63 protein-coding genes, 2 tRNA genes, 1 rRNA gene and 3 pseudogenes are annotated in these 94133 nt (G+C 66.2%); 51 read left to right on the top strand and 18 right to left on the bottom strand.

All coding sequences use genetic code 11. The features are described from left to right. Nucleotides 1-5262 (bottom strand): immunoglobulin-like domain-containing protein (locus EMO90_RS10140; protein ID WP_150394998.1); only part of this gene is annotated, 5262 nt, incomplete at its 3' end. 550 nt (nt 5263-5812) lie between these two features. Here EMO90_RS10140 and EMO90_RS10135 point away from each other — a divergent pair. From EMO90_RS10135 to EMO90_RS10105, 7 genes and pseudogenes are all read left to right on the top strand, one after another. Continuing rightward, nucleotides 5813-7144 (top strand): ABC transporter substrate-binding protein, encoded by a 1332-nt coding sequence (locus EMO90_RS10135; protein WP_190972040.1) that lies wholly within the window; start codon nt 5813-5815, stop codon nt 7142-7144. A 127-nt stretch (nt 7145-7271) separates the two neighbouring features. Continuing rightward, nucleotides 7272-8189: a carbohydrate ABC transporter permease gene (locus tag EMO90_RS10130; RefSeq protein ID WP_150354369.1), complete on the top strand. Its 918-nt coding sequence runs from the start codon at nt 7272-7274 to the stop codon at nt 8187-8189. Further along, entirely contained in the window at nt 8186-9112 is a 927-nt protein-coding gene (locus EMO90_RS10125) for a carbohydrate ABC transporter permease (RefSeq protein ID WP_150354368.1), read from the top strand. The genes EMO90_RS10130 and EMO90_RS10125 overlap by 4 nt, the downstream gene beginning before the upstream one ends. Nucleotides 9113-9213: 101 nt before the next feature. Beyond that, on the top strand, nt 9214-10800 hold the full coding sequence (locus tag EMO90_RS10120) for a glycosyl hydrolase family 28 protein (protein WP_150354367.1): 1587 nt from the start codon (nt 9214-9216) through the stop codon (nt 10798-10800). Nucleotides 10801-10849: 49 nt separating this feature from the next. Beyond that, nucleotides 10850-11947, top strand: a complete 1098-nt coding sequence (locus EMO90_RS10115) for a glycoside hydrolase family 43 protein (protein WP_150354366.1) — start codon at nt 10850-10852, stop codon at nt 11945-11947. 329 nt (nt 11948-12276) lie between these two features. After that, nucleotides 12277-12510: pseudogene (locus EMO90_RS12830) on the top strand (hypothetical protein); the annotation flags it as partial. 782 nt (nt 12511-13292) lie between these two features. Next, on the top strand, nt 13293-14318 hold the full coding sequence (locus EMO90_RS10105; RefSeq protein WP_190972039.1) for a LacI family DNA-binding transcriptional regulator: 1026 nt from the start codon (nt 13293-13295) through the stop codon (nt 14316-14318). Nucleotides 14319-14488: 170 nt separating this feature from the next. Here EMO90_RS10105 and EMO90_RS10100 read toward each other — a convergent pair whose 3' ends face one another. From EMO90_RS10100 to EMO90_RS10080, 5 genes are all read right to left on the bottom strand, one after another. Next, on the bottom strand, nt 14489-16069 hold the full coding sequence (locus EMO90_RS10100) for a glycoside hydrolase family 43 protein (protein ID WP_150354364.1): 1581 nt from the start codon (nt 16067-16069) through the stop codon (nt 14489-14491). 495 nt (nt 16070-16564) lie between these two features. Continuing rightward, nucleotides 16565-16804, bottom strand: a complete 240-nt coding sequence (locus tag EMO90_RS10095) for a hypothetical protein (protein WP_150354363.1) — start codon at nt 16802-16804, stop codon at nt 16565-16567. A gap of 15 nt (nt 16805-16819) precedes the next feature. Then, nucleotides 16820-17320, bottom strand: coding sequence for an alpha-L-fucosidase (locus tag EMO90_RS12620; protein WP_150354362.1), 501 nt, complete (start codon nt 17318-17320; stop codon nt 16820-16822). Next, nucleotides 17317-17871: an alpha-L-fucosidase gene (locus tag EMO90_RS12615; protein ID WP_150394997.1), complete on the bottom strand. Its 555-nt coding sequence runs from the start codon at nt 17869-17871 to the stop codon at nt 17317-17319. Before EMO90_RS12615 ends, EMO90_RS12620 begins: the two co-directional genes overlap by 4 nt. Before the next feature lie 574 nt (nt 17872-18445). Next, nucleotides 18446-19486, bottom strand: a complete 1041-nt coding sequence (locus EMO90_RS10080) for a LacI family DNA-binding transcriptional regulator (protein ID WP_150354360.1) — start codon at nt 19484-19486, stop codon at nt 18446-18448. Between the two features lie 368 nt (nt 19487-19854). Between EMO90_RS10080 and EMO90_RS10075 the strand changes: the two genes are divergently transcribed. Further along, complete coding sequence (locus EMO90_RS10075) at nt 19855-21780, top strand: DUF2264 domain-containing protein (RefSeq protein WP_150354359.1); 1926 nt, start codon at nt 19855-19857, stop codon at nt 21778-21780. Nucleotides 21781-22038: 258 nt separating this feature from the next. Here EMO90_RS10075 and EMO90_RS10070 read toward each other — a convergent pair whose 3' ends face one another. Next, the gene (locus tag EMO90_RS10070) at nt 22039-22983 is read right to left on the bottom strand and encodes an AEC family transporter (protein ID WP_150354358.1); all 945 of its coding nucleotides are present in this window, start codon (nt 22981-22983) and stop codon (nt 22039-22041) included. A gap of 143 nt (nt 22984-23126) precedes the next feature. On the opposite strand from EMO90_RS10070, the gene dapE reads away from it, so the two are divergent. The 4 genes from dapE (at nt 23127) to rpmA (ending at nt 28303) form a co-directional block, all read left to right on the top strand. Further along, on the top strand, nt 23127-24320 hold the full coding sequence (gene dapE / locus EMO90_RS10065) for a succinyl-diaminopimelate desuccinylase (protein ID WP_150354357.1): 1194 nt from the start codon (nt 23127-23129) through the stop codon (nt 24318-24320). Nucleotides 24321-24676: 356 nt separating this feature from the next. Next, nucleotides 24677-27550, top strand: coding sequence for an Rne/Rng family ribonuclease (locus tag EMO90_RS10060; protein ID WP_150354356.1), 2874 nt, complete (start codon nt 24677-24679; stop codon nt 27548-27550). Between the two features lie 152 nt (nt 27551-27702). Next, the gene (rplU, locus tag EMO90_RS10055) at nt 27703-28011 is read left to right on the top strand and encodes a 50S ribosomal protein L21 (protein ID WP_150354355.1); all 309 of its coding nucleotides are present in this window, start codon (nt 27703-27705) and stop codon (nt 28009-28011) included. Between the two features lie 40 nt (nt 28012-28051). Further along, nucleotides 28052-28303, top strand: a complete 252-nt coding sequence (rpmA, locus tag EMO90_RS10050; RefSeq protein WP_150354354.1) for a 50S ribosomal protein L27 — start codon at nt 28052-28054, stop codon at nt 28301-28303. A gap of 335 nt (nt 28304-28638) precedes the next feature. On the opposite strand, the gene EMO90_RS10045 is transcribed toward rpmA, so the two are convergent. Beyond that, a complete protein-coding gene (locus tag EMO90_RS10045; protein WP_190972038.1) occupies nt 28639-29592 on the bottom strand; it encodes a CTP synthase in 954 nt (317 codons plus the stop codon). 417 nt (nt 29593-30009) lie between these two features. Here EMO90_RS10045 and EMO90_RS10040 point away from each other — a divergent pair, with 417 nt between their 5' ends. The 10 genes from EMO90_RS10040 to nusG all read left to right on the top strand — a co-directional run bounded on the left by EMO90_RS10040 (nt 30010) and on the right by nusG (nt 39286). After that, nucleotides 30010-30990, top strand: a complete 981-nt coding sequence (locus tag EMO90_RS10040) for an ATP-binding cassette domain-containing protein (protein ID WP_223849783.1) — start codon at nt 30010-30012, stop codon at nt 30988-30990. Beyond that, entirely contained in the window at nt 30987-31853 is an 867-nt protein-coding gene (locus tag EMO90_RS10035; protein WP_150354353.1) for an ABC transporter permease subunit, read from the top strand. Before EMO90_RS10040 ends, EMO90_RS10035 begins: the two co-directional genes overlap by 4 nt. 43 nt (nt 31854-31896) lie before the next feature. Next, nucleotides 31897-32868, top strand: coding sequence for a sensor histidine kinase (locus EMO90_RS10030; RefSeq protein ID WP_150354352.1), 972 nt, complete (start codon nt 31897-31899; stop codon nt 32866-32868). Next, entirely contained in the window at nt 32865-33635 is a 771-nt protein-coding gene (locus EMO90_RS10025) for a response regulator transcription factor (protein WP_150354351.1), read from the top strand. Before EMO90_RS10030 ends, EMO90_RS10025 begins: the two co-directional genes overlap by 4 nt. A 76-nt stretch (nt 33636-33711) precedes the next feature. Continuing rightward, entirely contained in the window at nt 33712-35379 is a 1668-nt protein-coding gene (gene obgE, locus EMO90_RS10020) for a GTPase ObgE (protein ID WP_150354350.1), read from the top strand. Between the two features lie 4 nt (nt 35380-35383). Further along, nucleotides 35384-36526, top strand: a complete 1143-nt coding sequence (gene proB / locus EMO90_RS10015; protein WP_150354349.1) for a glutamate 5-kinase — start codon at nt 35384-35386, stop codon at nt 36524-36526. Between the two features lie 69 nt (nt 36527-36595). Further along, nucleotides 36596-37801 (top strand): pyridoxal phosphate-dependent aminotransferase, encoded by a 1206-nt coding sequence (locus tag EMO90_RS10010; protein ID WP_150354378.1) that lies wholly within the window; start codon nt 36596-36598, stop codon nt 37799-37801. 189 nt (nt 37802-37990) lie between these two features. Further along, nucleotides 37991-38066, top strand: a tRNA-Trp gene (locus EMO90_RS10005). 43 nt (nt 38067-38109) lie between these two features. Next, complete coding sequence (gene secE, locus EMO90_RS10000) at nt 38110-38337, top strand: preprotein translocase subunit SecE (protein ID WP_150354348.1); 228 nt, start codon at nt 38110-38112, stop codon at nt 38335-38337. Between the two features lie 28 nt (nt 38338-38365). After that, entirely contained in the window at nt 38366-39286 is a 921-nt protein-coding gene (gene nusG, locus EMO90_RS09995; protein WP_150354347.1) for a transcription termination/antitermination protein NusG, read from the top strand. 200 nt (nt 39287-39486) lie between these two features. On the opposite strand, the gene EMO90_RS09990 is transcribed toward nusG, so the two are convergent. Together EMO90_RS09990 and EMO90_RS09985 are read right to left on the bottom strand one after the other, a co-directional pair. Next, a complete protein-coding gene (locus EMO90_RS09990) occupies nt 39487-39783 on the bottom strand; it encodes a ribbon-helix-helix domain-containing protein (RefSeq protein WP_150354346.1) in 297 nt (98 codons plus the stop codon). Between the two features lie 3 nt (nt 39784-39786). Next, entirely contained in the window at nt 39787-40176 is a 390-nt protein-coding gene (locus tag EMO90_RS09985; protein ID WP_150354345.1) for a hypothetical protein, read from the bottom strand. Between the two features lie 278 nt (nt 40177-40454). On the opposite strand from EMO90_RS09985, the gene rplK reads away from it, so the two are divergent. After that, the gene (gene rplK / locus EMO90_RS09980) at nt 40455-40886 is read left to right on the top strand and encodes a 50S ribosomal protein L11 (protein ID WP_150354344.1); all 432 of its coding nucleotides are present in this window, start codon (nt 40455-40457) and stop codon (nt 40884-40886) included. Nucleotides 40887-40902: 16 nt separating this feature from the next. After that, complete coding sequence (gene rplA, locus EMO90_RS09975; RefSeq protein WP_150354343.1) at nt 40903-41595, top strand: 50S ribosomal protein L1; 693 nt, start codon at nt 40903-40905, stop codon at nt 41593-41595. Between the two features lie 251 nt (nt 41596-41846). On the opposite strand, the gene EMO90_RS09970 is transcribed toward rplA, so the two are convergent. Beyond that, nucleotides 41847-43319 carry a PucR family transcriptional regulator gene (locus EMO90_RS09970; RefSeq protein WP_150354342.1) on the bottom strand — a complete coding sequence of 491 codons (1473 nt, stop codon included), beginning with the start codon at nt 43317-43319 and terminating at the stop codon, nt 41847-41849. 473 nt (nt 43320-43792) lie between these two features. Further along, on the bottom strand, nt 43793-44404 hold the full coding sequence (locus tag EMO90_RS09965) for a biotin transporter BioY (RefSeq protein WP_150354341.1): 612 nt from the start codon (nt 44402-44404) through the stop codon (nt 43793-43795). A 166-nt stretch (nt 44405-44570) separates the two neighbouring features. On the opposite strand from EMO90_RS09965, the gene EMO90_RS09960 reads away from it, so the two are divergent. From EMO90_RS09960 to EMO90_RS09935, 7 genes and pseudogenes are all read left to right on the top strand, one after another. Next, a complete protein-coding gene (locus EMO90_RS09960; RefSeq protein WP_223849782.1) occupies nt 44571-45524 on the top strand; it encodes a biotin--[acetyl-CoA-carboxylase] ligase in 954 nt (317 codons plus the stop codon). Nucleotides 45525-45579: 55 nt separating this feature from the next. Continuing rightward, on the top strand, nt 45580-47541 hold the full coding sequence (locus EMO90_RS09955; protein ID WP_150354340.1) for an ATP-binding protein: 1962 nt from the start codon (nt 45580-45582) through the stop codon (nt 47539-47541). Further along, the gene (locus tag EMO90_RS09950; RefSeq protein WP_150354339.1) at nt 47538-49214 is read left to right on the top strand and encodes an acyl-CoA carboxylase subunit beta; all 1677 of its coding nucleotides are present in this window, start codon (nt 47538-47540) and stop codon (nt 49212-49214) included. Before EMO90_RS09955 ends, EMO90_RS09950 begins: the two co-directional genes overlap by 4 nt. Nucleotides 49215-49294: 80 nt before the next feature. After that, a pseudogene (locus tag EMO90_RS12735) lies at nt 49295-54551 on the top strand (fatty acid synthase subunit beta domain-containing protein); the annotation flags it as partial. Nucleotides 54552-54751: 200 nt separating this feature from the next. After that, nucleotides 54752-58753 (top strand): annotated as a pseudogene (locus EMO90_RS12730) (beta-ketoacyl synthase N-terminal-like domain-containing protein); the annotation flags it as partial. A 336-nt stretch (nt 58754-59089) separates the two neighbouring features. Beyond that, on the top strand, nt 59090-59575 hold the full coding sequence (locus EMO90_RS09940) for a holo-ACP synthase (RefSeq protein WP_150354337.1): 486 nt from the start codon (nt 59090-59092) through the stop codon (nt 59573-59575). A 132-nt stretch (nt 59576-59707) separates the two neighbouring features. Then, on the top strand, nt 59708-61546 hold the full coding sequence (locus tag EMO90_RS09935; protein WP_150354336.1) for an alpha-amylase family protein: 1839 nt from the start codon (nt 59708-59710) through the stop codon (nt 61544-61546). Between the two features lie 327 nt (nt 61547-61873). On the opposite strand, the gene EMO90_RS09930 is transcribed toward EMO90_RS09935, so the two are convergent. After that, complete coding sequence (locus EMO90_RS09930) at nt 61874-63103, bottom strand: MalY/PatB family protein (protein WP_150354335.1); 1230 nt, start codon at nt 63101-63103, stop codon at nt 61874-61876. Between the two features lie 207 nt (nt 63104-63310). Here EMO90_RS09930 and EMO90_RS09925 point away from each other — a divergent pair. The 6 genes from EMO90_RS09925 (at nt 63311) to EMO90_RS09895 (ending at nt 70168) form a co-directional block, all read left to right on the top strand. Next, nucleotides 63311-63381, top strand: a tRNA-Gly gene (locus EMO90_RS09925). 113 nt (nt 63382-63494) lie between these two features. Continuing rightward, the gene (locus tag EMO90_RS09920) at nt 63495-64208 is read left to right on the top strand and encodes a hypothetical protein (protein ID WP_150354376.1); all 714 of its coding nucleotides are present in this window, start codon (nt 63495-63497) and stop codon (nt 64206-64208) included. 159 nt (nt 64209-64367) lie between these two features. Further along, a complete protein-coding gene (rpsO, locus tag EMO90_RS09915; RefSeq protein WP_150354334.1) occupies nt 64368-64637 on the top strand; it encodes a 30S ribosomal protein S15 in 270 nt (89 codons plus the stop codon). Between the two features lie 243 nt (nt 64638-64880). Further along, entirely contained in the window at nt 64881-67607 is a 2727-nt protein-coding gene (locus tag EMO90_RS09905) for a polyribonucleotide nucleotidyltransferase (protein ID WP_150354333.1), read from the top strand. A gap of 303 nt (nt 67608-67910) precedes the next feature. Then, nucleotides 67911-68180 (top strand): hypothetical protein, encoded by a 270-nt coding sequence (locus tag EMO90_RS09900; RefSeq protein WP_150354332.1) that lies wholly within the window; start codon nt 67911-67913, stop codon nt 68178-68180. A gap of 386 nt (nt 68181-68566) precedes the next feature. Beyond that, nucleotides 68567-70168: a hypothetical protein gene (locus EMO90_RS09895; protein ID WP_150354331.1), complete on the top strand. Its 1602-nt coding sequence runs from the start codon at nt 68567-68569 to the stop codon at nt 70166-70168. A 246-nt stretch (nt 70169-70414) separates the two neighbouring features. Here the strand turns inward: EMO90_RS09895 and nrdF are convergent, their stop codons facing one another. The 4 genes from nrdF to EMO90_RS09875 all read right to left on the bottom strand — a co-directional run bounded on the left by nrdF (nt 70415) and on the right by EMO90_RS09875 (nt 74606). Then, a complete protein-coding gene (nrdF, locus tag EMO90_RS09890) occupies nt 70415-71407 on the bottom strand; it encodes a class 1b ribonucleoside-diphosphate reductase subunit beta (protein WP_150354330.1) in 993 nt (330 codons plus the stop codon). A 173-nt stretch (nt 71408-71580) separates the two neighbouring features. After that, a complete protein-coding gene (gene nrdE, locus EMO90_RS09885) occupies nt 71581-73776 on the bottom strand; it encodes a class 1b ribonucleoside-diphosphate reductase subunit alpha (protein ID WP_150354329.1) in 2196 nt (731 codons plus the stop codon). Between the two features lie 78 nt (nt 73777-73854). After that, nucleotides 73855-74331, bottom strand: a complete 477-nt coding sequence (nrdI, locus tag EMO90_RS09880; protein ID WP_223849780.1) for a class Ib ribonucleoside-diphosphate reductase assembly flavoprotein NrdI — start codon at nt 74329-74331, stop codon at nt 73855-73857. Beyond that, nucleotides 74328-74606: a glutaredoxin domain-containing protein gene (locus tag EMO90_RS09875; protein ID WP_150354328.1), complete on the bottom strand. Its 279-nt coding sequence runs from the start codon at nt 74604-74606 to the stop codon at nt 74328-74330. The genes nrdI and EMO90_RS09875 overlap by 4 nt, the downstream gene beginning before the upstream one ends. Before the next feature lie 262 nt (nt 74607-74868). On the opposite strand from EMO90_RS09875, the gene EMO90_RS09870 reads away from it, so the two are divergent. After that, nucleotides 74869-75738 carry an aldo/keto reductase gene (locus tag EMO90_RS09870; protein ID WP_150354327.1) on the top strand — a complete coding sequence of 290 codons (870 nt, stop codon included), beginning with the start codon at nt 74869-74871 and terminating at the stop codon, nt 75736-75738. 8 nt (nt 75739-75746) lie between these two features. Here the strand turns inward: EMO90_RS09870 and EMO90_RS09865 are convergent, their stop codons facing one another. Continuing rightward, nucleotides 75747-77261: an aminotransferase-like domain-containing protein gene (locus tag EMO90_RS09865; protein ID WP_150354326.1), complete on the bottom strand. Its 1515-nt coding sequence runs from the start codon at nt 77259-77261 to the stop codon at nt 75747-75749. Nucleotides 77262-77539: 278 nt separating this feature from the next. On the opposite strand from EMO90_RS09865, the gene EMO90_RS09860 reads away from it, so the two are divergent. The 13 genes from EMO90_RS09860 (at nt 77540) to EMO90_RS09800 (ending at nt 93511) form a co-directional block, all read left to right on the top strand. Further along, nucleotides 77540-78178 carry a LysE/ArgO family amino acid transporter gene (locus tag EMO90_RS09860; RefSeq protein WP_150354325.1) on the top strand — a complete coding sequence of 213 codons (639 nt, stop codon included), beginning with the start codon at nt 77540-77542 and terminating at the stop codon, nt 78176-78178. Nucleotides 78179-78519: 341 nt separating this feature from the next. Continuing rightward, nucleotides 78520-80202, top strand: coding sequence for a peptidase U32 family protein (locus EMO90_RS09855; protein WP_150354324.1), 1683 nt, complete (start codon nt 78520-78522; stop codon nt 80200-80202). A 41-nt stretch (nt 80203-80243) separates the two neighbouring features. Then, complete coding sequence (locus EMO90_RS09850; RefSeq protein ID WP_150354323.1) at nt 80244-81212, top strand: polyphenol oxidase family protein; 969 nt, start codon at nt 80244-80246, stop codon at nt 81210-81212. 38 nt (nt 81213-81250) lie between these two features. Beyond that, on the top strand, nt 81251-82138 hold the full coding sequence (locus EMO90_RS09845) for an IspD/TarI family cytidylyltransferase (RefSeq protein WP_150354322.1): 888 nt from the start codon (nt 81251-81253) through the stop codon (nt 82136-82138). A 264-nt stretch (nt 82139-82402) separates the two neighbouring features. Then, nucleotides 82403-83083, top strand: a complete 681-nt coding sequence (locus EMO90_RS09840) for a pyroglutamyl-peptidase I (RefSeq protein WP_150354321.1) — start codon at nt 82403-82405, stop codon at nt 83081-83083. 168 nt (nt 83084-83251) lie between these two features. Then, on the top strand, nt 83252-84787 hold the full coding sequence (locus EMO90_RS09835; protein ID WP_150354320.1) for a coiled-coil domain-containing protein: 1536 nt from the start codon (nt 83252-83254) through the stop codon (nt 84785-84787). A 104-nt stretch (nt 84788-84891) separates the two neighbouring features. Continuing rightward, nucleotides 84892-86226, top strand: a complete 1335-nt coding sequence (locus EMO90_RS09830) for a C1 family peptidase (protein ID WP_150354319.1) — start codon at nt 84892-84894, stop codon at nt 86224-86226. 1267 nt (nt 86227-87493) lie between these two features. Then, nucleotides 87494-88627: a 3-deoxy-7-phosphoheptulonate synthase gene (locus tag EMO90_RS09825; protein WP_150354318.1), complete on the top strand. Its 1134-nt coding sequence runs from the start codon at nt 87494-87496 to the stop codon at nt 88625-88627. Nucleotides 88628-88709: 82 nt separating this feature from the next. Further along, nucleotides 88710-88826 (top strand): 5S ribosomal RNA (gene rrf / locus EMO90_RS09820). 198 nt (nt 88827-89024) lie between these two features. Beyond that, entirely contained in the window at nt 89025-90275 is a 1251-nt protein-coding gene (locus EMO90_RS09815; RefSeq protein WP_395953224.1) for a 3-deoxy-7-phosphoheptulonate synthase, read from the top strand. Nucleotides 90276-90383: 108 nt separating this feature from the next. Next, nucleotides 90384-91094, top strand: coding sequence for a 5'-methylthioadenosine/S-adenosylhomocysteine nucleosidase (mtnN, locus tag EMO90_RS09810; RefSeq protein WP_150354317.1), 711 nt, complete (start codon nt 90384-90386; stop codon nt 91092-91094). Nucleotides 91095-91145: 51 nt separating this feature from the next. Further along, entirely contained in the window at nt 91146-92189 is a 1044-nt protein-coding gene (locus tag EMO90_RS09805; RefSeq protein WP_223849779.1) for a LacI family DNA-binding transcriptional regulator, read from the top strand. A 116-nt stretch (nt 92190-92305) separates the two neighbouring features. Next, nucleotides 92306-93511, top strand: coding sequence for an esterase/lipase family protein (locus EMO90_RS09800; protein WP_223849778.1), 1206 nt, complete (start codon nt 92306-92308; stop codon nt 93509-93511). Nucleotides 93512-94133 lie beyond the last annotated feature (622 nt).

Raw genomic sequence — 94133 nt, 5'->3', positions numbered from 1 at the left:
TGTGACCGTCACGTACGAAACCGACGGACCCGAGGGATACGAGGGGCCGGACGGCTCGCTGGGGCGGACCTTCAACCCGGCGATCGCCGCGGTCAGGCGCGCCTGGGCCGCATCCAACTCCGACTGGGTCGCGTCGCCCTTCGCCAGGACCGCCTCGGCGTTGTCCAAAGCCTTGGCGAACCGGGTCCACGAGTCCGTCGTGTACCCGCCCGGCTGGATCCTCCTGGCCTCGGCGACCGCGGCCTCCAATGCGCTGCGGTCGCCCACGCGCACCAGGCCGATCCACGCGGCCCTGAGCGCGTCATGGGCCCCGTCGACCTCGGACTGCGTGGCGTCAGCCTTCGCCAGCACCGTCTTCGCGGCCTCGAGCGCGGCCTCGAACGGCTTCCACGAGACGCCCGTGTAATCCGTCGCCGTCAGCTTCGAATACTCGTCCACCAGCGCCTGCAGGCGCGACTTGTCCGCCTGGGCGGTGCGCTCGACCACCGTGACCCAGCGGGTCACGCGCTCGGACTTCAGGCCCTGGTAGTCGGTGGCCGTGTACGCCAGCTCGTAGCGGCCCGGCTTCGAGGTGTCCACGCGGCCCTCGACCTCGATCTGCGAGGACGGCAGCAGGCCGTCCTCCCTGTCCGTGGCGGTCACGCCCGCGTAGTAGTCGAACGCGTCGCCCACCATCACGGTCGCGTCGCCCACGCCCGAAAGCGTCGGAGGCGTGTTCGCGGACGGCTCCTCGGCCTTCACGAGGCCCTTGTACGCCGCGTCGATCGATTCGATCGCCCGGTCGACCCGCTCCAGGGTCAAGCCGTCCGCGCCGAGCAGGTCTTCGCCCGCCGCCAGCGCGTCTTGGAGCGCCTTCCACGAATCGGCCGTGTACTCGGCCTCCACGAGGTTCAGATCGCGGATCTCCTGGATCCGGGCCGCCAGACGCGCCCGGTCCGTCGGGGAGGCGGGCGTGCCCGGCCCGGGCTGCTCGGCCTCCACCAGGGCGTCCCTGGCGGTCGTGAGCTGCTCGAGCGCCGCGGCCACGTCATCCGCGGTCGCGTTCGGATCGGCCAGCACGGTGCGGGCCATGTCCAGCGCGCGGGCGAACGGCTCCCACGACTCCGCCGTGTAGTCGGACTCGACCAGCTTGCCGGCCTCGTCGACCGCGGCCTGCAGCCCGGTCTTGTCGACCGGGGCGGGCTGCTCGGCCTTCACCAGAGCATCGCGCGCCGCGACCAGCCTCCACAGAGCCCCGTCCACGTCGGCCTGCGCGGCCTTGTCGTCGGCCAGGACCGTGTTCGCGTTGCGCAGCGCGGACGCGAACGCCTCCCAGGACTCCGCCGTGTAGTCCGACTCCGTGAGCTCGCCCGCGGCATCGACCGCGGCCTGCAGATCGGACTTGTCGACCGACGGCTTGTCGGCCTCCTTGACCGTGACCTTGCGCTTGGCGGTGGCCGTGTTGCCGGCCGCATCCGCAACCGTGTAGGTCAGCTCGTACACGCCCGGCTTCGACGTATCCACGGAACCGGACACCTTGACCGAACCGGTCACGTCGCCGTCCACGTCATCGGACGCGGTCACACCGGCCAGCGGATCGAAATCCGCGCCGAACGCGACCGACGCATCCTCCACACCGGCAAACACCGGAGCGGTCGTATCCGGGGAAGGCGTGGGAGTGGCCGTGCGGAGGATGCGGATTTCCGCATAGCTCTGGGCGCCGGCCCAGCGGTCGAACTGCACGAACTTGATCTGCTTGCCCTTGATTGCATCGGGCGCGCTCAGCGTCTGCCACTGGGTGGTGTTCTTCATGCGTCCCACGCTCTCCCACTTCTCGCCGTCCAGCGAGACGTTGATGAACGACGCGCCGGCATTGCCCGGGTTCTTCGGGTCTGCGAGGACCTCGACGCGGTCGAGCTCGATCGGATTGCTGGAGAAGTCGAAGGTGAGGAACGACGCTCCAGACTTGTCCTTGCTGAACTGCAACACCGTGGCTGCGTCCTTGTCGAACACCTTGGCGGCATCCGTTGTGGAGCCCGTGCTGATCTTGCCCACGTGCGAGGCGGCATCCACCAGCTGACGGTCATCCGACGTGAAGACGGAGGAGCCGTCGGTGGTGGTCATGAAGGGCGCGCCCTCCTTGCCATCCTTGGTGTAGGTGATGCGGAACGGCACGCCATCGGCGTACGTGGTGTCTTCGGGCAGGACGATGTCCGCGCTCCAGTTGCCATCGCCGAGGTCCTTGACCGTCGCGTCGAGGCCGTTGATGGTGGCCTTGACGTCCTGGATCGCGGATTTGGCGTGGAAGCTCACGGTGACGTGATCGCCCGCGACCGCCATGCCCGCCACGCCGGTGGTGGAGATACTGGCGGAATCGATCTCGTTGGTGGCTTCTGCGCGGCTGCCGTTGATGTGCAGTTCGGCGATGGTCACGATGCCGGGATACGCCGGATCGGTGGGGATGCCGGGTTCGTCGACCTGATACTTGAGGAAGCGGAACGGCGTGTTGCGGTACTGCTCATCAATGGGGATGGTCTCCATTTCCTCGGTCTGGGTGGTGGGCGTCGAGGTGACGCGTGTCCACGTCTGGCCGTCGTTGGAGATATAGAGATAGCCTCCCTGATAACGGTTGGCGAATCCCTGCCTTGCCTGCGTGGTGAACGAGGATGCCGTGAGCTGGTAGTCGATGCCGAAGTCAAGGATGACCGGCTGCTTGCTTTCCCAGAAGCTGCCCGCCGTGCCATCCACCAGCAATCCCGCGTCGGAGGGGTTGCGGGGGCTGGATGCGGCGATCATGGACGGGTAAGCTCCGTAGTCCAGCGTGCCATCCTCCAGCCGCGGATTGAGCAGCTCAAGAGCGTCGGTGACCTTGCTGAAGTCATCGAGCGCCTTGAGGAAATCGGCGTCGCTGAGCGAAACGTCGGCCGCCTTGGCGTCGATGTCTTTCTTGGCCGCTTGCCATGCGGTCTCGGTGGGCGTGGTGTAGGTCTCCCCGTCCTTGTGCGCGGCGGCGACCTTGGCTACGGCCTCCGCGCGGGTCGCCGAAGCCGTGAACAGCAGGTGTTCGGTGCGCTCCACCGTGCCGTTGGACAGGACGATCGTCACGTCCAACGGCTGGCTGGTGGATTCGCTGGGCGTCCACGAGATCAGGCCCGTATCGCTGACGGTCATGCCCTCCGGCGCGTTGATGAGCTCGTAGCCCACGCCGTCCGCGTTCGCGATGTCCAGCTGCAGCGTGAACGCGGAACCCTTCAGCGCCTTGTATACGGTTGCGGTATCGGTGTTGAGTGCCGGAACCGTGGTCTTAAGACCGGAGCCGTCCCTGTCGTTCACATAGCGCACGCTGCGGAAGTCGACGGTGACGGGCTGGTCGGACGTGACCGCATAGAAGTCCATGTTGTCCAGCGCAATCGCCTGCGCGTTGGTTTTCGTCGCCGCATCGACCGAGTACAGCACGTTCGCCCACTGGCCGTGGGTGTCCGGCAGCGTGATGATCTGCCACGGTTCGGAATGATCGTTCTTGCCGCCGATGGACAGTGTGGAGACGCCGTTGGTGCGCACGTTGAGCGCCAGGACCTTCTCCGTGCCCGTGTTGGCTTTGATCAGGGACGCGATGACAAGCTGGTATCCGCCGCGCACGGTGGTGGTGTCCTTCGGGAAGGCTGCGTCGTATGCGGTGTCGTGGATGTCGTTGGCGCTGGTGGCGGACTTCACACGGATATATGATCCGTCGGCGTCCGATTCCACGGATGCCAGCGTGGAATCGAGCACAAGGCCGCGTTCCGTGAAGGAGATGTCGCTGTTGGTTTTCGCCGTGACGGGAATGGCGATGGACGGGTCGTCCGCGCGCTCGACCGGCATGGACAGCCAGTATTCGGCACCCAGCTCGGTCATCTTGTTGTCCGAATACACGCCCCAGAAGCTGCGGGTGCTGGTGCCCAGATAGTCGATCGGGGCCACCTGGTGCTCCGCGTTGCGCACGATGCCCGGGGCGATCGCCTCGATTTCCTCCTTGCTCATGCCCAGCTTGTAGCGATAGGCGTCGTACAGCTCGCTGAAGTTGTAGTAGTTGGCGATGCGGCCGCGATATGCGGTGGACACGTCGCCCGAGTAATCGAAGCCTCCGCCGAGCTTGGTCCACGGGATCGTGGCGCCCTGCATGTAGCTGTACATCTGCTCGGCGCCGCGCAGCAGTCGCTTGTCCTTGAACTCGTACAGGCTCTGGGCGTTGGCTGCGGTGGACACGGTGCCGGTCTCCGGATCGACCTTGGTGCCTTGCTGGTCCAGGATGCGCGCAATGCCGGTCAGATCGAGCACATCGCCGCTGCCGTGGGCCTGGTCGCGGCCCATCTCAAGATGCTGCACGTAGTCCACGCCGGTGGGGTTGCGGGGATCGTCGGCCTTGATCAGGCTGAACAGGTGGTTGAGTGCGCCGTTGACATCCGGTTTGGTGGTGGAGGCGTTGACCGTCACCCATTCCACTGTGCGGTTGTATGCCTCGGTGTTGTTGGTGAAGATGTACGCGCCCAGCAGGCCGGTCATGTCGTACAGGTGCTGGTTGAAGTAGTGGGTGTTGTCGTCCAGGAACGCCTTGATGGTGGGAGTCACGTAGTTGTCAGTGAGCTTTTGGGTGTCCGACTCGGTCCAGCTGAGGTCATAGCCCGTCACCTTGTTGGTTTCATCGTCATAGGTGGGTTGGACCGTGGACGTGTACTGGATGAGTTCGGCGGCGGCGATCATATAGAAGAACGGCACCGGCACGTGGATGTGCGCGTCGGGGAAGTAGACGAACTGGTTTGGATCCATGTTCTGCCAGATGCGCAGGATTCTCAGCGCGTTGTAGCGGTAGGCGCTGTCGCCGGTCAGGTAGTACATGACGGCCTGCGTGTAGGCGCGGAAGCTGTCCTTGCTCATGGTCATCGTCATGCTGGACTTGGTGTAGGTGTTGTTGTTGGGCGTGTCCAGCGTGCCGGCTTTGAGATTGGATGACGTGAAGTCCCGTTTGGCGTAGTCAGTCGAGACCATGGCCTCGTAGTAGGCCTTGTACGGCTGCTTGCCTTCCGCGAGGGCCTTGCGGGTCTGGGCGAGACGTTCGGGGGTGACGGACATGGCCGGGTGGGTGAAGCCGTTGACCTTCTGGGTCAGCAGCTTCACGGTCTCCTGAATGGCCGGCGGTTCCGCGACGGTCGGTTCGGCCGCGACGGCCGCGGAACCGACTAGGCAGACGCTCAGCAGCGTCGCGACGGCCGCGATGAGCGACATCAATTGTCGTAGGATGCGCACGGATGCTCCTTTGCATGGGTAATGGGTTTGAAACTGTTTTCTTGAGGGTGTATGGCGTACGGTGTCATAACGTTATGAATTCAGGATGGGAATGCCCTAGGTCATGTTTGGTCCTTCGGTTGGGGAGGTGGTGTGAGTGCTGAAAACAGCTGGAATTATTGAGAAGTCGCCGCCTTGACGACTTGGCGCCAAGTATACGGACCGCCTGCATGGTTTGTCAATGCGGGCATGGCGGCGGGCGTGCGGGGCGGTGAAGGCGTTTGCATGGCGGAGGGGTGGGTGCGACACGCCGTGTGAGGGCTTGATATGAAACCGCTTTCAGAAAATGATTTTACTGGAATTCAGCCATTTGAACAAAATTAGAGAAATCGATTTATTGGCTCCGTTGCGCGCGTTTGCCGTGATGTGTTATTCTCATAACGTAACGAATTCAGAACGTTACGAGAAAACGAAGACGGTCACGGGGACGTGACCGGCGGAGGCCGACGGAGACGTCGGCGAAGGAAAGGCAGGGTGAGCACAGATGCTCTCTGGACATGGAATCAAGCGAATGGTGGCCGCGGCCGCCTCGGTGGCGTGCGTGATCGGCTTGGCGGCCTGCGGCGGCAGCGATGCCTCGCAGACGGCGAGCTCCTCCAGCGCCTCGGGCCCGATCGAGATCGAGGTCTGGGGCTGGGACAAGAATGCCCCCAAGGGCTGGGTCGCCAAGTACAACGAATCCCAGAATGAGGTCAAGGTCAACTACGTGCTGCAGGCCTCCAACACCGCCACGCAGCAGAACTTCCGCAACGCCTTCGAGGCCAAGACCAAGCTGCCCGATCTGGTGCAGGGCTTCGCGCCGCTGACCACCAACGTGTCCAACGGCTGGGCCGAGGACATCACCGACGCCATCCAGCCCCTGCTTCCCAAGTTCACCGAGGGCGCCAAGGAGAACGCGCAGCTCAACGGACGCTACTACAGCCTGCCGGGCGCGGCCGACGGCACCTATGCCATCGTCAACACCGACGTGCTCGCCAAGTACGGCGTCGAGGCCCCCAAGACCTGGGACGACGTGATCGCTCTGGGCGAGAAGATGAAGGCGGACGGCGGCAAGGTCTACAACCTGGCCGGCGAGGACCCCTCCGGCTTCATGCAGCTGGCCCAGAAGGCCGGCGCCAACTGGTTCACCATCGACGGAGACAGCTGGGTGGTCAACATGCAGGACGAGGCCACCGGCAAGGCCGTGGACATCATCCAGGAGCTGATCGACAAGGACCTCGTCTCCAACCAGACCTACAAGGACAAGCCGGCCCTGTACAACTTCTTCGACTCCGGCAAGTTCGCCTTCACCACGCTGGCCTACTGGTCCGCCACCGGCTACCAGACCAACATGCCCAACACCCGCGGCAAGTGGCAGGCCATCGACTACCCGTCCATCTCCTCCGCGGACGAGGGCAAGGTCCCCGGCTACCTCGGCTCCGCCTCCTTCATCCCCAAGGGCACCGACCGCGCCCATCAGGACGCCGTCATCAAGATGACCAACTGGCAGAACACCCCGGAGGGCTACGAGGCCGGCCGCGATCCCGACAACGGTACCCTGGGCGTGCCCGCCGGCCGCACCGAGGCCGCCGGCCTTGACGCCGAAAAGTACGCCGAAGAGGCCATCCCGGACAACTTCTACGCGGATAAGGACCAGGCCAAGAAGGTCATCGTCAACGCCGCTGGCAACGGCATGGGCGGCTTCGATCTGGGCCCGAACTACGACGCCTGGTTCCCGGAGCTGCAGGACCAGTGGGGCAAGGCCGTGGCCAAGCAGATCACCCTCAAGGAAGCCATGAAGAACGTGCAGGACTTCGTGGTGCAGGACCTTCAGGCCAAGGGCATCAACGTCAAGGTCGCCTGATCGGCCGACCCCCGGCTCATCTCGTAGCGTCACCCCGGGCGGGGCGGGCATCCTTCGCCCCGCCCGGACCGACCATACGGACTGGCCATACAGTACATAGGATTCATACAAAAGGAAGGTAATTGCCATGAGTGGCAAAGCAGAAGAGGATGTGCGCGAGAACCGGCATGTGCCGTGGCGCATTCTCCAGGCGCTCAAGGGATCGACGTTCACCTGGCCGTTCGTCGCGGGATTTCTGTTCTTCGTCGTCGCGCCGATTGTTCTCTCGCTGAGGGTGGTTCTGTACAACAAGCAGAAGTCGGGTCTGGGCCTGGGCGAGGCGAAGGAGGTCTTCGTCGGCGCGGACAATCTGGTCAGGGCCGTGCAGGACACCACGTTCTGGATCGGCTTCGGCCGCGTGGCCCTGTACGCCGTCATCATGGTCCCGCTCACCCAGTTCCTGTCCATGGTCATGGCCCTGCTCATCGATTCGGTCAGGGCCAAGACCGCCGGCAAGTTCCGCATCCTGCTGCTCCTGCCGTACATGACCCCGGGCGTGGTGTCCACCATCATCTGGATCTACCTGTACAGCCCCACCACCAGCCCGTTCAAGTGGACCGGCATCAACTTCTTCGATTCGAACCTGGTGTGGTTCTCCATGGGTCAGATGGCCGTGTGGGCCGGCCTCGGATTCAACATGCTGATCATGTTCGGTTCCCTGCAGTCCATTCCGCACGAGATCATCGAGGCCGCCCGCATCGACGGCGCCTCCGAACTGCGCATCGCCTTCTCCATCAAGGTGCCCTTCATGGTCAGCTCGGTGACCTTCACCACGCTGTTCGGCATCATCGGCACCCTGCAGCTGTTCAACGAGCCGTACTTCTTCCGCTCGATCAGCCCGCAGACCATCACCAAGGACTTCACGCCCGCCATGCAGATCTACAACGAGGCATTCCAGGTGGGCAACATCAACTACGCGACCGCGCTGTCGCTGCTGCTGGCGGCCGTGCTGTGCGTCGCCTCCATCCTGCTGTACGTCGCCCAGGGAAAGGTGAATAGGGCATGAGCACCGCAACTCTTACCGCCAAGCCCGTCAAGGCTAAGCGCCGCAAGGTCTCCGCCGAATCGGGCGAATCGTCCGCCAATCAGGTCAAGGGCGCATCCAAGTACTTCGTCCTGGGCCTGCTGGTCCTCCTGTCCGTGTACGCCGTGGCCCCGCTGTGGTGGCTGATCGTGGCCATCACTAAGTCCACGAGCACCATCTACACCACCAACGGCCTGTGGTTCGCCGGCGGATTCAACCTCTTCCAGAACCTGCATGACCTGTTCACCTATCAGGACGGCATCTACGCCACCTGGCTGTGGAACACAGTGTGGCTGTCCTTCGTCACATCCGCGGGAGCGATGGTCATCACCGTGGCCGCCGGCTACGCGCTGGCCAAGTACAACTTCCATGGCAAGAAGCTCATCATGGGCCTGATCATGGCCTCGTTCATCATCCCCGGCACGCTGCTCACCGTCCCCTCATTCATCCTGTTCAACAAGGTGGGCCTGTACGACAACTGGTGGGTCATGATCCTGCCGGCCTGCTTCACCCCGATGGACACGTATCTGGCCAAGGTGTACGCCGAGGGCGCGGTGCCGGACGAGCTCATGGAGGCCGCGCGCATCGACGGCGCCGGCGAGTACCGCATCTTCACCGAGATCTCGTGGAAGCTCATGGTCACCCCGGCCGCCACCATCTTCCTGCTGCACTTCGTGGGCTCCTGGAACTCCTTCATGTGGCCCATGATCTTCCTGAAGGACTACCACAAGTGGACCGTCATGCTGGGTCTGCAGTCGTGGATCGCGCGAGGCACCGACTCGCAGTACGACCTGACGATGCTGGTCATCACCGGCGCGTTCATCTCCATGATCCCCGTGGTGATCCTCATGATCGCCATGCAGCGCTACTGGAAGTCCGGCGTCACGGTCGGCAGCCTCAAGTAGCACCCGAACACCCGTGGCCGGTTTGATCCCGGCCCTCCCAATCGGTTTCGGCCCGTGGATGGTCCTTCCTTTCTTCCTCTTCCCATCCGCGGGCCGAAGCCATGCCCAATCCCGATCGTTCCGACCTGTCATTCGCTTATCTGGAGCCGTTCATCATGATCAAGACCTATCCCGCGCCCTTCGGCGCGAACCTTCGCGACGAGTTCACCGTCCGCGTCCGTCCGGCCAGCGGGGGTGAATGGCAGCAGCTGGACACCTACCGCGTCAAAGTGGACATGCACGATGTGCGTGAGGCCTCCATGGCGTACTTCGACATGGACGAGCCCGTCGAGGTGGAGGTGACGGTCAACCGGTTCTATTACATCTACACGGCAGCGATCCGCCCGCTGAGCTACAGGATCGAGCCGGTGATCGAGCCCCGTCGCCTCACCTTCCGACTGGACAAGCCCGCCAACCTGAGCATCGAGCTCAACAAGGAGCGCTTCCACAACCTGCACCTGTTCGCCGGCCCCGTGGAGAACGAGGAGGCCATCCGCGCCGCCGCCGATGTGGTGATCGAGCCCGATCGCGTGCCCGGCCGCATCGGCACGTTCGATCCGAATGCCGCGCTGGAGGCTCTGGACCCGGACAAGGTGAGTGGCCCCAAGCGCAGGATTTTCGTGGAGGCCGGATGCTACGGCGTCGCGGAGACCGTCTGGCACATCCCCTCCCATGTGGACGTGTACCTGGCCGGCGGCGTGGTGCTGCAGGGCGCGCTTAGCATCAGCCGCGCGCAGGATGTGACCATCCACGGCCGCGGCGTGCTCGACATGGCGTTTCTGGCCAAGCAGACCGGCATCGGTGGCATCCGCATCGACGGGTGCCGCGATGTGACGATCGACGGCATCACGCTCATCAATCCACCGCATTATTCGGTGTGCGGGGGCATGTCCCGCCGCATCACCATCCGCAACCTCAAGACGTTCAGCTGCGAGGGCTGGAGCGACGGCATCGACATGATGTCCTGCTCCAACGTGCTGGTGGAGGGCTGCTTCCTGCGCAACTCCGACGACTGCGTGGCCCTGTACGGCAGCCGATGGAACTGGCGCGGCGGCACGTCGAACGTGATCGTGCGCAACACCACGCTGTGGGCCGATGTGGCCCACCCGATCAACATCGGCACGCACGGTGACCACGAGCACGACGGCGACGTGCTCGAGAACATCCTGTTCGACCACATCGACGTGCTCGAACACCACGAGTTCCAGCCGGGCTACCTGGGCGTGATGGCCATCAACCCCGGAGACAAGAACACGGTCTGCCGCGTCACGTTTCGCAACTTCAACATCGAGCCGTTCGAACACGGCCGCGTGCTGGATCTCGAGGTGAAGTTCAACCCCACGTACAACCCGGCGCCCGGCCGCCTGATCTCGGACATCCTGCTGGAGAACATCAACGTGACCACGGGCGACGGCGAGGAGCCGTCGATCATCGCCGGCTACGACGACATCCACCCGGTGGAGAGCGTTCGGATCGTGAACATGGTGCGCGACGGTCGCGTGTGCGCCACGCTTGAGGACGCCAACATCGAATTGCGCGATTATGCGCGCGGCGTGCGGATCGGGGCCGGCTCGGATGCCGAAGCCGGAGCCGACGTCCCGCATGGAGCCGCTCTGGCCGCCGCGCCCGTGCCCAAGCCGAGGCCATAGCACCGACCCCGATCGCGATCGGCCAATCCGCAGAAAGGAACCCGTCACCATGTCCCTGTCCGCCAATCCGGCCGGCTGCCCGGCCATCCCCGCCGATCCCTACGGCTACCTGCTGGTCCACTTCATCGAGGACCCGCAGGGCTACGCCGAGCGCATCTATCTGGACCTCTCCGACGGCGACGACCCGGAGCGCTGGGAACCGCTCAACGGCGGCGAGCCCATCCTCACCTCCCCGCTCGGCACCACCGGCGTGCGCGACCCGTATCTGGTGCGCAACCCCGAAACCGGCACGGTGTACGTGATCGCCACGGACCTGCGCGTGTTCGCGGACGGTGAGCCGACCGGCAGCTGGTACGACTTTTCGCACCACGGCAGCCGTAACCTCATCATCTGGAAATCGGACGATCTGGTGCACTGGAGCAAGCCGTGGGCGTTGGACGTGTCCCGCCGCGCCGACGGAACGCGCGCCGAACTGGGCATGGCCTGGGCGCCCGAGGCGCTGTGGGTGCCCGACTATTACGAGGAGGGCCATGAGGGCGGCCGCGGCGCGTTCGTGCTCTATTGGTCCAGCAAGCTGTTCGCCGGCGACGACCCGGAGCATGCGGACGACGCGGTGTACGACCGCGTCCTGTGGGGCGCCACCAACGACTTCACCAATAACACCTTCGCGCTCGGCGGCGTGCTCATCGACGCCGGTTCGAACACCATCGACACCACGATGATCCAGCGCGAACTGTCCGACGGCACCCTGCGCACCTACCGCGCGACCAAGTCCAACGGCCCCAAGCCCGGCATCTGGCTGGACCGCACGGACTCGCCGCGCTGGTGGGAGCCGGACGCCGAATGGACCGTGATCCAGCGCGAAATCGGCGTGGATTGGACGGAGTCCGGCCATCCCGGCGGCGTGGAGGGACCCGCGCTGTTCGCCAGCCACAGCGAGCCCATCTGGTACCTGTACGTGGATGTGATCCCCTCGATCGGCTACCGGCCCATGGTGAGCGCCGATCCGGACCGGGGCTTCGACTACCTGCGTGACGATCGCTTCCACATGGCCCCGCACACCAAGCACGGCGGCGTGCTGTCGCTGACCCGCACGGAATACGACCGCCTGCGCGCCAACGACGGGTGCATCGGCGTGCGGGCGTGATGGGGCACAAAGCCCCCAATCGGCGGGGCATCTTCTTCGAGGACATCAGCTACAGCGCGGATGGCGGCCTCGCCAGTGAAATGGTCCAAAACGGCGCATTCGAGTATTCGCATCTCGACTGCCGGGACTGGAGCAACTACACCTGCTGGGACAAGGGGACCGCAAACGGGGGCCGTGCGGCCTTCGCCATCCGCGACCGCGGCTCCCTCGCCCCGGAGAACCCGCACTACGCGGTGATCGAGGTGAGCGAGCCGGACGCGGATCTGATCAACGGCGGCTTCGACGGCATGCGGTTCGCCGGCGGGGCATCCTATGTCCTCTCGCTGTGGGCGCGTGTGGACGTGGTGGACGAGCACTCATACCAGTCCCCGTCATGGTGGTTCCACAACCTCGACCGCTACGACGGCCTTGACCGCAAGGGGCCGCACGTCTATCTGGGCGAATACGGCTCGTGGGGCACCATGCTCATCAACGCGCTGAGCGAGGCGGCATTCATGGCCGCCGGCATGGAGCGCAACGGCGACGTGGTGGATGCGCCGGACATGAGCCTTGATGGGAAAACCTATGCCACCGTCGACGCCGGACTGGATCTGGTCGCCGACGCCTACACCATCGACATGACAGTGCTGTTCCATGGCGGCAGTCAGGGATTCCACGTCCGGTTCGGCGATGTGGATGGCATGGACAGCTCCGAGGTGATGCTGGGACGAGGTCAGGCCATCTGCGTGATTCGGGACGGGTCAGCCTACGAACTCGCCTCGACCTCATGGATCCACAGTGGCATTCCGGCAGGAACCCGTTGGCGCATTCGCATCGAGGTGGCCGATCGGGGCAGATCCGTCCGGTTGTTCCGTGACGGCGAACTGCTGCTGGAGGGCCATGAGGAGCCGCTGGAGACCCGTCGTGTGGTCTCCGCCGTGCTGGACGAGGCGGCCGGGGTCGCCTTTGTGCGCTGCGTCAACGCCATGCGCGAGGCATGCGATGTGGATCTGGGCGCTGTGCTGGACGGGCTGGGATGGACCGGGGCGGATCGTACCGAGACGGACCGTCCCGGGGCTGGCCGGGTTGCCGTCACAGTGCTGTCCGGAGACGATCCATATGCCGGAACGCCCGGAACGGAGGCTCCTGCGCCGGTGGATTCGATCGTGGATCTGACGGACGGCGTGTATCATGCGCCCGCGTGGTCCTTCTCGGTGATCGAACTGCCTGTGGATGCGGGTGCGCTGCGGGCCGCGCGTGTTCATGACGTTACGATATGAGAAACTGGGTGGTGCTCATTGTGATGGGTGCCGGTCGGATGAAACGGGTCCGATGATGTGATGGGAGGTTGTCCGTGGTGGTCACGTTGAAGGATGTCGCTGCCGAAGCGGGCGTGTCGCCGGCGACGGTGTCGTATGCGCTGCGCGGCGGCCAGTATGTGTCCGATCGTACCGCGAAGAAGGTGCGCGAGGCCGCGGACAAGCTCGGCTACACCACCAACGTGGCCGCCCGGAACCTGCGCTATGGCAAGACCGGCGTGATCGAAACCGTGGTGCGCGGACTTGACCTGTCCAGCTTCTATGCGCGCATGGTCACGCACGTCAAGAAGGCGTGCGCCGATCGGGGATACCAGTCCCTGTTCATGCAGACGGAGATGGAGTCCGATTCGGTGCGCGAGGCCGTGAGCACGCTCAACAACCAGTCGTGCGACGGCCTGCTGCTGGACGTTGGTTTGTTGACGCCGCATGCCGTGCGGAGTCTGAGCCAGAATCAGGCGATCGTGCTGCTGGACGATTACTCCGCCAAACCCCTGTTCGACGTGATCCAGGTGCCTCGGGGCGAGATGACCAAGCTTGCCACCGAGCATCTGATCGCGTTGGGATGCCGGAACATCGCGCTGCTTGGCGCGCCGGGCGAGGCCGAGCGGCATTTGAGGCACGGGCGCACTAGCGCCATGCTGCATCTCAAGGGCTTCACGGAGGCCATGGAAGAGGCTGGATTGGATGCGGGTCCTGAGCATCAGGTGCAAGTGTTTTGGCGGTACTTCACCGGTGTCGACCTGGGGCGTGACATGGCCGCGAGGGGATTCGACTTCGACGGTGTGGTGTGCTGCAACGACGCGCTCGCGCTCGGTCTGATCCGAGGGTTGGCCGATGGCGGCGTTCAGGTGCCGCGCGACCTCAAGGTGATGGGCGTCGATGGCGTGTCGATCGGCGAATTCACCGTGCCGCGCCTGAGCACCGTCGCGGTTGACATGGAGGATTTGGCCCAGAAGGGCATTGGCATGCTCGTGGACCGCATTGAGGGCAAGTACGACGGCAAGCCGCGGACAATGGTGGCGAAGTACGCGCTGGCGGCGCGGGAGTCGGCCGGGGATGCGGCGGAGGGCTGAACGCGGCGAAGGCAGGCTCCCGTCATCCTGAGCTCCCTCTCGTCATCCTGAGCGAAGCGAAGGATCCTTAACTTGGGTGCGTGAGTTAAGGATCCTTCGACTCCGCCCTGCCGGGCTGCGCTCAAGATGACGGAGGCCGTCCTTTCGCTCCGCCCGGGGATGATTTCGGCTTACCGCAGCGCGCCGGCCAGGCAGCCGAGGTAGCCGCCGGCCTCCTCGGTGCTGAGGAACGCCGCGGAACGACTGGCCAGCAGCGTGCTGGTCGGGGGAGCGGCCGGGGAGCTGGCGGCGGGAATGGGATATCCGCCGGCCGCGGTTCCGGTGATCGGCACCTCGCCGGTGCGGACGGTCAACGTGGTCGAATCGGCGGCAGGATGATCGTCCGCACCCTGTCGTTCCGGCGATTCGGCGCGGAATTCCAGAATCGAGCCATTCAATCGAATCGAGTATTCAATATCATCGGAATATTCGCCAGACCATACGGTTTCCGCAGTGCCATGGGAGACGACGATCGCCTGCGCCTCACGAGAGATCGGATCGATCGTCAGCGCCGCATAATCGCTCTCGGTCTGCTGGATGCGCAGCTCTCGGGCGCGCCCGGCGAACACGGCGAAATCGGTATGATCGACTTTGGTCCACAGCCAGCCGGGCTGACGGGGCGATCGCAGCAGTTGGTCGACCGGAATGCGGGAGATTGCCCCGTCCGTTCCGGTATCCGTGCGATCATCGGGCTCAACGACGGCCGCCCGTCCCGTATGCGCGTCGACGAATCGTGGCACCAGTCCGGTGCCGGGGGCGAAGACCGGCCAGCCGTCCTCCCATGCTACGGGGAAGATGAACGGCTCGCGGCCCATGAAGCTCAGACCCTCCACGAGCCGGGAACCGAGGCAGACGCCCCACCAGCGGCCGTGATCGTCCCGCAGCACGTCGCAGTGGCCGATGTTCTGCACCGGGTAGCGCGAGCCCAGATTGCGGTGTGTGAGGATCGGATTGGCGGGATTTCCTTCGAAATATTCGGTGAGGGTGCTTGATCGCGCGACCGACTGGGCGTGCAGACGCGAGGTGCCGGCCTCGGCGGCGAGCAGATAGTACATGCCATCGTGGCGGAACAGATGCGGCGACTCGGCCCAGACCGCGCCTTCGAGCGCCCCGTGCCACAGCACATGCTCTGGGCCGCTGAGGGTCCATGAGTCCATGTCCAATCGTCGCAGGTAGACGTCGGACTGGTATGGCCATCGCTGGTTGTACGACTGATGGGCCGCCAGCCACCAGGCCGTGCCGTCGGCGTCCACGAACAGGTCGGGGTCGTTGCCGACGGCGCCGGAGACCCAGTGCGGGCCCTCCCAGGTGCGGCCGTCGTCATGCGATACGAGCGCGAAGTTGCCGTTCGCCTCGCGCATGGCGCGCAGCTCGTCCGGGTCGCAGCCGTCCGCCAGCGCCCGGTCGACCTCGATGCTGACCACGGTGCTCACGATCACCAGCGCGCCGCCGATGCTGCGGATACTGGGCGCGAACACGCCGCGGGTGTCGTCGTGGATGTATTTGAGGAACAGCTTGGCGCCCATGTTCTCGTCGATCGCCGGTGCGGCGGGTTGCCAATGCACCAGGTCCGTGGAGGTGTGGATGGGCAGGCCGGGGACAAGGCCGAACGATGATGTGGCCAGCCATGCTCGGCCGTTGTGCCAGGTCCAGGACGGGTCCGGGTGGAAGCCGCGCAGAATGGGGTTCTCGATGATGGCCGCGTTGCTCATAAGGTCTTTGTGTCCTTTCCTGCAATGTGCGACGCCAACGCCGGCGTCGTTCGTAACGATATGATATCATAACGTTACGAACGTGGCGCATGATGAGAGGACGCGAGGCCGCGCCAAACTGGGCAGATCGGGATGTTGTATTCGCAAACTGGGCAGATCGGGACATCTGGAGGGCTAAATCGGGCTGTAGATGTACAGATCTGCCCAGTTTGCTAGAAGTGCGGCCGGATCTGCCCAGTTTGTGGGGCTTGTCATTCTGGGCGAGCGAAGGATCTTAACCTTTGTGCGTGGAGTTAAGGATCCTTCGACTGTGCTATGTTCGGCTGCGCCGGACCGTCGCCGCCTTGGCGGCGGCTCCCTTCGCCTACGGACAGCCCACTGGGCTGTCCGCTTAACGGCTCAGTGCTCAGAATGACAGTGTCCGGCCTTTCGCTGCGCTTGGGATGTGGAGAATGCTCCGCTTTGACCGGAATGCGGAAGAAAAGCGCCGTCGGGCTAGCGTTTTACATCCAATGCGACGATCGTGTCGATGCGGTGCTTCTGGACCAGCCGGTCGGGCAGCTCGATCCTCACGCCGTGATCGTCCTGCGTGAAGTCGAGGGGCGAGGACGGGTCGTCCAGCGGTGCTGCGGCGATGATCGTCTCGTTGATCGGCGGCAGCGTGAGCTTGCCGAACGCCTGCGGATCCAGGATGTGCAGGTAGATCGTCGAATCGGTGCGGGTGCTGGCGAACACATCGTCCACCGGCTGCTAGGCGCCCGCTCGGGTGCCGCGGATCGAGTGGCCGTTGCGACGCATCCAGTCGCCCGGCTCGACCAGTGCCTCCCGCTCCTCGTCTGGGATGCGTCCGTTGACGTCCGGGTCGACGTTGAGCAGCAGGTTGCCGCCGCGCGAGGCCGTGTTGATCAGGGAGACGATGAGGAAATCGCCGGTTTTGTAGGTGTTGCCGGGGATGAAGCCCCAGCTGGTGGCCAGGGAGAAGCATTTCTCCCACATGTGGTCCACGATCGGACCGGTCACCGGCTTGGGGCCCTCCTGACAGGTGAAGTCGCCCACATAGTCGGAGCGGGGCGTCATCATGACGCGCGGGTTGTAGCTGCGGGCCATGCGGGCCAGGCCGATGGCATCCCAGAAGGGCGCGGCGTCGGCGTCGGTGCCGTGGTGCGCGAGCCAGCCGCCGTCGTACCACAGGATGTCCGGCTTCCACTGGGAGCAGATCTCGTGGATCTGGCCCCAAGCCTGCTTCTTCATGAGCTGCGCGTTCTCCGGCTGGCCCGCGGGGTCGAAGTAGCCGGGGAAGCGTCAGTCCATGGGGGGGGGGGGTAGTAGTAGATGCCGCATCCGAGACCGGCTGCGCGGCAGGCCCGCATGTAGGCGTCCACATAATCGCGATGGGGGCCAACCTCCATGGAGGTGAAGTGCTTCCAGCTGCTGGGGCTGTCCCACAGCGCGTAGCCGTCGTGGTGGCGGGCGACCATCACCATGTACTTCGCGTCCACGAGCTTGGCGGTCTCCACCCATTCGGCGGCGATCTCGTCCGGCTCGCGGCTGGGCAGGAACTGCGTGCGCGCCACTTCGCGGTACGCCTCCTCGGTGAAGTGCTCGTTGAAGTACGACCACTCGCCCCTGCCGACCGCGGCGAAGACGCCCCAGTGGATGAACAGGCCCAGTCTGGCCTCCCTCCACCAGGCCGTGTCCGCTTCGGACAGGTGCAGGTCTGGGGCATCCTGGCCCAAAGCAGAAATGTCGATCTGGGATTTCTGCTGCGATGCGAGCTCCGCGCCGGTCATGATGTGGGCCATGGGTCCTTCTTTCGGTTGCGAGTGCCGGCGCGCCCGATTGAAAGAATACCATATTGATGAGCTTATAAACAAATAATTCGGATTTAAAAGTTAGGTAATATCTTATGTACGTTTCTTTATGATCAGATATTTCGAATAAATATTCGATAAGGAGAGTGAAATGTGCGGGGCGGTTTGGATGCTTGGAATGCCTAAACCGTCTGGAAATGGCTTGGCGACCGCGTAGTCGGCGTGTAGCCGGGGCGGTGCGGCGCGTAACTTGCGTAGTTGGGGCGGATTTGGCCGTTTGCGGGATGCTATACGCGCAATTGGGGGCGTCTGCGGCCGAAGACCTTGCCTGTGCCTTGCCTGTGCCGGTTGGACGTGAAAAGACAGATCGTTGGAATTCCGCGGTTTTTGCGGATGCACTGTTTGCGCGAAGGGCGCCACTGTGTGGCCACGGTGTGGTTTGGAGCGCGCGATGACGCCCCCGGTTGCGCGTATAGCACTCTGCAAGGCCAAAAATCTGCCCCCAAAGTGCAAGATATCAAGGAATTCGGTTGCGTTGTCTCTGCGGGGGCCTCTCGACGTCTGATCAGTGTTGCGCCCCGGCGGGCTTGGCGGTGGACTGTCGCGTCACCAGGCCGACCGGCAGAACGACTGAACGGTCCTCCAGATTTCCCTTGCGTGATCGTACGATCATGTCCACGGCCTTGCGGGCCATGTCGTCGAAGGGCTGGCGGATGGTGGTCAGGGCCGGGCCCAGATATTCGGCGGGGAAGATGTCGTCGAAGCCCACCACCGAAAGATCCCCGGGGATGCTCACGCCGCGCTCGGCGGCGGCCTTGTAGGCGCCCACGGCCATGAGGTCGTCCAGCGCGAAGACGGCGGTGGGCGGCTCGTCCAGATCCAGCAGCCGGCCCGCGGCCGCGTATCCGGCCACCGCGTCGAAATCGCCGCGCTCGCGGTAGGCGTCCGGGATGCCGATGCCGGCCTCGCACAGACCCTGTTCGAAGCCGGCGACGCGGGCCGCCGAGGAGATGGAGCCGCCCGGGCCGGCGATGAGCGCGATGCGGCGGTGGCCCAGACCCGTCAGGTGCCGGGCCGCCAGCAGTCCGCCGGTCCAGTTGTCGATGCTCACGCTCAGGTCCCCGGCGGAGGCATCGTTGACCGGGTCGATCACCACGTAGGGGATGCTGCGGGACCGGAGTGCCCTGCGATCGCGTTCGTCCGCCGCGGACATGAGCAGGACCACGCCGTAGGGATTGGCGTCGATGACGTGGTTGATGGCCTCGCGCGCCTCGGCGGCGGTCCGGCCCAGTTCGGTCACGCTCACGCCCAGCGACTCGCGGCGGGCCCATTTGAGCAGGCCCTGCAGCAGGGGGAACGATCCGTTCATCTCGAAGGTGCGCACCACGAGTTCGATCTGCGAGGAAACCTTGGTGGTCACCAGCGGCTTGGAGAACCCCACCTGGTCCAGCACGGCCTGCACGCGCCGGCGGGTCTCCTCGGATACGTCCGCCCGTCCGTTGATGACCTTGGAGACCGTGGGCTGCGAGGTTCCGGCGAGTCGCGCGATTTCGGTGACGGTGAGCTTCTTGCCGGCTGCCGGCTTGCCGGATGCGGTGCGTGCCATGGGGATCCTTACTGAAATATTCGAATGCTGATGTTCAGCATAAATGGTTGGCCTGAGAATGCGAATCGTTCCGTGCGCAAATTATTCATCATCTGCATGGGTCATCGCGGCGCGGAATCGCCGCGGAACAGCGCGGAACGTTTGGTTCGTTTTTGAAGCCTTTTTGGGCCAAAAAACGTACCAAACGTTCCGCGCTGTGCGGAGACGCGGACTGGAGTGGGCGTTGCGCAATATGTGGGACGAATCGCGCTGTGATCGGCATGTCTTCCTCTGAAACGGTTAAAATTGATCATCAGTGATCAAGAATGATCACTCAAGATGAAACGACTAGGGTGACAATCGCGACCAAGCGAGGGAGCAGGGAGCATATGGCGATCCAACCGTTCAACGAACAACTCAAAACCAACCGTCTCAAGACCAAGGCCGAGTGCGAGCAGGCCCTCGTGGACATGCTTGAGCCGGCGATGGAACTCATGCTCAAGGGCGGGCGCTACGGCCGCTTCCGCATGTCCGACTCCGGCGCGGTGTACTCGCAGGACCGCACCTCGATCGAGGGCTTCTGCCGCCTGCTGTGGGGCCTGGGTCCGCTGTTCAGCGAGACCAACCGCCACAACATCAACCGCTTCGGCCACTGGTGGCAGTTCACCACCGAGTCGATCATCCGCGGCACCACGCCCGGCGACCCGGACTACTGGGGCGACCCGCTCATCGACTATGACCAGCTGTTCGTGGAGATGGGCGCGATCACCGCGTTCCTCTACGAGACCGAGCATGACTTCTGGGACCACCTCACCGGCACGCAGCAGGAGAACATCCTCAACTGGCTCGATCAGGTGAACCACCATGTGGTGCCCACCTGCAACTGGCTGCTGTTCCAGGCCATGGTGAACACATGGCTCGTGGCGCACGGCCGCACCGAGTGCCAGCAGTACATCGACAAGTGCTTCGAGACCACCAACTCGCACTATCTGGGCCATGGCTGGTCGTACGACGGCTTCGTGGACCACATCGACAATTACATCCCGTTCGCCTACCAGTTCTTCACCCTGGTGCTCGTGGGCCTCACCAAGGGCACCGACGCGCAGAGCAACCTGCTGCGCGAGCGCGCCACGCCGTTCGTGGAGAGCTACGCCAACTGGTTCGCGGCGGACGGCGCCTGCCTGCCCTACGGCCGCAGCCTCGACTACCGCTTCGCGCAGGCCGCCTTCTGGGGCGCCGCCGCGTTCGCCGGGATCGAGCCGCCGGCCGGCTGGGGCTTGGGCGACTACAAGCGCCTGCTCATGGGCAACCTGCGCTGGTGGTTCCAGCAGAACATGTTCCAGTCCGACGGCCTGATCCCGATCGGCTACGCCTACCCGAACATGAACATGGCCGAGGGCTACAACGGCCCGGCCTCCGCCTACTGGGCCCTGAAGACCTTCATCTTCCTGTGCCTGCCCGACGACGATCCGTTCTGGTCCGTACGCGAGACCGAGGAGTTCAAGTTCGAGCCGGTCAAGGTGCAGCCCGAGCCGCACATGATCGTGGAGCACTCCAAGACCGGCCAGGAGGTGCGCGCCTATGTGGCCGGTCAGCACAACTGGCAGCACGCGCACGGCGAGGCCAAGTACGAGAAGTTCGTCTACTCGTCCACCTTCGCGTTCTCCGTGCCCAAGGGCGGCGTGACGCTGGCCCAGGGTGCGTACGATTCCGCGCTGGCCGTGGCGGAGGGCGACTACTTCTGGCGCACCATGTTCACCGACGAGAAGGCGTGGGCCCTGCACGACGACTACGTGTACACGCTCTGGCAGCCGTGGGACAACGTGAGCATCCAGAACTTCACGGTGCCGGCCATGCCGTGGCATGTGCGTGTGCATGTGGTGGACACGGCCCGCACGCTGCATCTGGCGGAGGGCTCCTTCGCACTGCCGGATTACGGCGAGACCGTTGAGGCGACCGGTGTGGGCGTATCCGCGGTGGCGAACGGCGGCGTGGTCCCGAAGAGCCTGTTCTACCGCACCGCCGAGGGCGTGACCGGTCTGGTGGCCTCCGAGGGCTTCGACGTGGACCTGTCCACCCCGGAGCCGAACACCAACCTGCAGTTCCCGAAGACCCGCATCCCGCAGCAGACCCGCGTGGTGGAGCCGGGCAAGTACGTGTTCGTGTCGCTGTACTTGGGCGACCGCGAGCTCGAAAGCCTGGACGCCGAGGGCCACGTGGTGGTGCCGGCCGTGTCGCTTGACGGCAATGTGCTGACCATCGCCGCCGCCGACGGCACGACCCGCACGGTGACGCTCGAGGAGTTCGGGGAGTAAGGGCGGGAGTCTCCCCTGTCATCCTGAGCGGAGCGCGAAGCGCGGAGTCGAAGGATCCTTGACCTTATGCGCAAAGTTAAGGATCCTTCGACTCCGCTACGCTTCGCTCAGGATGACGGGGGAGTGGCTCCACAGGATGACGCCGGGGCGGTCCGCCCCGGCGGACCGCCCCGCATGTCCGGCTACGCCGGACCGTCGCCGCCTTGGCGGCGGCTCCCCTCGCCTACGGACAGCCCACCGGGCTGTCCGCTTAACGGCTCAGCTCAGCAGGAAGGCGATGAGCGCGATGAACACCGGGCTGGTCATGGTACTCATCAGGATGCCGTCGCGCGCGAAGGTGAGGCCCACGTTGTAGCGGGCCGCGTAGTTGTACACGTTCTGGCCGGTGGGCAGGGCCGCGAGCACCACGCAGCCGTACAGCTCGGCGCCGCGGAAGCCCATCACGAAGTAGCTCAGCAGGAACGCGATGACGGGCATGACGATGTTCTTGAGGATCGCCACGGTGAAGATGGCGGGACGATCGCCCTTCTCCTGCAGCGGCTTGGTGCCCCTCAGCGACATGCCGAACGCCATGAGGATCATGGGCACCGCGGAGTCGCCGATCATGTCGATCGGGTCGTACAGGAAGTCCGGCACCACGAAATAGCCTACATGCGCGCTGATCGCCGAAATCGCGATGCCGCCCAGCGACCCGATCAGCAGCGGTTGGTGCAGCGGCTGCTTGAGCACCTCCTTGACGGAGACCTTGCCCTTGGTGGTCACGTCCAGCACCGTCAGGCCGATAGGCGTGAACAGTGCCTGCTGCATCACCAGGATCGGCGCGACCAGCGCGGGGTTGCCCAGGATGTACGTGGCGACCGGCAGGCCGATGTTGTTCGAGTTCAAGTACAGCGAGTTCAGCGCGCCGATCGTCGCGTCCGGTGCCTTCATGTGGAAGAACAGCGAGTTGAGGATCAGGAACACCGCGCCCACGCCGGCCGCGGACAGGAACGCCACCAGCAGGCTCGGATGGAAGATATCGCCCAGCGGCTGCTTGGACAGGATGGCGAACATCAGGCACGGGCTGGAGACGAAGAAGCTGAATCGGTTGAGCACCATCTGCGCGCTCGGCCCGCCGATGCGCATGCGCGCGGCCACGTAGCCGGTGGCGATGACGATGCCGATGACGCAGAATCCCTCCATCGCATTGATCAAGCCTGGCATATTCGCTTCTTTCCTTGATTCCGATCGTTTTCCGATCCCAAACGGCCATCCCAGTGTGCCACACATCCGCGCCGGATGATCATTCGTCTCATAACGTAAGCGTCCCGTGTTACGGGCGCCGGCGGCGACCATACGATGGGGGCATGAGCGAACTTGGATTTGACCCCTCCGCAACCCGTCCCGAGGCCCTGGCCGCCCTGCTGGAGCAGATCATGGCCGTGTACTCCGTGAGCGATGACGAGACGTCGCTGGCGGATTCGATCGAGGACTTCCTGCGCCGCGAATGCCCGCATCTGACGGTCCGCCGCCACGGCGACACCTTGGTGGCGTCCACCGCGCTGGGACGGGACCATCGCGTGATCCTGGCCGGGCACATCGACACCGTGCCGGTCATCGACAACTTCCCGCCGCGCTGGCTTGAGCCCGGCGACCCGCTGATCCGCCCGGAGATCGCGCGCGATCACCCGGACGAGCGCGTGATGTGGGGCCGCGGGGCCACGGACATGAAGGCCTCCGACGCGGTGATGCTGTATCTGGCCGCCGCGCTCGCCGAGCCCGCATACGATCTGACTTACGTCTTCTACGACCACGAGGAGGTGGCCGCGGAGCAGAACGGCCTGAGGAAGGTGGTTGAAACGCATCCCGACTGGATCCAAGGCGATTTCGCGATCATCGGCGAGCCCACCGGGTGCGGCATCGAAGGCGGGTGCAACGGCACTATCCGCTTCGATGTGATCACGCACGGCGTGGCGGCCCATTCGGCCCGCGCGTGGATGGGGGAGAACGCGATCCACAAGGCCGCGGACATCCTGAACCGCCTCAACGCCTACAAGCCGGCCGACGTGCCGGTGGACGGGCTCGTCTACCGCGAGGGCCTCAACGCCACGCTGATTTCCGGTGGCAAGGGCACCAACGTGATCCCCGACGAGTGCCGCGTGCACGTGAACTACCGGTTCGCCCCGGACAAGTCGGTCGCGCAGGCCAAGGCTCTGATGATGGGCGCGGATGCGGGTGCCGAGCTGGGCAACGGCGAGCATGTGGCCACTGGCGGCATGTTCGAGGGCTACGGCATCGAGATGAAGGACGAGTCGCCCTCCGCCAGGCCGGGCATGGACGCGCCGTTCGCCGTGTCGCTCGCGCGGCTGGTGAAGGAGCGAACTGGCCGCGATCCGCTCGCCAAACTGGGTTGGACCGATGTGGCCCGGTTCTCGCAGCTGGGCGTGCCGGCCGTGAATCTGGGCGCCGGCGATCCGCTGCTCGCGCACAAGCACGACGAGCAGGTGCCCGAATCGGACTTGGGTCTGCTGGCCGGCATCCTGGAGGACGCGCTGGGCTGACCGGGGCTGGGCGTGCCGGCCGGACTGCGACGTCCGGTCGGCACACGGATCGCAGGCCGCACATGCCACGGCGACGCGCCGTGTGGACGGCGGGTTACGCCGAGGTGTCGCGTCATGGTCACACGCGCGCGGAAAATGTGTCATACTTGACAATGGCGGATCTGCATGCCGCCAATCCGCGAAGGCGTCGATCCCCTTGCGCACTGAGGCAGCTCCAAGCAGTTGCATGCGCGAGCGACGGTGTCCGCCATCGTGCAAGCAAGCTTTTTGAGTGAATCTCGATCGGTGCGCCATGGGGCGCGGCCACGGTGACAGCGTGGCGTGAGAACCGGACGGGACCGGATTGAGGCGGCTCGATGCAGCGCGCCGCGAGGAGCATTGTGCCCAGAGTGAACCAGAACGGTTTCGATGCAAACGAAACCGATGCAACCGTAAACGCGGCCGACAACGCCGCATCCCCCGCATCCTCCTCGGATGCCCCCGCGCCCCGACGCCGCCGCACCGGCCGTCGCGTGGTCCGCGCCGCCGGAGCCGCCGGCAGCTCCCTGCCCGTGCATGTGCAGGAGCCGCAGTTCGAGGAGCCGTCGATCAGCGCCCCCACGACCACGTACACCCGTCGGCATACGGTCCAGACGCCGGCCGAGACCGAGGACCGTCACGAGCGCGCCCTTGAGGCCGTTGGTCAGCTGTCCTTCATCCGCGCGGGGCTCGCCTCCGCCGCGGAGACCGCCGCGTCCACGCCCCGCCGGGCCAGCCGTCCCATGACGTCGCTGCTGTTCCAGGAGCCCGTGCTGCCGCCGACCCGCTCCCGCCGCGCGTCCGCCGCCTCCGACTCGGAAGCTTCGGCGGATGACGCCGATTCAAGGCGCGAGGGCTCCTCCACGGCGCCCCGCATCGAATTGCCGCCGGTGCGTCGCCGCGACGATGACGAAACGACTGAAGATGAGGGCACCACCACCCGTCGCCGTCGCCGTCGCACAGCGGCCCGCCCCGAGGACTTCGGCATCGAGCTGCCTGCGCCGCGCGATGTGCGCCGTCCGCGCAATGCCCGCGATGAGGATGATGTCGATCGCGGCAGCGCCCAGGATGCCGACCGCGAAGCCGGCGAGGATCGTCCGCGCCGCCGTACCCGCACGCGCGTCACGGATCATGACGAGGCCCCCGAGGCCGTTTCCGCCGAGTCGCAGCCGCGCGATCGCCGCGCCGCCCGCGACGAGGACTACGATCCGGACAACGACACCCGCCGTTCTCGCCGCAATCGCCGTCTGAACGCGCAGGAGCGCCGTGCCGCCGCCGAGGTGGAGCAGATCGAGCAGGACCTCGAATACGACGACATCACCTATGCGCCCATCGACGTGGACGAATCCGCGCAGGCTTCGGCGGACGACGCCGACGCCTCCCGCGGCTCCTCCGTGGCCTCCGATGCGTCGGAGGCCGGTGAGACCACCACGCGCCGCCGTCGCCGTCGCCGTTCCGGCCATGACGCCGATGCGGGCGAATCCGTGTCCGCGTCCGCGTCCGATCGCCCGTCCGACGACGATGACGAGGAGTACGGCGTGACCCGTCGCCGTCGCCGTCGCCGCGGATCCCGTGCCGCCGACGAGGCCGACGAGGCCCCGCTGATCCGCCGCTCGCGCAAGCAGCAGTACATCGACGAGATCACCGACATCGAGGGCTCCACGCGCCTTGAGGCCAAGAAGCAGCGCCGCCGCGACAACCGCCGCGAGCGCTCCCGCCAGTCGCAGCTCATGGAGCAGGATTTCCTCGCCCGCCGCGAGAACGTGGACCGCCTCATGGTGGTGCGCGAGCGCGAGCATCACACGCAGATCTCCGTGATCGAGGACAACGTGCTCGTGGAGCACTACGTCTCCGACATCCAAGAGGTCGCCACCGTGGGCAACATCTATCTGGGCCGCGTGCAGAACGTGCTGCCCAGCATGGAGGCCGCCTTCGTGGACATCGGCCAGACCCGCAACGGCGTGCTTTACGCCGGTGAGGTCAACTGGGACGCCGCCCGTCTGGACGGCCAGCCGCGCCGCATCGAGCTCGCCTTCAAGTCCGGCGACCCGGTGCTCGTGCAGGTGACCAAGGATCCGATCGGCCACAAGGGCGCCCGCCTGACGTCCCAGATCACGCTGGCCGGCCGTTTCCTGGTCCTGGTGCCCTCCGGTGGCATGACCGGCGTGTCGCGCAAGCTCTCCGAGCGCGAGCGCGGCCGCCTGAAGTCGATCGTCTCCAGGATCGCCCCCAAGGACATGGGCGTGATCATCCGCACCGCGGCCGAGGGCGCCTCCGAGGAGGCCATCACCAAGGACCTCGAGAGCCTGGTCAAGCAGTGGGAGCGCATCAACGCCAAGCGCGAGGAGTACTGGCACGGCAAGCGCCCCAAGCTGCTGCAGGGCGAGCCCGACGTGGCGATCCGCGTGGTGAGGGACATCTTCAACGACGACTTCAACAAGCTGATCGTTGAGGGCGAGCACGTCTACGGCCGCATCGAGGAGTACCTCGAGACCATGGCCCCGGACCTGCGCGACAAGCTCGAGAAGTGGGATCCGGCCGAGCACGAGGGCAAGGACGTGTTCGACAAGTGGCAGATCGACGGCCAGCTCCGCAAGGGCATGGAACGTCAGGTCTACCTGCCCTCCGGCGGATCCCTCGTGATCGACCGCACCGAGGCCATGACCACCATCGACGTGAACACCGGCCGGTTCATCGGCAAGGGCAAGTCGCTGGAGGAGACCGTGACCCGGTGCAACCTCGAGGCGAGCGAGGAGATTGCCCGCCAGCTGCGCCTGCGCGACATCGGCGGCATGGTGATGATCGACTACGTGGACATGGTCATGCCCGCGAACCGCGATCTGGTGCTGCGCCGACTGGTGGAGTGCCTGGCGCGCGACCGCACCAAACACCAGGTGGCCGAGGTCACCTCGCTGGGCCTGGTGCAGATGACCCGCAAGCGCGTGGGCCAGGGACTGGTGGAGGCGTTCTCGGAGGAATGCCCGACCTGCAAGGGCCGCGGCTTCATCCTGCACGACGAGCCCACCGTGTCCGCCTCGTACGATGATCCGTACGCCCTCAAGGGCGGCGATCCGTTCATCAAGACGAACAAGCACGGGCACGGTACCACGCCGGTCCGGGAATCGGCGCCCTCGCACGGCGGTTCCTCGGCCGATGTGCGCGCCAAGCTCGCCCAGATCGCGGCGGCGGCCGTGGCCGCTAACCGCGACTGAAAACACCCTCCGACGCCGGGCGTGTTGCGCTTGACACGCCCGGACACCCGGCTTGCGAAAGTGGGCCGGGTGGTGTAAGTTTATGCGTCGGTGTCTAACCGCGGGCTCGGTGCGTTAGGCAAGAAGCTTTCCAAATTAATAAAGGATTGGTTATGTACGCGATTGTGAAGGCCGGTGGCCATCAGGAAAAGGTCGAGGTCGGTGACGTGATCTACGTCAACCGTCTCAAGGCGAAGAACGGCGAGACCGTGGAGTTCCCGGCCGCCCTCGTGGTCGATGGCGCCAAGGTGACGCTCGCCGCCGCCGATCTGGCCAAGATCTCCGTCAAGGGCGAAGTCGTCAACGACGAAGCCAAGGGCCCGAAGATCAACATCCAGAAGTTCAAGAACAAGACCGGCGTTGCCCGTCGCAAGGGTCACCGCCAGAAGCTGACCGGCGTCAAGATCACGGCCATCGCCTGATCACCTCGGCAGTCGGTTTAGGAATCGAAAGGAACCAGACATGGCACATAAGAAGGGCGCGTCCAGCTCTCGTAACGGTCGCGATTCGAATCCCCAATACCTTGGCGTGAAGAAGTTCGGTGGCGAGGCTGTCGTCGCCGGCAACATCCTCGTTCGCCAGCGCGGCACCAAGTTCCACCCGGGCCACAACGTCGGCATGGGCAAGGATCACACCCTGTTCGCGCTGACCGACGGCTCCGTCCAGTTCGGCGTGCGTCGTGACCGCAAGGTCGTCGACGTCGTCGCCGCCTGAGTGCAGCTTTCTTAGCAAGGGCCGCATCCCGCATTTCGCGCGGGGTGCGGCCCTTTTGCGTTGCTGCGCCCGTTGCTGCTCCCGATTTACGCGCTTCCCAGCTGAAATACGGGCTGTATGGGCCGAAATCTGGAATTCGCAGCACTATCGGGTCGTTTTTCGGCGGTTTTTCGGCCCGATAGTGCTGCGAATTGCGGAAATCGGCCCGTGCAGCCCGTAAGTTGGGGCTGTAAGTTGGGCGGCAGAGGGGGACAACAGGGGCTTGGGCGATGATCGAAACCGGGAATGACGGGCTGCGGACCGGCGTGCAGCAGTCCGCGGCGTCAGATATGGCGTCAGACGTGCGGGGCGTGGAGCCGCTCGAGACGCTGCCTGAGCTCCCATGGCCTGTCGAGATCGTCGTAGTACATGCGGATGGTATCCACGCCCTGTCTCTCCAGGCACCGCTGGCGTTGCCGCTCGGCGTCCACCACCTCCTGAATCGTGCGGCCGCCGGTCATCGTGGGATCGGCGTATTTGCGTTTGCCGTCGAACTCTCCGGCCAGCTTGGTGCCGTCCGCTCGGTTCCACAGCAGATCCACCCGATGCATTCGCCGGGCATCGTCCAGGCAGGGGAAGACCGTTTGCAGATCGTGCGGCGGATAACCGAGCCCGACCAGCACGGCGCGTGCCTCGGACTCCCCGCCGTTCTCGCTCCGGCCGTCCGCAAGATCAAATGCCTGCGTCACCTTGGCGCGGTGCCGTGAATACTTGACCGAAGCGGGGTATCCGCGCAGGATCTCGGGGGACGTCATCCCCAGTCTTAGCGCGGAATCCAGCGGTCCCAGCGCGTACCGCAGCGGCTGTTTGGCCGCACAGTCGAACAGCGTGCGCAACAGGCTGGTGACGCGCACGCCGTTGCAATCGACGGTCTCGGGATGCGCCATGGCGATATGGGCCAGCGTATCGGTGTCGCGGCAGTGCGTGCCGGTGCGGGCGACGATCGTGATGGGGCGCAGTCGTCGATAGGAGCAATCGAGGCCAAGCATGATCGCCGCGGTGGGTCCGGCGAAGATCCAGTCGGGATGCTGGATGGCCAGTGTGCGCACCAGATGTCTGACCTGTTCATGGGCGTCGAGGGATTCCCAGTACCGCCGTTGTGTGAAGATGCCGGGCCAGATGCGCAGGATCTCCCCTGTGCGGACACGTCGCTTCACCGCGCTGATGTCCGCGTCAGTCAGCGGAAGGGCGCATCGGCGTTCAGCCTGCGCGGTTGCGAACAGCCGCTCCAGCGCGTCATGGGCTTTCATGGTTTCGAGCGTAGGCGTCGGAGGGAACGTCACGATGTCCGGTTGGTGCCGAGTTGGCGAATGGGGATGAAACAGATGGTGTGGGCTGCTGGCGGGCTGCCGGTGGGCTTCTTGGCAGTCTTCCCAACTGAAATACGGGCTGTGCGGGCCGAAATCGCTGATTCGCAGCACTATCGGGTCGTTTTTCGGCGGTTTTTCGGCCCGATAGTGCTGTGAATCGCGGAAATCGGCCCGTGCAGCCCGTAAGTTGGGGCGGCAGACGGGGAGCGGAGCAGTTTGAGAGCAGTCTGGGACACGTAACCCGGGGAGATAAGGAATTGGTAAGAAATGGGGAATGGGTGGGTAAGTTGTGGGCCGTAGGGTGGGGGTATGCCCGGGAAGACGGGACGGAACGCAAGGAAAAGCGAAAGGAGCGGGATGATGAACGTGTTGGAGACGCGGGCGCTCGGCAAACGATACGCCGGCAAGTACGCGGTGGATCATCTCGACATGCATGTGCCGCAGGGCGCGATCTACGGATTCGTGGGGCGCAACGGCGCGGGCAAATCGACGGTGATGAAGATGGCGGCCGGTCTGGTGGCGCCCAGCGAGGGGGAGGTGCGGCTCTTCGGCGAACCGTTCGTCCTCGGCGGGCATGGCTCCGGTCACGGAGCCGCCGGCCACGCGCGTCGGCTGGGCGTGCTGATCGAGAACCCCGGCATCCTGCCGACCATGAGCGCCATGGACAATCTGGTGGCGCTGTGCCTGGCGGTGGGCGATCCCAGCCCAAGGAAGACCGCGGCCGATCTGCTGGACGTGGTGGGGCTGGCCCACACCGGGCGCAAGGCGGCCAAGGGCTTCTCGCTCGGCATGAAGCAGCGCCTGGGACTGGCCATGGCGCTGGTGAACTCGCCCGATCTGCTGCTGCTCGACGAGCCGCTCAACGGCCTCGATCCCGAGGGTGCCCGGGCCATCCGCACCATGCTGGTGAAGCTCAACGAGACCCGCGGCGTGACGATCGTGATCAGCTCGCACGTGCTCGACCAGCTCGAGCGCATGTGCACGCACTATGGGGTGATCGCGTCCGGCCGCATGGTGCGCGAGATGACCGCCAGGGAGGTGGCCGAGGAGTGCGGCAACAGCATCAGGGTGCGCACGGCGGACACCTCCGTGGCGCTGGTCCTGCTGCAGGACCGCAATCTGCCCGGCGTGCGCTACGCCGCCGAATCCGACGGGTCGATCATCATCTCCGGCGATGCGAAGCCGGAGGCGATCGCCCGGATGCTGCACGACGACGGCCAGACCGTGCTGGAGCTGGCCGTGCAATCGAACGATATGGAAGACTACTTCGTCCACCTTATGGGCAGCGACGAAACACAGCCGGAGCAGCCGGCCCAACCGCACGGAGGTGCACGATGATGATCCTGCCACTGCTGAAGTCCGATTTCTACCGTCTGGTCCGCAGCACCTACTTCTGGGTGGTCAGCGTGCTGTCCGTCCTGGTCAGTGAGGGATTCACGCTGATCGGCATATTGGCCGGCAGCGGCGAGCCGACGCCTGGCGCCGGACGCGTATGGCAGACGCACGCGCAGATGCTGTCCAGCTCTCTTCTGGCCGGCGGCCTGCTGCTCCTCTTCACCTCGATTCTCACGGTGCGCATCGCCTCGGAAGATACGGAGCGCGGGCTCGTGAAGAATTTGTTCGCCGGGCGGTCCCGGCGCGCGGGCTACTACATCGAGAAGCTCGTGCTGATCGCCGGCATCACGGCCTGGATCCTGTTCCTGAACGTCGCGGTCATGGAGGTGATGCTCGCGGTGCTGGGCTACCGGTACGCGCAGCCCGAACCGTGGGGCCGGACGATCCTGTACGTGGCGCTCATGCTGCTGGGCATGTTCGCGATGGGCGCGCTGGTGGCCGCGATGACGTGGCTGATCCGCAGCAAGGCGTTCTCCATGACGGCCGGCGTGCTGGTCGCCATCGGCATCGTGAACAGCGTCGTGTCTCTGGCCGCCGCGGTGCTCATCTCCGCCACGAAGATGAAGTGGATCGGCACGCTGGCCCAGATGACGATCACCTCGCCTCTGGAGCAGCTGGGCAGGCAGCCGGACAACCTGTTCATCACGCTCGGTGCTCAGAGCACGACCGTGCTGCCGGATCTGTCCGGCACTGCCCCCACCTGGGGTTGGCCGCTGTGGGTGTTCTCGCTGGTGCTGTTCACGGCATGGATCGCTCTGTCGGTGGCGGTCACGCTGCTGGCCAACCGCCGGCGCGACGTGTGCTGAGCCGCAGTGTGCTGAGCCTCATGCCGGACAGGAATTCGCTAGGATGGCAGTCATGTGGATGGTGATCGGATTGCTCGTGGGCGCGGCGATTGGCGCAGGCGCGACGGCGGTCTGGTACGGACGGGAGTCCAACCGCATGGCTGCCTTCCTGCATGCCCGGCCGGATGAGGGCAATGCGCGGCTCACCGTGGGCGTGCCGGGCGAATCCGCCCGTCGGCTGGTGATGGCGATCAACGAACAGCTCGACCGCATTCAGGACGAGCGGATCGCCGATCGCACCCGGCAGGACGAATTCCAGCGCGATCTGTCCGCCCTGAGCCACGATGTGCGCACCCCGCTGATGGGCGTGCGCGGGCATGTGCAGCTCGCGCTGGACGATCTGGCCGCGGATTCGGCGCAATCCAACGGCGATGTGGCCCGTCATCTGACCATCGCCGCCGCCCGCCTGGACGAGATGCGCGGGCTGCTCGACCAGCTGTTCGACTACGCGCGGGCCAAGGATCCCGACCGCGGGCCGAAGATCGAAACCGTGCCGCTGCACCCGCTGCTCGCGCAGACGCTGGTGGGGCACTACCCCGAGTTCGAGGAGCGCGGATGGGAGCCGATCATCGACTTCGCGGACGAATCCGTGGCCGTCGAGGCCGATCGCGCCTCCTTGGCCCGCATGCTGGAGAACCTCACGGTCAACGCGCTGCGGCATGGCGACGGTGCGCCGGTCATCGTCGAGCGGGCGGATCCGGATCGGCCCGGGACGGTCAGGCTCACGTTCGCCAATCCCGTGCCGGCCGGCGTCTCGATCGACCCCGACCGCCTGTTCGCGAGGTTCTACCGGGCCGACGAGGCGCGTGGCGGCGTGGGCACTGGGCTGGGGCTGGCCGTGGTGCAGTCGCTCGCCGAACGCATGGGCATGACCGTGGACGCCGAGCTGACGCATGCCGGACTTGCGGGCGCCGGCGGGGAGGAAGGCGGTACGATGCTGACCATCGGGCTGACCATGCAGGAGGCTGGGGCATGAGCGGAACGGCTGGCGGGCCACGCGTGCTGGTCATCGAGGACGATGCGGACATCAACGAGGTGGTGTGCGCACATCTGGCCCGGCGCGGCTACGATGCGACGGCCGCCCGATCCGGCACCGAGGCGCGCGCGATCCTCAAGGACATGGGCACGGGCGAGGCGCGGTTCGATGCGATCGTGACCGATCTCATGCTGCCGGGCGTGCCGGGGGAGGCGCTGGTCGCGCAGCTCAGGGCCGCCGGCGAGGGCGTGCCGATCATCGTGATCTCTGCGCGCGCCGAGGTGGACGATCGCGTGGCCCTGCTGGCCATGGGCGCCGACGACTATCTGGTCAAGCCGTTCGATCTGAACGAGCTGACCGCGCGCATCGAGGCGCAGCTCCGCGCGCGCGGGTACGGCAGACGGGGAGTGGCGGACGGCGACACGACCGGCGCGGCGGGTCATGACGCCGGGGGCGACGGGAACGGCCGCCATGTGCTGACCGCCGGGCGCTGGACGATCGACGAGGACGCGCACACCTTCGCGGTGGACGGCGAGCCGGTCGCGCTGACGAATCTGGAGTTCGCGATCGTCGCGCTGCTTGCCGAGCATCCCAACACGGTGTTCACCAAGCAGCAGCTGTACGAGCTGTGCTGGGGCGAGGCGTGGGCCGGGGACGACAACACGGTCACCGCGCACATCTCGAAGGTGCGCGCCAAGCTCAAGCCCACCGGCACCGACGGGTATGTGGCCACGGTGTGGGGGATCGGCGTCAGGCTGAAGGCATAGCGGGCGGAGGCCGGACGCAGCCCGTGCGGGATGCTCCCGGGCGGGCGGGACATCCCAATCGGTACAGTAGAGCGTTATGAGTGATTTTGTGGATAGAGTGACCGTCCATGTCAAGGGCGGCGACGGCGGCAACGGATCCGCCGGTGTGAGGCGCGAGAAGTACAAGCCGCTGGCCGGCCCGAACGGCGGCAATGGCGGCGACGGCGGCTCCGTGATCTTCGTGGCGGACCGCAACACGACCAGCCTGCTGGACTTCCGGTTCATGCCCCACCGCGTGGCGGACGGCGGCACGATGGGTCTGGGCGACAACAAGGACGGCTCCAAGGGCGCCGATCTGATCCTGAACGTGCCCTGCGGCACCGTGGTGTTCGACAAGAAGGGCCGCACCCCGCTGGCCGATCTTCGCCACCCCGGCGACCGCTTCGTGGCGGCGGCCGGCGGCGCGGGCGGACTGGGCAACGTGGCGCTGGCCAACAAGACCCGCCGCGCCCCCGGATTCGCGCTGCTGGGCGAGCCCGGCGAGGAGCGCGACGTGGTGCTGGAGCTCAAGTCGATCGCCGACGTGGCGCTCGTGGGCTTCCCGTCGGCCGGCAAGTCGAGCCTCATCGCCGCGATGAGCGCCGCCAAGCCGAAGATCGCCGACTACCCGTTCACCACGCTCGTGCCGAATCTGGGCGTGGTTCAGGCCGGATCCATGCGCTATACCATCGCCGACGTGCCGGGCCTGATCCCGGGTGCCAGCCAGGGCAAGGGCCTGGGGCTGGAGTTCCTGCGCCATATCGAGCGCACGGAGATCATCGCGCATGTGATCGACTGCGCCACGCTGGAGCCGGACCGCGATCCGATGGGCGACTACGAGGCCCTGGAGCACGAGCTCGCCCAGTACGCCGGCAGCCTTGATCTGCCGCTGGGCGCCATCCCGATCGCCGAGCGCCCGCGCGTGATCATCCTCAACAAGGTGGACGTGCCGGAGGCCAAGGAACTGGCCGAATTCGTCAAGCCCGACTTCGAGAAGCTGGGCCTGAAGACGTTCATCGTCTCCACCGCGTCGCACGAGGGCCTGAAGGAGCTGGGCTTCGCGCTCGCCAATCTGGTGACCGAAATGCGGGCGAAGGTGCAGGAGCGCGAGGACGCCGCCGAGGAGCAGCGCGTGGTCATCAAGCCGCTGGAGGACCGCCAGTCGGCCCGCCGCGCACCCGTCGGCAGGAAGGGCATGCTCGAATTCTCGATCGAGCGCAAGGAGCTGGAGGACGGCAGCCCGCTGTTCGTGGTCACCGGCACCAAGCCCGAGCGCTGGGTCATGCAGACCAACTTCGACAACGACGAGGCCGTGGGCTACCTCGCCGACCGTCTGGCCAAGCTGGGCGTGGAGGACGAGTTGCGCCGCAAGGGCGCGCGTCCGGGCGATGAGGTGCAGATCGGCCGCGGCGACCGCGCGGTGGCGTTCGACTGGGATCCGGCGATCGCGGCCGGCGCCGAGATGCTCGACGGCTCCCAACTGGGCGCGCGCGGCAAGGACCTGCGTCTGGAGACGGACAACGGCTACGCCCGCCGCCGCACCAACGCGGAGCGCCGCGAGCAGTACAAGGCGATGATGGACGCGAAGACCGCCGTCCGAGCCGCCATGGCCGCCGAACGCGCCGCCGGCCACTGGGCCGACCCGTCCATCGACGACGACCGCCACGACACGACCAGCCTGTTCGGCCGCGGCGAGGAACCGGACGACGACGGCAAGGACGAGTGAGGCCATGACCGTGGCATCCAAGGTGACCGAGGCCGATGTGCGCCAGACCGTGGCCGGCGCCCGGACCATCGTGGTCAAGGTGGGATCCAGTTCGCTGACCCGCTCGTCCGGGCATCTGGACGCGGCGAAGCTGGACGCCCTGGCCGCGGCGCTTGCGCAGACCGCGCTGATGGGCGCGCGCGTGGTGCTGGTGTCCTCCGGCGCCATCGCGGCCGGCTTCGGCCCGCTTGGATTCGACGCCAGACCCGGCGACGTGGCCACGCAGCAGGCAACCGCCGCCGTGGGCCAGGGCCTGCTCATGGCCCGCTACGAGACCGCGTTCGGCCGGTTCGGCATCCGCGTGGGCCAGATCCTCATCACCGCGGAGGACACGATCCGCCCGCAGCAGTACCGCAATGTGCAGCGCACGCTCGGCCGCCTGCTGGATCTGGGCGTGGTGCCGATCGTCAACGAGAACGATTCGCTGGCCAGCAACGAGATCCGCTTCGGTGACAACGACCGCCTGTCCGCGCTGGTGGCCAATCTGGTCCGAGCCGACGCGCTGGTGCTGCTGACCGACGTGGACGCCCTGTACACCGCGCCGCCGTCCCAGCCGGGCGCCCGTCGCGTCGGGTTCGTGCCCGACGTGGTGGCCGCGATGGACGATGTGACGGTCACCGGCCCCACCTCCGGCGTGGGCACCGGCGGCATGGTCACCAAGCTCGAGGCGGCCCGCGTGGCCGCGGTTTCCGGCATCCCGACCGTGCTGACCTGCGCGTCCAACGCCGGTCCGGCCCTGATGGGCGACCCGGTGGGCACGGTGTTCGCCCCGGTCAAGCAGCGTGGATCGTCGCGCCGGCTGTGGATCGGGTTCGCGGCGGACCCGCGCGGCACGCTCGTGGCCGACGCCGGCGCCGCCAAGGCCGTGCGCGGTGGACGGGCCAGCCTGCTCGCCGCCGGCGTGCTCGAGGTGCGCGGGGCGTTCTCCGCCGGGGATCCGGTGTGGATCGACGACGAGGCGGGCGATCATCTGGCGCGCGGACTGGCAGGCTTCGACTCCGAGGAGATCCCGCAGATGCTGGGGCGCACCACCGTGCAGCTCAGGCGATTCCTGGGCGACGAGTACGCGCATCCGCTGGTGCACAGGGACAATCTGGTGCTGGTGTAGGCGACGCGAAAACCGGGCGTCCGGGTCTTGCCCGGGTCGCGCATTGGGATTACCCTTTGAGGCATGACTATGGCTCAATGGCAGACTTTCAGTGACCGCATCAACCACGTTGCCCCAAGTGCCACGCTCGCCGTCGATTCCAAGGCCAAGGCCATGAAGGCCGCCGGACTCGACGTCATCGGCTTCGGCGCCGGGGAGCCCGATTTCCCCACCCCCGCGTATGTGGTGGACGCGGCCGAGGCGGCGTGCCGCGACCCGCGCAACTACAAGTACACCCCCACGCCCGGCCTGCCCGAGCTGCGCGAGGCGATCGCCGCCAAGGTGACGCGCGACTCCGGCTACGAGGCGACCGCCGATCAGGTGGTGGTGACCAACGGCGGCAAGCAGGCCGTCTACGAGACCTTCCAGATCCTGCTCAACGACGGCGATGAGGTCATCATCCCCACTCCGTACTGGACCAGCTACCCGGAGGCCGTGAAGCTGGCCGGCGGCACGCCCGTCGAGGTGTTCGCCGGCGCCGACCGCGGCTTCGAGCCGGACATCGAGGCGATCGAGGCGGCCCGCACCGAGCGCACCAAGGCGATCATCATCACCTCGCCGAACAATCCCACCGGCGCCGTGTGGAGCGCCGGGACCATCCGCGCGATCGGCGAATGGGCCGTGGAGCACCACGTGTGGGTCATCTCCGACGAGATCTACGAGCACCTGAACTACGACGGCGCGAAGACCGCCTACGTGGGCGTGGAGGTGCCCGAATGCCGTAGCCAGCTCATTGTGCTCAACGGCGTGGCCAAGACCTACGCCATGCCCGGCTGGCGCGTCGGCTGGCTCGTGGCGCCCGTCGAGGTGGCCAAGGCGGCCGCCAAGCTGCAGGGCCACCTGAGCTCCAACGTGTCCAACGTGCCGCAGCGCGCCGCCCTGGCCGCCGTGGCCGGTCCGCTGGACGAGGTCTACATGATGCGCTCCGCGTTCGACGCCCGCCGCAGGGCGATCGTGACGGCCCTCAACCAGATCGAGGGCGTGTACTGCCCCACGCCCACCGGCGCGTTCTACGCCTTCCCGGACGTCAAGGGCCTGCTGGGCCGTCCGCTGGGCCCCAACGGGACCGTGGTGAACTCCTCCTCCGAACTGGCCGCCGCGCTGCTCGACGAGGCCCATGTGGCCGCCGTGCCCGGCGAGGCGTTCGGCGCCCCCGGGTACCTGCGCTTCTCCTATGCGCTGGCCGACGACCAGTTGGCCGAGGGCATGCGCCGCTTCCAGCAGTGGGCAGCCTGACGGGCGCGTGATCGGCGCGTGATCGCGCCTGATTGCGACATGCCGAAGAAACGTTGAAATCCCGCGGTTTCTGCCGCGGGATTTTTGTTGCGTTGGACGAAATCGCAATAACCGGCTAATATCTCCTCTTGGCGGTTTTCGCTGGCGCAAGCGTCCGGTCAGACGGACGGTTGCCGGTGGAGTTCACCTAGGGAAGTGGCGCAATTGGTAGCGCAACGGTCTCCAAAACCGTAGGTTGTGGGTTCGAGTCCCGCCTTCCCTGCCACTTATTTTTCTTCAAAGAACAGTCAAACAAGCGAAGGACGGAAATGGCAATGGCATCCAAAGCTGAGAAGGCGTCCAAGCCGAACGTGTTCATGCGCATTGGCCTGTTCATCAAGCAGATCATCGACGAGATGCGCAAGGTCGTCACCCCCACCGGCAAGGAGCTTCTGGGCTGGGCCGTCGCCTGCTTCATCTTCGTCCTGCTGCTTATGGCTTTTGTGACGGCCATGGACTTTGGCCTCGGCAAGCTTGTGATGTGGGTGTTCGGCTGATACGCCGGACTGACGTGAAGGTGAGTGCATGACTGACGAAGTGAATCTGGACAACATCCCGCAGGACGGCGAGGATTCGGTTGCCCCCGAGGCCGACGAGACCCATGAGGTCGCGGTGGATCTGACCGCCGCCGAGCCCGAGGACGAGCAGACCGAAGCCGCCGATGCTGCGCCGGTTGATCCGGTCGCTCCGGTTGCCCCGGCCGAGACCGAGACTGCGGCTGAGCAGCCCGTCGCGACCGTCGAATCCTCCGATGAGGCCTCCAAGTCCGCCGATCTGGATGAGGACGAGGATGCCGAGGAGAATCTCTCCGAGGAGGCTGAAACCCAGGACGCCGGCCAGAAGGCCGTGGAGGAGTTCTCCAAGTCCCTGCGCACCCTCGAGGGCAAGTGGTACGTGCTGCACACCTACTCCGGCTACGAGAAGCGCGTCAAGACCAACGTCGAGTCCCGCATCGCCTCCTTCGGCCTTGAGGACACGGTCTTCCAGATCGAGGTCCCCATGGAGGAGGTCGAGAAGCACACGGACAAGGGCAAGAAGGTCATCACCCGCGTGCGCGTCCCCGGTTACGTGCTCATCCGCATGTGGCCCGATGAGAACGCCCGCCGCATCGTGCGCGAGACCGAAGGCGTGACCGGTTTCGTCGGACCCACCAAGGATCCGGCCCCGCTCAGCCGCAAGGAAGTCGTTTCCATGATGGCCCCCATGATCGCCTCCGAGGCGCTCAAGAAGGCCGGCGACAAGCCCGCCGCTGCCAAGAAGCGCACCGTTGAGGTCGCCTACGCGGTCGGCGATCAGGTCACCGTCACCGACGGCCCCTTCACCACCATGTCCGCCGTCGTCTCCGACGTCGAGCCCACCACCCAGAAGCTCACCGTCCTCGTGTCCATCTTCGGCCGCGATACGCCGGTGGAGTTGGGCTTCGACCAAGTCGAAAAGCTGCAATAAATCGAATCGCGGAGCGTCCTCGGCGTTGCTCCTCGGTCGGCGTACCGGTGTACGCCTTCCCTCGGGGCGCCTTGAGGCCGCACGCGCGATTCGATTTATTGCCGGGTCAGTTTGGGGCCGGTAGAGGTTGCCGGTTAAAATCGTTGGAATGGCTTCCGCCGGGGTGGCGGGGGCCATTTTGCGTTTCAGTGGGGGCGGGGCTAGGCCGTTCGGCGTTGCTTTTCGCGGATTCCCAGGGCGAGCAGTTCGCGGAGCATGGTTGCTCGGCTGACCTTGCTTTGTCGCGCCAGCTCTTCGGCAGCCTGCAGCATGCCGTCGTCCACGCGCAGCGTGACAGTGCTCATCGGCTCGTCATACAGACGCGGCCGGCCGTAGCAGTGGCGTGTGACCACCTTGCCCGCTTCGCCCTGATAGATGCCGCGATCGGCGTCGTTGTCCCATTGCTCAAGCATCTGGGGCGTGATGACGGTGCCGTCGGATGTGGTGATCGCTGCCATCGTCTATCTCCTTCCGATCAATGTGCGGATCCGGCGTTCACTGAATCCCATCTCGTGCAGAAATTTTTTCTGAGCGTTGTTGGCGTGATACATTGCCAGCCGTCCATTGCCCAGATCGATGGCGATCATCTCCACAAGCCGGCCGTGCGGGTCGTATCCCACGGCCATGATCTGCGGGGGATCAGTGCCGATTCTCGTCATCATTTTCCAAGCGTGCCGCCATGCGGAGCGCAGATCGTCCGCATTGAACTGCGGATGTCGTTCGATCACGCGTGGCAATATCTCCACATCGGCGTCGAACGGCTGATTCGACGCCCATGCCTTGTTTGCTGATATCAGCTTACTTATTTCGTGCACGAAACTCAAGAGACAGCGTATCGGCGTTGTTCCCATCGTGTTTGCTCCCGTCCCCATCCCTCAGCGCCATTATGGCGGACGTGGCCGCATTTCGTCCACTGCGACCGGGGCATGTGCGCGGATGTGCCCCCCGTTGTGGATGGCCGGGCGTGTCGCGGCAGGGATGTCTGGGTTCGAGGGCATAATAGGAAAGCTTGTGTCTGGAGGGGTAGCCCGCTAGCACAGCACTAGCAATATACGTTGCGGGAGGAGTCCGCCGCGGGTAGCCGTGGCGTTCGCCGTTTCACCGCTTCATAGAAAGAAGAACCAATAACATGGCTCCCAAGAAGAAAGTCTCCGCGCTGATCAAGCTGCAGATTCAGGCTGGCAAGGCCAACCCGGCCCCGCCGCTGGGTCCTGCACTGGGCTCGCATGGCGTCAACATCATGGACTTCTGCAAGGCGTACAACGCCCAGACGCAGGACAAGATGGGCCAGGTGATCCCTGTTGAGATCACGGTTTACGAAGATCGTTCCTTCACCTTCGTCCTGAAGACCCCGCCGGCAGCGGCTCTGCTGCTCAAGGCCGCCGGTATCCAGAAGGGCACCGAGAACCCGCTGACCCACAAGGTCGGCTCCGTCACCAAGGACCAGGTCCGCGAGATCGCCCAGATCAAGATGGAAGACCTGTCCGCCCGTGACATCGAGGCCGGCATGAAGATCATCGAGGGCACCGCCCGTTCCATGGGCATCACGGTTACCGACTGAGAGAGGAGAAGGACTGATGGTTAAGCGTTCCAAGAAGTACCGCGAGGCGGCCGAGAAGATCGATCGCAACAACCTGTACACCGCCTACGAGGCCATTTCGCTGCTCAAGAGCATGCCGGCCTACAACTTCGACCAGACCGTCGAGGCCGTGTACCGTCTGAACGTGGATCCGCGCAAGGCCGACCAGCTGGTGCGCGGCACGGTGAACCTGCCCCACGGCACCGGCAAGACCGTGCGCGTGGCCGTGTTCGCCCGTGGTCCGAAGGCCACCGAGGCCACCGAGGCCGGCGCCGACATCGTCGGTGATGACGACCTGATCGCCAAGGTCCAGGGCGGCTTCCTCGACTTCGACGCCGTGGTCGCCACCCCGGACATGATGGGCAAGGTCGGCCGTCTGGGCCGTGTGCTCGGTCCCCGCGGCCTCATGCCGAACCCGAAGACCGGCACCGTCACCATGGACGTGGCCAAGGCCGTCGCCGACATCAAGGGCGGCAAGATCGAGTTCCGTGTGGACAAGCACGGCAACCTGAGCTTCCTGATCGGCAAGCTGTCCTTCGATGAGAAGGCTCTGGACGAGAACTTCAAGGCCGTGGCCGACGAGGTCAAGCGTCTCAAGCCGTCCACCGTCAAGGGCCGCTACATCACCAAGGCCACCGTGACCTCCACGATGAACCCGGGCGTTCCGGTCGATCCGAACACCCTCGCCTGATTCGCGGCGCGGTGATCCCCATTCGGTGATCGCGTAAGCGTGAAGGAGTCCGATTCCCCATTCGCGGGGAGTCGGACTCCTTTTGCGTTTAGGGGCGTGGCGGGGAATTAAGGATCCTTCGGCTACGCGCTTCGGTGTCCGGCTGCGCCGGACCGTCGCCGCCTTGGCGGCGGCTCCTCTCGCCTACGGACAGCCCACAGGGCTGTCCGCTTCACGGCTCAGTGCTCAGGATGACGGAAACCGATTTCCAGTCATCCTGAGCGAAGCGAAGGATCCTTGGCCATTCGCACCAAATCACGGTTCCGGCTCAGCGCGCGGGCGTCCATGATGCGCCCGATCTTGATGGCCGTGAGCAGCACGTACGCCTCGCGCGGGGTCATTGGGTCCCATCCGGTGAGCTCCACCGAACGCTTGAGCCGGTAGCGCACGGTGTTCGGGTGCACGTTGAGCTCGCGTGCCGTGGTCTCCAGCGAGCTGCCGGACAGTAGGAACGCGGACACCGTGGCGAGCAGGGGATTCTCCTGATCGCCCTCGCCGCGCAGGGACAGGTACACGCTGCGGTACAGCTCGTCGCGGGCGTCCCCGTCGCCGAACAGCGCGCGCTCGGGCAGCACATCGTCGGCCCTCAGGGGGCGGTGGGTTTCGTTGACGGCGGGCGCCACATCCATGGTGCTCAGCGCGGCGCGCACCGATGCGGCCGCCCCTTGGATGCCATGGCGCACGGGGCCCAGGCAGAGGGGAAGATCGGCGGAGAAATCGGCCTCCACGGCCGCGCAGTAGTCTTCGGGGGCACCGTGGCCGCGCGGGTCCACCAAGGTGATGAACAGGTTGTCATGATGGCTCATCAGGCAGTCGCCGCCCAGCGACCGCACCTCGCCGCGGATCCGCCGCTGCAGGATGCCCGCGCGGATGTCCCCGTCCTGGGCGAGCGCGCCCACGATCGCGAAGCAGTCAAAATCGGCCGGCCAGCCGAGCATCGTGATCCTGCTGGCCACATGATGGTCGGCGACCCCGTCTGCCAGATCCTCAATGATGAGGGTTTCGATCCGGGCATCCCAGTCGCTGCGCGCCTCGGCGGAGGAGGCATACACATTCGCGGCGGAGAACGCCACCTCGCGCGCATAGTAGAGCATCGCGTTGCGCGTGGCCTCCTCGCGGCCGCGGCGGGTGAACTTGCCCACATTGCGCTCCAGAATGTCCACGATGAGGCGCGTGACGTCGAGCGCCTGCTTGAGGCTGATGGTTTTGGTGAGCTCCAGCGGCGCGACGAAGAAGATGCGGTCGGTGGAGGGGACGCCGGTTTTACGGCCCGCGTTGAACACGTTGGTGCTGAGCCAGGTGATGAAGTCGGCCACCGCGGTTTCGATCACAAGGTTGAGCTGATCGCGATCGGCGGGGGAGAGACCCTTGTACCAGTCGAGGTCCTTGTCGAGGCGCTGCTCGGCCTTGTCCACCACCACCCAGACATCGTCGGGCAACTGGGGACGGACATCGGGAAGCTTGGCGCGGCGGAAACGGCGGGCGATGGCTTCGGGATCTGCAGCGGACCGGGCCGTTGCGGCCCTAGTCGTGCCGGTTGTGCTGGATTCCTTGGCGGTTCCGGCGTCGGAACCGGTTGCGTACGCGGGCGTGGGGACCGCTTGGCGCTCCTCTTCGGGCGTGGCAGACCGACCGGACGGCTTTGTGCCGGCCGGCGACGACTTACCACCCCACCACGGACTCACAGCCCTCTAGTATATTGAGAGTTTGGCTGAAAATCCGGCAAGTCGGCACAGAGCGGAATCGGCGGGCGGGATGAGCTCGGGGACGCCGTCATCCTGAGCGAAGCAAACTGGGCAGATCACGTCCGCTGCACGCCGAAATCGGCCTCCAGATGACCAGATCTGCCCAGTGTGACCGGGCGCGTGACGCGGCGTGGACACACCCGGTCACGGGGCGACAGAAACGTTGAAATAAAGCCATTTTGAAACTACCGTGACCGGGAATGGGCACGCCGGGTCACACGCCGTGTCATCCTGAGCGAAGCGTAGCGGAGTCGAAGGATCCTTCGTCATTTTGCACAAAGTCATAGTGCAGATGGCCAAGGATCCTTCGACTCCGCTACGCTACGCTCAGGATGACAGCGGGAGGGCTGCGCTGCACTCAGGATGACCGGAGGGGGAAGACTGGGTACGGCGCAGGATGAGGAAAGGACCGGTCAGCGGCTCAGACGAGCCACGCCGGCCGCGACCAGGGTGGCGACGACGGCCTTGACCACATCGCCGGCCACGAAGCCCATGGACGCAAGGGTGACGGCGAGGATCGGGGCACCGGTGAAGGCGGACTGGACCAGGATGCCGAAGGCGTAGACCACCGCGACGCAGCCGATCAGCGCGGCGAAGAACAGGCGGGCCAGTCGAAGTGCGGCTGCGGCGCCGGAACGGGAGCCGTTGCCGCGGGAGTCGGCGGAGCCCTTGAGCAGGGCGGTCACGATCACGCCGGGCAGGAAGCCGATCAGGAAGCCGGCGCTGGGCCCCACGAGCGCGGCGGTGGAGGCGCCGCCCGCAAAGACCGGCAGACCGGCGGCGCCCGCCAGCAGGTACAGGGTGACGGAGGCGCCGGCCTCGCGCCAGTTGAGGGTCAGGGCCGCGAGCATGACCACGAAGGTCTGCAGCGTGATCGGCACCGGCGTGCCGGGGATCGGGATCTCACCGGCGGCTGCGGCACCCCACAGCAGCGCCGCGAACAGCAGCACGCGGCCGGCGGGGGCGAGGATGCGGGAGCCCAGAGCGGGGGCTGCGACGGCGGGGGAGGGGGTGTGATTGGACATGGCGTTCCTTTCGAATGACGGCCCGCGTACGTCGCAAGGCCGGTATAACGGCCATCGTAGGAGCGGCGCGGCTACGGAGGCGTTTGTGGAAACCCACAAATCGGGGACGATTTTTTTGTCGGCGACGCCCATGACCCTCCGCTCGGCCGCGGCCTAGGTTGGAAACATGACCGTTTCCGTCCCGTCCATGCCGCGTACCGCACAGGTCGCCAACGCGTTCGACGCGCTCGCCGAAGTGGATTCCACCAACGCCGAGCTGCGTCGCCGATGCCTCGGCGACGATCCATTCGTGCGCCGGCTGATGGCGGAAGCGTGGAAGGGGAATCCACAGGGGGAAGGCAATGATCCCATGGGCGCGAAGGGCGTGCCCATGGGGGTTCTGGCCGCGCAGACCCAGACCGGCGGTCATGGCCGTCTGGGCCGTGCGTGGGCCGATGCGCCGGGTGAATCGTTCGTGGCGTCATTTTTGGCCGTGCTGCCGCGCAATGTGGTGTTCGGGCCGGATGCCGGCTGGCTCACACTGGCGGCCGGAGTGGCGGCCGTGGATGCGCTGCGCGGGGTGCTGGGGGATGTGGATGCGCAGCCGCTTCGCGATGGCGTGCGGCTGGCCGTGAAGTGGCCGAATGACGTGTTCGTGGTCGGGCCCGCCGCGGGCCGCAAGCTCGGCGGCATCCTGATCGAATCGGCCGAATTGCCCAAAACCGGTGCGGAACGGAATGCATGCGTGGCGCTGATTGTGGGCATCGGGCTGAATCTGGGGATCGCGGCGGATCGGTTGCCCACGGAGCAAGCCACGAGCCTGCAATTGGACTTCGGCCCGCTGCCGGCGTTCGACGAGTTGCGTGATCGGATCGGCGCGGCCCTGACGCATGAGCTTCGCTCGCAATTCGCCTCGCTCGCCTCAGGAACCGCCGAGGCCGTCCGGACGCTGCACGATCGGATGACGCGCGACTGCTGGACGCTGGGCCGGCCGGTGGAGGTCCGCTTGGTGGACGGCTCCGCACTGCGGGGCGAGGCCGAATCGATCGGCCCCGACGCCTCGTTGGTGGTGCGGGACGCGGCCGGGGAGTGCCATGTGGTGCATACCGGCGACGTTGGCGTGCTGGCTGCCGGCCGATGACATATGGAGTCCCCGTACGAGAACGTACGGACGGACAAACGAACGAAAGGAACGCATGAAGAAGCTGCTGATCGCGAACCGCGGCGAAATCGCGCTGCGCGTGGTGCGCACGGCCCAGGAGATGGGCATCGCCACCGTGGCCGTGTACGCCGACCAGGATCGTGATGCCCAATACGTGCAGATGGCCGACGAAGCCTATCTGCTGCCGGGCGACACCTACCGGGATACGTATCTCAACGAGGACCTGCTGATCGACATCCTCCACCGCTCCGGCGCCGATGCCGTGCACCCGGGCTACGGATTTCTCTCGGAGGTGGCCGGGTTCGCGCAGAAGGTGGACGACGCCGGCGCGATCTGGGTGGGTCCGGCGCCGCACGCCCTGACCGCGCTGGGCGACAAGATCAGCGCCAAGCACGTCGCCAAATCGGCCCGCGTGCCCTCCATCCCGGGCATCGCCGAGCCCGTGCACGACATCCGCACGCTGCTCGACTTCTCGCACACCTACGGCTATCCGATCATGATGAAGCGCACCGATGGCGGCGGCGGGCACGGCATCACCGTGGTGCACGACGACGACGAGCTGCGCAGCTTCTACCTCAACCACGACGCCATGCAGGGCGGCGATCTCAACGAGTACTTCATCGAGAAGTTCATCGACCGCTCCCGCCATGTGGAGACCCAGTCGGGCCGCGACAGCCACGGCAACTTCACCGTGTACTCCACTCGCGACTGCACGGTCCAGCGCCGCAACCAGAAGCTCATCGAGGAGGCGCCCGCCCCCTTCCTCACCAAGGACACGCTGCTGCAGCTGACCGGCTATTCCCGCCACCTGTTCGAGGAGGTGGGCTATGTGGGCCTGGGCACCTGCGAGTTCATGGTCACCCCCGCCGGCAAGGTCTATTTCCTGGAAGTCAACCCCCGTCTGCAGGTGGAGCACACGGTCAGCGAGGAGGTCTCCGGGCTCGATCTGGTGCGTGAGCAGCTCATCATCGCCGACGGCGGTTCGCTCACGCCCGCCCCGGCGCCGCGCGGCCACAGCTTCGAGCTGAGGATCACCTGCGAGGATCCGGCCACGAACCTCACCCCCAGCTCCGGCACGCTCACCCGGCTGGCCTGGCCGTCCGGACCCGGCATCCGCATCGATTCGGGCGTGCAGGAGGGGGATACGGTCTCCCCGAAGTTCGATTCGATGATGGGCAAGCTTGTGGTCACCGCGCAGGATCGTCAGGCCGCCGTGGCCCGCGTGCGCCGCGCGCTGCGTGAGCTGTCCATCGAGGGGGTGCCCACCCCAGCCAGCCTGTATGCGAAGATCTTCGCGGATCCCCGCTTCACCGCCGAGCACGGCCATCCGTTCGACATCAGCACCAAGTGGCTGGAGCGCACGTACCTGAACCGCGCCCCGCAGGCCGTGAACTCCGGCCAGCCCGCCTCTCTTGGCACCCCGGTCGCGGCCCCGGAGCGTCCGGCCACCGAAACGTTCGTGATCGAGGTGGATGATCGCCGCGTCAAACTCACCGTGCCGCAGGAGATCGTGGACGGCCTGACCGGCTCGCCCCGATTCCAGCGCGGCGACCGCAGGCCCACCCAGCCCCTGCGCGGATCGGGCGCGCACGGCGTAGATCCGGCCGTCAAGCGCGCCGACGAGTCCAAGTCCGGCGTCATCGCCTCGCCGATGCAGGCCGTGGTCACGCGCATCTCCGTGGCCGAAGGCGAGAAGGTGGCCAAGGGCGATCTGCTGGTGGTGCTCGAGTCCATGAAGATGGAGAACTACGTGTACGCCCCCGTCAAGGGCGTGGTGACCAAGATCTTCGTCTCGCCCGGCGATGGCGTGGAGGCCGGCGCGACGCTGGTCACCCTCGACGTCAACGCGGCCGTGGCGGACAAGGCCGGATCGGGCAAGGCCGGCGATGCCAAGGCCGGCAAGGGCAAAGCCGGCGATGCCAAGGCCACCGCGGAGGATGCCGCCGCGGACAAGTCCGGCGAGCCCACGTCCGAGGACGGAAAGGAGAACGCATGACCGACATCATCAGCGCCCCCGCCACCCAGCGCGCCCTGAACGATTCGGGCCGGTCGGATCCGTCGCAGCCGGCGCGCGGGGATCAGCCGGGCCAGCCCGGTCAGCCGGGCCAGAGCGGCGACGGCCGCACCCAGCCCCTGCGCCAGGCCGTGGTCCGGGCTGCGGAACTGGCCCGCGACGCCGAGGAGCGCGCCCGATCCCGCCAGCACGCCAAGGGCAAGCACACCGCGCGTGAACGTCTCGATCTGCTGTTCGACGCCGGCACGTTCGAGGAGATCGGCCGCTTCGCCGGCGGCAACATCAACAACGGCGTGGCCGGCAGCGCGGTCATCACCGGCTTCGGCGAGATCTACGGGCGCAAGGTGGGCGTGTACGCGCAGGACTTCTCCGTCAAGGGCGGCACGCTCGGCACGGCCGAGGGCGTGAAGATCTGCCACCTCATGGACAAGGCGCTGGACCTCAAGGTGCCGGTCGTGGCGATCGTCGACTCCGGCGGCGCGCGCATCCAGGAGGGCGTGGCGGCCCTCACCCAGTACGGCCGCATCTTCCGCAAGACCTGCGAGGCGAGCGGCTTCATCCCGCAGATCTCCCTGATCCTGGGCCCGTGCGCGGGCGGCGCGGTCTACTGCCCGGCGCTGACCGACCTGATCATCATGACCAAGGAGCATTCGAACATGTTCGTCACCGGCCCCGATGTGGTCAAGGCCGCGACCGGCGAGTCGATCAGCATGGACGAACTCGGCGGCGGATGGGTGCACAACGCGGTCTCCGGCGTGGCACACTACCTGGCGCAGGACGAGGCCGACGCGATCGACTATGCGCGCACCGTGCTCGCCTACCTGCCCTCGAGCAGCGACGCGCAGCCGCCCGTCTACGCCTTCGGATCGGGGCGCACCGAGCGGGAGGCCGCCAAGCGCCTCGCCTCGATCGTGCCCGACAACGACCGCCAGCCATACGACATGCTCGAGGTGATCCGCTGCATTGTGGACTACGGCGAATTCGTGCAGGTCCAGGAGCTGTTCGGCGCCTCCGCGGTGGTGGGCTTCGCGTGCATCGACGGCCGTCCGGTGGGCGTGGTGGCCAACCAGCCCAACGTTCGCGCCGGCATCCTCGACGTGGACTCCTCCGAGAAGGTGGCTCGGTTCGTGCGCCTGTGCGACGCCTTCAACCTGCCCGTGATCACGCTGGTGGACGTGCCCGGTTACAAGCCAGGCTCCGATCAGGAGCACGCCGGCATCATCCGCCGCGGCGCCAAGGTGATCTACGCCTACGCCAACGCGCAGGTGCCGATGATCACCGTCGTGCTGCGCAAGGCCTTCGGCGGCGCGTACATCGTGATGGGCTCCAAGGCGATCGGCGCGGACATGAACTTCGCCTGGCCCACCTCGCAGATCGCCGTGCTGGGCGCCACGGGCGCGGTCAACATCATCCACCGCAAGGACCTGCAGAAGGCCCGCGAGGCCGGCAGGGACGTGGACGCGCTGCGCAAGTCGCTCGCCGAGGAGTACGAGCGGACCACCGTCAACGCGAACCTTTCGCTGGAGATGGGCGAAATCGACGCGATGATCGACCCCGAGCAGACCCGCGAGGTGATCGAGGAGTCCCTGAGACTGCTCGCCACCAAGCGCCGCGTCAGGCGCACCGGCAAGCACCACGGCAACCAGCCGCTGTAGCCGGGCCCGCCGCTGCCGGACGCGAAACCGGGCATCCAAAACCTGTGAACCACGAGAACAACACACACAAAGGATATTCAATGACAGACGCATTCTTCCTCAGCCGCCTCGCCGACCAGCCCCACGCGCTGGCCTTCGCCGGGCAGTCCACCCCCTGGCCGGTCGCGCTCGCGGATGAGACCGCGAACCCCGCGCTCGACGCCTCCCTGCGCGCCCATGCCGCCGAGGCCGCCCGCATCCTCACCCCGGTGAACGCCGATCTGCTCGCCACCACCGGACGGCCCGTGGACCTGTTTGGCTTCGAGGCCAACCCGGCCCGTCTGAGCGCGGCCGCCGCGGCCCCCGCCAGCGTGCCCGGCATCGCGCTCGCCCAGCTGGGCGCCCTGCTCGACGCCCGCGATCTGGGCTACGACGTGGCGAAGGCCAATCCGCTCGCCGTGCTGGGCCACTCGCAGGGCATCCTGGCCGTGCATATGGTCCGCGCGATCCGCAAGGCCGGTTCGATCGAGGCCGCCGCCCGCGAGATCGACGGCATCCTCGCCATCGCCACCCTGATCGGCGTGGCCGGCACCCGCCAGGCCCGCATGATCGCCCTCAACGCCGCATCCGGCGACGCCACCCCGATGCTCAGCGTCAAGAACGCCACGCGCGCCCAGGTGGACGCGCTGATCGCCCGCGTGGTCAATCCGCGCGGCCCGATCGCCATCGCCGTGACCAACTCCGCCAACCACTACGTGCTCTCCGGCTACCCGGAGGATCTGGCAGCCTTCGAGATCGAGGTGGGCAAGGAGCACCGCAAGCAGGCCAAGCTGCGCGAGGAGAAGGTGCGCGGCGGCCGCGTGTTCGACCCGACGCTGGAGTACCTCGAGGTCACCCTGCCGTTCCACTCGCCGCTCATGGCTCAGGCCGTGGAGCAGACCGTGGCATGGGCCGCGGACTGCGGGCTCGACGCCGACCACGCCCGCGCGCTCGCCGACGAGGTGCTGCTCAACCATGTGGATTGGGCCGCCCGTGTGCGCGAGGCCATGGAATCGACCGATCCGGCCACCCTGTGGGTGGTGGACTTCGGCCCCGGCACGATCGTGGGCAAGCTGCTCGCCACCGTGGCGCAGGGCACCGGCGTGGGCGTGGTGGACGCCTCCACCACAGCCGCCCGCGCGGCGCTGTCCACGCTGGAGGCCGAGCCGAACCGCACGCAGAACTGGACCCGTTTCGCCCCGCGCGTGGCCCACACGCCGGCCGGCAGCAAGGTGGTCACCGCGTTCAGCGAGCTGACCGGCAAGCCGCCGGTGCTGCTCGCCGGCATGACCCCCACCACCGTGGAGCCGGAGATCGTGGCCGCGGCCGCCAACGCCGGCTACTGGGCCGAACTCGCCGGCGGCGGCCAGGTGACCGCCGAGGTGTTCGACCGCCACGTGGCCGGCCTCGAGAAGGAGCTCGAAGAGGGCCGCACGGTCGAATTCAACGCGATGTTCATGGACCGCTACCTGTGGAACCTCCAGTTCGGCTCGCAGCGCATCGTGCCGAAGAAGCGCGCATCCGGCGCGCCGATCGACGGCGTGGTCGTCTCCGCCGGCATCCCCGAGCAGGACGAGGCCGTGGAGCTGGTGCGCAAGCTCAACGCCGACGGCTTCCCGTACGTGTGCTTCAAGCCCGGAACCGTGGACCAGATCCGCCAGGTGGTGCGCATCGCCAAGGCCGTCGCGCCCGTCAAGGTGATCGTGGAGGTCGAGGGCGGCGCGGCCGGCGGCCACCACAGCTGGGAGTCTCTGGACGATCTGCTGACCTCCACCTACGCCCAGGTGCGCGAGCAGCCCAATCTGGTGCTTGTGGCCGGCGGCGGCATCGGCACGCCCGAGCGCGGCGCCGACTACATCACCGGCGTCTGGTCGCGCGCCTACGGCCTGCCGGACATGCCGGTCGACGGCGTGCTGGTGGGCACCGTGGCCATGACCGCCAAGGAGGCGCACACCAGCCCGCAGGTCAAGCGGATGCTGGTGGAGACCCCCGGCATCGACCCGTCCGCCGAGGAGAAGGATCCGTTCGCGCCGATCGGCGAGCGCTGGGTGCCGTCCGGCAAATCCGTGGGCGGCGTCGCCTCCGGCCTGAGCCACCTGCACGCGGACATCTACGAGGTGGAGAACGCCTCCGCCCGCTGCGGCCGTCTGCTCGTGCGCGTCATGAAGCACCCCGAGGAGCTGCAGTCCCGCCGCGCGGAGATCATCGAGGCCCTGGACGCCACCGCCAAGCCGTACTTCGGCGACCTCGCGACCATGACCTACCTCGACTGGGCCCGCCGCTTCGCCGCCCTGTCCTTCCCGTGGGCCGATCCGACCTACGCCGACCGCTTCCTGCACCTGCTGCAGCGCATCGAGGCCCGCGTGCGCGACCAGGAATCCGGCGAGTTCGATTCCCTGTTCGCCGGCCGCGCGGACGTGGAGTCCGATCCGGTGGCCGCGATCGACCGCCTCGCCGAGGCGTACCCGGCCGCCGGCGAGCTCAAGGTGGTCCCGGCCGATGTGGCTTGGTTCCCGGTGCTGGTGCGCGAATACCCCAAGCCCATGCCGTTCGTGCCCGTCATCGACAACGATCTGCTGCGCTGGTGGGGCCAGGACCAGCTGTGGCAGTCCGAGGATCCGCGCTATTCCGCCGATTCCGTGCGCGTGATCCCCGGCCCGATCTCCGTGGCCGGCATCACCACCGTGGACGAGCCGATCGCCGACATCCTGGGCCGCTTCGAGCGCGCGATGGTGGAGCGCGTGGCCGCCGATGAGTCCTCGGCCGAAACCGCGTCCGCCGACGCCTTCGCCACGCTGGCCGCCGCGCCCACCGCCGAATCGTTCATCCGCCGCAGCCCCAACATCTCCTGGGTGGGCCACCTGATGATCAACCCGGCCTACGGCACCCCGGACGGCGACGCGGACTATGAGATCCGCCACGTGGGCGTCACCGACCGCGGCGATCTGTACGATCTGGACATCCATCTGGACACCTACTGGGACAACGATCCGGACGGCGGCAGGAGCAAGCACGCCGTGCGAGACATCGTGATCCCGCTGCTCGTGGACGCCTCCAAGCCCGGCCGCGTGCCCGTGGTAGACCGCGAGACCCTGCCGGCGCACGTCTACGCGATGCTGGCCGCCACCGCCGGCATCGGCAACACCGCCATCACCGGCGACAAGCTCACCGCGATGCCGGCCGTGAACACGTCCGAGACCACCGCTCCGGACGGCGGCGAGGCCCCGTTCGGCACCGTGCGCGCCTCCTACACCCTGTCCGCCAACCTCGGCTTCGACCATGAGGCGGCCACCGGCGGCGCCCTGCCCGCCAGCCTCGTGCCCTCGCGCATCGCCCCCGACGCGCTTGTGGGACCCGCATGGCCGGCCATCTACGCGGCCCTGGGCTCCGTGTACGTGAACGGCTTCCCGGTGATCGAGGGCCTGCTCAACGCCGTGCATCTGGACCACCTGATCGCGCTCGAGGCCACCGAGGACGAGCTGCTGAAGCACACCGGCGAGACGATCGGCCTGACCAGCTGGGCCGAGGACTACTTCGAATCCGCCTCCGGGCGCGTGGTGACCATCCACGTCATCCACACCGCCGCCGACGGCACCGTGCTGGCCCGCGAGACCGAACGCTTCGCGATCCGCGGCCGCGCCTACTCCGACGCGCTGCCGGCCGAGGCCCCCGCGTGGGGCGGCCTCGACGCGGACGTGATCGACACCCCTCGCCGCCTGCTGCGCCGCGTCACCGTGGCCGCGCCGGGCGAGATGACCGCCTTCGCGCGCACCTCCGGCGACTTCAACCCCATCCACACCTCCCGCCGCGGCGCCGCCGTGAGCGGCCTCAACGCCCCGCTCGTGCACGGCATGTGGCTCTCCGCCACAGCCCAGCACGCCGTCCAGGCCACGGACGGCAAGGGCGCGCACTACGAGATCGCCGGATGGACCTACAACATGTACGGCATGGTCCAGCTCAACGACCGTGTGGAGATCTCCGTGGAGCGCGTGGGCAAGGTCAACCACGGCGGCATGGTGCTCGAGGTCACCAGCCGCATCGACGGGCAGATCGTCTCGCGCGGCACCGCCGTGGTGCGCGCGCCCAAGTCCGCCTTCGTCTACCCCGGCCAGGGCATCCAGAAGCAGGGCATGGTGCTCGACGAGCGCGCCAAGTCGCCCGCCGCCCGCGAGGTGTGGGAGCGCGCCGACAAGCTCACCCGCTCCAAGCTCGGGTTCTCGATCCTCGCCGTGGTGCGGGACAACCCCAAGGAGCTCATCGCCAACGGCGTGACCTACCGCCATCCGGAGGGCCTGCTCAACCTCACGCAGTTCACGCAGGTGGCGCTCGCCACCGTGGCGTTCGCCCAGACCGCGCGTCTGCGCGAGGCCGGCAGCGACATCTGGCCCGCCTACTTCGCCGGCCACTCGCTGGGCGAGTACAACGCGCTGAGCTCCTTTGCGGGCATCATCCCGCTGGAGACCGTGCTGGAGCTCGTGTTCCACCGCGGCTCCACCATGCACCACCTGATCGAACGCGACGCGCAAGGCCGCTCCAACTACCGCATGGGCGCCTTGCGCCCGAACCAGTTCGGCGTGGGCGACGACGGCGTGAAGGCGTACGTGGAGTCCGTGGCCAAGGCCAGCGGCGAGTTCCTTGAGATCGTCAACTACAACCTGGCTGGCGCGCAGTACGCGGTGGCCGGCACGATCGCCGGACTGAAGGCCCTGCAGGCCGATTCCAACCGCCGCGCCAAGGAGGCGGGCGGCAAGCCGGCGTTCATGCTCGTGCCCGGCATCGACGTGCCGTTCCATTCCACGCTGCTGCGCAAGGGCGTGCCGGAGTTCCGCGACAAGCTGGACGCCCTGCTGCCCAAGCACATCGACTACCGCGGACGCCTGGTGGGCCGCTACATCCCCAACCTGGTGGCCGTCCCATTCGAGATGACCAAGGAGTTCGCCGCCAAGATCCTCGAGGTGGTGCCCTCCGAGCGCATCCGCGAGGCGCTGGACAAGCCGGAGGTGTGGGACGCCTACGCCGCCGACGACCAGAAGCTGGGCCGTCTGCTGCTGACCGAGCTGCTCTCCTGGCAGTTCGCCTCCCCGGTGCGCTGGATCGAAACCCAGTCGCTGCTCTTCGGCGAGGAGTCCCGCGGCGGGCTCGGCGTGGAGGAGTACGTGGAGGTGGGCCTTGGCAACGCGCCGACGCTCGCCAACCTGGGTGCCAAGACCCTGCGCCTGCCCGATTTCAAGAACCGCCACGTCACCGTGTACAACGTGGGACGCGACGAGGGGCGTGTGTACATGACGGATTCGGACTCGCTTGTGAGCGAGGACGAATCCGTGGCTGAGCCGACAAGCGGAAAGCCCAGTGGGCTTTCCGCCGGCGAAGGCGAGCGCGATAGCGTCCGCAACGGCGGCGCAGCCGCCGCGACGTCTGCCTCCGCGGCTCCCGCTGCCGCGCCGGCCGCACCTGCAGCCCCGGCACCGGCCCCCGCAGCCGGTTCCGCCGTCGCCGAACTGGGGTCGGCACCCACCGGCCCCGTCGCGGACCTGCCCTTCAAGGCGTCCGACGCGATCGGCGTGCTCATGGCCTACTCCACCAAGGTGCGCATCGACCAGATCGGCGCGAACGACACCACCGACACCCTGACCAACGGCGTCTCCTCGCGCCGCAACCAGCTGCTCATGGACATCAGCTCCGAGCTCGGCGTGGCCAGCGTGGACGGCGCGGCCGAGGCGACGCTCACCCAGCTCGCCCAGATCGTCAACAAGGTGGCCCCGAACTACAAGCCGTTCGGCCCGGTGCTCTCCGACGCGATCCGCGACCGTCTGCGCGCCCTGTTCGGCGCCGCCGGCGTCAAGCCCGCCCACATCCGCGAGCGCGTCACCGGCGTGTGGCAGCTCGGTGAGGGCTGGGTCGCGGCCGTGACCGCCGCCCTGCTGCTGGACACCCGCGAGGGCGCCAGCTCCCGCGGCGGCGATCTGGCCAAGCTGCCCACCAACGCCGCCGCCAACGCGGCCGCCGCGGACAAGCTGATCGACGACGCCGTGGCCCTGGTGGGCCAGACCAAGGGCGTGGCCGTCTCCAAGCCGTCCTCCGGGGTCGGCGCGGGCGGCGCGGTGGTCGATTCCGCCTCGCTCGACGCCTTCGCGGAGAAGGTCACCGGTGCCAACGGCGTGCTCGCCGCCACCGCCCGCTACGTGCTCAAGGAGCTCGGTCTGAACGAGCCGATCGCCCAGCCCGGCGAGGACGAGAACGCCGCCGTGGTCGAGGCCGTGAACGCCGAGCTCGGCTCCGATTGGCCCGAGCAGGTCGCCCCGCGCTTCGACGCCAACAAGGCGATCCTGTTCGACGACCGTTGGGCGTCCGCCCGCGAGGATCTGGCCCGCGCGTTCCACAACCGCGACGCCGCCGAGCTCGACGGATCGTTCCTGGGGCTCGGCAAGGCCGTGGCCGCCGAGGCGAAGTGGTACGCCGATCGTCTGGGCGCGGATTCCGCAGGCTCGGATTCCACTGACGCCGAAGTGCTGAAGGCTACCTTCGAGCGCATCGCCGCCGAGGCCCTCGAGCCAGTGACAGATGATCCGGCCGCCAGCCGCTTCGCGGGCGACGTGGCCGTGGTCACCGGCGTGGCCGCGAACTCCATCGCCGGCGAGGTCGTCTCCGGCCTGCTGGCCGGTGGCGCCACGGTGATCGCCACCTCGCACAGCTTCCGCCCGTCCATCAAGGCATGGGCCAAGCGCGTCTACCGCGAGCATGCGGCCGGCGACGCCCGCCTGTGGCTCGTGCCCGCCAACCTGTCCAGCTACCGCGACGTGGACGCGCTCGTGGCCTGGGTGGGCAACGTGCAGAAGAAGGTCAACGGCGCCACCACCACGATCCTCAAGCCCGCCTACGAGCCGAGCCTGTTCTTCCCGTTCGCGGCCCCGCCGGTCCACGGCACGCTCGCCGATTCCGGCCAGCTGTTCGAGTCCCAGGCCCGCCTGATGCTCTGGGGCGTGGAGCGCGCGATCGCCGGACTCGCGGCCATCGGCGCGGACACCGACGTGCAGCACAAGCTGCATGTGGTGCTGCCGGGCTCCCCGAACCGCGGCGTGTTCGGCGGCGACGGCGCATACGGCGAGGTCAAGAGCGCATTCGACGCGATCGTCAACCGCGCCCGCGCCGAGCGCGTCTGGTCGTCCCGCGTCACCTTCGCCCATCCGAAGATCGGCTGGGTGCGTGGCACCGGCCTCATGGGCGGCAACGATCCGCTGGTGGATGTGGTGGAGCGCCACGGCATCCGCACGTACTCCACGGCCGAAATCGCCGTGAAGCTGCTCGATCTGTGCACCTCCGCCTCGCGCGCCGAGGCCGCCAAGGCCCCGCTCGACGTGGACCTGACGGGAGGCTTGGGCAACGAGCCGATCGACATCCGCGCGCTGCGCGCCGAGGCATTGGCCGATCAGGCGGCCGCGGCGGACAAGGCCGGGGACGCCAACGCCGCATCCCACGCACCCGCCGGGGCGCGGATCAAGGCATTGCCGACGCCGTTCGTGCCGCGTCAGGCGACCGTCGATCCGGACGCTTGGAAGTCCGTCACCGCCCGTCCCGAGGACGAGATCGTCATCGTGTCCGTGGGCGAGCTGGGCCCGTGGGGCTCCGGCCGCACGCGCTTCGAGGCCGAGCTGGGCATCCACCCGGACGGCACGGTCGACCTGTCCGCCGGCGCGGTGCTCGAACTCGCCTGGAACATGGGCCTGCTCACCTGGCAGGACAGCCCCAAGCCGGGCTGGTACGACACCGACGGCAACCTCGTGCCGGAGGAGGACATCGCCGAGCGCTACCACGACGAGGTCGTGGCCCGTTCCGGCATCCGCCCCTTCGACGAGGGCATGGGTGCCGACTACAAGGACGGCGCCGACGAGGAGGAGGCCGAGGTCTTCCTGGACCACGACGTGACCTTCTCCGTGCCCACCGAGGACGTGGCCCGCGAGTACGTCAAGCTCGACGAGGCCCACACGTCGATCGAGCGCGACGAGGAGAGCGGCGAGTGGACCGTCATCCGCCACGCCGGCTCCATGATCCGCGTGCCCCGCCGCGCCACCATGACCCGCACGGTCGGCGGCCAGTTCCCCAAGGGCTTCGACCCGATCAAGTGGGGCATCCCCGCCTCCATGGTGGGCGATGTGGACGAGATCGCGCTGTGGAACATCGTGACCACCGTGGACGCCTACCTGTCCGCCGGCTTCACGCCCGCCGAGATCCTCCAGTCCATCCACCCGTCGCTGGTCGCCAGCACGCAGGGCACCGGCTTCGGCGGCATGCGCTCCATGCGCAAGCTGTACCTCGACCGCTTCCTCAACCACGAGATCCCCACGGACATCCTGCAGGAGGTCCTGCCGAACGTGGTGGCCGCGCATGTGATGCAGTCGTACATCGGCGGCTACGGCAACATGGTCCAGCCGGTCTCCGCCTGCGCCACCGCCGCGGTCTCCCTTGAGGAGGGCTTCGACAAGATCGCCCTCGGCAAGGCCGACTTCGTGGTCACCGGCGCGATCGACGACATCGGCGTGGAATCCGTGATCGGCTTCGGCAACATGAACGCCACGGCCAACTCGGCGGAGATGTACGGCAAGGGCATCGACGCGCGCTTCTTCAGCCGCGCGAACGACCGTCGCCGCGGCGGCTTCGTGGAGTCTCAGGGCGGCGGCACGATCCTGCTGACCCGCGGCGACATCGCCCTGAAGCTCGGTCTGCCGGTGGCCGGCGTGATCGGCTACGTCCACAGCTTCGCAGACGGCGCCCACACCTCCATCCCCGCCCCGGGCCTTGGCGCCCTGGCGGCCGGCATGGGCGGGCGCGACTCGAAGCTGGTGCGCGATCTGGCGAAGCTCGGCGTCACGCCGGACGATATCGCCGTGGTCTCCAAGCACGACACGTCCACCAATGCGAACGATCCCAACGAGTCCGAGCTGCACAACACGCTGGCCCACGCGATCGGCCGCACGGACGGCAACCCGCTGTTCGTGATCTCGCAGAAGACCCTCACCGGACACGCGAAGGGCGGCGCCGCGATCTTCCAGATCAACGGCCTCACCCAGCTGTTCAGGTCCGGCGTGATCCCGGCCAACGCCTCGCTCGACTGCGTGGATCCGAAGCTCTCGCGCGACGACCACATGGTCTGGCTGCGCACCCCGCTGCACGTCGGCGCGGTCAAGGCCGGCCTGGCCACCTCGCTCGGCTTCGGCCACGTGTCCGGATTCGCTGCGATCGTGAGCCCCGGCGCCTTCGAGGCCGCCGTGGCGCACACCGCCGGCGCGGACGCCCTTGAGGCGTGGCGCGAGCGCGCGAACGACCGACTCGCCGCCGGCCAGCGCCGCCTCGAGGAAGGCATGATGGGCCGCGCCCCGCTGTACGAGCCGATCGAGAACCGCCGCTTCCGCGAGGACGGCGCCAAGCTCGCCGACGGCACGCGCTACAACGCCCACGAGGTGGAGAAGGCCATGCTGCTGAATCCTGACGCTCGCCTCAGCGAATCCGGCTTCTTCGAAGCCTGACCCGCTTCGGTTCGCGTCAGGATTCCGTCGCCGCCTTGGCGGCGGCTCCTCTCGCCTACGGGGAGCCCGCTGGGCTCCCCGCTTCACGGCTCGACCTGATGCTCGCCTCGGCGCATCCGGCTTCTTCGAAGCCTGATGCGGGTCCCCTCCCGTCATCCTGAGCGTAGCGCGAAGCGCGGAGTCGAAGGATCCTTAACCATCCGCATTGTGACTTTGTGCGCAATGGCCAAGGATCCTTCGACTCCGCTACGCTCCGCTCAGGATGACGGGGAGAGCTCAGGATTACGCTCGCTCAGAATGGCGGAAATACGCTCCAACACGGCGGAAGGAGGGCCCATGATCCTCGGATTGGGGCATGACGTGGTGGACGTGGCCGCGTTCGCCGCGCAGCTGGCAGAACCGGGCACGCGCATGCGCTCGCTGTTCTCCGCGCGCGAGTTGCGTCAGTCGGCCATGCGCGGCGAGGTCAGGCATGATGGCGAGGCCGTGCATCTGGCGGTCAGATGGGCCGGCAAGGAGGCGGTGCTCAAAGCCTGGTGCGAGGCGCTGGCCCGTGCCGGAGCCCCCGCGCCCTACACGCTGGACGACTTCCCCTGGGGCGGCATCGAAATCCTCGACGACTCCCGCGGGGTGCCGCGCGTCGTACTCCGCGCCGATGTGGGGCATGCCCTCGTCGCCTCGCTGGCTGGGACCTTCGCTCAGGACGGCGGTATGACCGGGGAAGCGCCCAGCTGGCACATCTCCCTGAGTCATGACGGGCCGGTGGCCTCCGCCGTGGCAATCCTGGAGTCGCGGACGGGGAGGTCTGCGGAAGAACGGTGAGGAATCGGCCGTGGACGAGCCGTTCCAAGGTGTCTCCAAGTGGCGTGTCGAACCGGTTTGATATATGCTGTTGATCAACGTCAAACAATTGACGCGCATCACGGAAATCACCGGAACGAAGGAGTTCTTCCCATGCCCAAGGCCGCACGCAAGACCGCTGTCCCCGAATCGGTCCCCGCCCCCGCATTCGCCGAGCGCCTCGCACAACGCCGCGACGAGCTCGAATGGCTGTTCATGGAACTGTACGATGACCGCGCCGCGTTCCAGCGCCTGCTGGACACCATGTCCGAGTCGTCGGCCGCACGTCCCGAGGACCTCCGCGACCTTGACGAGGCCCGCGAGAAGGACCCCGAATGGTACAAGCGCGGCGACATGTTCGGCATGACCATGTACACCGACCTGTTCGCCGGCAGCCTCAACAAGCTCGCGGACAACATCCCCTACCTCAAGGAGCAGAAGCTCACCTACCTGCACCTCATGCCGCTGCTGCAGATGCCGCACCCCTACAACGACGGCGGCTATGCGGTGGAGGATTTCGACAACGTCGACCCCATGTTCGGCACCAACGAGGATCTGGCCGCCCTCACCAGGAAGCTGCGCGCGGCCGGCATCAGCCTGTGCCTCGACTTCGTGATGAACCACACGGCATCCTCCCACCGCTGGGCCAAGGCCGCCGAAGCGGGTGACCCGGAGTATCAGGACTACTACTTCTGCTACGACGACCGCACCGTGCCCGATGAGTATGACGCGCATGTCCCGCAGGTCTTCCCCAACACCGCTCCAGGCAACTTCACCTGGAACGAGAAGATGGGCAAGTGGGTCATGACCCAGTTCTACCCGTTCCAGTGGGATCTGAACTACCGCAATCCCAAGGTGCTCGTGGGCATGCTCTCCAGCGTCATGCATCTGGCCAATCTGGGTGTGGAGGTGTTCCGTCTGGATGCCGTGCCGTACATCTGGAAGGAATTCGGCACCAACTGCCGCAACCTGCCGCAGGTCCACACCATCGTCCGCATGCTGCGCATCGTGCTTGAATGCGTCTGCCCGGCCGTGGTGCTCAAGGGCGAAGTGGTCATGGCGCCCAAGGAGCTCGCCGCCTACTTCGGCACCCCGGACAAGCCGGAATGCCACATGCTGTACAACGTGTCGATCATGGTCAACCTGTGGAGCGCGCTCGCCAACGGGGACACCCGCCTGCTCAAGGCGCAGATCGACGCGCTGGACGCCCTGCCGGACAACTGCTGGTTCGTCAACTACCTGCGCTGCCACGACGACATCGGCTGGGGTCTTGACGAGGACGAGGAGCGGCGTCTGGGCATCGACCCGCTGAAGCACAAGAAGTTCCTCTACCACTTCTACGAGGGTGCGGTGCCCGGCAGCTGGGCCATGGGCGAGCTGTACAACTATGACGAGGCGTCCGGCGATGCGCGCAGCTGCGGCACCACCGCGAGCCTGACCGGCGTGGAGCGCGCGATCATCACGCACGACCGTCCCGCGCTGGACACCGCGGTGGATCGTGATCTGCTGCTGCACCGGGCGATGTCGTTCCTGCGCGGTTTCCCGATGCTCAGTTGCGGCGACGAGATCGCCCAGCTCAACGGATGGGACTACAAGGAGGATCCGTCGCGCATCGACGACAGCCGCAACCTGCATCGCAGCCGGTTCGATTGGGACAAGGCCGCACTGCGCCATACGCCCGGCACGCTGCAGAACCGCCTGTGGGAGGGCATGGAGTCGCTGCGCGAGATGCGGGACGACCCCTGCTTTGCGCCCGACGCCTGGGTGACCACATGGGATGCGCACAACGATGCGGTGCTCGCCGTGCTGCGCAAGCAGGGCGATCGTGTGATCGTGGGGCTGTTCAACTTCTCCGGCGTCGCGCAGTCGGCGCGGCTGGACGGCTCCGAAGGGGTGATGTCGGCGTTCGATGCCGAACTCGCACCCTATGAGGCGCGCGTGATCGTCCGGTAGGGATGAGCGCAGCGGGTGATCGGCGCCGATCACCCAATGGATTCGCTCATTTTGCGGGCTTACTGAGCCAGAATGAGCAGATCGGATGTCCTGTGGCCGATTATCAGGCTTATGGGCATCGGATTTGCTCATTCTGTGGCCTTGGCCAGTCAGATTGAGCAGATCCGATGTCTTGTGGCCGATTTTGGGCTCCTAGACATCCGATCTGCTCATTCTGATTTCTGGAGTGCGCACAGTGAGCGGATCGGATGGGGGATGGCCGCAATCGCACGCGCCCGCAGCCGCCCGCAGCCGCCCGCAGCCGCCCGCCCGCACCGCAAATCCGCGTCAGTCCGTGAACACGTACCGGCGCATGCGCTCCATGGCCTCCTCGACTCGCGAGGCGGGCAGCGCGAGGTTCACGCGGATCGCGCACGGGTGCTGGAACAGCCGGCCGTCCTCCCAGGCAACGCCTACGTCCCAGCCGCGCTTGATCACGTCGCCGATCCCCACGCCGTGGCGCTCGCACCACTCGGTGCAGTCGAGGAACAGCATGTACGTGCCCTGCGGCATCGCCACGCACACCCCGGGGAAATGCTCGGCGATGAAGTTCACCGCGTACTCGGCGTTGGCGGTGAGCACCTCGAGCAGCTCGTCGAGCCAGACGCGGCCGTCGGGCCGGTAGGCGCCGATCAGCGCGTGCATGGACAGCACGTTCATCGCGTTGTAGATCGTCTTGTCGCTCACGGACGTGAGGCGATCGCGCAGGTACTTGCTGTAAACGATGTGGTAGCTGCCCACGAGTCCGGCCAGCGAGAAGGTCTTGCTGGGCGCGTAGAACGCGATCGTGCGATCGCGCGCGTCGTCGCTCACCGATTGTGTGGGGATGTGCCTGTTGCCGGAGAGGATCAGATCGGACCAGATCTCGTCGGAGACCACCACGCAGTCGTTCGCGCGGTACACCTCCATCGCGCGCTCGATCTCCCAGCGTTCCCACACGCGGCCCGTGGGGTTGTGGGGGCTGCAGAACACCACGGCGTGGATGTTGTTGGCCTTGATCCTGCGGTCCATGTCCTCGAAGTCCATGCGCCACACGCCGTCCTCGTCGCGCTTCAGGGGGCTGTGCTCGATGCGGAAGCCGTTGGAGCCGATCGCGTTGGTGAAGCCGTTGTAGGTGGGGGAGTGCAGCAGCACCGCGTCGCCGGGCTGTGCGAAGGCCTTGAGCGCGCTGACCACGCCGCCCAGCACGCCGTTCTCGTAGCCGATGTGCTCCGGGGCGAGGCCGGTCACGCCGTTGCGGTCGCGCTGCCAGTCGATGATGCTTTGGAAGTACTCCGCGCTTGGTGTGAAGTAGCCGAACATCGGATGCTTCACGCGCTCGATGATCGCCTCCTGGATGGAGGGCGCGGTGGGGAAGTTCATGTCCGCCACCCACATGGGGATCACATCGAAGCCCGGCTTGGGCGCATCCGGCGCGAACCCCCTGAAATGGGGGTCGACCGACCCTACCGCGTCGATGGCGATGGCGTCCTTGCCGTGCCTGTCGATGATCGAGGTGAAATCATGGGTGTGCGTCATGCGAGCCGCTCCTTTGCCGTTGTCATGGGTCTGTTGCCATGGCCTGGGGCCGGCGCGGCCTGCCGGGGCCGATCCGACCGAATCTGGGCAGATCGCGGCCGATCGCGGCCGGATCCGCATTTGGGACGAGTGACATTCTATCGCACGATTTTGCAAAATCGCGGATGTATGCAATAATCAACCTTCGGAAGTTTTCGCGGCTTCCATGCGGACGTAGCTCAATGGTAGAGCCTCAGTCTTCCAAACTGATTACGCGGGTTCGATTCCCGTCGTCCGCTCTCAAGAAAAGGCTGGAAATCATGGGTTTCCGGCCTTTTTGATAATTGGAGGCAGTCGAGGGCGCGCGAGGTGAGAATTGGGTGAGAACAAATTGCGGCCGGATGCGGATGGCATGAACGCGGGCGGGGGCGCATCCCTCGCACAGGCGCCCGCACAGGCGCCCGCGGAGTCATCCGTGAATGCCGCCGCCGAGACCGCCGAGGAGCGTTCCGACGAACTGTTCGAGGCCGCCGCGGAGCAGCCGCAGTCGGATCTTTCGCTCGCGGATGTGGAGCGTCGCCGCTTCCGCCCCGCCGCATGGGCCGGGTTCTTCGTCCTGGTGCTTGCCGCGATCGTACTGCCCTATTGGGCCGGGCGCGATCTGGCCATGAACCACACCGCGCTGGCCATGGAGTACATGGGCCGCGTGGAGCCGCGTGGGGTGGCGCTAGTCGCGTGGACGGTCACGATGTTCGCGTTCACCGGTCTGGGCATGGCGGTGGTGCAGACCCGGACATGGCTGTGGCGATTCGTGTTCGTGGTGGGGCTTGCGGCCGAGCAGTTCATCGCCGGCGTGTGCCTGCTGCGCTCCAATTTCTGGTATGCCACCTATGTGGTGTACGGCAAGAACGCGCAGGCGGCCAACGCGGGGGATCTGGGCGTGATCGCCGCCGCCTTGGGCGTGGCCGTGTTCGCCGTCCTGTTCGTGGCGATCCTGGTGCTCATCCACAAGGACTCGCCCCTTAACGTGCTCACGCACAGCTGGGCAGCCTTCTCCCTGTTCTTCGCCGTGGAGCTGGCCGCGCTGCTGATCGTGCTGTTCGGAGGCCTGCTCACCACGGTGTGATTATGGTGTGATTGCAATGCCGGCCGACGTCGCACCGGCGAGTCGCAGGTCCGGCGGTGATCGTACAGTATCTCTTTGGCGTATTTTTCGCCCGCGGATAGAGAGCGCCCCGGCATAGGGCCGGGTGCACCGCGCAGCCCAGGGCTATAAGGAGGAACTGTGGCACTTACTACCGCTGAGAAGCAGGAGATCATCAACACGTACGCGATCCATGAGGGTGACACCGGTTCCCCGGAGGTCCAGGTCGCGCTGCTGTCCAAGCGCATCTCCGACCTGACCGAGCACCTCAAGGAGCACAAGCACGACAACCACTCCCGTCGCGGCATGCAGCTGATGATCGGTGATCGCCGTCGTCTGCTCAACTACCTCAAGGGTGTTGACATCAACCGCTACCGTGCTCTGATCGAGAAGCTGGGTCTGCGTCGATAATGAAACTTCCGCCCGGGCGCCTACTATGGTGCTCGGGCGTTTTGCATATCGCCGTCCAACGGCAACAAGGAAGATGGGCCGGGAGTTTCGGCCGCAAGGTGCGGCTGCGGATAGAGGGGCCCGCCGGAAGAGTTGACACGAGGAACGCGGCCAAGGGGTCGCACGGGAATGTGAAGCACGTCCGCTGAAGAGGACAACCGATAGTAGGTATTGGAAAACAGAACAACAAAAGGAGGAACCCTGATGGAGGGTCCCGAAATCAAGGCCGTTGAGGCCGTAATCGACAATGGATCGTTCGGCAAGCGCACGCTGCGCTTCGAGACCGGTCGTCTCGCCCAGCAGGCGGATGGCGCCGTGGCCGCCTATCTCGACGACGATTCGATGGTGCTGTCCACCACCACCGCCGGCAGCAGCCCGAAGGAGAACTACGACTTCTTCCCGCTGACCGTGGACGTGGAGGAGAAGATGTACGCCGCGGGCAAGATCCCGGGCTCCTTCTTCCGCCGCGAGGGCCGTCCGAGCTCCGAGGCCATCCTGGCCTGCCGCATCATCGACCGCCCGCTGCGCCCGCTGTTCCCGCACACGCTGCGCAACGAGGTGCAGGTCGTGGAGACCATCCTCGCCGTCAACCCGGAGGATGCCTACGACGTCATCGCCCTGAACGCCGCCTCCGCCTCCACCATGATCTCCGGTCTGCCCTTCGAGGGGCCGGTTTCCGGCGTGCGTCTGGCGCTGATCGACGGCCAGTGGGTCGCCTTCCCGCGCTGGAGCGAGCGCGAGCGCGCGGTGTTCGAGATCGTGGTCGCCGGCCGCGTGATCGAGAACGGCGACGTCGCCATCGCCATGATCGAGGCGGGCGCCGGCAAGAACGCTTGGCACCTGATCTACGACGAGGGCCAGGCCAAGCCGGACGAGGCCGTTGTGGCCGGTGGTCTCGAGGCCGCCAAGCCGTTCATCAAGACCATCTGCGAGGCCCAGAACGAGCTCAAGGCCCAGGCCGCCAAGGAGACCAAGGAGTTCCAGCTCTTCCCGGAGTACACCGACGAGCTGTACGCCCGCATCGACGAGATCGCCCACGCCGACCTCGACGAGGCCCTGTCCATCGCGGAGAAGCTGCCCCGCCAGGATCGCATCCACGAGATCAAGGAGCACGTGCGCGAGGTGCTCGCGGGCGAGTTCACCGACATGTCGGATGAGGAGAAGGAAAAGGAGCTCGGCAACGCGTTCAAGGAGCTGCAGCGCCAGATCGTGCGCCGCCGCATCCTCACCGAGGACTACCGCATCGACGGCCGCGGCCTGAAGGACATCCGCACCCTGTCCGCCGAAGTGGACATCGTGCCTCGCGTCCACGGCTCCGCCCTGTTCCAGCGCGGCGAGACCCAGGTGCTCGGCGTCACCACCCTGAACATGCTCAAGATGGAGCAGCAGATCGACGCCCTGTCCGGCCCGCAGTCCAAGCGCTACATGCACAACTACGAGATGCCGCCGTACTCCACCGGCGAGACCGGCCGCGTCGGCTCCCCGAAGCGCCGCGAGATCGGCCACGGCGCCCTTGCCGAGAAGGCCCTCGTCCCGGTGCTGCCGGGCCGCGAGGAGTTCCCGTACGCCATCCGCCAGGTCTCCGAGGCCATCGGCTCCAACGGCTCCACCTCCATGGGTTCCGTGTGCGCCTCCACCCTGTCCCTGCTGTCCGCCGGCGTGCCGCTGAAGGCCCCGGTCGCGGGCATCGCCATGGGCCTCGTGTCCGGCGATGTGGACGGCCAGCACGTCTACAAGACCCTCACGGACATCCTGGGCGCCGAGGACGCGTTCGGTGACATGGACTTCAAGGTGGCCGGCACCTCCGAGTTCATCACCGCCCTGCAGCTCGACACCAAGCTCGACGGCATTCCGGCGGACATCCTGGCCGCCGCCCTGCAGCAGGCCAAGGAGGCTCGCGCCACCATCCTCGAGGTCATCAACGAGTGCATCGACGGCCCGGCCGAGATGAGCGAGTTCGCCCCGCGCATCATCACCACTTCCGTGCCCGTGGACAAGATCGGCGAGGTCATCGGCCCCAAGGGCAAGATGATCAACCAGATCCAGGAGGACACCGGCGCCGAGATCGCGATCGAGGACGACGGCACCGTCTACATCTCCTCCGAGGGCGGCGAGGGCGCCGAGAAGGCCAAGCAGATCATCGACTCCATCGCCAACCCGCACGTGCCGGAGGCCGGCGAGACCTACAACGGCAAGGTCGTCAAGACCACGTCGTTCGGCGCCTTCGTGAACCTCACGCCGGGCACCGACGGCCTGCTGCACATCTCCCAGATCCGCAACCTCGCCAACGGCGAGCGCATCGACGCGGTGGAGGACGTGCTCAAGGAGGGCGACACCGTCGAGGTCGTGGTCCAGGGCGTGGACGATCGCGGCAAGATCTCCCTCGCCATCCCGGGCTTCGAGGATCAGGAATCCTCCGCTCCGGCCCGTGGCGGCCGTTCCGACCGCGGCGACCGCGGCGGACGCGATGATCGCCGTGGCGGCCGTTCCGACCGTGGCGACCGCGGCGGACGCGGCGATCGCGATGATCGCCGTGGCGGCCGTCGCTTCGACCGCGACGATCGTGATGATCGCCGTTCCGATCGCGATTACGATGATCGTCCGCGTCGCCGCCGCTCCGACGACTACGATGACGATCGCGACTACGATCGCCGTGACCGCGATGATCGCCGTTCGGACCGTTCCGACCGCGACGATCGCGATTACGATGATCGTCCGCGTCGCCGCCGCTCCGATCGTGACGATCGCGACTACGATCGCGACGACCGCCGTTCCGCCCGTGACGATCGTGGCTCCCGCGGTGGCCGTGGCGGCCGCAACCCGCGCTACGCCACCGACGACAACTACGACGAGTACCGCGCCGATCGCGAGGAGCGCTCCGAGCGTCCGCGCCGCCGCGTGCGTCGGGACTTTGATCCGTTTGAGGACTGAGCCTCAAACGGATCCCTCGCGGCCTTGGCGGCCGCTCGCTTCGCCTACGGGAAGCCCACTGGGCTTCCCGCTTGACGGCTCAGCATTCGAGGACTGAGCGTCCAGTGAACGCCCAGTAGCCGTGCGCCTCGCACTGGAGGCGCACGCGCATGCTTAACGGCTCAGCCCTTCAACCCACCATCGCCTGCGCTATGCTGGCTCTGGTGGGTTGAAGGGCTTATGCATAATGTCAGACTGTGACATCGACTGGGCCACTGGCCCCGGACGATCGTCTGTCCGGACCGACCGGCGAGGGGAGGAACAATGACTGGGGAGAATGACGGACCGGCCGATCCGCGCGATCGGGCCGAGCGCTGGACCCGCCTGAGCAACCGGCTGCTCATCATCGCCGCCGTCTGGGGTGTGCTCATGATCACGCTGGGCGTCTTCCTGCTGCGCTTCGCCGCGCTGCGGTCGATCGTCAGCGCGCTGTTCGTGATCTATCTGGTCTACTTCGCTGTGACCTATTGGGTGTATCGTCGCGCCCGCAAACTGAAGTCGCGCGCATCCCGAAGCGTCCTTCCTTCATCCTGAATGCAGCGCGGGGTCCCTTTCGTCATCCTGAGTGAGCAAGTTCCCCACGTCATCCTGAGTGAGCAAGTTCCCCACGTCATCCTGAGCGAACGCAGCGAGTCGAAGGATCCTTAACTTCCCGCATTATGACTTTGGTGCGCAATGGCCAAGGATCCTTCGCTTCGCTCAGGATGACAAAGCAGCAACCTTCGTCATCCTGAGCGCACACAGGGTCCCCTCTCCGTCATCCTGAGCGGAGCCCGTAGGGCGGAGTCGAAGGATCCTTAACCAGACGTGAAAACGTCGCGGGGGGGGGGATAGCGTTTTCACTGTGGGCACAAATCGTGCGCATAGTGAGACGCCCCGCCACAGGGGCTGCTCGAGAGGGGACTGAAGGGAGTTCCGCAATGAAGCACATCGGAAAGGCCCTCGTCGCGCTGGCCGCGGCGATCGGCATGGCGGTTTCGGGAGGCGTCGCGACGGCCAACGCCGACGACGCGGGTCTTTACTCCGCGGTGAAAATCACGTCGGTGAAGACCGAAGACATCGGCTCACACTCGGTTGGGCTGAAGATCGACTACACGGTCGATCCCGCGTACAAGGACCAGATCAAGTCGATCTGCCCGATCGCGTACATGTATGAAGTCTCCGCCGTCAAACTCAACAATCCCAATAACGCAACACTCATGCAGGGCTCCGCAGGCTTTCCGTGGTCGACGGAGTGCACAGGTATCCTGGATCCCGATGTCACGCCAGATGATTATGAACTTATGTTCGGCGAGCACACCTACACTGACAAGTACAACGACGGCATTACCCTGGACTACACCGGGCATGAATGGTACCGCTTCATACTGAATGCCTGGAACACCGATACGCGCCCCACCAGCGGCACGTTCAACATGACCATATTCGGACTTGAGCCGAATCACTTCTATGGCAACCGCAATGTCGACACCGAAAGGCACTACGACGAATGGCAGACGTTGTTGAACTGGGCGTACAGCAATGAGGACAAGGCCGGACAGACGGTGAACCCGGATATCCACCAGTTCTCCGTCGGCATCAATGTGGAGTACACGGACGGCCGAACCAGCAATGATGATATGGATTTCGGGGGTACGGGAGCCTATGCCGTCAGCGTGCCCGACTTCACCACGACCGCCGAGCCCGCGGCTCCCGGCGAGGACAACGTGACGGGCTCCGCCAAGAACGACGTCACCGCGCAGGACGGCGACGCCAAGCCGGGCTCCACATACCGCCTCTACCTCAAGAACCTGTCCCAGATCTGCAAGGCGCAGCTCGACGCGGGCAATGAGAATCCGTGCGTCTGGTACGGCTACATCTACTCCACGCCCACGAAGCTGACCGGCCCGGACGGCAGCCCGTTCCTCGAGGTCCAGAAGGACGACAAAGCCACCGATCCGGCCAGGCAGTACTACGTGGACACTCTCATCCCCGAGACCGTCGCGGCCGGCGATCACAAGATCGCCCTGACCGACGAGACCGGCAAGCTGCAGGGCTGGACCCCGGTGACAGTCGCCAAGGGCGAGGACAACAAGCCCACGCCGGAAGCCAAGCGCGTGGCGGTGTATCGTCTGTTCAACCCGTACATGACCAGCGGCACGACGCATTTGTTCACCACCAGCAAGGCGGAGTACGACAAGCTGGTCGCGGCCGGCTGGAAGGGCGAGGACGTCAAGTTCCATGCCGCCGGCAGCGCGGCGGACGGCGCCAAGCCGGTGTACCGCCTGTACAACCGGTGGGACGGCTCGCACCACTTCACCGTGGACGCGGCCGAGAAGGATAACCTGGTGAAGATCGGCTGGACCCTGGAGCCGACGACCTGGTGGGCGCCGGCGGACGGCGACGCGAAGGTGTACCGCCTGTACAACCGGTGGAACGGCGAGCACCTGTTCACCACGGACAAGGCGGAGTCGGACAGGCTGGCCGGCCTGGGCTGGACGGTCGAGGAGTCCGGGTTCAGCGTGTACTCCCAGGCGAAGTGAGCCTGCCCTACGGGGATAGTTAAGGATCCTTCGACTCCGCGCTTCGCGCTCCGCTCAGGATGACAAGGCAGCAACCGCGTCATCCTGAGCGCAGCGTAGCGGAGTCGAAGGATCCTTAACTTCCTGCATTATGACTTTGGTGCGCAATGGCCAAGGATCCTTCGCTGGCGCTCAGGATGAAGGCGCTCAGGATGACGGAGAAGGCGCTGAGGATGACGGGATCGGTTCGCCCAGGAGCCGGGCTCGTTAGAAGTCCCAGTCCTCGTCGTCGGTCTCCTCTGCCTTGCCCATCACGTAGGAGGAGCCGGAGCCGGAGAAGAAGTCGTGGTTCTCGTCTGCGTTGGGGGACAGGGCCGAGAGGATCGCCGGGTTCACATCGCACGCCTCCGCGGGGAAGAGCGCCGGGTAGCCCAGGTTCATCAGCGCCTTGTTGCCGTTGTAGCGCAGGAACTTCTCCACATCGTCCGTCAGTCCCACGCGATCGTACAGCGACTCGGTGTACTCCACCTCGTTGTCGTACAGCTCGTTGAGCAGATCGTACGTGTACTCGCGCAGCTCCTCGCGCTCCGCGTCGCCCAGCTGCTCGATGCCCTTCTGGTACTTGTAGCCGATGTAGTAGCCGTGCACGGCCTCGTCGCGGATGATGAGGCGGATCACGTCGGCCGTGTTGGTGAGCTTCGCGTGCGCGGAGAAGTACATGGGCAGGTAGAAGCCGGAGTAGAACAGGAACGATTCGAGCAGCGTGGAGGCTACCTTGCGCTTGTACGGGTTGTCGCCTTCGTAGTAGTCGAGCACGATCTGCGCCTTCCGCTGCAGGAACTCGTTGTTCTCGCTCCACTCGAACGCCGCGTCGATCTCCTTGGTGGAGCACAGCGTGGAGAAGATGGAGGAGTAGCTCTTGGCGTGCACCGACTCCATGAACGCGATGTTGGTGTACACGGCCTCCTCATGCGGGGTCAGCGCGTCGGGGATGAGCGAGACCGCGCCCACGGTGCCCTGGATGGTGTCCAGCAGGGTGAGGCCGGTGAACACGTGCATGGTGAGCACGTGCTCGTCCTCGCTCATCTTCTGCCAGCTGGGGATGTCGTTGGAGACCGGGACCTTTTCGGGCAGCCAGAAGTTGCCGGTCAGGCGGTCCCAGACCTCGAGGTCCTTCTCGTCCTCAAGGCGGTTCCAGTTGATCGCGGAGACGCGGTCGATGAGCTTGAGCGGTTTGCGCGGAATGGAAATCGGTGCCATGGGAAGTCCTTTCATTTCAATGATCAATAGGGAAACGGAACAAAACCGACCCGGTGAAAACCGGCCCGGTGAATGTTGCGGCGCCGCGTGCGGCCGCAAGGCGCCCCGAGGGAAGGCGTACGAAGGTACGTCGACCGAGGAGCAACGCAGCGGACGCTCCGCCGCCGCAACATTCACAGCATGCAGGAGACGCAGCCCTGCACTTCAGTGCCCGCCAGCGCCTGCTGCCGGATGCGGATGTAGTAGAGGGTCTTGATGCCCTTGCGCCAGGCGTAGATCTGCGCCTTGTTGAGGTCGCGCGTGGTGGCGGTGTCCGGGAAGAACAGCGTCAGGGACAGGCCCTGGTCGACGTGCTGGGTGGCCTCGGCGTAGGTGTCCACGATCGCCTGCCAGCCGATCTCATAGGCGTCCTTGTAGTAGTCGAGGTTGTCGTTGGTCATGTAGGCGGCCGGGTAGTAGACGCGGCCGATCTTGCCCTCCTTGCGGATCTCGATCTTGGAGGCGATCGGGTGGATGGAGCTCGTGGAGTGGTTGATGTACGAAATCGATCCGGTGGGCGGCACGGCCTGCAGGTTCTGGTTGTAGATGCCGTCGCGGATGATGTCCGCCTGCAGGGTCTTCCAATCGTCCACGGTGGGGATGGCCACGGCGAACTTGGCGAACAGGTCGCGCACGCGCTGGGTGCGCGGTTCGATCGAACGGCGGCCGTCGGTGTACTTGTCGAAGTAGTTGCCTTCCCCGGCCGGCTTGGCGTACGCGGAGGTGGGGAACGACTTGAACGCGCGGCCCTTCTCCACGGCCAGCGCGTGCGAGGCGCGGTAGGCGTGGTAGGCCACGGTCATGAAGTACATGTCGGTGAAGTCCAGCGCCTCCTCGGAGCCGTACTGGATGCCCTCGCGCGCCAGGAAGCCGTGCAGGTTCATCTGGCCCAGACCGATCGCATGGCCCTCGTCGTTGCCGCGGCGGATGGAGGGCACCGCGTCGATGCGCGTGTGCTCGGAAACGGCCGTCAGCGCGCGGATCGCCGTCTCCACGGTGCCCGCGAGCCCGCCGTCCATGGCCTTGGCGATGTTGAGCGAGCCGAGGTTGCAAGACACGTCGCGGCCCACGTGGCTGTAGGTGAGATCCTCGTTGTACGCGCTCGCCTCCTGCACCTGCAGGATCTCGGAGCACAGGTTGGACATGGTCACGCGGCCCTCGATGGGGTTGGCGCGGTTGACGGTGTCCTCGAACACGATGTACGGGTAGCCCGATTCGAACTGGATCTCCGCGAGGGTGGTGAAGAACTCGCGCGCGTCGATGTACGTCTTGCGGATGCGATCGTCCGCCACCATCTCGTCGTAGTGCTCGGTCACGGAGATGTCCGCGAAGGGCTTGCCGTACACGCGCTCCACGTCGTACGGGCTGAACAGGGCCATGGGGGCCTTGCGCTTGGCCAGCTCGAAGGTCACGTCCGGGATCACCACGCCCAGGGCCAGCGACTTGATGCGGATCTTCTCGTCCGCGTTCTCGCGCTTGGTGTCCAGGAAGCGCAGGATATCCGGGTGGTGGGCGTTGAGGTACACCGCGCCGGCGCCCTGGCGGGCTCCCAGCTGGTTGGCGTAGGAGAAAGAATCCTCCAGCAGCTTCATGACCGGGATCACGCCGCTGGACTGGTTCTCGATGTGCTTGATCGGCGCGCCGAGCTCCCTGAGGTTGCTCAGCAGCAGGGCCACGCCGCCGCCGCGCTTGGACAGCTGCAGGGCCGCGTTGATGCCGCGGGAGATCGATTCCATGTTGTCCTCGATGCGCACCAGGAAGCAGCTGACCGGCTCGCCGCGCTGCGCCTTGCCGAGGTTGAGGAAGGTGGGCGTGGCGGGCTGGAATTCGCCGGAGAGCATGGCGTCCAGGTACTTGATCGCCTGCTCCTCGTCGCCGGCCGCGAGCTCCAGGGCCACGGCGGTGCAGCGCTGCGGGAAGTCCTCCAGATAGCGCTTGCCGTCGAAGGTCTTGAGCGCGTAGGACGTGTAGAACTTGAACGCGCCCAGGAAGGTGCCGAACTCGAAGCCCGCGGCCTCGGCGTGCGCGTGGATGCGGTCCAGAAACTCGGGGGAGTACTGGCCGAACACGGCCGGATCGTAGTAGCCATCGGCGGTGAGGCGTTCGATGCGCTCGGCCGTGGAGGCGAACGTCACGGTGTTGGCGGCCACGTGGCCGGTGACGTACTCGCGCTCGGCGGCCTTGTCCTTGTCGAACTGGATCAGCCCGTTGCTGTCGTACAGGTTGAGCATTGCGTTGAGCGCATGATAGTCGTGCGCCGGATCGTACCGCTCGGCCGTGGTGTCCGCGGTGTTGTCGAGCGGCAGTTCGGTGGCGTCGAAATTGGGCATGATGGTCCTTCTGATTGCGTCTGTTGTGTTGGTTTCATGATCGCGTGACTGCGCGTGGCCCGCACAGGGTCGCCGGGCTCACGCGGATGCGGTCGTCCCCGCGCGCTCGCGGAAGAATCGGACGACGCCCTCGCGCACCTTGCGTGTGTCCTCGGGCGTGCCCATGAGCTCGAACCGGTAGAGGTAGGGCACGTGGCACTTGGCGGCGATGATGTCCCCGGCCGCGCCGAACGCTTCGCCGAAGTTGGCGTTGCCGGAGGCGATCACCCCGCGGATCCACGCCCGGTTGTCCGGATCGTTGAGGAATTTCTTGACCTGGATGGGCACGGCCTTTTTGACCACGCCGCCGCCGTAGGTGGGCACCATGAGAATGAACGGGCTGCGGACCTGAAGCGGCGGGTCGGAGGGGCGCAGCGGGATGCGGCGCACGTCGATGCCCTCGTCCTCCAGATGGCAGCTGGCCACGAATCGCGCGGTGTTCTCCGAAACGGAGGAGAAGTAGACCAGCGTGCCCAGGGGTTCGCGCCGCGCCTGCGTTTCGATCGCTTCGCTCACGCGGAAACCGTGGCGGTCCGGGCCTGAACGGGGGCCTGGGCGGACTGGGCCTGCTTGGCCAGCGCGCGCAGCAGATCGGGGCGGTATCCGGTCCAGGAGGCGTCGGGCGTGATCACCACGGGCGCCTGGCGGAAGCCGGCGGCCTGAAGCTGCGCGAGGGTCTCCGGATTGGATTCGAGATCCACGGTCTCATAGGCGAGGCCGAGCTTGTTGAGCTGGCGCTTGGTGGCGTCGCACTGCGGGCAATGCTGCTTGGTGAACACGGTGATGGTCATGTTTCCTCTCCCTTACGCTGATCGACCGGACTGAAGTCTGCGACTAGATTACACGCATGTGGTTTGGCGTCAAGAACACTAACTGTCGTGTCGCGGCACCTCGGATGGCACTAGATATAGTGATTCCTTGCGATCATGCGGTTCGCAGCCCCCGGCTGGGCCCCAAATGTGGCGCTCGTCACATTCGGCCGTCCCCGGCCGGTCGGCGCGTCGGGCTCCCGCGGGACAATGGGTGCCACATATCAATGTGAAGGAGACCCGCATGACCCTCAACCGCAACATCGGACCGTTCTCGACCACCGCCGTGGGGCTGGGTGAGATGGGGCTGACCATCGAAGGATACCCGAGCCACGAGCTGGCCCTTGAGACCATTCACGCCGGACTTGACGCCGGATGCCGCATGATCGACACCGCATGGGCATACTATGCGCCCGGCGAGGAGGAGCAGACCGGCGAGAAGCTCACCCGCGAGGCGCTTCAGACCTGGCATGGCCCGCGCGAGGATGTGCTCGTGGCCACCAAGATCGGCCTGCGCCGCGACTTCGACGAGTCGGGCAAGCCCATCTGGCCGCGCGACGGCAAGCCCGAGCACCTCATCGCCTACGGCAAGCAGTCGGTGCAGGCGCTCGGCGTGGACGCCATCGACCTGCTCTACATGCACCGCCATGATCCGGAGGTGCCCTACAACGAGTCCATCGAGGCGGTCCGGGAGCTGCTGGACCAGGGCGTGGCCCGCTACGCCGGCGTCTCCAACGTGACCATCGAGCAGCTCGACGTGGCCCGCGGCATTCTGGGCGATCGCCTGATCGCCGTGCAGAACCAGTTCTCGCCGGTCCACCTCGAGACGCGCGACGTGCTGGACTACTGCGCGCGTCTTGGCCTCGCGTTCGTGTGCTGGAGCCCGCTCGGCGGCTTCCGCCACCCGTACGACGATCACCTGTTTGATCCGTTCCGCAAGGTGGCGGCCGCGCGCGGCGTGAGCTACCAGCAGGTCACGCTGGCCTGGGAGCTCGCACAGGGCGACCACATGTTCGTGATCCCCGGATGCCATCGCCCCGCCACGTTCCTCGACTCCTTCAAGGCCGGGGATCTGGAGCTCACCGCCGAGGAGCTGGCGCAGCTGTCCGCCTGAGCCGTTTTTCAGCCCAGCGTGCGCACCACGCCCGCCAGCCGTTCGGCGGCGGCCGCGAACTCATCGGGCGTGGTGTACGCGTAGCTCAGACGCAGGGAATTGTCCCCCTCGAAGTCGTAGATGTCGCCGGGGTTGAGCAGTACGCCCGCCTCCACGGCCTTGGCGAACAGCCTGGCCATCGGCATTGGCCCGTTGAAGGTCAGCCAGATGTAGAAGCCGCCCGCGGGCGTGTTCCAATGCGCAATGCCGCCGAACAGCCGGTCCAGCGTTTCCAGCGCGGCATCCCGTCGGCGGCGCAGCTCACCGCGCAGATCGGTCAGGAACCGGTCGTACAGACCCGTGTCCAAAAACCGCGCGAACACCCATTGCGACAGCCTGCTCGCGCCGTAGTCCATCTGCATCTTCACGTCGGCCAGCCGGTGCACGATCGGCTCGGGCGCCACGATCCACCCGATGCGCAGGCCCGGGGCCAGCGCCTTCGACGCGCTGCCCAGATAGATGACCATGCCGGTCTCGTCCAACGATTTGAGCGGCGCGGGGGAGGGACCGTCGAAGACCAGATCCTGGTATGCACCGTCCTCGATGATCGGCAGGCGCCGCTCCACGCAGCATGCGATCAGCTCCCGGCGCCGTTGCGCGTCCATGATGATGCCGGTGGGGTTGTGGTTCGTGGGGATCGTGTACAGCACGGATTCGCCCTCGCGTTTGTGCGACGGCTTCTGCGCGCCCGGCGCGGGCAGGCCGCCGGCGATCATGCCCTGCATGGCGTCTCTCAGCGCGTCCACGTCGATCCCGTGCCCGTCCATGCGCACGCCCTCCAGCCGCATGCCGGCCGATTGGAACACCTGCAGCGACTTGATGTAGCTCGGCGCCTCGCAGAACACGGTCGATCCGGCGCTCAGCAGGCTGACCGAAATGATCTGCAGCGCCTGAAGCGCGCCCGAGGTCACCAGGATCTGCCCGGGCTCGGTCTCGACGCCCAGTTTGCGCATATGCGCCGCGATCGCCTCGCGCAGCTCCGGCGTGCCCTCCGGTTCGGGGTATCCCATCGACGTGATCTCGTTCGCGGCCCGGGTGAGCACCGTGCGCCACATGCTGCGCGGGAACAGCCTCGGGTCGAGCTCGCCCGTGCCCAGGCGCGCCATGGACGGGTCGAACTCCAGTCGGTTGATGGCCTGAATCGTGTCGTTGTTCGCCTTGAAGAACCCGGAGGATACGTAGTCGGCCCAGTCGGGGGAGCCGGGCAGCATCAGCGACCATGTGTTGCTCACGATGCGCGTGCCGGCGCCGTGCAGCCCCTCGACGATGCCGTAATCGGCCAGCTCGTTGACCGCGGCGATGATCGTGGAGCGGTTCACGCCGAACGCGTCGGCCATCGCGCGCTGCGCCGGCAGCCGTGCGCCGATGGGCCAGGCGCCGCTGGAGACCTGGCGGCACATGTACTGCACGATCTGCTCGGTGATGGGCGTTGCGGAGTCCCGGTCCGGTTTCCAATCGATGGCGATCGGCGCTGGACGTGCCATGCGTGTCTTCCTTTCCGGCGGCCTTCTGGCGGCCTTCCTTTGGCGTCCCCTGCGGTGGCCGCGGATTCCCTTGGCTGCCTTTGGTTGGACGATGCTGCACCAGTTTGGCTGGTTGCTGATCGGTATTCTACTCCTACACTATTGATTTGGTTACGGAAGATTGCAGTATTTGCAATGGAACAAGCTAAAGGTCGCTGTTAGATTGGATGGTTTTGGCTGGTTTGGATGAACCAGCCAAAGTGATCTTGGCTGACTGGAAGAAAGTGTGGGTGAGACAAATGGGGTTCTATCTGCAGGGACTCACGGTCGGTCTGGCGTACATCGCGCCGATCGGCATGCAGAATCTGTTCGTCATCAATTCGGCCATGACCAAGACGCGCCGCCGCGCGATGATCACGGCGATCAGCGTCATCGTCTTCGATGTGGCGCTGTCGCTGTCCTGCTTCTTCGGCATCGGAACGCTCATGCAGCGCTACGAGTGGCTGCAGCTGGCCGTGCTCGCGCTCGGCGGTCTGGTGGTGATCCGCATCGGCGCCGGCCTGCTGCGCTCCAAGCCGGAGACGGCCGGCAGCGGCGTCGCGCGTGCGAATCATGATCAGGGCGGCAACGCGGAGGATCTGGGCAAGACCATCTCGACGGCCTGCGTGGTCACCTGGTGCAATCCGCAGGCGATCATCGACGGCACGCTGATGCTCGGCGCGTTCAGCGCCACGCTCACCGCCGCCCAGTCCACGCCGTTCATCGTGGGCGTGGAGACCGCGTCCGTCTGCTGGTTCATCGGCCTGACGCTCATTATCTCCGCTTTCCGCGACCGCTTCAGCCCGAAGGTGCTGGACGTGCTCAACAAGGTGTGCGGCGTGGTGATCATCGCATACGGCGTCAAGCTGCTGGCCGAGTTCGCCATGGCCGTGCTGTAGCTGCGGGCATCTGAAACGAATCGCGGAACGTTTGGTTCGTTTTTGGCCTCCAAAATCGGTCAAAAACGAACCAAACGTTCCGCTTTGCAGCTCAGGGCCGCTTAGGTCCGCTCACATATCGAATCCGCTCATTCTGCATCGAGACAATCGCAGGATGAGCGGATTCATTGTCCTGCGACCGTTTTTGGGCCCGTAGACATCGGATTTGCTCATTTTGGCTTCGGGAGTGCGCAAAGTGAGCGGATTGGATGCGGATTGGATGGCCGATGGCCTAAGTCGGGTGCCGCCGGACACCGTCGGCGGTCCGTTGCCCGGTCTGTCGGCTAGACTGGCCTATTGCTATGACTTCATCAATGGAAACCCCGAATACTTCGAACACCCCGGCCACGCTGCGCCGCCGCCATCGTCCCGAGGTGCTGGCCCCCGCCGGCAATCTCAGGGGACTGAAGACCGCGGTGGACTACGGCGCCGACGCCGTCTACTGCGGCGGCAAGGCGTTCGGCATGCGATCGGCGCCGAAGAACCTGAGCCTCGAGGACTTCGAGGAGGGTTCGCGCTACGCCCATGAGCACGGCGCCCGCGTGTACGTGACGCTCAACGTGCTGCCGCGCAACAACGAGGTCGAATCGATCCGCGAATACATCGGCCAGCTCGGGGACACCGGCATCGACGCGCTCATCGTCACGGACATCGGCGTGATGATGACCGCGCACGCCGTGGCTCCGAACCTCGAGCTGCACGTCTCCACGCAGGCCGGCGTCACCAACTACGGCGCCGCCAACGCCCTGTACGAGCTCGGCGCCCGCCGCGTGGTCCTGGCCCGCGAGATGGACCTGCAGGCCGTGCGCGACATCCGCGCCCGCATCCCGGAGGACATGGACGTGGAGTGCTTCGTCCACGGCGCCATGTGCATGGCCTTCTCCGGCCGATGCCTGTTCTCCAACTACCTCACCGGTCGCGACGGCAACCACGGCGAATGCGCGCAGTCCTGCCGCTGGAAGTACTCGATCGTGGAGGAGAAGCGTCCCGGCGAGTACTACCCGATCGAGCAGACCGAGGAGGGCGCCTACCTGTTCAACTCGCAGGACATGTGCATGATGGAGCACATCGACGACCTGATCGACTCCGGCGCCACCAGCCTCAAGATCGAGGGCCGGTCCAAGAGCGCCTACTACATCGCCGCCATGACCAACGCCTACAAGACCGCGGTGAACGAGTACATGATCCAGCGCGGCTTCGAGGACCGCGACGGCAACGTCCTCAAGCCCTTCCGCGATCGCGTGATCCGTCCGTCCGACCCGGACTTCCCGGCCTTCGCCGAAGTGGCCGCGCGCGAGCCGGACCGGATTATGGCCCATGCCGACGAGGCCTTCTCCGGCGTGCCCGGAGAGCGTCCCACCGCCGCGCCGGAACCGTCCGATGTGTCGTCCGTACCGTCGTCCGTACCGTCGTCCACATCGTTGCCCGCGAGCCCGTCCGCGTCCACGGCGTCATCCGCCGATCCGGACGATCTGAGCTACCACGCCCGGTCCACCCGCCGCAAGTCCAACACCGCGGCCGAGATCCTGCCCGACGGCTGGCTGCACGCCCCCGTGCGCCCGGCCCCTCCCGTCACGCTGCCCGACTGGCTGCTTGACGAGCCGAACAAGGTGGCCCACCGCGACTACTCCACCGGCTTCTACTACCCGGAGCGCAAGGTCACGCAGAACACCAACCGATCGGCCTACTTCCGCGCGTGGATGGTGGTTGGCGAGGTGCTCGGCTGGAGCGCCGAGGAGGGCGGTCGCGTCACGATCATGAGCCGCAACAAGATCGAGCCCGGCCAGCATGTGGAGTTCCTGCTGCCCGGCGAGCCCCCGCTCGAATACGATCTGCCGGCCGACGGCCTGCGCGACGCCGACGGCAACTGGGTGGCGGCGATCAACAACCCGGCCCACGTGTTCTCCTTCCCGTGCCCGCATCGGGTGCCCGTGAACGCCGCGATCCGCTCGCGCACCAAGCGGCCCACGCTCAAGGCCGAATAGGCCCGGACCCGCCAGCCCGCCGCCCGCCTAGAATGGACGCCATGACCGACTTTGACAACGAGATTCTCAACAGCAACGAACTGAGCCCCACCGACGCCGACGGCCGCCCCATCCCGGTGACCATCCCGATCGCGCTCGCCCCGGGCGTCACCGTGGTGTACACCACCCGCCTCGGGGGCCTGAGCACCGGCGACTTCGGCCACCTCAACCTGGGCGGCAAGATGGGCGACGACCCCGAAGCCGTGGCCTCCAACCGCGAGGCGCTCGCCGAGGCCGTGGGCGCGCCGATCAGCTTGGTCAGCCAGGTGCACTCCGGCGTGGCCGTGGACGTGGACGGTCCGGCCGATCGCTCCGGTACCAAGGATGCCGATGGCAACGTGACGGGTCAGGTGCTAGAGGCCGACGGCCAGGTGACCGCGCAGGCGGGTCTGGCGCTCGGCATGTTCGCCGCCGACTGCCTGCCCGTGCTCATGGCCGATCCGGTGGCCGGTGTGATCGGCGCGGCCCACTGCGGCCGTCGTGGACTGGAACGCGGGGTGATCGGCGCGACCGTGGAGCTCATGGCGCTCAAGGGCGCCGACCCGGCCCGCATCGTCGCCACGCTCGGCCCGGCCATCTGCGGCGACTGCTACGAGGTGGGCGACGAGATCGCCGACGCCTTCGACGCGCAATTCCCGGGATCGTTCACGCTGTCCCGCTTCGGCAAGCCCGGCATCGACATCAACCATGCGGCCCTGCTCGAGCTCGCCAAGGCCGGCATCCCGCAGGACAACGTGGTGTCCTCCCGCCCGCGCGTCAACGCCGCCACCCAGTACCTCGAGGCCGATCCGGAACTGGCTCAACTGTGCGCCACGGACGGCGAGGGGCCCGAATCCCTGACCGAGCGCATTGGCGCGATCCGCCACAGCATGTGCACGCTGGAGAACCCGCTGTGGTTCTCGCATCGCCGCGCGGCGCTCGCCGGCAAGGAGCACGAGGGGCGCATGCTCGCGCTGATCGTGCGCTCGTGAGCGTGGACGTGGACGATCGAAACGTTGAGGAGAGACCTATGACCCAGAATGCAAGCAATTCCACCGTGAAGCCGGATGATATCGCACAGCCGGATGATGCCGTGCAGTCCGGCAACAACGCGCAGCCCGTGCCCGCCGTCCAGCCCGTGCCCGTCGTGGCCGTGGTCCTGGCCGCCGGCTTCGGCACCCGATTCGACCCGGACAATCCCAAGCAGCTCGTCTCGGTGGGCGACAAGGCGATCGTCGCATGGTCGATCGAGGCCTTCGAGTCCGATCCGCGCGTCACGGACATCGTGGTGGTGGTCAACCCGCGCGTGCGCGAGGCCGTGGAGGAACTGGTGGACGAGGCCGGATACCCCAAGGTGCGCATGATCATCGACGGCGGCGCCGAGCGCGTGGACAGCACGATGGCCGCGCTGGATACGCTCGCCTCCGTTGGCATCCCCGGCGATGCCAAGGTGCTGATCCACGATGCGGTCCGGCCGTTCGTGGAGCGCTCCTCGATCGACGGATGCATCGACGCGCTGGACGAGTACAAGGCCGCCACCGTGGCCGTGCCCTCCACGGACACCGTGCTGCTCACGCGCGATCTTGGGGATCGCAAGGCGGTCGCCTCCGTGCCCGATCGCCCCAACACGTTCCGCGCGCAGACCCCGCAGGCCTTCCGCTTCGCCACGATCCGCGCCGCCTACGCCAAGGCGGGCACCGACCCCGATTTCCACCCCACCGACGACACGCGCGTGGTGGTCGACTACCTGCCCGAGGAGCCGGTGGCGATCGTGGCCGGCAGCGAGACGAACCTCAAGATCACCACGCTGGCCGATCTGCCGATCGCCGAGCGCATCGCGCAGGACATCGCCAAGGCCAGCGCGAAGGCCCGCATGCACGCCATGCTCGCCGAGGCCGCCGGCCAGCTGAGGCGCTAAGTCCCCTCCCCATCCTGAGTGCTTTCCGTCATCCTGAGCGGAGCGCAGGCCCCTCTCGTCATCCTGAGGAGCGTCCGGGTCAACCCCCGTTGTCATCCTGAGCGGAGCCCGTTAGGGCGGAGTCGAAGGATCCTTCGTCATTACGCACATAGTCATAGTGCAGGAGGTTAAGGATCCTTCGACTTCGCTTCGCTCCGCTCAGGATGACGTTGAAGCTCCCGTCCTGCTCAGGCTGACGGCGGGGCTGCGGCTACACTGATAACCATGGAACGGTTCAACGTTGTGGTGTGCGGCTTCGGCCAGTACGAGGGCGTCACGGTCAACCCGGCCTACGAGGTGCCCCGCGCTCTGGCGACGCAGGGACTGGGCGTGCCCGTGGACGAGGACGATCCGCTGAATGATGTCGACGTGGCCGTCAGCGCCGTGTCGATGCCGGTGAGCTTCACCAAATCGTGGCCCGTGCTGCATGAGGCGATCGAGGCCACGAATCCCAGGATCGTGGTGGCCATGGGGCTGAAGAAGGCCGCGCGCGGCATCGCCCTGGAGCGCTGCGCCACCAACCGCGTGGGCGACGATCGTCCCGACGCGGACAATGTGACCCCCACATACGAGACCATCAATCCCGACGGCCCGGCCGCCTACTGGACGCGCCTGCCCCTGCGCGCGATCCTGGCCGATTTCACGGCCGGCAACATCCCCGCCACGCTGAGCTCGGACGCCGGCACCTACGTGTGCAATTCGCTGTTCTACCAGCTGCTCGACTGGACCGCCTCGCAGGAGCGCGTGATCTCCGGCTTCGTGAGCCTGCCCATGGTCAACGAATCGGGGGACCGGTCCACGCCGGGCCTGCCGCTGAACCAGCAGATCGAGGCCGGGCGGGCCGTGATCCGCGAGGCCGTGCGCTATTGGCGCCAGCCCTCCAGCGCGGACATCCTGATCGCCTGAACCGGGCTTCCCGCCGGGCCGGAACGGGGCTGCGGGACCGCGACGCGCCGGGCGTCGAACAACTTGTGTCCAAGCCGCGAAACCTATGCGTTTCGACGGGGTTTCGCGGCCATCGATGCGCTACAGTATCCCTAGCCAAATGGGGTTATCAGGCAAGGAGTTGCAGCGATGGCTGAACAGTTCTCGGTGGTATTGCGGGGCTACGACAAGGAGCAGGTGGACGCGGCCTTCGCCGACGCGCGCGAAAATCTCTCCCGGCTTCGCGAACAGATCCGTTCGTACGACGACCGCGTGCTTCAGCTGGAGGCCGAGCTGCAGGAGGAGCGCCAGCGCAAGGCCCCGCAGTCCAAGGACTCCTTCGCGTCCCTGGGCGCCAACGCCCAGCAGCTGCTCGCCTCCGCAGAACAGACCAGCTCCGAGCTGCTCAACCGCGCCAAGCAGGACGCCGCCAACACGCTGGACAGCGCCAGGAAGCAGGCGGAGACCACCAAGAACAACGCGGGCATCGAGGCCGACCGCGTCCTGTCCGAGGCGCAGGCCAAGGCCAAGTCGATCGTGGACACCGCCAACACCACCGCCCGCACCATCGTCACCACCGCCAAGGAGCAGTCGGACCAGCTCAAGTCCCAGACCTCCAAGGCCGTGGCCGAACAGCGCCAGGCCATCGACCTCGAGCTGCAGAACTCCCGCGAGGAGCACAACAAGCGCCTCGCCGCGGAGAAGGCCTCCCAGGAGCGTCAGATCGCCGAGCTCAAGGCGGAGACCACCAAGCAGATCAGCGCCCAGCGCACCGCGGCGGACCAGGAGCTCGCCAAGCGCCGCTCGGACGCCAATGACCAGATCCAGCAGGCCATCGCCGAGGCTAACAAGAAGCTCGCCGACGTGCGCGATCAGGCCTCCAAGCTGCTGAGCGAGGCCAACCGCAAGGCCGGCGAGATCACCGAGACCGCGCGCTCCAAGGCCCGCCAGATCACCGACGAGGCCGAGATCAAGCGCGACGACATGATGAGCCAGCTCAAGGCCGAGGTGGAGCAGATCCGTGCGGACATCTCCTCCCAGCAGGACGAGGCCACTGCCAAGGTCAACGATCTGCTCGCCTCTCTGGAGGAGCGCCGCAAGGCCACGCAGAAGGAATCCGACGAGCTGATCGGCCAGGCCAAGGCCGCCCGTCAGGCCGCCGACGATTACGCCGCGGCCAAGCGCGAGGAGGCCGATCGTCAGGCCGCCGAGATCGTGCGTCAGGCCGGTGAGGATGCGGACGCCCAGATCCGCTCCCGCCGCGAGGCCGCCAAGCAGGAGATCGATGCCCTGCAGGCGCAGATCGCCCAGCTCCAGCAGCGCGAGTCGGCGATCACCGCCCGCGTCTCCGAGCTCAAGTCCATCTTCTCCAAGTCCTTCGGCTCCCTCGCCGGGTTCGCGGATGCCGTGGAGCCGGCCAAGGACGGTGCCGCGGGTGATGCCGCCGCTCCCGCCGCTGCCGCCGCTCCCGCCAACGGAACGCCCGCCGAGGCGCCCAGCGTACCGGTGAATGCGCCCGTGCCCGCCGAGTCCGCGGACGCCGATGCCGACGCTGACGCACAGAGCGCGGCCGATGCGGCTGCCTCCGCCGATGCGCAGGGGTCCGAGAGCGCTCCAGCCGCTGCGCCGGATGAGGATGCGGAACAGACCGAGCCGGCCGATTCCGCCGAGTCCAAGGCCGAGTAGTATCATTCAAAACGTTGCCGTGAACGCGCATCGAGGCATGCTCAGCATGTCCGGTGCGCGTTCGCATGCATAGCCACAAGCACATCGATCATCAAGGAGGATCCATGGCCATCGAACCGCTGAGCCAGGAAGCGCTGGACGGTCTGCGTCAGGACTTTGACAGCAAGGGAACCAATCGTCTGGCGATGAACGCCGTCACCGCCGCCGGCATCGAGAAGGTCGCCCGCAACTACGACCGCGCGCGCCTGCTGCAGCGCCGCTTCTCCGTGACCGTCGACAACGGCGAGGTCACCTCCCAGGAGCGCTCCGGCCGCTGCTGGCTGTTCAGCTCCCTGAACGTGGCCCGCTTCATCGCCAAGAAGAACCTGAACCTCAAGGAGTTCGAGTTCTCCCAGAACTACGCGATGTACTACGACAAGCTGGAGCGCGTCAACTACTTCCTGCAGGACGTGGCCGAGCTGGTCCGCGCCGGCGAGCCGAACGACTCCCGTCTCGTCCAGCATCTGCTGGCCGATGTGATGGGCGACGGCGGCCAGTGGACCATGGCCCTGAACGTCTACAAGAAGTACGGCGCCGTGCCGAAGGACCTGTTCCCGGAGACCGTCTCCTCCTCCAACACCGGCTCCATGAACAAGCAGCTGCGCGCCCTGCTGCACACCGCCGTGGCCCACATGTACGCGAACCCGGGCCAGATCGACCAGATCGTGGCCGAGACCCGTGCCGCCGGCCACCGCATCCTCACCATCCATCTGGGCGAGCCGCCGGTCAAGTTCGACTGGGAGTGGACCGACAAGGACGGCGAGTTCCACCGCGACGGCGAGATCACCCCGCAGGAGTTCTGGGCCAAGTACGTGGGCACCGCCGATCTCGAGGACTACGTGTGCCTCGTGGACGATCCGCGCCAGGAGCATCCGAAGGGCAAGAAGATCGCCATCGAGCACTTGGGCAACGTGGCCGGCGGCGACCCGACCGAGTACCTCAACGTGCCGGTGCAGTTCATGAAGGACTGCGTGCGCGAGATCCTCTCCGAGCAGGGCATCCCGGTCTGGTTCGGCGCCGATTGCGGCCCGATGATGGACCGCGAGAACGGCGCATGGGCCATCGATCTGTTCGAGTACGGCCGCGTGTACGACGTGGACTTCGATCTGGACAAGGAGGAGCGCGTACGCTTCGGCGAGTCCGCGATGAACCATGCGATGGCCTTCGTGGGCGTCGACGTGGCCGATGACGGCACCACCACCCGCCGCTGGCGCGTGGAGAACTCCTGGGGTGCCAAGATCGCCGACAAGGGCTACTTCACCATGTCCGACGACTGGTTCTCCGAGTACGTCTACGAGGTGGCCGTCCCCAAGGCGATGCTCCCCGCCGAGTACCAGGCCGCTCTCGCCGAGCCCGCCATCTCCCTGCCGGCGTGGGATCCGATGGGAGCTCTCGCCTGACGGCGAGAGCGCCTGCGGCGCGCGTCGGCCAACACGCGAGAGGGCGGAACCAGAAAACGGCCCGGTGGCCGTTTTCCCGCCCTCCCGGCCGACAGGCCGGCTTTGAGAAGCCCTGGGAAGCCGTGGGAAACGGCGAAGGCTGAATCCTGTAGTACATCCGGACGTTTTTCGCCCGATTTTCGTCCGGTTCTACTACACCGTCCGGTCTTACTGCACCGGTTCGCACCAAATCCGCCCGCAAGTGCTCCGAGCTGCCGTCTTCCAGGCAAAACTGGCACGTGAGCCCGCCGATCGGCCCGCCAGCATGCAACATCTGCCCGCAAGTCCGGAACTGTCCAAACCTGCGGGCAGATTTCGTATTGCGTGGCTCCATGCATCGCGTGTCAGTTTCGTGCCACGCCCCAAACTGGGCACATCTGACCGTTCTCTCCGCAAACTGGGCAGATATGGTCATTTGGAGGCTCAAATCGGGCCGTAGATCGCCCGATCTGCCCAGTTTGAACATCGCGCGTCCTGATCTGCCCAGTTTGTAATGCGCGCTGGGCAGACTGGGCACGCAAACTGGGCAAACTGGGTGCATTGGGAAGCAGCGAGCAAAATACGGGCTGCGCAGACCGATTCCGGCTCTTCGCAGCGCTATCGGGTCGAAATTCGCTCGAAAAACGGCCCGATGGTGCTGTGAATCGCGGATTTCGGTCCGCGCAGCCCGTAAGTTGCGTGATACTGCGAGATCAGCGGCGGCTGAACCGCAGAATGAGCGAATCCGATGCCCTGCTTGCCCCCGGATTGCCCCTCGAATTGGTCGCCAATCGATCTGGCGCATTGGATTCGCTCATTCTGGCGCGCCGGGTTCATAGAATGAGCAAATCCGATGTCCTGCTGCCTCAAACTTGGGCCCATTACAGTGGATTCGCTCATTCTGTTGTATCAAGGTCGTAAAGTGAGCGGATCCGATGTCTGATAGGTCCCAACGATGCTCTGCCGCACTGGATCTGCTCATTCTGGCGGGTTGATGTTGCAAAGTGAGCAAATCAGATGTCTTATTGCCCCCCGATCGGCCCCCAATCGTGTCCCGCCGCATTGGATTCGCTCATTCTGCCGCACCAAAGTCGCACAGTGAGCAAATCGGATGCCCCCGATTCTTCTGGCCGCCTCCCAGCCGCCCGCGAGCCGCCCAAGTCCCACTATGCAGTCGCCCCGTCCCGCCGCGCCGGAGATGCGACTACACTGGGCGCGGTAATCGTACGAACAACGAGGAGAACAGATCATGGCAGACCTTCGCGGCCCCGACAGCTCTGTGGATGAGCAGCGTCGACTTGGGGAGCAGGGCGTGTTTCCGGAGACGGTGGACATCAACATCCGCCAGCTCGACCCGATTCCGGCCCCGCGCGCGTTTATCAAGGAACTGCCGCTGAGCCAGAAGCAGATCGATCTGGTCCTGCGCTCCCGTCAGGAGATCCGCGACGTGCTCAACGGCCGCGACGATCGTCTGCTCGTCATCGTCGGCCCCTGCTCCATCCACGATCCGAAGGCCGCCCGGGACTATGCGCGCCGCCTCGCCGAGGTGAGCGCCGAGCTGTACGACCGCCTGCTGATCGTCATGCGCGTGTACTTCGAGAAGCCGCGCACCACCATCGGCTGGAAGGGTCTGATCAACGACCCGGACCTCGACGGCACGTTTAACATCCGCAAGGGCATGTGGCTGGCCCGCAAGGTCCTGTCCGACGTGCTCAACGAGGGCGTCCCGATCGCCACCGAATGGCTCGATCCCATCACCCCGCAGTACATCTGCGATGCGATCAGCTGGGGTGCGATCGGCGCGCGCAACACCGAATCCCAGGTCCACCGCGAGCTGGCCAGCGGCCTGTCCATGCCGGTCGGCTTCAAGAACGCCACCGATGGCTCCATCAAGCCCGCCGCCGATTCCTGCTTCGCGGCTGGCTTTGAGCACCACTTCCTGTCCATCAACCTCGACGGTCGCGTGATCGCCGCCGAAACGAAGGGCAACCCCGACTGCCATCTGGTCCTGCGCGGGTCCTCGCACGGTCCGAACTATGACGCCAAGTCCGTCGCCGAGGCCCTTGAGGCCCTGAAGGCGTCCAAGGCCACCGGCCCCAGCGAGCACGGTCTGGTGATCGACGCCGCGCACGGCAACTGTGGCAAGAACGAGGTGCGCGAGGCCGAGGTGGTCGAGGAGATCGCCGAGCGGCTTGCGAACGGCGAGCAGGGCATCACCGGCATCATGATGGAGAGCTTCATCGAGGCCGGCAACCAGAAGCCCGCGCCGCTCGACCAGCTGGTCTACGGCAAGTCGATCACCGACGCCTGCGTGCCGTGGGACCGCACCAACGAGCTCCTGCACACGCTGGCTGCCGCCATCGACCGCCGCCGCGCGCTGTAGGTCGATCAATGAAGGCATGCCGGATCGTCGTCGCGACACGCCGAAGTTGGCATCCGTACGATGATCGTGTATAAATATCTCTTGCGGTGATCATGGCTCAGGAGAAACGCCCGGTTACTTTCCGAACCCGGAAGCTAAGACCTGACACGGTGATGGTACTGCACTCGATAGGGTGTGGGAGAGTAGCACGTCGCCGCATCATACTTTTCAAGGCTTGAACAGGGATGTTCAAGCCTTTATTGTTTTCCGCCGCGATGTCGCCGCGATGTTGTCCCGATGCCGGGGCTATGGGAATGCCGGAGCCCACCCCCGATGCGCATCGTCCCAAGGCCGCCGGCCGATTTGTTCCCGCGCCACTCTATCCTTGGGGAAGATTATGACCCAAGGAGAGCATGACATGCAGCAGCAGGAGAACAGCCCGATCGCGCCGGGCGATGCGCCGGCCGTAGACGGCATTTCGGCCAATCAGAAGCCCCTGAACACCCCGGAGGAGCTTCGCGCCATCCGTCAGGCGATGGACGAGGGCAAGAACCCGCTGGTCGCCACCAACGTGCCGCGCTGGGAGGATCAGGTGGGCGTCAGCCGCATCGTCAACCGGCGCATTCTGGAACTCGAGCCGCTGCCCACGCCCGCGCAGGTGCTGGCCGAATTGCCGCTCGACGCCGCCGCGCAGGAGATCGTCGCCTACTCGCGCGATGAGATCCGCGCATGCCTGTACGGGCAGGACGATCGTCTGCTGGTCATCGTGGGCCCATGCTCGGTGCACGATCCGGCCGCCGCGCTCGACTACGCGCACCGCCTCGCCAAGGTGATGAAGGAGGTCGAGGGCGAACTGCTGATCGTCATGCGCGTGTACTTCGAAAAGCCGCGCACCACCGTGGGCTGGAAGGGCCTGATCAACGACCCGGACATCGACGGCTCGCACAACATCCGCAAGGGCCTGCTGCTCGCGCGCAAGACCCTGCTCGGCGTGCTGGGCGAGGGACTGGCCGCGGCCACCGAGTTCCTGGAGCCCACCAGCCCGCAGTTCATCGCCGACGCCGTGAGCTGGGGCGCGATCGGCGCGCGCAACACCGAAAGCCAGGTCCATCGCCAGCTCGCCAGCGGCATGTCCATGCCCATCGGCTTCAAGAACGCCACCGACGGCTCCGTGAAGGCCGCGGTCAACGGCTGCTACGCCTCCGCCCAGCAGCACACGTTCTTCGGCATCGACCACATGGGCCGCGCCTGCGCCGTGGAGACGCTCGGCAATCCCGACTGCCACGTGGTCCTGCGCGGATCGATCCACGGGCCGAACTACGACGCCGCATCCGTGGCCAAGGCCATGGAGGACGTGCGCGCGATGATGCCGGCCGACTCCGCCGCCGCCCATGGCCTGATCGTCGACTGCTCGCACGGCAACTCCGGCAAGGACGAGCATCGCCAGGCCGAGGTGGTGCGTAACATCGCGCATCGCATCGCCGAGGGGGAGCGGGGCATCACCGGCATCATGATGGAAAGCTTCATCGAGGGCGGCAACCAGCCCGCCGCGCCGCTCGACCAGCTGGTCTACGGCAAGTCGATCACGGACAAGTGCATCAGCTGGGACGAGACCGAACGCCTGCTGCGCGAGCTGGCCGAAGCCGTGAGTACCCGCCGCTGGCGCTGACGATCGGCCGGTCGCCCGGCCAGTCACCGCGCCCGATCGCCCGCCCAGTCGATCGTCCGGCATCGCCCCGCGCAAACCCGCAGAAGACCAACCAGAAAGGACCATCACATGACCACCATCGCCATCATCGGCGCGCTGAACGAGGAAGTCGCACTGATCGCCAAATCCCTTAGCGGCGTGGAACACGACCGCGCCGCCAGCCTTGACGTCACCCGCGGCACCATCGAAACCGCGGACGGCCAAACCGTGAACGTCGCCGCCACCGTGGGCGGCATGGGCCTCGTCAACGCCGCGGCCACCACCCAGCACCTCATCGACGCCTACCGGCCCGACGCGGTGATCTTCTCCGGCATCGCCGGCAACCTCAACCGCGAGTTGCACGTCAACGACGTGGTCCTGGGCGGCGTGCTGCGTTACCTCGACACGGACATGCGCCTGGTGGGACAGTGGACGCCCGGCACCGAGGACGCGCCCGTCGAGGAGTTCCACTCCGACGAGCGACTGCTCAAGCTCGCCGACGCCGCGCTCACGGACGCCGGCATCCACCACATCACCGGCATCATCGCCTCCGGCAACTACTTCGTGGACACCCCCGAGAAGGTCCGCGAGGTGGTGCTCGCCACCGGCGCCGACGCCGTGGAGATGGAGGGCGCGGCCGTGGCCCACGTGGCCGCCCGCAATGAGGTGCCGGCTCTGGTGATCCGTGCCCTTTCGGACAATGCGGACACTGACTACGAGGTGTTCAAGGCCTTCGACATCTCCGAATACGCGGACACCGCCGCCAAGCTGGTGGTGGACATCCTGCGCCGGCTGCAGTAGGACGCGGTCCGGCGATCCGATGGTTTGGCAATCAGACAATCAATCGTTCCGATGGGAGGGCTGATGAACGGCAAGTCGCAGGGCGGGCGCGCCACCTTGCACGATGTGGCGGCGCTCGCCGGCGTTTCGGTGGCCACGGTGTCCAACTACCTGAGCGAATACCCGTACATGCGCCAGTCCACGAAGGACAAGGTGCAGGCGGCGATCGATCAGCTAGGCTACGTGGCCAACCCCGCCGCGCGCACGCTCAAGACCGGGCGCACCGGCCTGCTCACGCTGTCCGTGTCCGATCTGCGCCAGACGTACTTCGCCGAGCTCGCCGAGCGGATCATCGCCGCCGCCCGGTACCGCGGCTATGGCGTGATGGTCGAGTCCACGGGCTTGGAGCGTGTCCGTGAGGTGGAGAGCGTGCAATCGGTGCGCCGCCATCTGACCGACGGCCTGATCATCAGCCCTGCCCGGATGACCGCGTCCGACGCCTCCGTGTTCGATGGCGACTATCCGCTGGTCATGCTCGGCGTGCAGCCGTTCGAGGCACCCTGCCCGCATTATCTGGTGGACAACGTGCGCGCGGCGTACGATGCCACCATGCATCTGGTGAAGGCCGGATGCCGCCGGATCGCGCTGGTGGGCGGCGCGCTTTCGGGGGATGAGTCATCCCGCACCGCCCGCGCCCGCGGATACCGTCTGGCGATCGAGGAGTCCGGCCAGCGGTACGATCCGCGCATGGTGCGCGAGGTGGCCGATTGGAACAGCCTTGGCGGCGCACGCGCGGTGACCGCCCTGTTCGACGACGGCATCAAACCCGATGGCATTCTGGCCGGCAACGATCATCTGGCCTTCGGCGTGATGCGCCAGATCAGGGATCTGGGCATGAACATCCCCGAAAACGTGCGCGTGGTGGGCTTCGACAACATCGACGAATCGCGCTATTCCATCCCGTCCCTGACCACCGTGGACCAAAGCTCCGACGCAGTGGCGATCAAGGCCGTCGATTCGGTGGTGGCCCAGATCGAGTCCGGCGGACGCGCCCCCGCCAGCGTGGAATATGTGTCGCACGAACTGGTCTATCGCGCCTCCTCGCCCGAGGTGTAGGGCGTAAGCGGGAGGCGTAGCGGGATCGGCGTCACCGTCCGGCAGGGGCGGGTATGCCCGCGGTATGCCCGCTCCTACACTGGGGATTGGGACGATCGGATGATTGGAGGACGATCATGAACGGACGATCCCCATCTTCCCCGTGGCGGATGCCCGGCCGGCTTCGTGCGCTGAACGCCGGGGTGTGGTTGCTGCGGATCTTCTGGTGGACAACGCTGATCGCGACCGTGGGGCTCGCCGTCGCGGCGTTTCCGATGCTTCCTGTCGACTGGCCGGCATGGGCCGCGATGCTCGCCGCGGTGGTCGTCGTGGAATCGATCGTGTTCTGGATCGGCATCATCGCCGTCTATCTGACCAGCGTCCAGCTGGGGTTGAGGATCCGGATCATCGGCATCGTGTGCGGATGGATCCCGATCGCGAATCTCGTCGCACTGAGGCTGATAATCCGCACCTGCCGCGAGGAGGTCCGGTTCGAATCGGACAAGGAGCGGCTCGACGCATCGCGCGCCGCCAGCCGGGTGTGCGCCACGCGATACCCGATCCTGCTGGTGCACGGCGTGTTCTTCCGCGATTCGAAGGTGCTCAACTACTGGGGCCGCATTCCCGGTGAGCTGGAGTGCAACGGGGCGATCGTTTACTATGGCGGCCATCAGTCCGCGGCGTCGGTCGAGGATGCCGGACGTGAGCTTGCCGGGCGCATACGGCGGATCGTCGGGGAAACCGGCTGCGGGAAGGTGAACGTCATCGCCCACTCCAAGGGCGGTCTGGACATGCGCTGGGCGATCGCGCGTGAGGGGGTTGGCGGGCTGGTCGCGTCGCTGACCACCATCAATACGCCGCATCGCGGATGCGGGTTCGCCGACTATCTGCTGGCCAAAGTCCCGGACGGGGCGAGGAAGAAGATCGAAGCCACATACAATGCGGCCGCCTCCAGACTTGGCGACACGAGCCCGGATTTCATGGCCGCGGTGCGGGACCTCACGCAGGCGGGGTGCGCGCGCATCAACCGGGAGATCGGGTTGGACCCGTTTCCGGGCATTGTCTGCCGCAGTGTGGGATCGCGGCTGTTGCGCGCCACCACGGGCCGGTTCCCGCTGAATTTCACCTATCCGCTGGTCAAATGGTTCGACGGGCCCAACGATGGTCTCGTCTCGCGGCCGTCGTTCCCGTGGGGCGACGATTTCATGTGGATCGAGCCGGCAGGGAACCGGGGCATCTCCCACGCGGACATGATCGACCTGAACCGGGAGAACATCCCCGGTTTCGATGTGCGCGAGTTCTACGTGAGCCTGGTCGCGGACCTGAAGCGCCGTGGGCTGTAGGGGGAGCGCACTCCCGTCCGTAGGCGATGGACCCGCCGCCAGGGTGGCGGCGATCCGGTATAGCCGGATACCGCGGCGGTGTCCCTTCCTGTCATCCTGAGCACCGAGCCGTGAAGCGGACAGCCCAGTGGGCTGTCCGTAGGCGAAGGGAGCCGCCGCCAGGGCAGCGACGGTCCGGCGCGGCCGGACACCGCAGGGCGGAGTCCCCCGCTGTCATCCTGAGCGGAGCGCGTAGCGCGGAGTCGAAGGATCCTTAATCGTCGTGCATGGGTCGGGTGGTTGCATGTCGTGTGCGGTTGTGTGGTTCGTCGCGCCATTGTTGTCTTGTGTTTCGTGTTGGTTGCGACACGCCGTGGGATGCCTGGTTTTTCAATGGTTGTTCATGTTCTGGTTGGCTTGGGTTTGCGTGTTCGTGGTTTTGCGTGTAGGTTATTCATTCGCTGCCGCACGGCGGCCGGGGCCGTTCCCTTGGGGTTGGTTCCGGTGGTTGTGCGTGTGTGGTGGTTTGAGAACTCAAGAGTGTGTTTGTACTACTTTATGCTTGTATTTTTCTGGTTTGCCAGTCCGGTTCCCGCCTGACATCATTGCTGGTGTCGGGTCCCTTGAATGGGTTGAAGCGGGG

This window comes from Bifidobacterium vespertilionis (assembly GCF_008698145.1).
Classification (GTDB): Bacteria; Actinomycetota; Actinomycetes; order Actinomycetales; family Bifidobacteriaceae; genus Bifidobacterium; species Bifidobacterium vespertilionis.
This window is presented reverse-complemented; position numbering and strand designations above follow the sequence as displayed.

Bases quoted from the DNA above. Each gene is read 5' to 3' on its own strand.
- EMO90_RS10030 (WP_150354352.1), top strand. From the start codon at position 31,897: ATGGCAGTCATGTGGATGGTGATCGGATTGCTCGTGGGCGCGGCGATT.
- EMO90_RS09965 (WP_150354341.1), bottom strand. From the start codon at position 44,404: ATGTCCAATCACACCCCCTCCCCCGCCGTCGCAGCCCCCGCTCTGGGC.
- EMO90_RS10075 (WP_150354359.1), top strand. From the start codon at position 19,855: ATGGCGATCCAACCGTTCAACGAACAACTCAAAACCAACCGTCTCAAG.
- EMO90_RS10100 (WP_150354364.1), bottom strand. From the start codon at position 16,069: ATGAGCAACGCGGCCATCATCGAGAACCCCATTCTGCGCGGCTTCCAC.
- rpmA (WP_150354354.1), top strand. From the start codon at position 28,052: ATGGCACATAAGAAGGGCGCGTCCAGCTCTCGTAACGGTCGCGATTCG.
- EMO90_RS09855 (WP_150354324.1), top strand. From the start codon at position 78,520: ATGACTTCATCAATGGAAACCCCGAATACTTCGAACACCCCGGCCACG.
- EMO90_RS10045 (WP_190972038.1), bottom strand. From the start codon at position 29,592: ATGAAAGCCCATGACGCGCTGGAGCGGCTGTTCGCAACCGCGCAGGCT.
- EMO90_RS09840 (WP_150354321.1), top strand. From the start codon at position 82,403: ATGGAACGGTTCAACGTTGTGGTGTGCGGCTTCGGCCAGTACGAGGGC.
- EMO90_RS10070 (WP_150354358.1), bottom strand. From the start codon at position 22,983: ATGCCAGGCTTGATCAATGCGATGGAGGGATTCTGCGTCATCGGCATC.
- rplU (WP_150354355.1), top strand. From the start codon at position 27,703: ATGTACGCGATTGTGAAGGCCGGTGGCCATCAGGAAAAGGTCGAGGTC.
- EMO90_RS09955 (WP_150354340.1), top strand. From the start codon at position 45,580: ATGAAGAAGCTGCTGATCGCGAACCGCGGCGAAATCGCGCTGCGCGTG.
- EMO90_RS09990 (WP_150354346.1), bottom strand. From the start codon at position 39,783: ATGGCAGCGATCACCACATCCGACGGCACCGTCATCACGCCCCAGATG.
- EMO90_RS09815 (WP_395953224.1), top strand. From the start codon at position 89,025: ATGCAGCAGCAGGAGAACAGCCCGATCGCGCCGGGCGATGCGCCGGCC.
- EMO90_RS09865 (WP_150354326.1), bottom strand. From the start codon at position 77,261: ATGGCACGTCCAGCGCCGATCGCCATCGATTGGAAACCGGACCGGGAC.
- EMO90_RS09835 (WP_150354320.1), top strand. From the start codon at position 83,252: ATGGCTGAACAGTTCTCGGTGGTATTGCGGGGCTACGACAAGGAGCAG.
- nrdE (WP_150354329.1), bottom strand. From the start codon at position 73,776: ATGCCCAATTTCGACGCCACCGAACTGCCGCTCGACAACACCGCGGAC.
- EMO90_RS10130 (WP_150354369.1), top strand. From the start codon at position 7,272: ATGAGTGGCAAAGCAGAAGAGGATGTGCGCGAGAACCGGCATGTGCCG.
- EMO90_RS10035 (WP_150354353.1), top strand. From the start codon at position 30,987: ATGATGATCCTGCCACTGCTGAAGTCCGATTTCTACCGTCTGGTCCGC.
- EMO90_RS12620 (WP_150354362.1), bottom strand. From the start codon at position 17,320: ATGAAGAAGCAGGCTTGGGGCCAGATCCACGAGATCTGCTCCCAGTGG.
- EMO90_RS09940 (WP_150354337.1), top strand. From the start codon at position 59,090: ATGATCCTCGGATTGGGGCATGACGTGGTGGACGTGGCCGCGTTCGCC.
- EMO90_RS09950 (WP_150354339.1), top strand. From the start codon at position 47,538: ATGACCGACATCATCAGCGCCCCCGCCACCCAGCGCGCCCTGAACGAT.
- EMO90_RS10010 (WP_150354378.1), top strand. From the start codon at position 36,596: ATGGCTCAATGGCAGACTTTCAGTGACCGCATCAACCACGTTGCCCCA.
- EMO90_RS09920 (WP_150354376.1), top strand. From the start codon at position 63,495: ATGAACGCGGGCGGGGGCGCATCCCTCGCACAGGCGCCCGCACAGGCG.
- EMO90_RS09805 (WP_223849779.1), top strand. From the start codon at position 91,146: ATGGGAGGGCTGATGAACGGCAAGTCGCAGGGCGGGCGCGCCACCTTG.
- dapE (WP_150354357.1), top strand. From the start codon at position 23,127: ATGAGCGAACTTGGATTTGACCCCTCCGCAACCCGTCCCGAGGCCCTG.
- EMO90_RS10025 (WP_150354351.1), top strand. From the start codon at position 32,865: ATGAGCGGAACGGCTGGCGGGCCACGCGTGCTGGTCATCGAGGACGAT.
- obgE (WP_150354350.1), top strand. From the start codon at position 33,712: ATGAGTGATTTTGTGGATAGAGTGACCGTCCATGTCAAGGGCGGCGAC.
- secE (WP_150354348.1), top strand. From the start codon at position 38,110: ATGGCAATGGCATCCAAAGCTGAGAAGGCGTCCAAGCCGAACGTGTTC.
- EMO90_RS09860 (WP_150354325.1), top strand. From the start codon at position 77,540: ATGGGGTTCTATCTGCAGGGACTCACGGTCGGTCTGGCGTACATCGCG.
- EMO90_RS09875 (WP_150354328.1), bottom strand. From the start codon at position 74,606: ATGACCATCACCGTGTTCACCAAGCAGCATTGCCCGCAGTGCGACGCC.
- EMO90_RS09845 (WP_150354322.1), top strand. From the start codon at position 81,251: ATGACCCAGAATGCAAGCAATTCCACCGTGAAGCCGGATGATATCGCA.
- EMO90_RS09800 (WP_223849778.1), top strand. From the start codon at position 92,306: ATGAACGGACGATCCCCATCTTCCCCGTGGCGGATGCCCGGCCGGCTT.
- EMO90_RS10135 (WP_190972040.1), top strand. From the start codon at position 5,813: ATGGTGGCCGCGGCCGCCTCGGTGGCGTGCGTGATCGGCTTGGCGGCC.
- EMO90_RS10120 (WP_150354367.1), top strand. From the start codon at position 9,214: ATGCCCAATCCCGATCGTTCCGACCTGTCATTCGCTTATCTGGAGCCG.
- EMO90_RS09830 (WP_150354319.1), top strand. From the start codon at position 84,892: ATGGCCATCGAACCGCTGAGCCAGGAAGCGCTGGACGGTCTGCGTCAG.
- EMO90_RS09905 (WP_150354333.1), top strand. From the start codon at position 64,881: ATGGAGGGTCCCGAAATCAAGGCCGTTGAGGCCGTAATCGACAATGGA.
- EMO90_RS09870 (WP_150354327.1), top strand. From the start codon at position 74,869: ATGACCCTCAACCGCAACATCGGACCGTTCTCGACCACCGCCGTGGGG.
- EMO90_RS09825 (WP_150354318.1), top strand. From the start codon at position 87,494: ATGGCAGACCTTCGCGGCCCCGACAGCTCTGTGGATGAGCAGCGTCGA.
- rplA (WP_150354343.1), top strand. From the start codon at position 40,903: ATGGTTAAGCGTTCCAAGAAGTACCGCGAGGCGGCCGAGAAGATCGAT.
- EMO90_RS10125 (WP_150354368.1), top strand. From the start codon at position 8,186: ATGAGCACCGCAACTCTTACCGCCAAGCCCGTCAAGGCTAAGCGCCGC.
- rplK (WP_150354344.1), top strand. From the start codon at position 40,455: ATGGCTCCCAAGAAGAAAGTCTCCGCGCTGATCAAGCTGCAGATTCAG.
- EMO90_RS09850 (WP_150354323.1), top strand. From the start codon at position 80,244: ATGACCGACTTTGACAACGAGATTCTCAACAGCAACGAACTGAGCCCC.
- EMO90_RS09895 (WP_150354331.1), top strand. From the start codon at position 68,567: ATGAAGCACATCGGAAAGGCCCTCGTCGCGCTGGCCGCGGCGATCGGC.
- EMO90_RS10060 (WP_150354356.1), top strand. From the start codon at position 24,677: ATGCAGCGCGCCGCGAGGAGCATTGTGCCCAGAGTGAACCAGAACGGT.
- mtnN (WP_150354317.1), top strand. From the start codon at position 90,384: ATGACCACCATCGCCATCATCGGCGCGCTGAACGAGGAAGTCGCACTG.
- EMO90_RS09985 (WP_150354345.1), bottom strand. From the start codon at position 40,176: ATGGGAACAACGCCGATACGCTGTCTCTTGAGTTTCGTGCACGAAATA.
- nrdF (WP_150354330.1), bottom strand. From the start codon at position 71,407: ATGGCACCGATTTCCATTCCGCGCAAACCGCTCAAGCTCATCGACCGC.
- EMO90_RS09960 (WP_223849782.1), top strand. From the start codon at position 44,571: ATGACCGTTTCCGTCCCGTCCATGCCGCGTACCGCACAGGTCGCCAAC.
- EMO90_RS10040 (WP_223849783.1), top strand. From the start codon at position 30,010: ATGATGAACGTGTTGGAGACGCGGGCGCTCGGCAAACGATACGCCGGC.
- EMO90_RS12615 (WP_150394997.1), bottom strand. From the start codon at position 17,871: ATGGCCCACATCATGACCGGCGCGGAGCTCGCATCGCAGCAGAAATCC.
- EMO90_RS09900 (WP_150354332.1), top strand. From the start codon at position 67,911: ATGACTGGGGAGAATGACGGACCGGCCGATCCGCGCGATCGGGCCGAG.
- EMO90_RS10080 (WP_150354360.1), bottom strand. From the start codon at position 19,486: ATGGCACGCACCGCATCCGGCAAGCCGGCAGCCGGCAAGAAGCTCACC.
- EMO90_RS09930 (WP_150354335.1), bottom strand. From the start codon at position 63,103: ATGACGCACACCCATGATTTCACCTCGATCATCGACAGGCACGGCAAG.
- proB (WP_150354349.1), top strand. From the start codon at position 35,384: ATGACCGTGGCATCCAAGGTGACCGAGGCCGATGTGCGCCAGACCGTG.
- EMO90_RS10115 (WP_150354366.1), top strand. From the start codon at position 10,850: ATGTCCCTGTCCGCCAATCCGGCCGGCTGCCCGGCCATCCCCGCCGAT.
- EMO90_RS09935 (WP_150354336.1), top strand. From the start codon at position 59,708: ATGCCCAAGGCCGCACGCAAGACCGCTGTCCCCGAATCGGTCCCCGCC.
- nusG (WP_150354347.1), top strand. From the start codon at position 38,366: ATGACTGACGAAGTGAATCTGGACAACATCCCGCAGGACGGCGAGGAT.